Origin of the sequence: Leptolyngbya sp. Heron Island J (assembly GCF_000482245.1) — a bacterium.
Classification (GTDB): Bacteria; Cyanobacteriota; Cyanobacteriia; order Phormidesmidales; family Phormidesmidaceae; genus Leptothoe.
Window position 1 is genome coordinate 1 of the sequence record NZ_AWNH01000078.1, and the last position, 115,343, is coordinate 115,343.

A 115,343-nucleotide genomic window follows, 5' to 3' on the forward strand; every position below is an offset into this window, starting at 1 on the left:
CGGCCCGTGGCGTCAAGCCGGTGGGTAACGTGCATTGGACGTTCAAAGCCACCTACTTGTACGGGGTGGTTGAACCGGCGACCGGAGAGCACTTTTTCTATGAGTTCACTCATTGCAACACCGACTGTTTTGAGTGCTTTCTTAAGCTCGTGGCCAAGGAATATGCCGACAGTATTTTGATTATCCAAGTGGACCAAGCCGGATGGCACAAGGCCAAACGACTCACGGTGCCGGACAACCTGATTCTAATGTTTCAACCGGCTCACTCGCCTGAATGCAATCCGATTGAGCAAGTCTGGCAATACCTCAAAAAACGGTTGCGGTGGACACGACCGAAAACCTTAGATGAACTCCGAGCGCTTATTCGAGAACAATTAGTTGCCTTAACCAACGATACGATTGCCTCCATTACTGGACGAGCGTCCATACTAGAGGCTTTATCTGTAGCTGGTATATAGAGAATTGGTATTACCCGGTGTGAACGATCCCTATTGGTTGGCCAATGGCGGCAACGGAGATTACACCATTGGCATGATTATCGACTCAGCTGATGATGTATTTGAGTCTGATGAAATCAACAACAGCAACCAGGGTGAGCTGATTGACCGGGATACCCTTGTGATTAACGGCACTACATTGGCTGATCTGGTAGGAACATCAGCGAATGTAGTGCTTGAGCCGCAGTTGGCTGGCAATGTCTTTGACTTTGACTATTCCATTAGCAATATCGGTGGCTCGTCGACGGGTGGGAACTATACGGTTTCGTTTTATCTGTCGGACAACGACTTGATTAGCCCACTGGATCAGTTTTTAGGTAGCACGACCCTGAGCAACCTGGCAGCAGGAGCTTCGACTGGTTTACTTAGATCACAGCTGACCTTACCCGGTGTAAATGATGCCTACTGGTTAGCCAATGGTGGCAATGGAGATTACACCATTGGCATGATTATCGATTCAGCCAATGTAGTGTTGGAGTCGGATGAAACCAACAACAGCAACCAGGGTGAGCTGATTGATCGAGATACCCTTGCTATCAGTGGCACCACGGCGGCTGACCTGGTGGGTACATCAGCGAATGTAGTACAAGAGCCACTAACGGCAGGTGCAACCTTTGATTTTGACTACATCCTAAGCAACATTGGTGGAGCCCCTACTGGTCAACCGATCAAAGTGTCGTTTTACTTATCCAGTAACACCACTATCAGTAGTTCAGATTACTTCCTTGGTGATGCCACCATTGCCAATTTTCCTGCTAATGCTTCGACGACTACATTATCTCAGCAATTATCTCTGCCTCCTGCAGGTGATCCTTTCTGGAGCGGTGATGGTACTTACACTATTGGCATGATTGTAGATTCTGATGATGTAGTGGCTGAGGTGAGCGAATCTAATAACAGTAATCTAGGCAACTTGATTGACCAAGATTCTGTGTTGATTACAGGTACTCAAAAAGCAGATTTGGTATCCACCGTCAGCGATGTGATTTTTGAGCCGCAAAATGCAGGCAACACCTTCTCCTTTGAGTTTGAAATTAATAATTTAGGCGGGCTGGCATCTGGGGCGTTTGATGTATCGTTCTACCTCTCTACCAATGACATCATCAGCTCAGCCGATCAGTTCCTAGGAACAGCAACCTTAGGTAGTGTGACGGCTAATGGCTCAACCGGTTTGCTAACTGTTGATCTGACCCTGCCAGGGATCAATGATCCGTTTTGGCAAGGTGATGGAACCTACTTTGTAGGGATGCTCATTGACCCCAATAATGCCGTTGATGAGTCGAATGAGACTAATAACAGTAATACGGGTTTCTTGCTGGACTATGACGATGTGATTATTAACAACACCTCACAGTTGGGTCAGCGAGGCAGCGATGACTTTTTGGGCACCGATGCAGCTGACTTTTTCCAGGGCTTGCGAGGCGATGACGATATTTTAGGGTTCGGTGGTGACGATGAGCTACGCGGTGGCCGTGGTGATGATTTTGTTATTGGCGGTACTGGTAGCGACATCGTCAATGGAAACCGCGGCGATGATTTGCTAATTGGTGTAGACCTTGATAATGCCCTCAATGTTAATGGCGATCAGATTGATATTCTGATTGGCGGCTTTGGTGATGATGCCTTTATCCTGGGCGATACTACTCAAAGCTATTACAACAGTACAAGCTCGACTGACTATGCAGTTATTGCTGATTACACAGCTGGTGAGGATGTAATTATGCTCCATGGTAGTGCGGGTAACTATAGCTTGGGGACGCCAAGTGTTGGTTTGCCAGGAACTGGAATCTTCCAGGGGAATGAGTTGATAGCTGTTGTCCAGGGAGATACATCGGGCTTGAGTTTGACGGGAGCAGCGTTTGAATATATCTAATGTGATTTCTCTAATGCCATCGATTAAGCTGTAGTGACTGTACGGGCTTTGGACAAATGTGGTTGATCCAAAGCCTGTGCGATCGCAACTTATAACTTATACAGGCATATTTGCCATGGCATCGGCCCCTGTAGAACTTTCTGCTTACCATTCAGAGTGGCCTATCAAGTTTGAAGCAGAAAAGACCAGATTAATTACCAATATTGGTCAGTGGCTATGGGGTAGCGTTGAGCATGTAGGCAGTACCGCCGTTCCAGGGCTACTGGCCAAACCTGTAATTGACATTATGTTTGGGGTGCAGTCCTTACAGGACTCGCGACCTGCCATTGATGTCCTGGTTAACCATGGTTACCAATATTTTCCATATAAAAAAGAGGTGATGCATTGGTTCTGCAAACCATCCGATGAATTTCGGACCCACCATCTACACCTAATTCCCTACAAAAGTCAGCTATGGCAGGATCGTATTCGCTTTCGCGACTTACTACGTGCTAACCAAAAAATCGCTAATGACTACGCCATCCTGAAGCAGTCATTAGCGGCCAGTTATCGATATGACCGAGAAGCGTATACCCAGGCAAAAGGACCATTTATTCAACAGACTTTGAAGCTGGTCCAATAATGGCTAGAGCATTGATAAAAAGACGATGGGCCAGTTTTGTTTCTAGCCTGTGCCAAGTCTGAGCTGGCTAGTTTACCGCTAGAATAATCCCACTGCGGGTAACCGCTTTTACAGGGTAGGTGTTGCTGCTCCTCGCGAGGATTTGTTCTGGAAGTTCCTGATCAATAGCACTCAATTTCAGACCAATCTATCCCATCAATCAGCAACGGTGTGCGTGAATTATGGTTTCGTTAGCCCGTAAAAACTTACTTAAGGATCTACCACGCTTTCTGGTAGCTCAGGCGGGCATCATGTTTGCTGTCAGCTTAGTCACTATTCAAACGGGTATCCTCAAAGGATTTACTCGATCTACCACACTACTGATCGATAGTTCATCGGCCGATATTTGGATCGCTTCAGAAAATATCGTCAATTTTGAGCTAACCGAACCCTTTCCCTACGTACAGGTGCAACGAGCCCAAGATATTGAAGGTGTAGCTCGGGTGGAAGCCCTGACTATAGGTTCAGGCCGCTGGTATTCTGACGGCAAACTGACGACACTGCGGGTGTTTGGCTTTGATCCTAATGGTCAGCTATTTCGCCCTGGCCAGGTTTCGAATGCAGCCATCCAAGCATTAAATGCCCCCTATGCGGCCCTAATTGATCGCACCAACATGCGTTCATTTCGGATCGATGGTGTGGGGGATACAGCTCGTATTCGTCAGCTGCCAGTGATGGTCGTTGGGTTTACCCGCGATACCCAGTCCTTAGTCTCCAGCAAATTTGTCTTTACGTCGTTATTAAATGCTAATGCCTACATTAGTTCTGGATTTTCGGCTGGGTTAACCTGTCAGCTGGGCGATGGTGATATCACCTGTGTGAATGCTTATCAGCGTGATCCAAATGCAGCCAACGCTGACGTGACCGATCCAGAACCGCTAAATTCAGATTCTCCGGTGACCTATATTTTGGTCAAAGCAGCTCCGGGTGAAGATTTGCAACTGCTTAAACAGCGTATCGAGTCTTCGTTATCAGGAACTAAGGCGTTTACCAAAAATGAGCTGATTAGTGTCACTCAGGCTTACTGGCAAAACCGCACGGGTATTGGTTTTATTCTGGGATTAGGGGCGCTGGTTGGTGTGATTGTCGGCATGGTGGTGGTGGCCCAGATTTTGTATACGTCGGTTTCTGAAAATCTACGGGAATTTGGCACGCTCAAAGCGATGGGGGCGTCAGATTGGGATATCTACAGTGTGATTTTGGAACAGTCGCTGTGGATGGCAGTTTTGGGATACGTGCCTGGCCTATTGCTCTGCTGGGGTGTAGGAACTTGGACAGCAGCGACTCAAGGAATTGTGGTATTGATTACACCGCTTAGTGCTGTTGGTGTGTTTGGTATCACTGTTGCGATGTGTGTTGGGTCTGCTGTTTTCGCGATTCAAAAAGTGACGCGAGTGGACCCGGGAATTGTGTTTAAGGCGTAGGTGTGAGTTAAAGAATTAATGGTTGCGATCGCAGCACATAACATCCAAATGTCCTTTATGTCGGGCACTACTGAAACCAAGGTGCTCAACGGCATTGACCTGGCTATTCCGGCTGGGCAAATCCGTCTAATGATGGGACCCTCTGGATCTGGTAAGACGACGTTGCTATCGATTTTGGCAGGTATTTTGACGCCAACGGCTGGTCAAGTGCATCTGCTGGGCCAAGAAATTACAAAGCTATCACCCAAAGAACTCACCGCGTTTCGCCGTGACCACATCGGTTTTATTTTTCAAAGCTTTAATCTATTTCCTGCCCTCACTGCTTTGGAGAATATTGAGCTAGCGTTACAGCTCAAGCATAAAAAAGGATTGGGCATCAAAGAACAAGCTTTTGATCTGCTTAAACAAGTAGGCCTAGGCGATCGAGCCAACAATCTGCCAGCCGATTTATCGGGTGGTCAAAAGCAGCGAGTTGCGATCGCTCGGGCGCTAGCAGGCGAACCAGAACTGATTATGGCTGATGAGCCCACAGCCGCGCTGGATTCTGCCACAGGTCATGATGTGATTGAGCTAATGCAGTACTTGGCCAAGAATAAAGGCTGCACGGTCTTGATCATTACCCACGATCCACGCATTACCGATGCTGCTGATGAGATTACTTACTTAGAAGATGGCGTTTTAGCCAAGCAATCCAGTTTAGTTAGTGGCTTGCATTGATTAGGTCCTTTGGCACCTGGTGTTTCAAACAATTCCAGTGATATCGTTGCTATCATTTTGGCAAAACTATGAATGCTGCAGAGGCATAGCGCACGATGACTGCCACTCTTATTCAAAGCCCTGATCGTGTGGTTTTACAAAATATTAGCTGGCAGAGTTATCAAAGCCTGATTCATGATTTTGCTCAGGAACCGGCAATTCGTCTCACCTATGATCATGGCACTCTTGAAATTCGGATGCCTTTAGATCCCCATGAGACGTTTAAAAAGCTTATTGGTCGGTTGATTGAAGCGGCAACCGAAGAGCTGGATTTAGAAATTCGTAGTTTGGGCTCTAGAACTTGTGATCGAGAAGATTTAGCTAGCGGGTTAGAGCCTGATCAGTGTTACTACATCCAAAATGAACCGCAAGTTCGAGGTATTGAGCAGATCGATTTAACTCAATTGCCGCCGCCGGATTTAGCAGTTGAAATTGATATTACCAGCAGTTCTCTGAATCGATTTGCCATCTATAAAGCTCTAGGAGTTCCAGAAATCTGGCGTTACGATGGCAAGTGCCTCAAAATATATGTTTTGAAGGATGGTGAGTACGTTACTCAGTCCAATAGTCGAGCGTTACCTTTACTAACCGCAGCAGATATTTTACGGTTTCTTACCCCTAGTCAATCCATGGGTGAAAACGCCTTGGTTAAACAATTTCGACAGTGGATTAGAAAAAAATAAGGTTGCCAACTGTTTTTATCATTAAATGATTGTTGATTTTTATTAGTATTTCGATTTTTGGATAGCTAAAACTAGAGGACAGGAATTATTCTCTTTTAGTCACATTCGTGAACCAACTCTACTCAAAATAAAATAATGGCAAATGTAGAGCATCTTGAGCAGCTCACTTATGGAATTGATAGCTGGCAAACATGGAGACAAAAGAATCAAGATATAAAGATTGACTTAAGTGATATTTCTCTAACAAAGGAAGTGTTTTATCGAAAAATTTTGAGATGTGCATTCTCGAGAACTTTTACTATTCCTTTCATATCTTTATTTGCTTCAATCATTTTTTGGTGGGTTAGCAGATTCCCAGCCTTTAAGCCTTCTTTAGAAAACTTTGATTCTAGTTTAATTTTATTTTTCTCTTATATTGCTATTCTCTTATTTGTAGTAACTGTCCGTCTAGCTATTGGAAGAGCAATTGGGTGGCTTGTTGCAACTATAGTTTCAGAATTGGTTTCAGAGTTTTCTCGAACATTCAATATAGAAGTTGGCAGCTCTTATTTCAATTCTTTTGACTTTAGGAGTGTAGATTTTTCTAACTCAGATTTAAGTGGGATAGATATTACGAAAGCAGATTTGAGTGGGGCAAATCTTACAAGTACAAACCTTTCAGGTGTCAGGGCATTAGAGACAAATTTTAGTGATGTAAAATTAACAGGAGCATGTCTAAAAAATCTGCAATGCCAGGGCTCAAAATTTGATAGTGTTCGATGTGATTTTTTCTGTCAACAGGAAAATTTTAAGGAACGATTTCCAGCAGAAGGAAAGTTAGGTAAGGGTGAATTTTCTAGATTGATTCAAGATAAACAGAAAAGAGATCGGTTGCTAAGGCCTATGTCGATACGCTTAGAGTTAGGCAAGAATAATGAGAATTTGAGAAAGATTTCTGAGCTAATAGGTAATTCAGTTATTGAAGCAATCTTCGATCCATATCTGAATGATAAAGCGCTTAAGAATTTAGAATATTTGAGTAGCCATGGAGTGAGATTTTCCGAAAAGGTAAGATTTTTGACTTCAAGTGATAAAGCCTCCAGGCAAAGTTTTAGTGTGTTTTTTCAAAAGGCAGCAGAAGGTGGTGAAATTAAAAAAATGAAATTTGGGAAAGAGCATCGTCGTTTCCTCTTACTAGAAAACGATATGGTTCTTATTCTTGGATGCTCATGGAATCAAATTTCTAAAAATGAGGTTGCATCAATTGAATTTACTGAGGTAGATAAAGATTTTTTTAATTCAAAGTGGCAAAAAGCCAAGAAAATATAACGTTAACTCTTTATTCTAGTTAGCTATCTCTAATTAAGAGTTTCATAATTCTAGTGACTTGGCAGAGCTGGTTTTCCCGACGAGTAGACAGGGTGAATTTATCCGAAACATCATACTTGCGGGTTTGTAAATCTGCTTTGATAAACAGAAAATCTTCTCCAGTTGTAATCAGCCCAAATGCTTGTGGTGTATTTGCACTAGCCAGATAGGCCAAGGTTTGAGGTAACGCCTGCATCACGCTAAATCCATATCGTTTGGTTTCTAGCAAAACCAACCAAAAGCCATCTTGCACCACTAGAACATCGATCAGGCCCTTAAGTAAGGTGTCACCATTTTCAATTTCAATAGATATATATTTTTCACCGCGCAGTTTATAGGGCGGATCACATAGTCCCAAAAGCTCTAACAGTGGAGAAACCAGAATAAAATCCACTGTACTTTCTGTAATGGCACCATCAGCCTGGTAATAGCGATATCGGGCTTTCAGGCGGTCGAGGGTATCAATTTCTTCCTGGTGTAATTCTGGTAACTTACCTTGCCACTCAAAAAAGAAGTCAGCTTTATTGACAGGGTGTAGATTGAGACGCTGATGTGCCTCGTTTAGGTTAGTAATCGCTGTGGTGACAGCCAATGTTTGAGTCATGAAACCCAACTCCAGGAATAAGCCCTGACCTTAGTATAGGCTTACTACTTCACTGACTGTGGTTCTCTTTTGCAATGCCAATCAAAATTTCAGGTACCGATCGAGGTTTCCAGTCTAGGTCCCTCATGGCTTTTTCCCCACTAATGCGAACACAGCGGTCATAGATGTAGTGGACTAGCTCATTGTTTAGAGGCGCATTCCAAGAAAAGACTTTACCAATGGGGTCTAGAATGCCGCCGATGGCTCTGACCAATGGCTTAGGCGCATCAGCGGGGGCTTTAACTCCTGCTGTATCTCCCAGAATCTTAAACATTTCGCCGATGGATAGCTCGCCTGCGGAGATGATGAAATGTTCGCCAGAGGGGGCTTTTTCAGCTGCTAGAACCATGGCCAGAACCAGGTCGTCAACGTGGACGATGCCAGTGATGCGATCGCATCCCGGCCACAAAGGCAGTCTCCCTTTCAAAAACAACTTAATCACCGGCCCAAAGTGCGGATCATCCGCCCCAAAAATCCCCCCTGGCATCAAACTCACCGCCGAAAAGCCATCAGCCACATGCTGATTCACCAGCTGCTGAGCCTTAAACTTCGTCTCGTCATAGGCAGACGAAAATCCCTTTTGTGTACGCTGATAGGTCTCATCGATCACCTGACCAGCCGTATCGCCATAGATGCCAATGGTGCTGCAATAAACCAGTTTTGGAGGATGTGTCTGAGTCTTGATCGCCCCCAAGACCGTACGAGTCCCTTCCACATTCACCCGCTCCATCCTGGCCGCATCCACAATACCCAAATCAACACAAGCAGCAATATGAAACACCACATCCACATCTGTCATAGCCTGTTTAAGTACCGCTGCATCAGTAATGTCGCCGTAGGCTAGCTCAATATCCATGTCTGCGAGCCGCGACAGATCGCTTGTACGTCGAACTAAGCCAATAACAGTATGTCCCTGGGAGTTGAGCAGCTTAACCAAATGGGAGCCAGTGAAGCCATTGGCTCCTGTAACCAGTGCTTTCATGCGTTTGCTTGATGCTTTTTAGTAAACTTGATAAACCCAAGTGAGCTAACGCCAGTGACTCTGGGCCTAAGCTGTTATCGTAACGGAAATTACGTCATTTTGATGGACGCTATAGCTAACGACGTTGCATCAAGAAAGCAGCTAAGATGAAACAGCTCAGAAAATTTTTAGCTAATAACTCAACTATCATCACTGAGTTCATTTATTCAAGTTAGTAGTTTTGGTTTACCTAAAACCCAAGAACCACTGAATAAAGGATTGCTTTTTTACATACTTACCTAGAAATGGATGCTTTTTAGAGTGTCCCACTGAATGAAAACAACAATTGAAAAGTCTGACTTTGTTCTGACTCCCTATATGCAGAGCAATGATTGGCGTGCCACGTATCAGGTTTTAAACACGCTGATTCCATACATCTTGCTATGGGTTCTAGCCGCAAAAGTCGCCCAAATTTCTATTTGGCTAATACTTCCAATCATCATTCTTTTAGTGCTTTTTTCATTGCGCTGCTTTTCTTTGATGCATGATTGTGGACATTGCTCACTTTTTAGATCTAAAAAAGTCAATCGAGTTGTTGGATTTATTTTTGGTCTTGTCAATGCGATGCCCCAATATTGGTGGTCGCGAGACCATGCGTATCATCACAAAACAAACGGTGATTGGGAGCGCTATCGCAGTATTGGAGATTTCTTGTCCACTGCAGAGTACGCCAAACTTACTCCGTTTGACCAAAAACTATATGGATTACTCAGACATCCTTTAATGGTTTTTCCGGGCGGTTTTTTCTATTTGGCCTTTAAACCTAGACTTATCCTGCTTTTGGGCAGTTATGACTTTATCCGCCATGCCTTTTCTTGTTTGAAGTCTGATGCAAGTGTTGGACTATCAAAGATTATTTCATCCCATAAACCTAAGCATTGGTCTACAGCAGCAGAGTTTTGGGATGTTCTCCTAAATAATATTTTTGTTGTAGGGGGTTGGATTTTATTGTGTTATTTACTAGGGCCAGTCTTTTTCTTGAGTGTGTACTCAATTGTGTTGACCCTAGCGGCGGCAATCTTTATTAATGTCTTTTTCGTTCAGCATATTTTTGAAGGGGCTTATGCCCACAAAACTGACGGTTGGGACTATTTAACCGGAGCTATTGAAGGAAGTAGTTATTTGGATGTGCCTGCAATTTTAAAGTGGTTTACTGCCGATATTAGCTACCACAATATTCATCACCTGTCCGAGAAAATTCCTAACTATCACCTCAAAGCTTGTCATCAAAAAAATAGTCACTTGCTCTCCCAAGTAAAGAGAATTCGTATCAGTGATGTACTTGACTGTTCTAAGTTTATTTTGTGGGACTCTGACAAGAATAAGCTGACATCTATCCAAGCATTTGACCAAAATCAGGCCAGCACTTTTTCGTAGATGCGATAAGTTTTGTAGATGGTGGCTCCGGTGCTCTCGATGATGTTTCGCGATCGCATATTGTCTTCATACACCCAAGAGAGTTCGGAACGCTTATAGGGGGGCTTTTTATCAGTGCCCCCCTTCATTCCCAAATACACCACTGCCAGTGCCACCATCTTGCGACTGTATTCTGGTAACGTACAAATCGCTAGCACCCTAGCCTGGTCAATCTTGCGACGATACCAAAGGAATTTGAGAATACCAAAAATATTGAGCTTGCCCTTCACATGTTTTAGGGCAATGTTGTAGTCCGGTAGAGCCATAAAAAAGCCCACCATTTTGTTGTCTGACTCTTTTTTTGGATCTTCAGCAATCACGAAAATATCCGTATCCACCAGAGTCTGCAGTTCTCGCGCCTCTATCATAAATTCCTCTTCGGTGCGAGCACTAGAACTCCAGTTATGGGCAAATGCAGTGGTAAATAACTCGTAAATTTGGCGACAGTCTTGCTCAAATGCTTCGCCTTTAGTGTGAATGGTGCGAAATTTAATTCCTGCTTTCTGAGCAATTTTGTAGCCCCGTTCAAAGCTGTTGGGTAAAGGCTTATCCAACGGTAAATCATAGGCATAGGCATCCTTAGCCTGGTGCCAGCCGTTAGCCTCCATGATGTCCAGATAATACTTGGGGTTGTAAGGCATCATCAGCATCGGGTCTGAGTCAAATCCATCTGCTAAAAAACAGCAGTTATTGTGAGTCGACAGATCAATGGGACCACGGGCTACGCTCATCCCCTGTTGCTTTAACCAGTTCGTGGCTCCATCTAAAAGCGCTTGACCAATGTTGAGATCGTCAATGCATTCAAAAAAGCCTATTAACCCAATTGCTTGACCCTCTCGTTCGATCAGCCGATTATTGATAGCCGCAACGATTCGACCCACAGGCTGATCCTTTTGATAAGCAATCAATTGCTGCAGTCTTCCATATTGAAAAAATGAATTTTCCTCAGAAAACTGCTTAGCTGTACTTGACTCAATCGGAGCAACCCAGTGAGGATCATTACGGTAGACGTAAGCTGGGACAGCAAGAAAATCAGCTTGGTCTTTAGAGGTAGTGACCGGCCTGATGGAAAAATTACTCATGGAGTTGGGCGCAAACAGGCAGTGGACAGGAGGATAGCGCTTTCAAGTGTACTTTTTGGGCCTAGATTTTAAGCACACCTAGCGCTCAAACTACTGCCCATTACCTGCTGCTCTTACTTATGCATATTGAACAACTGCACCGCCGAGCTTCTGACGGACAGTAACCATTGCTTCTACCAACTGATCCATTTCAGCTTGGGTGTGCAATGCATTGGCTGTAATCCGTAGCCGGGGCTTAGCAATAAACCAGATAGCTGAAACCCAAATGCCGTGCTCTTCCATCAGAGCACGGGTAAACGACTTAGGATCTAAGTCGGGAGGCAGCAATACAGGAACAACGTTGGTTTCACCAATGGCTTCAAACCCAGCAGCGATTAGCTTAGAACGCAAATATCGTGTGTTTGCCTGCAGTTTCGATACCCGCTCGGGGTGGCTTCTCACCTGACGAATGCTTTCTAAAGCAGCGGCGGTTACCGGTGGGGGTAGAGAAATCGTGCCAATGGAAGTTGGGGACACATCCAATAAATCGATTAGCTCACGGTTAGGCGCACTGATAGCCGCTCCTGCGGAACCGGCAAATTTAGAAAACGTGGTCATAATGATTGGCACAATGCCCCGTTCAATCACCGACTGAGGCGTAATGCCAAAGTGGTCATAAATACCCTCACCTTTGGCACCAATCGCTCCACTAGCATGGGCTTCGTCCATGACGACGACACTACCAGGGTAATCTTCCATGATGTCTAGCATGCGTGGTAGAGGCACCACATCACCATCCATCGAAAAGACCGCATCAGAAATTACGATCACCCGATCATCAGGTCGCACATAGCGGCGCATCTTACGCTCCAAATCATCCATATCGCAATGGCGATAGGCTTTGACCCGCACCTTAGGGCTGTGGCCAAACATTTTGCCAGAGCGATTATCGGCGTTTACGACCGCTGCAATAATGCAACCGTGGTTCAGCACGTCGCTAAAGATAATAGTCTCTCGCGTATGCTGAAACCCTGACACAGGGACTGCTAGATGGCAAAAGCCATCCATCAGTGCCTGCAGTGCCATCCATGCATTCAAAAACAGTTGAGTATGGGGTAAATGTTTGAAAGCGGAAATTTCTTCTTCTAGCTGGCGGTGCAAATCAATCCGACCGCTTAGCACTGAGCAAGAACTGTTAGAGGTGCCATAGCGACGAATGGAGTCGATAGCAGCCTGTGTTACCGCATCATCCTGGGCCATACCCAACACATCGTTGGTACAAAACGTCAGAACCTGATGCCGTCTGCCGGTTCCCTGCTCTTCTATTTCTATTTGATTGCCATTTTTTTGGTGGCAAATGAACTTGTCAGGGTATAACCCGCTTGCATGTAAACGTTGCACGTAGTCATTAACGACTTCCACAATTTACTCCTCATCACCTACATTGAGCATATCAATCAACCAAGATCTGAGCTAAAAACCAACCGATTAGCTTCCGGCAACAGGCCTTGGCAACGGGGCTTGGGTATCCCCAAGCGGGCGAATCACACAAGCATACCGTTACTGGCCTCCTGAGATGGTTGGTTAGAAGACTCTTTGGGCGCTTCTAAAGAAGATGAAGGAGGAACTTCCAAACGCTCATATTGACCAACAATAACTCGCTGTAGAGCAATAATTGCTGGATTCACTTCGACGTAGTCGCGGTGCGGGTCGATGGAGTAATTCCGCTGTTCACTCTCCATCATTTCTACGTCCTGATGCAAAAACTTGAGAAAAATACTGTTCAAAATCGCCTTTTCCAGCGTCCTGGCTAAAGGTCCACTGAGTAACCACTGGGGCAATGGCAGCTTTAGAAACAATAAGGAAAAGGATTTTGTCTCAGTAGGACCCACGGGCAATCGCATCAGGTATAGCGAAGAAACCGACTCTAGTGCCGTTGCATAATGGGGGTAGCGATAGCGAATAGAGACTGTGCGAGTGGTACTGTCACTGCCTTTAGTTCCCAGTCCCAGGAGTTTGCTTAGAAAGCCTTCGTAGGAGACTTGGTAATCGGCTGTAACGCTATTCTCGTCTTGCTTCAGGTTGAGTAGCTTGGGGTCGTACCAGCCTTGCAAGTCCTTATGCAGAAATCCGTGAAATACATCCATCGTATTTTCATTGCAGATGGAGAAATGGGCCTGAAAATGCCCTGGAATACGAACCATAAACCAGCCTGGCTGGCCGTACTGTGGCACTTCTGGTAAGGGTTGTTGCGCGGCTAACTGAGGGTCTCCTGGAAATACCCAGATGATGCCATAGGCTTCCTGGGTTGGATAGCTGCGAGCTTTGGCACAGGGTAGCTTTTGGTCTTTGGGAAAGTAGGGAATACTGACGCACTGGCCGTTATGGTCAAATTCCCAGCCATGGTAGGGACATACTAGATTGTTGCCATGGACTTCTCCTCGATGTAGTTCAATTCCCTTATGTGGGCAGGCATCAGCTAAAGCACTGACGTTCCCGTCAGTGTCACGATAGACCGCTAGGGAAGATTGCCATACCCGGACAGAAACTACATTTCCTGGTTTGAGCTGGTCTGCCCAAAAGACTGGATACCAATAATTAGGGTTAATGCCAACAGCGCGCGCACGCCGATATATGGGTTGACCTTTGAGAACAGCAGAAGCTTCCATCTTCTAAAGCTAGAAATAAGGGTTGGAGTTGATCAGCAACAGAGATTTTCCACTTTACAAGACCTATCTTGATTTTTACTGAGTAAAGCCCTGGCATACTCAGATTTTTGACTCAAATCGGTATCATCGTGGTTGCAGTATGACGACAGTGAGCGCGCTACCGACAAAATTTAGTGACGCTTCGCGAACTGGCAATGAAGTCCAGTGAATATGTTTAAGCAGTCAGCTAGAACATGTACAGCTACCTCAAATGCCAATAGACATATGCACGTAACAAAGTTAGCGGAGTAGGTATAAGTTTTTGCTTATGCCTGACCCAATAACCAGTTATGGGTAATGTTAACATCTATTAACTTGTCGCGAGCGACTGGCCCCTGGAGGTGTGTTTCTTGCAAGTATTTCTGTGTTTTCCCCTATGACCACTGTTTATCAGAAAGCTCCCCCTGAGTTAGAACGGCTAGATCGAATTCCCCCTCCACGTCCAGGTCATTCTCGGTCAGTTTTAGCAGTATTAATGGTGGCAGGCTGTTTGTCGAGTGCTGCAGGAGCCGTCGTAGCACCCGTTTTTCCAGAGATTGTGGCTCAATTTGAGCTGAGCAGTCGTTGGGCGGGGGTGTTGGTTAGTACCCATACGCTGACCACAGCTTTGGCTAGTTTGGTGTTCGGGCTGTTGGCAAGCCGATTGGGCAGTGTACGTATCCTGATATCTTGTCTGGTCGGCTATGCGGTCTTTGGTAGTTTTGGGGCCTTGGCCCAGGGGTTTTGGGGAATTTTGCTATCGCGAGCACTGGTGGGTTTAGCCAGCGGTGGTATTGGGGCAGGCAGTATTGGTATTCTGAGCAATCTTTATGATGGTGAGGCCCGTACCCGGATGATGGGCTATGCTACCAGTGCTTTAGCTACGGCTACGGTGATTTTCCCGATTTTAGGTGGGTGGCTAGGGCTATATCACTGGCGCTGGGCGTTTGCTCTGTATGGTTTGGGACTGCCAGCGGCGCTTGCTAGTTTTTGGATTTTGCCCAAGGGGCGCAGTCGCTCTATGGGAATACCTCCGACCGGGGGGATTGGTAATATTCTGAAGCGAGGTCGTGTACTGCTGCTATTGCTGGCGTTGGCTATGGCCTCGGCTATTTTTTATGTGGTGGTTGTATATGCACCGCTTTACCTAAAGGAAGCGATTAATGCGTCGTCCTTGCTTAATGGTTGCGTGTTAGCGGCTCGTTCTGTCGGAGCGGCTCTGATTGCGGCGGTGGGGGCTGCAAAGGTGTCTAAGCGACTGGGAGCTGGCGGTGCGATCGCAACCGGCTTTTTTCTGATGGCAATTTCTCTAGCCACTATTCCCAATATCTTATTTCCGCCGCTAATGCTGCTGGCGGGGTTAATCTTTGGTCTAGGCTTTGGTCTAGTGATGCCTAACTTCTACAGCGCTCTAGCAGACCTTTCCCCCGACTCGCAACGGTCTGGGCTATTGGCCATTGGTACCGGCTGTGCTTCCCTTGGTCAGTTTGTATCGCCGCTAATTTTTGGTCCTGTTTGGGCGACTGCTGGCACAAGTGTATTTTATGTAGCAGCCATTATCGCTGCTACAGTAGGAGGCCTGAACTGGATGCGTCGTTAGTGCCTAACTTCTGATGATTTTAAAGCGATCGCTGCTGAAATTTTTAAAGACTGGAGCTATGCCTTTACTGCTGACAGCAGTTGCTCTGAGGCAGATTGTGTTGGTCCACACGGCTGGCCTTAGTCCATGGCATGGAGGTGGCTTTGGTATGTTTGCCTCAATGGATCGCGACGAACGTCGCGTTGTGACAACTGAGTTAATAGGATGTAATCCTGTTTCAGAAAACATTGTTTTGTCTGACATTGTGGATGAATTTCCTGATGTTCTTGGACGTCACACCTACATCCATGTCAGTACTTTTCCCACACCCTCGCAGCTACGACGTGTCGGCAGACGTCTCCTCTCAGAGGACTCTCAGAATTTTGGCCTGGAGCTTTACGACACTAACGAGGATAGCTGTGCTCCAAAAATTCAGCTACAGGCGTGGCGGCTGATATATGACGGTGATGCTATTGCCTATGAACCTCTGACCAAGTCGGTTGAGGTTGAGCCATGAGAATGATATTCAAACGGTGGAACCGCTGGCTAGACCATTTGCTGGAACCGCCAGTGTATCTGCTGGTGCTGCGACTGACGACCGTGCTGCTTTTGCTCCACGGGATTGATCACTGGCTCTGGACCATGCTGCCGGAGAAAATTCTGGCTATCATGATGCTGCTCTATCCAGCATTAGTACGTCAGCCTTGGGCTTGGCTGGGTATGAGTGCATGTTTAGTATTTAACAACCTGTGGCATTGGTCCAATTTAGTCAACCATGAATATCTCTACACCTACTGGGTATTGGTATGTACTATTGCCGTCTGGAGTCGGACGCCTAAGCAAGTATTAAGCTGGAACTCTCGCTGGTTGATTGGCCTGTGTTTTCTATTCGCGACGCTTTGGAAATTTTTGGGAGGCGAATATTTAGACGGCTCATTTTTACATCTAACATTTTTGTTAGATCATCGTTTGGCCATGGGTGCCGTGCTATTTGGCGGACTGGATCTGGCTACCCTGGGTGACAATCGCCAAATTTTTGAACAGATGCAAGCGTCGGCAGCAGTAACGACCGTCAACCAGTTGAGCACGACTCCCCGTATGGCAGCTGCAAGTCTGGTGCTGTCTTACTGGACGATTTTAATTGAAGGTCTGGTAGCAGCAAGCTTTCTGCTGACAGCACCCCGTTGGCTATATCAACAGCGCGACTGGATACTGTTTGGATTTGTGATCACCACCTACTCAGTGATTCCGGTGCTAGGGTTTGGTGCTCTGCTGATGGTGATGGGTCTAATTCAGACCAAGAGCGCGTTTATTTCCCGAATTTATCTGGGATTGTTGATTCTAATGCCTATTTGGATGCCGTTACCCCAAGGAATTTTTTGGTTAGTGCAGAAGGTGTTTTGGGGAGCTTGAAATAGCTCTGAGCTTTTTATTTTGAGCTGGAGACATTATTCGACATCAGCAGGGAGGCGGCCAATCTTAATGCACGTAATGTCTATCCCACCTGTGTATCTGGCGATTCTTGTAATAGCCATAGGCCGCTATAGGTTATGCCTGAATCGTCGGGACGGATGAGCAGAAAATGTAGCCCTTTAGCTGTGGCTTTACGCTGTTCAAAGGCATTGGCCGCGCCACGTACATCGCTGTCTTCAAAGGTGGTGAGGACAAAACGATCGCAAAGTCCTGCTTCCAAAATCAAGCCATCGGGCTGGCCCGCAATGTATTTTAAAAAGGCTGGCCGTACCGAGTCTAACCACTGGGCCAGCGCCATAGCCCGTCGCCCACCATCGATAACTACACCGGGAATCAAGACGGTGCTAGATAGCCCAATTTCTAATGGCAGTAGCTCTTTAGGGATTGAGCGTACAGGAATCGCTTCGTATTGAAACCGCAGTAAATCAGCATTGGATAAACCGGCAAACCGCCAGGTTTCACCCCAGAGATTATCGGGTAGGGGAATCGGCGCTGGGCGCTCAATGGAAAACGGGGAATAGGTTTCCCCGGTATAGGTTTTGAGGTTGGGGTACCAGGCGCTGCGCTGACGGAGCCACTGTTTAAGGGTGGGTAATCCCCGTTTAGGCTCCACCGGAATATCTAACTCTCGACAGGCGACCTCGGCCAAGGTCTGGGTCTGGGGACGAAAAACTTGCAGTACCTTGGGGCGATAGCCTGCTCGGTGGATAGCCTGTTTTAGCTGATGCCGCAGCCACATAGCATTGGCATCAGTTTGGGAGCAGGTCTCTCCGTAGCTAAAGCCCATATTAGGAGTACACAGCAGTAACTCCCACAGGGGCTGATTATCGGTGTTTTTTAACGGACGGCGATAGAAGTCGATTTGCCAGGGGGGACTCATTCCTGTCTAAACTTACGGTTTAACTTAACAATAGAGCTGATTAACGTAGTCTGACACCATGCGATCGCTATTAAAAATAGGGGCAATGGTGCGAGTTGACGCTTTCATCCGTTTTACCCAACCGCGAGGAACATGGTTGCGATCGCAGTCGTAATAGAGACGGACAATCTCCCGTTCTAGCTGAGCATAAAACGATTCTGCATCTATCGTATCTTGAACCTCTTGATCCCTGGTTTCGGCATCTTCACCAATTGCCCAGCCATTGAGATGAGGTTTATAGCCTTCACACCACCAGCCGTCCAACACACTAAAGTTAATGCCACCGTTGAGGGCCACTTTTTGACCGCTGGTACCCGATGCCTCCAGAGGGCGACGAGGCGTATTCAGCCACAGGTCAATGCCCTGGACCATGAGCTTAGCGGTGTACATGTCATAGTCTTCGATAAAGGCAATGCGGTCCCGTAGATCTGGATGACGGCTCCATTCCATAATCCGCTGGATAATGCGTTTGCCAGCGGTATCGTTGGGCCGGGCTTTCCCAGCAATAATCAGCTGTACAGGTCGTTTCTGATTGGAAAAAATACGGGTAAGCCGACTGAGATCGCGAAATATTAGGTCGCTGCGTTTATAGTCGCTAAAGCGTCGGGCAAAGCCAAGGGTCAGTACTTTGGGGTCTAATAGTTGCTCCACGGCTTTAATGTCATCAGAGCATTCTTTTCGATCGCATCTTGCTTTGAGCACTCGATCACGGGTATAGGCAATCAGCCGTGCCTTGAGAATCTGGTGCCGCTGCCACAGGCGCTCATCCGGGATATGCTCGATTTTGCTCCAGGTTTCAGGATCGCTGATGCGCTCAGCCCAGTGTTTCCCCAAATAATCTTGGTAAAGGTCTTCTAAAAGGGGCGCAATCCAACTGCGGGCATGGATGCCGTTGGTGATATGCCCAATGGGAGCTTTTTTGTTCGAACGCTCGGCATATAGGTTTTGCCATAGCTGACGGGATACCTCGCCATGGCGTTTGCTGACGGCATTGGCCGCACGGGTGAGCTGTAGGGCCAATGCCGTCATGCTAAACACTTCAGGATTGGATGCCTGAGCCCCTAAGGCCAGAAATTCCTCGCGCTCAAGCCCCAATCTTGGCCAATAATCAGAAAAATAGCTTTCCATCATCCCTGCGGAAAATGCCTGGCCTGTGGGCACTGGGGTGTGGGTGGTAAACAGGGTGCGATCGCACACATAGGGTTTAACATCAGCCAGGGTGCCGCCCATTTGTTCTAGTTCTAGTCGTGCCAACTCCAGGAGGGCAAAGGCTGCATGCACGTCATTCAGATGATAGATGGATGGCTCGATGCCCAAGGCTTGGAGCATACGGACACCGCCAATGCCCAACAGTACTTCTTGCGCCAGCTGTTTATTAGGATCACCACTGTAGAGCTGGGATGTAATTTGGCGGTCGTCGCTATCGTTCTCAATGATGTTGGTATCTAGCAGGTACAGCAGACTGCGCCCCACTTGTACTTGCCAGACTTGAGCCTTCACCATACGTTGGCGAATAGTGACTCGAATTTTGAGCCGCTGACCATGCTCATTACACACTGGAATTAGCGGCAGGTTGTCAAAGTTATTGTTTTCGTAATGGGTTTTTTGCCAGCCGCTACGATCAAGCCGCTGTGAAAAATACCCCTGGTGGTACAGCAAACCGACCCCTACCATCGGTAGCCCCAAGTCTGAGGCTGACTTGAGGTGATCGCCCGCCAGTACACCCAGACCGCCACAATACAGGGGTAGGGATTCATGGATACCGTACTCAATGCAAAAGTAAGCGACTGGATGATCGGTGGTGATACTGGGAGCCGCTTCTTGCGCCCAGGTGTGATCTCGATGGAGATAGGTATGAAATTCAGCAGTCAGTGTCTGTAACCGTTTGAGATAGTTGGGATCTTCTGCTAGCTGCCACAGACGTTCTGGGGTGATCGCCTGCATCAGCGCCACGGGATTATGCTGACAGTCCTGCCAGATGTCGGGGGCCAGTGCCCGGAATAGTGAACTTCGTTCCGATGTCCAGCTCCACCAGTAGTTGTAGATAAATTGGGTCAGAGGCTTTAGCGGTTGGGGGAGCTTAGCACTGAGGGAGCGACGAAGATTCATGGGCAAATGGGGTAGATAACAAGGGGATGGGCAGGTGTTTAGTGTGGATAAATCAGCGGAGACTTGCTGCGGTATAGTAGACCAGTCTTAAATCCTGAGCATGGCCCCAGTACTAAGTAAATTTGGTCAACAGATGTCCCATCTCACCGGGGTGCGGGCAATCATGAAAGATATCATTGAAACCCTGCAGTCAGGGCAGTCTGCAGACTTTATTAACTTGAGCGCCGGTAACCCGGTAATTTTGCCTGAGGTAGAACAGCTGTGGCGCGACTGTACCGCTGATTTGCTGGCTAGTTCAGACTATGGCGAGGTGGTCTGTCGCTATGGGTCTAGTCGGGGCTATGAGCCGTTGATTGATGCGATCGCAACCGACTTTAATCAACGCTATGACTTGAGCCTTACAGCTGAGAATATTTTAATTACTCCTGGTAGTCAGTCCCTGTATTTTCTGGCTGCCAATGCTCTGGGGGGCTATACCACGGAGGGTAAACTCAAGGAAATCATTTTGCCCTTGAGCCCCGACTATACGGGATATGGTGGCGTGTCTCTTTATCCAGAAGCCGTGCGAGCCTATCGCCCTACCCTGGAGGTGGATACTGCCACGCACCGGTTCAAATATCGCCCCGATTTTAATCAGCTGGCCATCACAGAGCAAACTGGATTTGTGCTGTTTTCTCGCCCTTGTAATCCTACAGGCAATGTCCTTTCGGATGAGGAGGTGAACCGCATTACCAGTTTGGCTGCTGCTGTCCCTATTTTTATTGACTCAGCCTATGCACCGCCGTTCCCAGCGCTCAACTTTACTGCCATGAATCCAGTGCTCACATCGAATGTGGTGCATTGCATCAGCCTTTCTAAAGCTGGGTTGCCAGGTGAACGAGTGGGGATTGCGATTGGCGATGCGGCAACGATTCGAGTGCTTGAATCCTTCCAAACTAACCTGTGTATTCATTCCTCGCGCTACGGCCAGGCGATTGCGGCTCGTGCTATTGCCTCAGGGGCGTTAGCTGAGATTGCTAAAACGGTGATTCGACCTCACTATCAGCAAAAATTTGCAGTCATCGAGGCCACCCTGGATGAAGCCATGCCAGATGTCCCCTGGTATTTACACCAGGCCGAGGGCTCAATTTTTGCCTGGCTATGGCTTCAAGATCTACCCATGGATGATCAAGCGTTTTACCAAGCTCTAAAACGCTACGGGGTGATTATTGTGCCTGGTAGTCCATTTTTCCCTGGTCTTAAAGACGACTGGGAGCATAAACACCAGTGCTTTAGGATTAGTCTGACGGATACGGCGGAGCGCATTGCGATCGCAATCCGTCGTCTGGCTCAGCTCACTGAAGAAGTCTATGCCTAGTCCCCAACCCCCTACGGATTGGCGATCTATCGGTCGCATTGTCGGTCCCCATGGTCTCAATGGTGAAGTTCGGGTCTATCCTGATAGCGATTTTCCAGAACGTTTTGAACAGCCAGGAGACCGTTGGTTACTCAAGCCAGGGGCTAGCCAACCGGAAGCGATCAAGCTGGTAAAGGGGCGATTTCAAGCGGGTAAAGGGCTTTATGTGCTGAAGCTGGGTGGGATTAACTATCGCGATCAAGCAGAGGCATTACGCGATGCTCAGCTGCTAGTGGCGGCTGACGATCGTTTGCCCCTGGAACCAGGAGAATTTCATGTTGGTGACCTGATGGGACTGGCAGTGATTCTGCAGGCTACAGGAGAAAAAATTGGGACTGTAATAGACGTTTATCGAGCCGGTAATGATCTGCTTGAAGTGGCTTTAGAGGCTGGTAAGGTAGACGCTTCTGTCAAAGCTCAGCCTCGAACTGTACTGATTCCTTTTGTGGAGCCGATTGTGCCAGTGGTTGATGTAATCCAGGGACGAGTTGAGATTACTCCACCGGATGGCCTAATTGATTAGGGTTGCAAGGAGCGGACACAGCTATTTCTGCTGTCTTAGGCTGATTCGTTAATAGTTGCCGAATTCGCGTCAGGGTTTGAGGATCGTCAATCCGCTGTTCCTGATAACCTCGCTGCCACACAGGGGCCCCTGGTATGCCCCTGATTAAATTAATTCGTTTAGCGGCGGCGGCTTTAAACCCAGCCACAAATGAGGAAAGTGCCCTGGGCTTATGAGTGTTGTGTCGCAGACTGTAGCTGCCTGGAGGTTGCGCGTCGTTGTTGACGACAGCAATTAATGCGCGCACACCGTTGGGTAATACTGTCCAAAGATCTAACTCGATATCACGCTGGTGAGCTCTGGCTATTTGCTGCCATTCATCTACAGCAATTTGTCCCGAAGGATTGAGTTGCGTATGTCCTTCTAAAACATCACCCAACAGAAATTCTTCTTGGTGGGTTAGTAAATGAATGTGATAAAACGTGACGCTGGATTGAGAGACGCCCACCTGGAATGTACTAGCCAACCTTGCCTCAGTGCCTGTCCAGGCATTGTGTTGTTTGCCGTTGGTCTAGATTTCCCAAAGATTGGGGCAAAGTCTCGTTAAAGGACAACGATTTATCCCGTGTAGGGGAGTTACATGTAACTCCCCTACACGGGATAAATCAGAGAAATTAAATGGGCAGAGCGAGACTCGAACTCGCATGACCAAAGGCCGCCACATTTTGAGTGTGGTGCGTCTACCAATTTCGCCATCCGCCCGTGGCCCCATTATTATAGTGGATACTGCGCGTTTGTAGAAGATTTTGATAATCTCGGGTGCTATGCCATTGGGTAATTTCTTTGGCCCGCAGCACGGGGACCGGATGGGTGAGTTCCTGGGTGCGGATTTGCTTGAGAAATGCGCCAAGCTGATCGTGACTTAAGTCTTCGTAAGCATTAGCCTGGGCTAAAAAAGCATCCAGGTTGAGCTGAGATGATAGCGTTGGCGAGCCACCCGTGAGTTTCATAAGTACTGACGCGACGACGCGTGCTTCCTGGCTGACTAATAGAGCAGCGCGATCGCATGTAAATTCAGCACAACGTACCCATTCTAAAATCCGACTTTGCAAGTTTTGGGTCAACACAGGACCTAGAGGGAGTTGGCTAGCTGCCAGGGCTAACAAATTAGCCACGGTTAGGTACACACCATGGTCACATTTGAGGTGTCCCAATTCATGACCAATCACCGCCTGTAACTCTCTGTCATTGAGCAGCTCAATCAATGAGGTATGCACCACAATAAAAGGCTGCTTTCCCCGCATAGCAAAAGTATAGGCATTGGGAACCGGATTTTGCTTTACGTAGAGCTGTGGCTGCTCCATATCCAAAATTTGACAGGCTTCCACTAGTAACTCGTGGATATGAGGGAGCTGCTGGGGGCCTACTAAAACGCTGGTAGCAATGTTTTCTAAGTAGAAAAGCTGCTCTGCCGTAGGTCGCAACAACCCTCGAATTGCCAGCTCTAAACCGGGCAATTGCTTGAGAGACTCCGTGGCTTCCAAATCTAACGGATGACGAAAATGGTTAGCCCGTAACCCGGTCAAAACAGACTTGTTATCCACACCATCCGTCTCCTTGTTGCTTGGCGTATAGGCTACTAGTGTAGCGGCCTGACGCTAAACGACAACCGGTTGATTAGCTGAGTCTGCTACTAGTGATGAACTCGGCACTCGGCGTAGCCTAGCGCCCACAGCTGAAAGTTTAGCTTCAATATTTTCATAGCCGCGGTCTAAATGGTGTAGACCGTGCAGTGTGGTTTTGCCTTCGGCAGCCAGACCGGCCACTAGCAGAGCGGCGGCGGCTCGCAGGTCGGTCCCCGTCACAGGGGCTCCTGATAGCTGAGGCACTCCACGAATCACAGCAGAATTACCCGTGAGGCGAATGTTAGCCCCCATGCGATTAAACTCTGCCACATGTTGTAAGCGATTTTCGAAGACGGTTTCGGTAATCACACTATCGCCATTGGCCAAGGTAGTCAGGGCCATAAACTGAGCCTGCATATCCGTTGGGAAACCTGGATGTGGACGCGTTTCAATTTCAATGGGTAAAAGCTTTTCGCCTGGAACGATGCGTGCTCGACTATGACCTTCCATTTCTACCCGAGTACCGGCCTCAGCCAGTTTGGCAATGATGGGAGTAAGATGCTCTGGAATAATCGGCGATAGACTGATGGGTGACTTGGTAATCGCCCCAGCTAGCATGAAAGTACCGGCTTCAATTCGGTCTGGAATAATGCCGTAATCGGTGGAATGTAGACTAGGGACACCGACAATCGTAATCGTATTGGTGCCAGCTCCCCGGATACGTGCGCCCATCGCGCGGCAAAAGTTAGCCAGGTCTAGTACCTCTGGCTCCTGAGCTGCATTTTCAATGACTGTTTCCCCTTCGGCTAATGTGGCTGCCATCATTAGGGTTTCTGTAGCCCCAACGCTAGGATAGTCCAAATAGATTTTGCCACCCTTGAGCCGACCTCTAGTGCCGGGCACATAAGCGTGAACAATGCCATGATCCATGTGAACTTCAGCCCCCAAGGCCTGTAACCCCCTGATATGTAAAGCTACGGGTCGGGCTCCAATGGCACAGCCTCCGGGTAACGGGACGCGTGCAACACCTAAACGGGCTAAAAGCGGACCAATGACAAAGAAGCTGGCCCGAAGCTTACTGACGATCTCGTATGGAGCACGGGAGTGACTGATGGAGCTGGCATCTACGTCAAGGGTATCGCCGTTGCGGGTTACTTTAACGCCCAAGGCGGTCAGCACATCTGCCATCCGGCCAATATCAACCAGATTTGGAATATTACGAATTCGACAATCCTGAGAACATAAGATCGTTCCTGCCAATACGACCAGCGCCGAGTTTTTGGCTCCGCTGACGGAAATGTGTCCGCTGAGGGGCCGTTTGCCCCAGATTTCAATGACAGGTGCAGACTCGCTGGAGGAGAGTTTATCAGCCTGAAGTGAGGTATTGATGACGTTGTCCTCCGAATTCAATATAAAGTCTCAGCCAAACAAGAACACAAAATCAGCCCGCTGGCCAGTTTTGTTAACAATGGAGATGATTCTACCTGAAACTATTGATTTGTTAAGCCATATTAATATCCTTTTGTCAGTGCATTCCTGATCCATTTCTCTTGAAAATCGAAAATGCAATAACCATTGATACAAATTAGGGATTGACGAATTGTCACAATTGCCGGAGGATCATATATCGAGATTGCTTATGCAGCTCTAAGCGGAACTGGCGGAATTGGTAGACGCGCTAGATTCAGGTTCTAGTGTTCGCAAGGACTTCCGGGTTCAAGTCCCGGGTTCCGCATACTTTTAGTAAGTGTTTACTTGAGGGATGGCTTCCCTGGGTGTCTGAATTCGAATATCTGCAATGATTTACTAAATTCAGCTATTAATGGTGTTATGGTTTAGTATTTCTTATTTATTCAGACTTTCTTATCAATTTTCAGGCTGTAGCTTAGAAAACTAGTATGTACCTTGCGGTTGTTGTGATCGTGACCGCTGGATGGAGTCTTGACTGATTTTTGCCTCAGAGTGGCTGTTAAAGTAAGCAGCGCTATGGCTTGTATAAAGTTCTGAATGTGTTAGATAGTGCAGCGACCATCATTAGTACTAAGAATCCTTTAGCTAAGCAATTTCGAAAGTTGCATCAGGCTAAGGAGCGGCGGCGGCAGCATGTATTTTTGCTGGAAGGTACCCACTTGGTGCAGGAGGCCTGTGCTGTAGAGTACCCTCTCATTCAGGTGGCTGTAACGCAGGCTTGGTGTCGCTCACACAGTGAGCTATTGGGGCAATTGCAGCGTCTGGTGCCGGATATTCGTTTGGTCAGTCCTGAGGTCTTGAGCAGTATGGGAACAACTGTGAGCCCTGATGGAATTTTGGCGATTGCTCGACGGTTGGCGTTGCCTGTGGGTAGTAATAGTGTGTCTCTGGGGGTTGCACTTGAGCAGTTACAGAACCCTGGGAACTTAGGTACAGTTATTCGGACGGCGGCGGCGGTTGGCTGCGATCGCATCTGGCTCACCGCCAACAGTGTTGATATTGACCATCCCAAGGTGTTGCGGGCTACAGCAGGGCAATGGTTTCGTCTTCCCATGCAAACGCTCTCTACTCTCGAGGATTTAAAGTCGCTGGATGCCCAGCTGGTGGCTACCACCCCGACGGCATCCGTGGACTATTGGGACTTAGATCTCCGACAGCCAACGGTGTTTCTGATGGGCAATGAGGGCGCTGGGCTATCCCAGCAGGCGATGGAGTTAGCTACCCATCAAGTCAAAATTCCCCAGGCTGCTGAGGTGGAGTCTTTGAATATTGCGATCGCAACAGCTGTCTTGCTTTATGAAGCTAAGCGTCAGCGTCGGGACTGACGATAGGGTGTCTGAGTTTTGTTAGAGCTTGAGAGGGCCTGAGGAATTGTATCAGGGCCATTAGCATCAGATGCCTGAGGCTCGTCTTCTAAAACTAGGGCTTCTGCTGTATCTCCTAGCAGCTCATCGAGATGTTCTAGGGATTTTACAAAATCGTCAGCAGCAGACTGCCTGAGTTTACGATTGTCCATAATCTTGAATCTTGCCTCGCTAGTTGATCCTCGTAAATCATTGCCCGCGGAGTGATTTTATCCGGGGGATTGACCCAGAGGAACTCTGTAATGAGAATTGTGAACCTAACTCTAGCCAAGAGGTTCCAGATTTAGAAAAAAGTAGGAATTTCAACGTTTCTCTGTAAAGACCCAGGTGTTTAAGGAACCCAGTTCATGGACACAGATTGCTCTACAGGTGCCAGGGAAGACGATCCTGAATCTAGCAAATTTGAAAATAATTGCTCAATATCAAGTTGTCAGTTGTCTAATATCCACAATCTAGTTGAGAATGGATTCTGCCCCTATATTACCCATGTCGTTTTTTGTCTGAGGCAAGTGCCATAAAAAGCCAATGGCTTAGGGGGTTGCTAATGTGCTGAAACAGGAGATCGTTGTGAGTTCATCCTTTGATTACGACCTAATCATTGTGGGTGCCGGTGTCGGTGGTCATGGCGCTGCATTGCATGCTGTAAAAAGTGGCCTAAAGACTGCCATTGTTGAAGCGGCTGACATGGGAGGCACCTGTGTCAATCGGGGATGTATTCCGTCTAAGGCACTCCTGGCTGCTTCTGGCCGCGTCCGTGAGCTGCGGGATAAACATCATTTACAGTCGTTCGGAATTCAGGTAGGAGATGTGCAGTTCGAACGCTCAGCGATTGCTGATCATGCCAGCAATTTGGTGAGTAAGATTCAGGGCGATCTTACGAACAGTCTGACTCGATTGGGTGTAGATACTATTCGTGGCTGGGGCAAATTAGCCGGTGCTCAGAAGGTGACTGTGACCATGGCTGAAGGTGAAAAGACCTACACGGCTAAAGATATTATGTTGTCGCCGGGTTCCGTGCCGTTTGTCCCACCGGGAATTGAAACCGATGGCAAAACCGTATTTACCAGTGACGAGGCGATTAAACTAGACTGGTTGCCGCAGTGGGTAGCCATTATTGGCAGCGGCTACATCGGTCTAGAGTTTTCTGATGTATATACGGCTCTGGGGTGCGAAGTCAGTATGATCGAGGCCCTGCCTCAGCTGATGCCCACTTTTGACCCCGATATTGCAAAAATTGCTAAACGCGTATTGATTGATCCCCGCGATGTCGACACCCATGTGGGGGTGATTGCTAAGACAGTGACACCAGGATCTCCAGTAACCATCGAGCTAGCGGATTTGAAAACAAAAGAAACAGTTGATGTCCTGGAAGTTGATGCTTGTCTAGTAGCAACGGGACGGATCCCAGCGACCAAGAACATGGGGTTAGAAAGTCTAGCCATTGAAACTGATCGGCGTGGCTTTATTCCAGTCAATGATCGGATGGAAGTGTTGCGGGGTGGCGAGCCCATCCCGCATCTTTGGGCAATTGGCGATGCCACTGGCAAGATGATGTTGGCCCATGCTGCTTCTGCCCAAGGGGTAGTGGCAGTAGAAAATATTCTGGAGCATAACCGTACCGTTAACTACCGCAGTATCCCAGCGGCGGCCTTCACCCATCCAGAGGTTAGTTTTGTTGGGTTGACTGAGCCTGCTGCTAAGGAGCTGGCTGAGGCTGAGGGGTTCCAGATTGGTTCTGTGCGTAGCTACTTTAAGGCCAATTCTAAAGCCCTGGCAGAAAATGAGTCTGACGGTCTCGCTAAGGTGATCTATCGCAAGGATACGGGGGAAATTTTAGGAACCCACATTATTGGTATCCATGCGGCGGACTTGATTCAAGAGGCGGCCAATGCTATTGCTCAAGGGCAAACGGTCAAAGATCTCTCCTTTATTGTGCATACCCATCCGACGCTGTCTGAGGTGCTCGATGAGGCCTTTAAGCGTGCTGAGGTAACGGCATGAAAATTAGACGACGTCCCCCAAATCCAACGGTAGCTGTGGACACCCTGCGCTATCAGGTTAAGGTGCCTGATAGCGAGCCTCGTAATATCCTTGAAAAAATTGTTTGGCATAAAGAAACCGAAGTACAGCGCTTGCGGGAGAAAACTCCTCTGGCTGAGCTACAGCGACAGGTTTTGACTGCAGCGCCTCCATTGGATTTTGCTGCGGCACTTCGCAATGGCAATACGACTCCAGCTGTGATTGCTGAGGTGAAAAAGGCATCGCCGAGTAAGGGGGTGATTCGGGAGGATTTTGATCCGGTTGCGATCGCAACCACCTATGAACAAGGAGGAGCCGCCTGCCTATCGGTGCTAACCGATCAAAAATTTTTCCAGGGTAGTTTTGAATACCTTACCCAAGTACGCCAAGCCGTACAGTTGCCGCTGTTGTGTAAAGAATTCATCATCTATCCCTATCAGATTTATCTGGCTCGTAAGCACGGAGCAGATGCTATTTTGCTGATTGCGGCTATTCTGTCAGATAAGGATTTAGGCTACTTTACCCGCATTGCCAACGCATTAGGGATGGCTGCCCTGGTAGAAGTTCATACGGCTGAAGAACTCGATCGGGTGCTAGCCCTTGAGCCTATAAAAATCCTTGGGGTCAACAACCGCAATTTGGAAGACTTTTCGGTTAGCTTAGACACTACACGTGATTTACTAGCCCGAGCATCAACCTACGATAAGTTTGGCGAGATCTTGTTTGTGAGCGAATCCGGTATTCATCAACCAGGCGATGTTGCTAAGGTTGCCGATGCTGGGGCTCAAGCCATCTTAGTAGGTGAGTCTCTTATGCGTCAGTCCGATCCCGGTGCTGCTATTGGCCAGTTGATGGCTGAGGCTCCGTAGGTCGTTTATTGTCTACCAGTTTCAGGTTCCCTACTCTGATTAGCCGACTATGGATCGTCCTATCCCCCTGCCATCTCATATTCATTACGAGCTATTGTTGAGGCTTTTAGAACGAGAAACGGCTGCAGCTATTTATCAGCACTCGCCCCAAAAGGAACAGCTACAGGAATTGATTATTACCCTGCGCAAGGCTATGTCTCAACAAAAGCAGCTGGAAGAAAGTTGTCGATTTGCTGAGTTGCCAGTGGAATACTACTGGTCCTTAAATGAAAAACCAGGGAGTTAGGGAGTAATACAGAATACAAGAACCCCGATCTAGCCCTTAAGGGCTAGATCGGGGTTCTTGTATTAAATCCTAGAGCAGACTTTATAACTGGTCTAAAAACCAGTGTACTGACTCTATGGATGTAGTAGTAGATCGGGAAAGAAGCGGTTGAATTCAATCAGGATACCGGCAGTGATGAGCATCCAGATTGTAGCTACCACAGGAGCGGTAGACAGATATTTTAATAAGCCTTCGGGCATGGGAAAGTGTCCTGAATAAGAAACGTCTGAAAATACTAAAAACTCAGCACGACTCAGTTACCCTGATTCAACTCATCAAGCCCAAGCCGTGATTCAACTCATCAAGCCCAAGCCGTGCCTCAAAAGTATTGCCTAGCGAGGTGAGACGGTAATTTCGTCATCCTTCGCAAACATAGCACCAGAAGCCATGTCTTTAAATGCAGCTAAAGGCCAAGCAGCACCAGCTAAGGAAGACTTAATGGCCAAGCCAGTGTCAATGATGATTTCCATCTCCTCAGGCTTCTTAGCGGAACGAGTAGCAATCAAGTAAGACCGACCAGCCCAGCCAATCCAGCCAGCGATATAAAGAAATAGAATGCCAGGAATCACAAACTCACCCAGATGGGCCAAATCGCCATCGACTACTAAGTGAGGTAGGCCATCCTCACCACAGAGTAGGCTGGAATTTGCATAAAAATCAAAACGTGCTTTAGCACCCTCTGTTTTGGCTGCAGAGGCACGTTGTTGAAACGCGGCAGATTCGCCACAGGGGGTCAAACCAGCCACGTTGTCTCCAGCCAAACTGGCAGAAGCCGGTGCCGCGAATCCAAACCAGAGGCAAATTACTAGAGCCAGAGCAAACAACCGTCGCATAGAATGTTTCCTTTGTGTTTTACAAAAGACAAATTGCTGTTGCTAATGCGCCAGGTAAACCAGCTTAAGATTAGTCCTACGCGTCCTACAGACTAGACGCTAGGATTATCAAACCAGATACCCCCGAAGAGCAGCAGCGCAAAAAATAAATTCAGAGAATCTCTTAACTTAGATAACTAACTGTAATGCTGCTTTAACTAGTGTTCTAGCATGCGAGCCGTATCAGTTAGCTAACACAGTGTTTAGGTAGTTGTTGAAACTGAACCAACGTGAACTAAATTAAGGATCTACTTGACTCTCAGGGATCATACCTTTCTGCTAAACCCTGGCAGGGGAATTGCTCACAAGACTTTACATGATGACACAATTGATAGATGGCCACGATTTTAGCGATTGAAACTAGCTGCGATGAAACCGCTGCTGCTGTGGTTCATCGACGTCAGGTACTGAGTAGTGTTGTGGCCTCGCAAATCGACCTTCATCGTCGTTATGGCGGGGTTGTCCCGGAGTTAGCTTCTCGTGAACATCTGTTGACGATTGGTGACACCGTCAACGAGGCTTTGCTTAAATCCCAGTTGGGGTGGGCAGATATCGACGCAATTGCAACTACCTGCGCACCGGGATTAGTCGGTGCGCTGCTGATGGGCATGAGTGTTGGCAAGACTCTGGCTATGGTGCATCAAAAACCTTTTTTAGGTGTACATCATCTAGAAGGGCATATTTATGCAGCTTATCTGGAACAGGCCAATCTAAAGCCACCTTTTCTGTGCTTGTTAGTGTCTGGTGGACATACCAGCTTGATTCGTGTAAATGGTTGTGGCCATTACAAACTACTGGGTAAAACGCGAGATGATGCCGCAGGCGAAGCCTTTGATAAAGTTGCCCGTTTGCTGGATCTGGGATATCCCGGTGGCCCCATCATTGACCGATTAGCCCAACAGGGCAACCCCAAAGCATTTAAGTTGCCAGAAGGTAATATCTCATTGCCAGCAGGTGGCTATCATCCCTACGATGCCAGCTTTAGTGGTCTTAAAACAGCTGTTTTAAGACTAATAGAACGTCTTCATGCAGAGGGGGCTGAACCCTTGCCAGTAGCTGATATTGCAGCAAGTTTTCAACATGCTGTAGTGAATGCATTGGTGAAGCGGGTGTTCCGCTGTGCTCAAGACCAGGAAGTGTCTGCCATTGTTTTAGGAGGTGGAGTGGCAGCGAATAGTCAACTGCGACAAGTGCTGACTCAAACAGCTGGCGAAAAAGGGCTTAGTGTACATATCCCATCCCTCAAATTCTGCACAGATAATGCTGCTATGATCGCCTGTGCGGCCAGCGAACATTTTGACCAGGGGCATCGTTCCAGGCTGGATTTGGGGGTTTATTCCCGTTTGCCCCTGGAACAAGTAGCTGAGTTATATCAGACCTAGCAGCTACCTAATACCCAATGGCGTACTTGAGCTTCTAATGCTGAGGGCTGTTCTAACATGGCAAAGTGACCACATTGCTCAAAGGCGACCACAGCTTGTTTACCCTGGTAAAAAAATCGGTGGAAACTAGCTAAATGTTGAACATAGCGGGGTTCCATGACCGTATCTTGTTCCCCGGTAATGAAATACACTGGCTGCGATAGCTTTGAGACTATGTTCGGTAGCTGATGGACTTCATCTTCAGTGGTCGATGCCAGTAAAGATTGAGTTGCTGCTTCTGGATCTGCTCGCAGGAAATCGATAAGTCGTTGCTGCCCCCAACGATAACTCAAGGGTTGCCGCACCATAATGTTGGCAAAAACCCAGGGGAGTAGAGGAAGATGCTGTAACCATTGGGGCCGCCATCCCACCATTTGCTGACCAGCGTTACGAAATTTTTCAAAGGCGTTATGGATGTATATGCCGCCGCCTGCGTTAACACAAATGACGCCCTGCACCCGCTCTGGAAACAGATGAGCTGCCCATAGCGCAATGCTACCGCCTAGGGAATGGCCCATAAGCCAGACGTTATCGAGTTCCAGGTTTTCCAGCAGTGCATTTAAGTCTTGAGCATAGGCCGTCAAGCTATAGGGTGCCGTATCTGAATGAGCATGGCGACTTAATAGCTGATCAGTTGAATCCCCAAAGCCTCTCAAATCATAGGCTAGACAGGCAATGTCTGGAGCTAACTGCTGCATCAATGGCTGCCAGTAGGCACGGCTTAATAGCCAACCATGAAGGCAAACTAATACCGAACGATATGAAGTGGTAGTTGATAATAAGTTGGGAGTGAAATCATAGGCATGGGGCACTCCAAAGACAGGTGTCACCACCATGATGCGAATAGAATTTGTACGATGACATTCAAACTTGAATCAGTCCCAATGAACTTATTTAGGTAGAGATCTAGCTGAAAGCTACAGGGAGACCGGAGGCTAAACCTACATCCCCCGGCTAATAAGGTCCGCCTAGCAAGCGCTCACGCATACCCTCAGCAATCTTGTGACCTAAATATTCTGGAATCAAACTTTCGTTGGGTCCTAGTAGGTACAAAATTAACCGAGTACGACCACGCCATACCAATAGATTAGCATTCACCACCAGCAAATCTTCTTGCCAGATAGCGTACATAACCTTGTAAAACAGGCCTGGCTGATTGTCTGCCTCAATGAGTAAAGCAGGCAGATGAAAGACAGGATCAACGTAGAATTCAGTCTCAACTTTTTCTAATCCTGCATTGAGATTAAACTCAACGCTTAGCATCTCTTCGACTTCATAGCGTCCGGCTAGGGCTTCTCGAATAGCCCGGCAGGTATTATCAGCAGTTTTTTCGCTAAGAGCTTTACCACCACGAGAAACAACCAGTTTGACGAAAACTAGCATGGGTGGATATATCTGGCCGTAGAGGCTGAGGCTATGAATGGTTAGCCCATAGGCTGTGAGCACACCAAAAATATCACTGAGTAAAAAAGACTGATTGCGATAGGCAAAGTGGAGGGCACTACGATTGCCTTCCGGCTTAATTTCGATTACAGCCTTTTTGGTTTTGTATAGCTGGTAAGCAAGCCGTAGGTTTTGTAGCTGAATTTCACTACTGACAAATTGTTCATAAAATTGCGGAAACGCGCGATTGAAGCGTTTCAGCAACTCTACTGTCGATGTCTTTAATCCGGCTGCCATATGTGTTCAGAAACTTCATGAGTGTATCCCTTGGCTAACTTGGCTATTGCACATGTCAGCTCGACAAATGCTCCATCAATTTGTTTCTTGATGACTCTGCCCCAAAAAAGCACCTGAAGCCATGTTACCCAAAGTGTTTTGTATCTCTGCTCGGAAAAACCATATTCGGCATAAGATACAAACCTGACAAGCCTCAAGGATTGCACAAGTATGCTGGCAAGTTTACCGATTGGTTATGTAATTTTGATAGATTCTAAATCAATGTTTTTGCTTCCTAGGAAAGGATAGACCTATACTGCTAGAGTTAAAACAGAGTTTAAATTTCAAGCTGTTTTGTCTGCATGGGTTTCTGGAAAAGCTTATTTAGTCCCACCGAGGCTTCATCAGTGCCCACGCAAGCTGTTTCTGATGATTATGCGATAAACGCGACAGGTTCTGAGCAGTCCGCCCGTATTGTTTTCAGTACAGATCGAAATATTGATTTGTATGAGCTTGAGGAACTTTGTGATGCTGTTGGCTGGTCACGACGTCCCCTGCGTAAGGTGAAAAAAGCTATTCAGCATAGCTTTTTAGTGGTTACGATGTGGGAACAGCAGGGCGCTCGCAAGCGCCTGATTGGGTTTTCGCGGGCCACCTCAGATCATGCCTTCAATGCCACCATTTGGGATGTGGTTGTGCATCCTAGCTTTCAAGGTAGGGGTTTGGGTAAAGCGCTGATGCAGCAGCTGATCAAAAAGTTGCGTAGTGAGGATATTAGCAACGTGACGTTGTTTGCTGATCCTCAGGTTGTCAATTTCTATAAAAATTTGGGTTTTATGCCTGATCCAGAAGGCATCAAGGGCATGTTTTGGTACCCAGATTAAAAAGTAATGAGCTCCAAATTTGCCAAATTTTGATAAGTCGCTAGCTGCATAGCTGTTTAGCTTCGGTGATCCATTGTGAGACTTGCGCCGTGTCTGGGCTGAGATCAGGCCTTTGCATTAGTTTTACGTGTAATCGTTTGAGTTGTGCATGTAGCTGGGCTACAGGTAGTAAGGCGAGTTGCTGAGGTGAACTGATGCCGGCATGGAGCAGGAGACCACAGTATTGACATCCGACGCTGGGAAGGCAAGCTAGTTTAGCCAGAGCAGACCATTTGTTGACGTGTTTAGGATGGGAATTAAGCTGCTGAGCCAGCTGCAGTCGAGCTGATTGGCTACGAGTCATTCGCAGTAAGTCAAGCGTAGTGAAAATATTTAATGCCTTTAACTGCTGCTGTTGCTGGTTAGAAATACCTGGCAGCTGCTCAATAGGCCAGTTTCGAAGTTGAATAGAGTTGGATGGCATGTTGAGTGGCTGAAAACCTGGAGAGCAAACGGAGGTATATTTATGTTAGGTTGTTAACCTGTAAGCCTGGGACTTATTCGTATAAGTGTCTGGAGTCTTATCTAATTACGGGATGTAGCGCAGCTTGGTAGCGCGCCTGCTTTGGGAGCAGGATGTCGCAGGTTCGAATCCTGTCATCCCGATTACGAGGTTTCTAGCTAGGTGATTTTGTGGCCTGTTCTGAGGAGACCTGGTATCATCTCGCATATGTTTTGCGCTCTGTAGTTTATTGGCTCTGGGTATTTAGCGAATGCGGTGGTCAGTTTCAGAAATGTCTGAGCCTCTTTCAAAGAGGTTAAGCTGTGTTACATGATGCGTATGAAGCAGATTAAAAGTTTGGCATTGGGAGGAAGTATGAAAGCTATATTTGGGCGTCTACTGTGTGGCCTATTGGGCGGTGGATTAATGGCTGCTACATTGCATACACCCCAAGCAGTGGCACTCTCAGAAGAGGAGTTGCTCACTAAATTTGCAGAAGTTCCTGTATTTGTGGTTGCTGATAATACGGGAGGCTACGTCACATCGGTTGTTGATTTGCCTAATGATAACCTCGGCAATGTAGCCTTGCTCAGAGTTTTCTTTAATGAAGCTGATGTGCTGACGTTTGTTGAGCAGGTCCGCGAAGAGGAGCCTCGGTTCAATCAGGGGGGGTCGGTCGGTGTAATTGATCTGGCAACTGTACATCGGCTGGCTAAGGAAGACCGAGAGGTGCCTTTGAAGCTGGTGTTTGTTCCTGCGGCAGATGACCTTGAAGCAGCTCGTGAGTTGGATAGTAACTTTGGTGGCTCTACATCTTCATCGCTTGTTCCGTTATTTGCGCTGCAGGATGCTGCTGGTAACTATGTCTCCTTGTCTGTAAATGATGGTTCGGACGAGTCAATTTTTTCAATGTTTTTCTCAAAAGATGATGCAGATAATGTTTTAAGTGCTATTCAGGAGTCAAATCCTGAGTCGTCACAAGTTAACATCGGGGTTGTTTCTTTGGCAGATTTGTCAGGAAATCTACTTAATAGTGATGATGAAGCGTTTGAGCGTATTCGCTTTTTGCCAGATTCTGATGTGATCAATCATATTCAAAGTTTAAATTTGGAGTAGTACTAGTACTACTAGTGCTATGCGGTTGCGCGAGGAGTGTGCCGTGGCGACTGTTAGGTAGTGAGTGTAGTTAGCAGCAGGTCATAAATGTGGTGGGCCATCCTCAGCTTTGTGCTAGCCGCTAAGGTTGTTTGATGGCCCTGATGGTCTAAAAAAATACCTTGGTTGCGATCGCAACCAAAGCCACTCTCAGGCTGATCAACTGGATTTGCCACAATGGCATTCAGTCCTTTGCGTTTAAGCTTGTCTAAAGCAGGCGCGATAATATCACCCGTTTGCGCCGCAAACCCCACCAGGGTTTGATCGGCTCTTTTTTTGGCGGCTAGCTGAGCTGCAATGTCTGTTACGGGTTCAAGCGGCAGAGGATTAGGTAAATCTGCCTTGGCGAGTTTACCAGCAACGTTTAACTGGGGACGCATATCAGCCACAGCTGCTGCCATGATAATCCAGTCTGCTGTTTCTAGCTGAGCCATGAGCGAGGCTTCCATGTCGGCAGCACTAACCACAGCGGTTGTTTGGACTGAATCAGGAATTGTCTGACGGAGATGGGGTTCCATCGGACCAAAGACCAAGGACACCTGCGCTCCGCGATGGGCGGCGGCTGTGGCCAGGGCAATACCCATGCGTCCAGTGGAGGGGTTGCCAATATAACGAACAGCATCAATATATTCTTGGGTGCTGCCGGTGCTAATTAAGATGTGTTTTCCTGTGAGGTCGCAGCGACCTTGGGTGTGTTGTAGGGACTCTAGGGCTGCAAGAATCCTATGGGGTTCAGCCATACGCCCGGTGCCGATGCGATCGCATGCCAACCTCCCTGCTGCTGGCCCCACCGCCCGGTAACGCTCATCCGCCAATACCTGTTGCCAGTTTCGCTGAACAGACGACTGTAGCCACATATCCGTATTCATAGCCGGTGCCAGCAGTACGGGGCATGTAGATGCCAGGATCGTGTTAGTGAGCAAATTATCCGCTAGACCATGAGCTAACTTGCCTAGCGTATTGGCCGTTAAAGGCGCAATTAAAAAATAGTCCGCCCATTCGGCAAGCTCAATGTGTAGCGGTCGAGCTTGGTCCGCAGACCAAAAATTCTGATCTGTGTAGGCGGTATGCCGTGAGAGGGTAGCAAAGGTTAAAGCTGAGACAAATGACTCAGCTGAGGATGTCATGATGACACGAACTTCTGCCCCAGCCTTGGCCAGGGTAGATACCACCTCACATACTTTATAAGCTGCTATACCGCCACTAACACCAACCAAAATGTTGGCTGCTGGCGATTTATCAGTCATTAGGCTTCGTCGTAAGTTTCCACATCCAGTAGATGTAGATAGGAACGCACTAGCTCTGGACGTTGAAATGCCACCGACCGCAGTCGATGCCAATCTTGTAATCCTTCAAAAGCCGTTGTGTATTCATCTTGCTCAAGACGCTGTGCCAGCTGGTCAACTTCTTCTTGAGTGACATCAGCAATGGGCTTATCAGAAACTTTGCTTGTACTTGCAATCATGGTGCTGGCTCCTGTGGGCTGGGCGCTGTCTCCAGTGTATTCGCTGTCGTTGGCGCTGTCCCGGAGTGCGTCTGAAATGTTACACCTAGTTTTTGCAAAGTTTTTCACAAAACTTTTTAGCTACTTCTAGAACCTGCAAGCTGATTTCATGTCCCATCATGAATTCGTGATAGTCAACATCAACTGACAATTGGTCTAATCCAGTTTTATTTTGGAGGGCTTGCGTGATTGGAACGACCGGGTCCTGACGTCCATGGACTAACAAAATAGGGCGAGGGCTGATGGGAGTTGATAACGACCCATGGTTATAACCACTAAGGGCCATCATGCCAGCTAAGGGTAGCTGCATGCCGACGTCTAAGGCCATTGCTCCACCTTGAGAAAAGCCGCCAAGGACCGTCTTTTCTAAGGGGATACCGGTTTTGCTAGGTAGTGCTGTTAGCCAATCCAGCAGGAGCTGACGACTCTGTTGTAAGTCTGGCTGGTGGGTGAAGGGTTGGTCAAAGTCAAAAATATCGGGTAGCGCATACCACATGCGTCCACCGGGTGCCCCCATGCCACTGGCCACTTGGTGAGGGTGAGGCGCATTGGGAAACAGCATTGTGTAGTTGGCTAGCTGCATGTAGGGAGCGATGCCTGCCACATCCTGGGCGTTGGCTCCCCAGCCGTGAAGGAGGATGAGTAAATGGCTAGCAGTAGAATCACCAGCAGATATTGCTTGGAGCGACATGGGAGCAATTTTAGGGGGAAGGTCGCTACGGATTCTACCTTAGGTTTATGTGTGATGATATACGCTGGTCTCTATGAAATTAAGGATTTTGGTGGAGAAAGAAGTACCAATAGCTACTAATCATCGTTCCATTTGCTACAGTTCAGGCATGTATTAGCTTATGGATGCTAGTAGCATGACTGTTGCAACTCAGCCACTGACGCTTGAGGCATTTCTGGAACTGCCAGAAACCAAGTCCGCATCCGAATTCCTTCAGGGCCGTATTGTACAAAAGCCAATGCCCCAGGGTGAGCACAGTTTGCTGCAAAGTACGCTTTGCGAAACGATTAACCAGGCGGCAAAACCAGCTAAGCTGGCAGCCGCGTTTCCAGCGTTGCGGTGTACATTTGGTGGGCGTTCAATTATTCCAGATATTTCAGTATTTCGTTGGGACCGCATTCCCCTGACTGAGACCGGGCGAATTGCAAATCGATTTTTAATTCCGCCAGACTGGTCTATTGAAGTCTTGTCGCCCGACCAGAGTCAAACTCAGGTACTCAGTAATTTATTGCACTGTATTGAGCATGGAAGTGAACTGGGTTGGCTGCTAGATCCAGGGGAAGACAGTGTGTTGATAGTCGATAGAGATCAACGAATCCGGATTTTGACAGGTAAGGCGAGTTTACCTGTGTTGGAGGGGGTGGACTTATCACTAACTGCCATGACTGTATTTGGCTGGTTGATGTTGAATTAATGGGAGATCCTGGATGACGCTTGTTGGTATTGCAAGGTAGGTGCAGGATATTATCCCTACGAGGAGAGCATAGGTTTGGGAAAAACGTCTCACTATGCCAACGGTGGCAGCATATCGACAATCTGAACAATCAACCCATCAAACGCCAAGGGTGACACCGTCAAGGTTTCAGCCAGAATAGTTTGGGTTTGATATCGCCCATCCTTTGGCTGGCGAAATGTATAGAGCTGCCGTTCGATGACGTCGAGTATCCAGTATTCTTCAATACCTGCAGCAGAATACAGAGGGGCCTTAGTTTCTCGGTCATATTTCAGGCTAGAGTCTGCTACTTCAATGACCAACAACACCTCGTCGGGACTGGGATGGTGGGTGCTGTAGACGAGTGGGTCACGGACAGCAATGACGATATCAGGCTCAGGTTCAGAGTGATTATTTAACCGGATAGGGTCCTGAACTCGGATAATGGCCTGGTTTTGCAATGCCAACTCAAATAAGGTTTTTATTCGGGTAGTGGCAGAAGCATGGGCAAACCCCTTGGCGATCATTGTGATAATTTCTCCATTCACCAACTCGGTATGCTCGGTTGCAGCAAGAATGCCAAGTTCGCTCATACGAGTATATTCATCAACGGTAAAGCGGCGAGTTTGACTGGCAACCATGGAGAAAATCACAGTGCGACAGATCTATTTTAAGGCTGTTATCTATTTGCCTTCACGTTTTACCCTAGTAAGGTTAAACACCCCAAGAATGTAGAATCCCATGACACGCTTAGCGCTGCTTAGTGCATCTGATAAAACAGGCATTGTTGACCTGGCCAAGGTGCTCACCACAGAATTTGACTTTGACATTATTAGTAGCGGCGGCACGGCCCGCACTCTGACCGAAGCAGGTATCCCTGTTACCAAAGTATCTGACTACACAGGCTTTCCTGAAATCCTCGGCGGTCGTGTCAAAACCTTGCAGCCCCGCATCCATGGTGGTCTTCTGGCTCGTACTGACAATCCTGACGATCAAAAAGACCTGGCCGACAACGACATTCGGCCCATCGATCTAGTCGTTGTCAATCTATACCCCTTTGAGCAGACGATTGCTAAGTCTGGGACCACGTTGACCGATGCGATTGAAAATATTGATATTGGTGGCCCCACCATGCTGCGTTCGGCGGCTAAAAATCATGCCTATCTGACTGTGCTATGTGACCCGGCTCAATATGATGGTTATCTCAATGAACTACGGACTAATAACGGTCAACCGTCCTTAGGGTTTCGTGCTCAGTGTGCTCGCCAAGTTTTTTGGCATACTGCTACCTATGACCAGGCTATTGCTACGTACCTGACTGAACAAGCAGGCAGTTCCACTAGCGAGCGCTATGCGCTCAGCGGTACCCAGAAGCAACCGCTCCGTTATGGCGAAAATCCTCATCAGCCTGCTGTGTGGTATCAAACTGGTAATCAGCCTAGCGGCTGGGCGGCGGCTGAAAAGCTTCAAGGTAAAGACCTGAGTTATAACAATCTGGTTGATCTGGAGGCTGCCCGTCGCATTATTGCTGAATTTCCGAGCGAAAATGGCCCTGCTGCTGCTGTACTTAAGCATACAAATCCCTGTGGGGTAGCGATTGGGCAGTCTATGGCGTCTACTTACAGACGGGCGTTTGAGGCTGATAATGTATCTGCCTTTGGTGGCATCGTTGCTCTCAATCAGGAAATTGATGTAGAAACTGCCGAGTCGCTGACGCAGACATTTTTGGAGTGTGTGGTTGCTCCCGGCTGTGTGCCAGCTGCGCGGGAAATCTTAGTGAAAAAGAAAAACCTGCGGGTGTTAGTTTTACCAGATTTGGTCAACGGTCCGAGTCAAACGATTCGCGCGATCGCAGGTGGTTTCCTGACTCAAACGTCTGACGACTTTCAGGAGGACGTGACCCAGTGGAAAATTGTCACCGAGCGTCAGCCCAGCGAAGCTGAACTCATCGAAATGCTATTTTCCTGGCGTGTAGCAAAGCATGTCAAATCCAACGCGATCGTAGTTACCAATGAAAGCACCACTGTAGGTATTGGTGCTGGACAAATGAATCGTGTGGGTGCGGCAAAAATTGCCCTTGAACAAGCGGCAGAAAAAGCAGAAGGCGCTACGCTGGCTAGCGATGGATTTTTTCCGTTTGATGACTCAGTGCGCACTGCTGCTGCTGCTGGAATTAAAGCAATCGTGCAACCCGGCGGCAGTATTCGTGACGAAGACTCAATCAAAGCGGCCAATGAACTGGGATTGATTATGGCGTTCACAGGAACGCGACATTTCTTGCACTAATCTTGCACTAGTCAGGGGTAGCTGGGTGAGTAGATTCAACCCCAGCTACTGGCTAGTTTCCCTAGCAATTCTCTAATTGCCCTTAAGCCACTTCTGACCGTTAAGACGTTGCATTAGGTACAAGACCATCAGGTCCAGGGTAATACGACGCTCATCGCCCATAAATTGCTCAATAGTGCTAGGGGCTGCTCCATCGGTCGTGCAAGAGAAAACCTTAGGTCCTTTGATGTTTTCTTCCAAAAAAGCAATGTTGAACTGACGCGAGTTGTCAGCCCAGCGACCGATCACCTGAGGATAACTTTCGCTATCGACACCAACAACCTGTACAGGCTGGGTTTCAAAGGAAAGGTCTAAACCATCTACTCCTTCTTCTTTTTCGAGGGCTGTTTTAACAGCAGGTAAAAAATGCTGCTGAATAAATTCCGCAAACGGTTTGTCTTCTAACTTGGGCGGTTTCGCCTTTTTAGCTTTTGCGGGCGCTTTCTCAGCGGACTTTGCCGCAGGGGCCTTAGGAGTCGACTCGTCTGCCATGCTTTTTGTCTATTGGTTTGCGTTTAGGACATGGAGCATATCCCAAACAGGGTCTCTCCCATATTAGTAAACCTTGCTCACATCCAGAACTGTAGTTTTTCTGTACAGCGGTTTAAGCGGTGGCTAGGACAATTGAGGACAATGAGTAACGCCTCCCTAGAAATAGATCCTCAAGGAGGCGTTTAGGTGGGATCTGGCTAAACCGTGAAACGTTAGGACATCACACCTGCGATCGCTTGACGCACAGTGGCAGCATCTGACTGCTTGGTCACAGGATCTAGACCAATGGCTTCTAAGTCCGCGTCTACCATCAATTTAACTAAGCCTGGGAAGTCAATGGATGGCTTCCAACCCAGCTTTTCTTGGGTATGGGTGGGATCGCCGATCAGAATATCGACCTCAGCAGGGCGCAGATAGCGAGGGTCAAACTTAACGTAGTCCTGCCAATCAAGGTTGACATAGGTAAAGGCAATATTTAGAAACTCTTTGATGGTGTGGGTTTCACCCGTTGCAACGACGTAGTCGCCAGGCTCATCCTGCTGTAGCATCAGCCACATTGCCCTGACATAGTCCTTGGCATAGCCCCAGTCACGCTTGGAGTCTAAGTTGCCAAGATAGAGAGATTTTTGACGACCGGCGACAATGCGGGCAACGGCGCGGGTAATTTTGCGGGTTACAAAGGTTTCACCACGACGGGGGGACTCGTGGTTAAACAGGATGCCATTGCAGGCAAACATGTTGTACGACTCACGATAGTTAACAGTCTGCCAGTGAGCATAGACTTTAGCGCAGGCGTAGGGGCTACGGGGATAAAAAGGAGTGGTTTCCTTCTGGGGAATTTCCTGGACTTTCCCAAACATTTCGGAGGAACCAGCTTGATAGAAGCGGACCTCTGCGTCGGTGCGCTGCTGGTAGTCGCGAATTGCTTCCATTAGCCGCAGGGCTCCCATAGCGACCGTATCAACGGTGTATTCTGGAGAGTCAAAACTGACTCGCACGTGGGATTGGGCTCCGAGGTTATAAACTTCGTCGGGCTGAACCTGTTCTAAGATGCGCCGCAACATGGTGCCGTCGTTGAGGTCACCATAGTGGAGAAACAGACGAGCATCCTCGCTGTGAGGATCGACGTACATATGATCGATGCGATCAGTATTGAATGTGGAGGTACGACGAATAATGCCGTGGACCTCGTACCCTTTTTCTAATAGAAGTTCTGCAAGATAAGACCCGTCTTGGCCTGTAATTCCCGTAATTAGCGCACGCTTAGTCTGCGTCATATTGTCAGTTTCCTTAACTTATAAAAATTGCTAGTAGATAGCCCTAATAACCAGGCATATGGTAGTCGAGGAACACCTTCATATTCGATAACACTGTTCTAAGCTCCGGAGAAGCTGTTAGTTTGAACAGACCCTCGAACCATGAAAGCTTATAAAAAGCGCCTTTGGCTGATGCAGTATGACAGTTAGCAAGTTTAGTCACGATTAATAGGTAATCCAGGTAATCCATATGCCTACATTCCCTTTGCTTGTTTAGACTGCCCATATTGGTTGAGTCTGGCAGAGGGGGGATACCACCGATAGTTGCTTCACAGTTTGCGACTAGATATATAGCGCTCTTATCATGATCATTACGCTAGCTTTAAATTCTTGGTTCTTAAATCAAGAGGTTATGAGGTGTTTGTAAGCTGATGGAGAAGTTTAGGCTCTGCGATCGCGTTCGATATCGTAAATCGCCTTTTCCCAACACCATTGCTCGGAGCGATCGGGATTTTGCGATCGTACCCGTTGCACTAATCGCGCCGCGACGGCCTGGTTACCATTAACTAACCGCATCAGCCGCTGTCGCGTGGCTCGTGGGACTCCTGACGGGCCGGTTGGTGAAGACGGTGCTGCAAATCGAATTGGCAAGCGATAACCCGTCAGCCAGCAAAAGACTGCCACCACCAGCACCACAGCAAAGATGACTGAAAAGATGGATGACATGTCGATTTCCCCCGCGTTTAACTAGCGAAATACCTATGGACTCAGTCGATCGCGATACTCAGGCCGTGTTGGATTTTTGGTTTGGTTCACCCCCTGGGGAGTATCGCAAGCAATGGTTTCGTAAAGATCCTGACTTTGATGAGCAGATTAAAACCCGGTTTTTAGATCTTTATGGGGCTATGGTAGCGTCACCACCTGAAATCTGGTTAAAAACGGCCTCATCAAGCCTGGCTCGGATTATTGTGTTGGATCAGTTTGCCCGCAATATGTTTCGAGGAACCCCCCAGAGTTTTGCTGCTGACCCCCTGGCTCTGGCTACGGCAGAAATGGCAATTGAGCAGGGTTATGATGTCCAAATGCTGTCGGTGGAGCGATTTTTTCTATACCTACCGTTTGAGCATAGTGAGAATTTGACCCACCAACATCGCTGTGTTGCATACTTCGAAGACCTGATAAAAGACGCACCGGATCTAGAGCATGGTTTAGCCTATGCCCGACGTCATCGAGATGTGATCGAACGATTTGGCCGATTCCCCCATCGTAATCAAACGCTGAATCGCCAGAGCACGGAGACAGAGCTGGAGTTTCTACAGCAGCCGGGTTCCAGATTTTAGATGAACAGATAGGGGCGCGCCGATGTGCGCCCTTCAAAACGTAGGCAAACGTTTAATATCCTTTGTTGGACGCACCGCAGTACGTCCAACAAAGACAATCGATATCCTTAACAGTCTAGAGACCCTTAATCGGCTGCCTTTTCATATTCAATTTCAACCGTGGTGTGTACGTTCCCACGGGGTTGAAAATCGCCCTTGATCTTGAATTTCAAGGGGTCGGCAGCGGCGATAAAGTCATCCATGATCTGATTGATGGATTCTTCGTGGGAAATGTAGCGATCGCGATAGCCATTGATGTAAAGCTTAATGGCCTTCAGCTCTACTACCTTCTGGTTGGGAGTGTAGGTGATATAAATCGTGGCAAAGTCTGGGTAGCCAGAGAATGGGCATTTGCAAGTAAACTCCGGCAGGGTTATGTTGACGTCATATCGGCGACCAGGACGAGGATTGGGAAATGTGATCAGCTGATTTTCCTCAATCGCGCGCTCACCGTATTTAACAGTGTCAGCAGGACTACCATTGTTTGGCAAGTTAGTTGGCAGGGTGGTATCGGGCATAGTGGTGGTGAAAGTTCTAAAAAAAGTTGATGATTTTTGAGGGACCAGGTTAAAACTAGACGGACAATTATGCTAGCTATAGTCAGCTGTTTTTCAAGATGCCATTGGCTGTTCCACGACCTATCCCAGCAGTGGAACACTAGACTCATCAATCGCCTTTGGCTAGCAGTTGGCAACAACTTAGAGCAAATACTTGACGAATGGCGTTGACGTTGCTCTAATTTGAACGTCCCGAGCGGCCAGTTTCCTGCCTATTTCCAGACTAGCTGCTGACAAAGCTCCCTTTTGCGACCATCATAGGGCAGCTGATTTGTGTTTCTATTGGAGATTTTTGGAACTGCTTATGAATCCTTCTCACAATTCTGACTCAGGCAGACATCCGATGAGATCAGACGCCGTCGGCTATTCCCCCTCGGTACCTGTGTCGGTGTATCGTGAGCTGGCAGCTGAGCTGCAGGCTACAAAGGCAATGGTGGATTCATTGAGTGCGCAAAACAATCATCTGACGAACCAAAACCATCTGTTGCGACAAAATATTCACCAAATGGTGCAGGTGGCACTGCAGTTAGGACATCATGCTGGTGTAGCTCATCCTGCAGAGGTTGAAATGACTTTATCTCCACCGCCTGCAGAACTCCATATCCAGCCCCAGGCTGAACAGCCAATCAGACAGTCGGTAAAGCCAGTTTCAGAGCCGAGTCGTAAAGTAGTTTCTAAACGCCCTAAGGCGAGTCTCTCTAAAGTCTTTACAGAGCATTCTGGGGAAAATCGTCGCTACAACTTAGAGTCGTCAGCAAGTGGTAGTTTGAGTACCCTCTGGCTGATTGTTTCCATTGCCATCATCATTCTCACAGCGTTTGGTGCAGGTTTTTTGATTATGCGTCCGCTAATTAATGATCGCTAGACCAAATATCGTCGCTTAGAACAGTTTCTACTCTAGAATTAACTACGCAGCCGATTGCTAACACCGTATCAATTGTTACGGTGGGTTGTCTGTGTAACCCGTTAAACGTTGATATCGTATGTTGGCCCAATTTTGTTATTGGTCCAGTGTATGGAGTTTATAAATTCGTATGAAAAAAATAGAAGCCATCATTCGCCCATTTAAGCTTGACGAAGTCAAAATTGCCCTTGTTAATGCAGGTGTTGTTGGAATGACTGTGTCTGAAGTCCGCGGATTTGGGCGTCAGAAGGGTCAAACTGAGCGCTATCGGGGTTCAGAATATACCGTTGAGTTTTTGCAAAAGCTTAAGGTTGAAATTGTGGTGGACGATGAGCAGGTGGACGCTATCGTTGAACAGGTGATTGCGGCTGCGCGCACGGGTGAAATTGGCGATGGCAAAATTTTTGTGACGCCAGTTCATGAAGTTGTGCGTATTCGCACAGGTGAGAAAAACTCGGAAGCTGTTTAGTGTCGTCTGACAAGCTATCAATTGACCATTTCCTGGCAGGCTATGGCCGATTCGGTGTCAACCTTGGGCTGTCGCGGATTGAGACACTATTAGGGTGTTTAGGTAACCCTCAAGACCGGGTTCCTATTGTTCATGTTGCCGGTACGAATGGTAAAGGCTCGGTCTGTGCCTATGTGGCATCGGTTTTAACTGCGGCTGGTTATCGGGTAGGGCGCTACACATCTCCCCATTTGTTGACCTGGAACGAACGTATTTGTATTAATCAACAGCCGATTACAGATGAGGCTCTTTGGCATCATTTGAGAACGGTTGCGGCGGCGATTGACCCAAATTCAGAAACGCCTACTCAATTTGAGGTATTTACGGCGGCGGCCTGGTCGTATTTTGCAGCTGAAGCTGTAGATATAGCTGTGATTGAGGTGGGCTTAGGGGGGCGTTTGGATGCGACCAATGTGTGTTCTGACCCGCTGGTGACAGCTGTTGTTTCGCTCAGCCGTGAGCATTGGCAGCGTCTGGGGCCGACGCTAACGCATATTGCTAGGGAGAAGGCCGGTATTCTTAAATCCGGTCGTCCTGTGGTGATGGGACCGTTACCGATGGAGGCTGATGGGGTAGTCCGCCAGCGGGCATTGGAGCTAGGCTGTCCACTATATGAGGTGACGCCAGCTCAAATTACAGCATCAGGTCAGTGGCGTAGTGGTCTAGACGAAGTCATTGACTATGAGTCGGGCCTTTTGGGGGAACATCAGCGGGTAAATAGTGGAATTGCGATCGCAATTCTTCAACTACTTCAAAAACAAGGCTGGCAAATTTCCACGGTGGCTATCCAAAAGGGTATGGCTGCAACCGGCTGGCCAGGACGTTTGCAATGGCTGACCTGGCAAGGACAACAACTACTGATTGACGGTGCCCATAATCCTGCTGCCGCTCAAATGCTGCGTCGTTATGTTGATTCTCTCCCTCAGCCTGTTACCTGGCTGATGGGCATGTTGGCGACTAAGGATCACCAGGATATCTTTGAGGCTCTATTGCACCCAGGTGACACACTACATATAGTGCCTGTGCCAGGACATCAAACGGCAGAGCCAACAGATTTAGCTCAACTAGCGCAGGAGGTATGTCCCGAGTTAGCAGGATGTTACACTCACGACACCTTTGGGGTGGGGTTGACTGCATTTGAGGAAGCAGACGGTAAGACCAAGGTGCTGTGTGGTTCTTTGTATTTAATTGGGGATTTTCTGACTCGGTTCAACTGAACATGTGGGCGATGATAGAAAGTGGGCGGTGCCTATCCTACGGGGAATTAGCGGTTATTCCATTCATCTGCGGCGTCGGCCACGGCTTCATCCACAGTTTTGTCGCTTAGCATGGCTGCTTGCAGGTTATCGTAAATCACCTTTTGTAACTGTTTCACGTCCTCTAGAGCCGGAATCAGTACCTCGGCATCTGCCAGCTGACTGGCGCTGACGGCTCGAGCCACTTCGATGGGAGTGGCATCGGCAGGGGCTTCGGTTAAGGTACTATCGATAGCTGCAGCTGTGGACGGTAGTACATTAGCAGCTTGGGCAAAGGAGATTTGGTTGTCATTGTTGGTGACATACATGGCAAACTGCACCGCCGCCTCAGGTACATCCGTAGAACGAGGGACTACCAAGTTCATGGCCGCTACGTTTTTCTTACCTGTCTCTCCCGTGATTTGGGGGGCTGTTTGAGTGGCTGCTGCAATATCCGGTGCATTATTGGCGATATTAGCAAGGGCTTCGGCTCCTGAGGCTAAAAAGACCGTTTCTCCTGCCTGATAGAGTTCAATAGCCCGGCGGTGTCCCTGGGTGAGTACCTCGCGGGGTAATAAATCTTGCTGATAGAGGTCAGTCCAATATTGAAAAACAGCTTTACCCTCTGGGGTGTTAAAGGCTGCATTGCCGTCATCATCAACTAGTGACACCCCCATCTGGATAAATGACTGTAAAACATCGGCGGCATCTTCAGGTACAAAGCTGACGAAGAATGCATATTTACCTGTTCTCTCTTTGATTTGTCTGGCAGCATCGGCCAGTTCAGTATAGGTGTGAGGGGGCTCACTGATGCCGGCCTGTTCCAGGAGTTCGGCATTGAACAGAGTCACCCGTGTGGTCAGGTACCAGGGAAATCCAAAACTGGTGCCATTCAGCGTTGTTGCCTGCCAAATCTTGGGTAGATAGACGGCTTGCTCCTCTGGGCTGAGCTGTTCGTTTAACGATAACCAGGCATTGCGACTAGCTAGCTGAGAGGCAAAGTCAGGGTTGAGATTGACCACATCGGGGGCTGTCCCAGCTGAAACTGCGGTCAAGATTTTGCTCTGCATATCTGACCAGGGCACATCCACCCAGACCACATCTACTTCCGGATTGGCGGCTTCAAAATCGGCAATCAGCTGATTGAAGTAGTCGGTGAATTTGGGCTGCAGCTGCATGGTCCAAAATTCTACTTCCTGTTTGCCAGACTCTTCTGCGCCACCGCCGCAGCCTGCGATCGCAATCAATATCCCAGCCGTTGCCCAGGATGCCATGCGGGTTAGGAATCGCCGACGTTGGAACAGTTTCATGATGGTTTTGTGTTTATCAAGGTTTTTTATGAATGTGTGTGGATGTGTTCAGCCACTTTAGAGCATGACGGTCCTGTATGGGGGGGATTTTGTTTTAATGCACCTGTACCCGTTCTGCACAATCCCGCGCCCGCTGCCGAGCCTCCTCAACCGTATCGCCCAGGGCCAAAGCCACCCCCATACGTCGGTTTTTATGGGCACGGGGCTTGCCAAACAGCCGTAGCTTGCTGGTCGGTACCGTCAGAGCCGCCGCCACGCCGGTAAATACGGGACTATTGCTAGTGTCATTGGCCAAAATTACAGCTGAGGCACCGGGGCGAATCTGTTCAATGTCACCAATGGGTAACCCAGTAATGGCGCGTACATGTAGTTCAAACTCCGACATGTTTTGGCTGACCATGGTGACCATGCCTGTGTCGTGGGGACGGGGGCTAACCTCGCTAAAGTAAACGATCTGTGCTTGGTTGGGATCTCCGGCTATAAACAGTTCCACTCCAAACAATCCGACACCACCCAGGGCATCGGTGATGGCTTTGGCAATTTCTTGGCACTTGGTCAGGGTTTTGGGGTTGAGGGCACAGGGTTGCCACGATTCACGGTAGTCACCGTCCTGCTGACGATGACCGATGGGAGGGCAAAAATGCGTGGTGGGTTGAGCATCAGGTACCTGGGGGTGGGATCTGACCGTTAGTAGCGTAATCTCAGTGTCAAACTTGACAAAGCCTTCAATAATGACCCGCTGGTCTTTGCCACGTCCGGCTTCAAAGGCATAGGTCCAGGCGCTGTCGATGTCAGCGTCGGTTTTGACCAGACTTTGCCCTTTGCCTGAAGAACTCATCACGGGTTTGACAACACAGGGCAGGCCGATGGTTGCGATCGCATCCCGATATTCCATCTCATTAGCTGCAAACCGATAGGGCGACGTGGGTAATCCCAGCTTTTCAGCCGCTAAACGACGAATACCCTCACGATCCATTGTCAGTCGCGTTGCCAGGGCTGTGGGTATCACCGTCCACCCGTCTGCCTCTAATTCAAGCAGGGTTTCTGTTGCCAGTGCTTCCACTTCCGGCACAATCAAGCTGGGACGTTCCTGCTCTATGACCTGCTTAAGAGCCCGACCATCCAGCATGCTCAGCACATGAGAACGATGGGCCACTTGCATCGCTGGCGCATTGGCATAGGCATCTACTGCAATTACTTCAATGCCTAAACGCATTGCCTCCAGAGCAACCTCGCGACCCAGTTCTCCAGACCCCAATAGCAGCAGTCGTTGTCCCTGACCTGAAAGAGGAGTGCCCCAAGCGACACTTTCAGCTTGATTTGCCACGTTTGCCATAGTCGTTTAAGAAAAAACCAACTTTTTTTAGAAATCGTGTGATCAATTTAGCCAATTGCGTGTAATATCGCTCGTAAAAAATCACCTTCTTTCCCAGAACATTTCTATATGTTCTAAGCGAAGGTGGCACAGCAAGGCTGCTGTTACAAGCTCAAGTTCAACTCGACATTCAGGCTGATTAATAATCTGCAATGAAATATGTCGATTAGGGCTTAGACACAACTTAAGCTGACCCATCCAATTACTGAGGTTACGGAGGCGTTTTTGTTACGGTTACTTCTTTCTCTCTCCATCCAGGTGAGAAAAAATCTCAGGTCAAAATCAAAGTATGTTTTGTTGGCTTTTTAGGGCAGTATTGACACCAACCTCCGTATATTTTGTCGACAGCTAGCCATTCATGCGCAAATTGTGTACGATGCGTTAGCAAAAAACAGGCCAAGGCTCTAGTCTCTACTAGACCGCTACTCTACTGAACCGATACTTTAGGCTCTGCCTAGATTCAAGTTGCTTTCCATAACCGGATAACTTTGGGACCGGATAATGCTGTGAATAGTTTAAAGTCACTATTTTCAAGAAAATCCCCAGGCGTGGGTGTTGAGCTCACGCCTGAACGGGTCAATATTGCTCGTCTGCGGAAACAGGGGCAGAAGTTAAAGTTAGAAACCCTTGCTTCTGCTGAGATCGCAGAAGGCATTTTTGAAGAAGGTCAAATTATCGATACGGCCGCTATGGCTGAAGCTATTCGGTCTGCTTTAACGGAAAGCAAACTGAGGGTAAAGCGAGCCACAACTGCTGTGCCTGGTCGGGCAATTACGCGGGTTATCCCGGTGCCAGCTGAGTTAGACGACAATGAGCTGCGTGAGATGGTTCTCAATCAAGAGGCCAGCCTATATCTACCCTTCCCACGGGAAGAGGCAGATGTCGATTATCAAAAGTTAGGTTTCTTTGTGGATGAAGATGGCATCGAGAAAGTGCAGGTGTTGCTAGTAGCCGTTAAGAAGGAAGTTACCGATGCCTATATGGCAACATTCCAACAGGCCGGGCTTAACCTTGACGTGGTTGAAACCAGTAGCTTTGCACTGATTCGTACAATTCGTGAACAGCTGCGACAGTTTACCCCTCAAGAGGCAGCTGCCATTGTTGATATTCAGTTTGAGAGTACAGAAATCTCTATTGTTGTTGACGGAATTCCTCATTTCTCACGGACAGTGCCAATCGGCACCTTCCAGATTCAAAGCGCCCTCAGTCGTGCGATGAACTTACCCCCAACTCGCAATACAGAATTGCTGCAGGGTATGACCGTACCTGCGACACCCATGGATAGTATGGGGGCTCCTCAAATGGCAGGCGGTACCAATCCGGGCACAGCGGCTATGCTCAGGGTCTTGGGAGAACTTTCCGATGAGTTACGTCGCTCTATTGATTTTTATCTAAATCAAGGAGAGGACATGGAAGTTGCACAGCTGCTGCTGGCGGGACCCGGTAGTGCTATTGGTCAATTAGATGAGTTTTTTGCCCAACGATTGAGCTTACCAGCTAGTCCCATTGATCCAATCGAAGCATTATCGCTAGAGGTGGGTGATGAGATTGCTGAAGCTCAGCGCCCTGGGTTGGCAACAGTTCTTGGCTTGGGTTTGCGGGAGGTTTAGGGCATGTACAGTATTGACATCAATTTCTTAAATGATCGCGAGGAACGTCCTGCTCTGGCAACGCAGACAGCTGTTGTACGCCAGCCAACGACCGATCGCACACCCATTGCTATTGGTTTAGGGGTGCTAGTAGCTGCTCTGGCTGGTGTGGGTGGCTTCTTTGGGTTACTTAAGTATCAAGAATCTACCCTACAAAGCGAACAGGCTGAACTAGATGCTCAGCTCGTTGAGCTACAGGCAAAACTTGACCAGGTTGACCAGATTAGGGCAGAAACAGAAGCTGCGCGTGCAGAAAGCGCAGCTTTAGCCGGTGTGTTTACTAAAATTCGGCCCTGGTCTGCGATTGTTAAAGACATCCAAAATCGAATTCCCACCCGCACACGGCTGTCACAGGTCGCCCAAACCGAGGGTGAAGCTGTCCCTGCTGAACCCGGTGGTGAACCAGTACAGCCCGAAGCAGGCGGTATTACCATCAGCGGGACAGCCTGTTCTTTTGATGATGTGAATGATTTTGTTCTTACTCTAAAAAATTCACCCTTTTTGGAGAGTGAGACAGTCAAACTTGATACCTCTAGTCTTGGTCAAGAGGTATTAGGACGTTGTCCAGGTGAGGCTCAGCGCGATGAACCCACACAGCTTGTGCAATACACCATCGGTGGCAACATCAAAAGTGTATCTACTGAACAGTTTGATCGACTGCTCGCTGAACTTGAAAATCAGCAAGCATCTGTAGGTCTTTCCTCCAGGTTAAGAGCCCTTTTAGAGACAGGAGTGCTTGAATAATGACATTAAGCGGAGATTTCATACCAGCTGAAGATGATCTATATGATGAGCCGACAAATCCTGTTGTTTTTGGGCTTGAGCTAACTCCTAGAGTATTAGGAATTCTGGCGGCTCTAGCAGGTATTGGATTGGCCATATTTCTGTTCCAGCGCTTTGTACAACCTGTGCGTCAAAGTAATCAGGAACTTAGAGAAAGTATCGCTGAAAAAGAACAGCAGCTTGCGACTCAAGAACAGCGGCTAGAGGAAATTGCTGATTTAGAAGAGGCTAGGGATGCTGCTTTAGTCCAGCGTCGTAATGTTTATTCCTTATTTGCGGACGAGTCATCTATGGATACCTTGCTGCTGGATATCAATCAGCGAATAAAAAATAGCAATGCCTCAATCGCAGCTAGCCGTAATCAAATCATAGCCCGTGGTATTCCTCCTATTTTAGTTGAAGCCCAGCTGAGGAGTTTTGTCCCTAGTGAAGAGACTGTAATTGAAGACGGCAGTTTGGGTACCGAAGTGGATGGAAAACTCAAACGTCAAACCTACAGTGTTGAATTTTCTGGAGACTTTGCTCAGACTCAGTCAATTTTGTCCAACATCGAGCGTTTAGAGCCTTTGCTGTTGCTGAGAGAGTTTTCGCTGTCAGCAGCAGACACGGTGAATGAGACTGTTCTCAATGCTCAGGGACAAGTGGTACCGCAGCCTAAGGAGCGAATAAATTCCAGCTTTCAGGTGGATGCCCTGATTCCCACTGGTGATCCCAATGCACCACCAGAAATTGTCCAACCATCGGCTCCTGAAGATGAAGACGCTGAGGACGGTTAAAGATCTCCGCTTTCCATGACATAAGGTATGTAGACCCCATCCAAAAATCACGAGATTTTATCCCCCAGGTATAGACGTACGCTAATTAAGATTAAGGAGTGAACTGTGAAACGCTTTTTCAAACTTGGAAGTTTAATTGCTGGCGGAGCGCTGAGCGTCCTCACAGCTCAGTCTGCTGAGGCTGCCGCCACAGCCATTCAGGACGTCGAGCTCAGCACCACTAAAACCGGTATGGAGCTGTTGCTTGCCACCAAAGACGGCGAGACTCCTCAGATCTTTGCTGTCAATCGAGATAATGTTCTGCAGGCGGACATTACCAATGCCCAGTTAGCTCTACCCCGTAGTAAGAGTTACACCAAACAGAACCCGACTCCCACCATTAATTCGATTCAGCTCGAAACCCTTGACAGTAATACGGTCCGTTTGACCATTAAGGGTACTGATAAGGCCCCGGTGGTTAATTTGGAGAAGGTAGCAGGACAGGGCGTACTAGTGAGTCTTGATACTCGTCCGAATGCCATTTCTGAGCCTAGTGAGATTCCAGAGACGATTGAAACGGTGACCGATGAGTCGCTGTTGCCAGCTTATATTGCTCAGGCAGAGACAGATACGCCGGATGTCTTGGTACCTAATCCTGAAGTAATTATTGACGGTGAACCGGTTGTATCTCCCACCCTCAATCCGGCACCGCCGTTCTTGCCACAGGCTGTGCCACCTCCGGTAGGTGACATGGCTGTCTCTGAGATTAACTCTGGCCTGGACGTAATTGATCTAGGTACAGCTGAACGGGTACCTCGTTTAGTTTTGAGGGAAGCGACAGCCCGTGAAGCACTTTCATTACTTGCCCGTGCCGCTGGGTTAAACCTTGCCTTCACTGAGGCGGGTGCAGATGGTGAAGATTCTGCCGCTGCTAATACCAGGGTGACGCTAGATATTGAAGATGAGCCTGTGCAAAACGTATTCAACTACGTTTTGCAGATTTCTGGATTGGAAGCCAATCGGGTAGGTAGAACCATTTTTGTGGGACCCCGGTTACCGCAGGCGGCCCGGAACGTAAACATACGCAGTGTTCGTCTGAATCAGGTTGATGTGGCCACCGCTATCAACTTTTTGGTATTTATGGGGGCTGAGAGTGCGTTTACCGATCAGCAGGAAATCACTGAAGTGGTGGCAACGACTGATGTAGGTGAAGTAGAAGAAGTTGAAAGAACCGAGCTAGAAACAAATGTTGAGGTCCTCCGAGCTGATTATGAGGATTCTCTGCCGTTACTGCGTGGTTTAGAAGTGATTGGCGATGAGCGCACCAGCTCAGTAACGTTGGTGGGCACACCCCGGCAGGTAGAAATTGCGACAGCCCAGCTTGTGCAGTTAGATTTACGCCGTCGTCAAGTGGCTATCAATGTACGAGTGATTGATGTAGATCTCAATGCATCGGAAGAGTTTAGTGCCGGGTTTGGCTTCTTTGATGGTGAGTTAAGCGCTGATGCCCGTGGTGGTGAATTAGATTTTGGTATTGCTAGCCTGACAAACTTTGCTGAGCAATTTATTCTGGACCTTGAGGCTTCAATTGAGAATAATCAGGCCAAAATTATCACCGATCCAACGCTAATTGTTCAGGAAGGACAAGATGCTCTAATTACCTTGGTTGAGCAGGTGGTGAGCAGTATTACCGTCAATTTCACAAATACTGATCCACCGCGAGAAACTCGAACTGTTAACTTTGAAGATGTGGGTCTGAACTTAGCGATTAATGTTGACCGTATCGATGATAATGGCTTTGTAAATATGTCCGTGGCTCCTACCATCTCATCACCGTTAGCCGATTTTAACCTTGATGATGATGGTGGTCTGGTGACACCAATTGCCACCCGAGCGCTTTCATCTGGTCTAATTCGAGTCCGTGATGGCCAAACCTTAGTCTTGTCAGGTATTATCCAAGAGACTGATCGTGTTACCGTTGATAAGGTGCCAATTCTAGGGGATTTACCCATCATTGGCGCGCTTTTTCGCTCTACAAGCAATTCGGATGAGAGACGCGAGCTGATTGTTCTGCTCACGCCTCAGATTTTGGATGACTCTGATGAAAGCGTCTATGGCTATAGCTATACGCCTGGGGAAGATGTGCGAGAGCTATTGGGAGAAGAAGAATAGCTCCTGTTAGTCTCTGTAACAATTTAAAAACCTCTGAAAGGCTCTCTGTTGAAAGGCTTTCAGGGGTTTTTTTGAGCTTTTATGTATATTTTTGAAGAATAGATCCTATGAATTTTCCTAAAAATCGCTGAAATCCATATAAATTCAATGTTTTATAGATCCATATTGGTAAAGGACCCCTTAGAATAGGGCAGAGAAAACATGAGGCCTCAGGGGTTTCAGCGATCTGCTGAGATTTTCCTTATGTTTTTTGACTTGTTTGTCCAAACATGGGCATGGTTCATTCATTGGTTTTAATCTGCGAGGAGACGAAGATGAATAAAGGTGAACTTGTGGACAAGGTGTCTGAAAAGGCCTCTGTTACTAAAAAACAGGCTGATGCAGTCATCTCTGCAGCAATTGAGTCCATTATGGAAGCTGTTGCCAGTGGCGAGAAAGTGACGTTGGTGGGGTTTGGTTCTTTTGAGCCCCGGCATCGTAAGGAGCGAGAGGGTAGAAATCCTAAAACTGGAGATACCATGGTTATCCCGGCTACGACTGTGCCTGCTTTTTCAGCTGGTAAATTGTTTAAAGAAATGGTTGCCAAAAAGTAATCTGGTTGAGCGTAATTAAAACGAGAAGTGTCGCTGCGGCTTTTTCGTATCAGAAGTGAACTTGTCCGAGGTTTTTCACAAGTTTTCTCATGGTATGGCTAGAGGTAGCGGCATTTCTGTTTAAGATATGTGCCGGGTTAAATGTTGTTTAGGCTATAAAGCTATGTAACGAAGTGTCTAAGGGATCAGGATTTTATCAGATCCAAAAATGTTGTCTGCAGAGGCGTTCCATGGAACGCCTGTAGGGCAAAAGATAGGACCTAATTGAATCCTCATTCCTAAGTCTAATGTGGCTCGATTGAGATGAATATGTGCTGGCGAGCTGAGACTGATTATGACTTAGCCATTTTAGGAGGTGATATGAGCAGCCGGGTTGCTGCTTCTGTCGCGGCACAGAGAGGGGCTCGAGTTGCCTTGATTGCGCCAAACTGGCAGATTGTTGATACTACGCACTATGCTTGGCAGGCTCTTTGTCGCTTCGATGTGACCTCAAGGGTGGGTGGGTTTTTGTTAGCTGATTGGGTTAACTATCAATGCGATCGCACCGTACTTTCTCCGGCGAATCTAACCTCTCAGGGCATTGATGTCATTCTTGAACCAGCCAGCTTTACCCAGGAGCTTTGCCTAAACTTAGAGACTCGTTCCTTGAAGGCGAGTCGGTATCTGCTGACCGATGGCTATGGTATTGCAGATTCTCCCGTTGCCGATGGTCTGTTGTGTCACCAGCTAGCACAGCTTGAGCAAATGCCGGAGCATGTTGCTGTAGTTGGGTATGGTGCGACAGCTGTGGAATGGGCCTACGCCCTCAGTCGGAGCGCGACAGTCACACTTGTATTATTGACTCAAACGTTGTTGCCAGCAGCAGATCAGGATATTCAGCGGCTGGTGGCGGCACAGCTTGAAAGTTTAGGAATCAAGATAATCTTTTCTCAAGATCACTCTAAAATCCATGGGATTCGAGCCACCCTCAATGTTGATCAGTGGGTCGTTGTGCCTCGGCCCTATGCTTGCAAAACATTAGCTTTGGAAAATGTGGGCATTACTCCAAAGGTTCCCATTGCTGTCGATCCATATCTGCGAACACGTTGCCCCCAGCTTTATGTCAGCGGCGGCAGTCTGGGTGGGGAAAATCGCCCTGAGCTGACCCAGCAAGAAATGCGGATTGCTTTAGACAATGTTTTATTTGGTCGACGACACATGATGCATTATGAGCGAGCGTTTTATGGGATTCATCTGCTATCTCCAGTTGGGCACTGGGGGTTGACGGAATACCAGGCTAAACAGCGCTATGGTCAGGATGTGCAGATATTTCAGGGCTTTTGTTTACCAGAGGTTGCTGACCATGTTGCTCAGACTAATTTTTGCAAACTGATTACCCTGGGTCAGTGGATTATTGGTGTGCATCTGATGGGAGAAGGAGCCCCTGGTCTGGTGGCCGCTCTGGGGAAAAGGCCTCGGATGCAGCTGTTAAGCCAGTGGATGACGGGTAGTTTTCGGTCAGGTTCTTTGCAGGCGGCTGTCTATCAAGCGATCGCACAATGGCAAAACAGTCGCTGGCGTCCTGGTCAATGGCGACGGGACTGGGCCGAAAACTGGTTTAACTTGCGACGTTCCCTGTAGAGGCGTTCCATGGAACGCCTCTACAGGGTGATGTATTAGACCCTGGCTAAGGTAACCATTTCTGATTGATCCTGATATTTACCCTGACGAGTTTCGTAGCTAATCTGGCAAGGATCGCCTTCTAAAAATAAAAGCTGCACCACCCCTTCATTGGCGTAAATCCGGCAGTCTGCACTGGAGGAATTAGAAAATTCCAGCGTTAAATACCCACGCCAGCCAGCCTCGGCCGGGGTCAAGTTGGCAATAATGCCACAGCGAGCATAAGTGCTCTTGCCGATACAGATGGTAGTGATATTGTCGGGGATAGCAAGGCGCTCCAGGGCCACACCCAAACCGTAGGAATGGGCTGGCAAAATGAAGTAGCTACCGTGGGCATCATTTTGTAGCCGGGTGAGTTCCAGGTTCTCGGGATTAAAATGCTTGGGATCGATTACTGTACCTGGGATGTGGCGAAATATGCGAAATTCTTTGGGCGAGAGCCGAATATCGTAGCCAAAGGAGGATAGACCATAACTAATCACAGGGATGTTTGTCCCATTCAGGTCCATTCGCCGCACTAGTGTAGGCTCGAAGGGGCTAATCATCCCCTCATTGGCCATGGTGTTGATCCAAGCATCATTTTTGATCATTGTTTGCGACTCACGATTCTCCACATTGCAGCATCTATGCGGATGCTTCCAGGGTTGATTACCTATTGTCTAGGGCAAGAACTCACGACGAAATTCAGTGACCTGATCAGCCATCGACAGAATTGAATAGGGCATTTTGGGACCTGTCAAAATGATATCCATTTGAGCGGGACGCTGTTTGAGTAGGTCTATCACCTCAGCTTCTGGAACAAGGCCGTAATCAATGGCCAGGCTAAGTTCGTCCAACATAACTAGACCATATTGATCGGCCTGGACGACTGATTTAACAAAGGTCCACAGCTCACTCACGGCTGGCTGAGCATCGGAGGTGGTTTCAAAAATACAGCCAGAATAGCCACAGCGCACCCAGTCTAAGTTTTGTCCCATGTGGGTCATGTGTTCTGGCCCTTGATCGATGCCCCCCTTGAGAAACTGAGCCACTAGTACCGTCATCCCTTGATCGGCAGAGTGTAATGCTTGCACCATGACATTGGTGAAAAAGCTGCGGTGAACCGATGTGAATACGCGCAGCGAGCCTTCAAGAGCTTGTAAAAATGGATGGCGTCTATTGCTAGCAATGCTAGGGGTAGCATCGGTTGTGGACGCTAGGCGGGATGGACGGCGGGCATTTTGATCTACCCTCAGCTGTTGAACCATAAACGCTATATCTAGTAGCACGTTCTCAGTAGCGCCCTAAATATAGCGCATACCCGGCATGTTTAGGCAGCTGCTTAACATGATGATTTTTGCGTAAACAAAGTGTGGTTGGGGGGCATTAACATCCACAGAAATTATTCTGGCCCACCAATTAATTGAGGGAAAAAGCGGGGGAGGCTAGGGTGACGACTGCAACCAGGGTTAGTGTTGCGATCGCAACTACCACGCTAACCCGGTCTGCTTTGATCCGTTTTTTCATCATCTATACCTGACGAATAGGCCGCTATCGTAGCATACGTCTGAGGATAGCCATGACACAGTCCTGAGCTGCCAAACCAGGCTATGGTCAAGAAGTCGACATGATTTTTAAAAACAAGCCCACCCGATGAAAGCAGTTTTATTTGACCTGGATGGCACCTTAGCCAATACTGATCCGATTCACTTTCAAGTTTGGCAGGACTTGTTAGCTCCTTACGGTATGACCGTTGATCAACAGTTTTATGATCGTTGTATCAGCGGTCGTCTCAACCCAGATATCGTGCAGGATTTGCTACCACAGCTGTCAGTAGCAGAAGGAGAAGCCTTTAGCGCCGATAAAGAAACTAAATTTCGAGAAATGGCCGTCAACCAGCTACAGCGTATGCCGGGGCTGACCGACTTTTTGCACTGCATCCAGCAGCAAGGGTATGCCATGGCATTGGTAACAAACGCCCCTCGCTCCAATGCCGAATTTATGCTTAAAACCCTGGCTTTGAATGGTATTTTTCAGCCAATTATCATTGCTGACGATTTACCTAAGGGTAAACCCGACCCGCTCCCTTATCGAACCGCTTTAGACCACTTAGGGCTGGCCCCAGATGACGCCATTGTGTTTGAAGATTCTCCCACTGGAGTCCGGGCGGCCACAGCGGCAGGTATTGCCACCATTGGGGTAACCTCTACCCACAGCGATGCTACGCTACGTCAGCTAGGGGCACAGTTTACCGTGGCAGACTTTACTGACAGTCGATTACTGTCCTATGTGGTGAATTCAGGGGTAGTTGGCACCTCCTCTCGATCATAATTGAGTCGGGCTAGGGTTTGATAACCGTTTGGGAGAGTCACGGTTGCAAGGAGGCAACTGACCCTTAGATGCTAAATATGGATTAGTTTTAGATTTCCATTATGAGCAACGCCTCTGACCATCCATCCGAGTCCCAAACAGTCCAGGACCGTCTGGCCAGTTTGCGCCAACTGGCCCAGGCATTTCCCAAAGAACAGCGTGAAGATGTGCTGCTCGAACTTGATGATCTCAGTACCGACCTGGCGAATACTGATGGCCCTAGCCTGCAAACCCTTCAGCAGCGACTCAAACGTCTGGCAGCTATTGCCATGATGGCCCGCATGTTTGCCACGAGTAATCAGCAGGCGATTGAAGAGTTTGCCAGTAACTTAGTCGAACTGACCCAGGCCACCAAGATTGAAGTGGAGTAGGCTGGCACACCGCTCAGTAATAATTCCTAGCGGGCGGTGTATAGGTTTGCTCCACCCAAATCTGGGTATCTACGGGGCCATAGTACTGGCGTAAAGAATTTTCTACCCGCTCACCGATGGTATGGGCCATATCTAAAAATTCTGGGTGCACTGCCAGGTAAAGCTCGATCCAGACCTGGCGACCGACCATACCTCGTGATCGAATCCGATTGCAGCGGGTAACGCCTTCTACGCTGGTGACTATTTGGGCAATAGCTTCGGGGGCAATAGCGGTGGGGCGTAGCAGTGTGGGCAGCTGAGTATCTAACACGTGCCAAAAGCTGTGGAGACTGAAGATTAGTAACGCGATCGCAATTAGCGGATCAAGCCAGGTATAGCCACGCCAAATACCGACTAGACCCAACAGCATGGTGATGCTAAGCCAGCCATCTCCCAATACATGCTGAGTTGTGAGTTTAAGGGCCAGGCTACTTAAATAGCGACCTTGATACGACACCAGCAAAGCTAGGGTGAGAGCAATGGCAACCATGGCTGCCATCAGCTGCATCAGTGCTACGGTCACCTCTACCGGAAACGCAGTAGTGGTTTGCATCGCCATGTGAAATTGGCCTAAAGCGACAAGCAAAAGGCTGACGCCAAAGAACCCTAGGACGGCGGCTAAAATCAGGGCTCCACCCGCTTCCCCGCGACCATGGCCCCAGATTTCTCGTCCTAGGGGCCGATGGGGCGATGCGATCGCAATCAAACTTAGGGCTGTACTAAAGACATCAATTAAGGTGTGAAGTGATTCTGCCAACAAGCAGACAGAGTGGCTAACCCAACCAGCGATGACCTCGATTGTCAAAATCACTAGATTCGCCCAAAGCATCATCAGCAATAGGCGATAGCACGTTTGCCGTTGTTGCTCAGCATCTATGACCATGGATACCCACCACCAACCTGTTGAGCATATTGGAACCATGCCCACATCCAGAAGGAGCGCCGTTTACTGCAATAAACCCTGGGTTTCAATTTGAATGTGGTTGAGAGGATGTTTGTAAAAGTGACATTCAGCCCTGAATGACACTCCTTGTCCCTCAAATTTGAAGGAATCCCTAGCTTTAGAGGATTTAGGAGACCAGCCAGTACATTTGATTTGTCATACAGCCTCTTAGCAATGCTTTATCCCCTGCTAAGGGACCATAGCATGGGGAGCAGAGTGTCATCAAAACCGATCACACCCACGAGTAATATACGGATTTAATCAGCAGATAGAGAAAATAATCATTAGAGCTGAAAGAAAAGCCTAATGTCCCAACCATCAGCCAGGTCAGATTAGGTCAAAACCCCGCCTATCTTTTGCCCAATCGGTCCAAAGCAGTTCTCAATAAACACAATTATCAGGTTCAGCAGGTCTGTCCTGTTCAATTGCCCTGTTTGATCACCTATATCAGCCGCAAGTGTTTCTGAAACGGACACTTGTGACATCGCTAATCCTAAAGCCAAGGCTGCTACTCATAGCATACCAGTGTCAGCGCAAAAACTTTTAAAAGCAGAAAGGGTACCGACGACTGGCCGTGTTTCGTCTCGGTACCCTCACTGGTTCGCTCCTCACACACATCCATAAATTTAGGACATATTGCCGAATTTGTCATCCCCCCTGCCAGATTTTCATGTTTACAGAGCTTAAAACTGCTCAGTTAGCGAGTATCCAAGCTTCTGATTGAGCGTCTGTAACAGCACAATTTGAATCGGTTCCAACCAATAATTGACGGCCTGTGCTTCCGGTGACAGTCTAACTAAACCAATACACTTTTCTAATGCCATCACCAGCTGCTGCGTTTGCTGTAGTAGCTGGGGCCGCTTGCTCTGGTGCCAGCTATCGCAAATGTCCAGCAAGCAATGGATCAGGTGATGGATTGGTTGGAATGGCATCAGAAAGTTGGCTTGATAGGCCTGGGGCGATATCGTTGATGCCACATCTATTGGATGGCATCGCTGCCAGCGGCAACATAGCTCATACCCGGACTGGAGCTGCCAGAGTTGCTCTGAGGCAATTGGGTACGGGGGCACCTGTGGGGTGCAAGAGACTGGCCACTGACACAACTGTTGCTGCCATTGCCAAATCCCTGCTTCAGAAATCATAAACTCCAACCAATTGTGCTCGGTCTGGCGAATGCTTGACCATATGGGCTGTGGTGTTTGTTCCTGTAATCGTGACAGCAGTATTGCGGCAATATCATCGGCCGGTTGCTGCCAAATTTTTTCCAACTTCCGTGGAATTGCAGAAATATATGTAACTGTTTTGTTACAGTTAATTTTTTTTAAGGGAATATTCTGATGACAAATCTGTGTGGTTTTACCGATGCTTAATAAAACTGCTGAATATCTAAGGGGAGTATGAAGGTTTGACCTAGGTATATCTTGATTAGTGGGATTAAGAACTTCAATCGAGGAAGCTAGATTAGACTGCAATGTCCGTTTTAACGAAAACCATGTCATATTTGTATTGACTAGCTAAAGGAATAAACTGAGAGCTGTTCTGTCATTTTTTAGCTTTAGCGAATATTTAAGATTGAATTTCAATGCTCTACTTCAATAAAAGCTGAAGTAAATATAAAGAAGCCAATTTTAGGGTGCCAACCAAATTGCTCGTTTGTATTAATGTACTTGGCGTATTTGTTTCGTATACTGATCGTGGTTTTACGGTTGACAAGTACGACGGCTCCTTGGTAAGCGGCATAGGGCTTTAACTTACTTCTTTTTAATTTGCATAAGTAATTGTTTTCAGGGCGTATCGCTAACTGGAGTTTTCTTAAATCGAAGGCTTTCCAGAATGTTTGTTTTGTCTACGAACTCTATGGCTTGACACTAGGTAAATGACACTATCTGAATTATCGACAACTTCCAGCACCTTCCCCATGTCCTCATCTATCCCATCAGATGACGCTCGGCCATTTCATGTATGGCAACGTATTCTGGATTGGGCCCAAGAGCACTATCGATGCCGCACCTTTAGCAAAGATGAACGAATTCCGACTCGTCCGGGATTGCTTTATTTAGTTCAACAAGGTGCTGTGCGTTTGGTGGGGAGCGCCCAGGTCAGCGCCACCCTAAAGCAGCAGAAGAGTGCGTCTGCAAGGGTGCCGTTAGTCGCTGCTGAAGAAGCCTTTCTAGGGTTTGTTGGTGCAGGGCAACCATTTGAAATCGTAGCGCAGCCGCCCTTTACCTTACAAAGCTTTTCCCATGTAGATCAGACAACCATTGTCTGGCTTTATTGGAATGATTTGGATACGTGGCCTCACTTCCGGCGTGAGGTACTCGATGCGTTCCGCCGTCAGCATCAGCGTAAGTTGCTTTGGTTAAGTACCTTGGGGCAGCGCCGTACCATTGATCGGCTATTGGGTTTTCTAACTTTGCTGGTGGATGAATATGGTGAGCCTTGTGAAAATGGCTACTATCTTCCTTTTCCCTTAACCCATGCTCAAATTGGTAGCGCCATTGGGTCAACTCGGGTAACCGTAACCCGACTCATGGGTAAACTACGGCAGCGGGGATTGATTCAGAGCCATGGTGAGAATCTCATCAGTATTCCCTTTGGTGCTAGCTTAAAGCAGCAGGGCTAGGGAGAGTTGCTCCTTTCTTTCTTTGGTTTAATTAAAAATTTAGGGTTTGTTCGGCTGGGCTCAAGCTAGCGTAGCTGGGCAAATCCTATTTCATTTAAGGCTGTCTGTCCTTCTGCAGATAAAAGCAGCTCTGCATAGAGTCGACCAATTGGGGCGGCGGTATTGGCGACTATATAAATTTGGCGCGTTAAAGGATAATCCCCTGAGGCAAATCCTTGTAGGTTTGGTTGGTTGCGCTGATTGGGGCAATTGCCCAGGTCAATATAGGGTGGCTGATAGGAAGGTTGCTGATCGATAGAAATTGGTTTGACTGTACATTGACCAATAACTTCTGGTGCTGATGCAAAATAAACAGCGCCGGGTGTATCAGCGGTAAGACGGAGTGCTTCGGTTGTGCTGTTACTCCGTTGAATATTTGGGGCCAGAGCTTCTCCGTCGAGTACGCTTTGGCGAAAAAACATGACGGTGCCGCCTGTATCATCGCGGGAAATCGGCATGATCGGCAGGTCTGGACCGTCTAGCTGTTGCCAATTATTGACACGTCCGATGTAGATATCTCGGAGGTTGGTCTGACTTAAATTGGTCAGTGGTAGCTCTGTATGGAGAACGACAGCTACCCCTTCAATTGCTACAGGAATTTCTTGTAATGTGATGCCCTGTTGCCGGGCTTGTTGCTTTTCGGCTTGAGTCAGGGGGCGAGATGTTTGAGCAAAATCGAGTTCGCCATCAATGAGCATTTGAATGCCGATAGATGACCCTGGGGCTTGATTGACTGGCTCTTTGTAGAGCAGTTGTAATCCTGGTAACGCTTGCTCGATCTTCGGGTCGATTGCGCCTCGAATCGATGCCCAGGTGGTACTGCCACCGTAGGTGAATTGTCCGGTGGGAACATCAATATCTGTAAACTTTGCGGCTGATGAAATGGCTGATAGCTGAGAAGTGTCGAGTAGTCTTTTTTGTCTAATCCACCAGCCTCCTCCAGTTGTTAGAACCACTAGTAGGGCAATGCCCAACATCCACTGGGGACGTAGTGCTCTTGGTTTGGCTGGTGGCAACGTTGCCGCGTTTGATATAGGTGTGGGCGGAATGGTGGTTGCAGGTGGTGGGGATGGCGGTTTGGGTTGAGGAGTTTTAGGGATTAAGACCGTTAGGGCTTCTTGCGCTCTGCTGTATCGATCTTTGGGACTGGTGCTCAGTAACTTGTCGAGGACGAGGGCCAGGTTTTTATCCTTGAGCGTGACATGCTTTTGCCAGAGCCATTGGTTACTGTAGCTGTCAAACAGTTCTGCTGTTTCTTTTCCGGTCAATAAAACAATGCAGGTGACGGCCAGTGAATAGAGGTCGGAAGCTGGAAATACTTGACCACCGGTAACCTGTTCTGGCGGTGCATAGCCCGTGGTATAGATGCCGGTCGAGCGGGTTGATGATGTGGCTCCAGTGACCTGTTTAACTGCGCCAAAGTCCAACAGATACAGCTGATTATCAACCGTTTTCATGATATTGGAGGGCTTAATATCGCGGTGAATAGCGCCGTTACTGTGGACAAATTCTAAGACCTTGAGGGTAGAGATTAACGTTGCCTTGACAGCTCCCTCCGGTAGAGAGCCTCGTCGCTCTAAAATTTGCTCAAGGTCTTCCCCATCGATAAACTCTTGAACCAGGTAAAAGTATTCTTCGTCGTTGCCCGATGAGGGGGATTTCACAACGATGGGGAAATAGGCATAGAGATCGGGAATTTGCGGATGTTGATTGCCCAGGCGTTCTAAGACTTCGGCCTCACGTGCAAAGAGTTTTTGGGCGATCTGTAGTTGCTGCTGGTTGAGTTGGGCTGAGGGTTGAAAGAGTTTGACGACGCAGGGACGTAGAGTAGGGGTGTCGCGATCGCACGCATAATAGGCTGTCCCAAATCCTCCCTGCCCCAGAAGCCGCTGCGGCAAATAGCGCCCCCTCAAAATCAGCGGCATGCCACAGTTAGTACAAAACAGCTGGGAAGCTGTTTGAATCGAATCCTTTAGATCAGGATGAAAATTAACTGGCCGAGAACATCCAGGCCGGGTGCAGTGTAATTGCATGGAGCAACAACGTGACGACGCATTAAATTGGTACGCCTAAAAATAAATTGGCAATGCCCAAGAACATCCTACCCATAGCTTAACTATTCTCTTCTATGGGAGCTTGTTCAGCTTGCTTTTCGTCTATGGGTTTGCCGTTGCCGCTGGATTTAAGGGGCGATGTCTGATTGCCGCCATTCTTTTTGCGATCGGGCCGATGGTCAAAATCAATCTCTCGATTCGTAAACTGGGGCAAAATTTCCTTAGTAAATGCTCCAGCTGCCGTTGAACGATAGCGATTGGGATTAAAAATGACCGATAGGGTGCGTTTGACCACAACTGAATCGATTTTGGCCCGGTGTAATACTCCCATTTGCAACTCTTTCTCAATAGCTGAGATTGAGACAAAAGCCACTCCCAAACCAGACTGAACTGCGTTTTTGATAGCTTCGATCGAATTGAGTTCCATCTCGACACGCAAACGGCGCGTTTCAATGCCACAGCGCGTTAAAACCTGATCAATCACCTTACGAATGGTGGATTGGGAGTCCAGGGAAATAAATTTAAGTTTGTAGAGATCTTCGCGCTGAATTGCCTGGCTGCTGGCCAACGGGTGAAATACCGGCATAATCAAAGCCAGTTCATCTTCCGCGTAGGGAATGATTTCCAAAGAATCCTGAAGTTCTGGGGGAACTTCACCCCCAATGATGGCTAAATCGATCTGGCCATTGCCCACGCTCCAGGATGTCCGACGGGTCGAGTGGACATGGAGCTGCACCGCAACATCGGGATATCGCTGACGAAATAACCCGATCATCCTGGGTAGCAGATAGGTACCTGTGGTCTGGCTGGCTCCTACGATCAAGGTTCCGCCCTGTAGCTTTTGCAGATCCTCAATGGCGCGACAGGTTTCTTGGCAGAGGCTGAGGATGCGATCGCCATATTCCAGCAGCAAATAGCCAGCTTCTGTTAGCTGCGCCCGCCGTCCACCGCGATCAAATAGCGGTACATCCAACTGGCGCTCTAAATTTTGTACCTGTAGACTCACCGCAGGTTGAGATACGTAGAGACTATCGGCAGCTCGCTTAAAACTGCCTTCTGCCGCAATCGCCTTAAGAATGCGCAGTTGATCTAACGTAAACGGGAGGTCAGACATAACGGTTAAGGTGTCAACGCCGGTACTTCAAGAAAATCCGTGGCACGATCATTAGAAGTGGATGGCAGCAGTACTTCGTAATATTTAACAGATAAAGCAACAGAGATGGCTGCTTAGCACACTAGAGTCTACAGGATACGTAGATCATTCATTCCTCATGAGGGGAGAATAACTCAAAACGTTAACTAAAGTATTTGTTTGTGAGGAAATGTTTTAAAGCTTCTCTGTTTACTGATTGCCTTTATTCATATTCCATCTGCACCTAATCTTGCTGATATGCAGTGTCAATTAATTCAAAACTTTCTAAACCTGCCCGGTATTATTGGATTTAGTTTGATGCCCTTGAATGATCCATCTGGTCATGCCTACAGCGTTGGATTTCCCCAGGGGAATGGCCCGGATCAGCAGCCGCTATTGTTGCAAGGAATTCAGCAAATTATCAAAACAACGCCCACATCGCTTGAATTTTGCATGTTTCAATTTGGTTCCTATCAGGTGGAACTGCATAAGGTAGAAAGCGGGGCAGTGTTACTGGTTTTTAGTGAAGGCCTCCTTTCCAGTCAATATTCCAAGTCGGTCAGTGAGTTGATGCAGTTTATTAAAGCTGATTACTCAGCTCTAGTAGAAAGCATACGGTCTATTGGTGTTGAGGATGTGGTGCGTGCCTCGACATTTTCTACTTCCATGCAGACCGCCAGTCTAGCCGATGTTGTCGCTGCTATGAATAGTCTTAGCCATGTCACGAGCCGATACTTAGGACCACAGCTGGTAGCTAATCATTGGCGGACTCATCAATCACAGGACACTCGCTGGCTAAAGAAATTTCGCATCTCTGTAGACGGCACTATTAGTGTCATTGATATGGACCAACAGCTATCACCAGAACAGCTGGCAGCCATTCGCCTGTGGACTCAACAGTTTCATCAGCGATGTACCCGGATTATTCGCGACTACGACGTATTGGTTGAGCAAACACTGCCAGCACAGCATTGGCAGTTGTTGTTTGGAGGGTAGCATTTATGGTGAAAACAGTTCGCTTAGAACCGATTGCCCAGGAAAGTGCCGTTGAAACCAATGGCAATCTATTGTCGGTTTTGCTGCATCAGGAATTGACCGTCTTAAAGGAATGTGGCGGGCGCGGTATGTGTGCCACCTGTCATATCTATGTCAATGACGGTATGGGGGAACTGACGCCCATTAGCCGACGAGAGCAGCGCACTCTGGCGATTATTACATCCTGTCGCGCTAACTCTCGACTTGCCTGTCAGGCCAGGGTGAAGGGCAATGGTGTGGTGGTGGAGCTGCCACCAGGCATGTATGTTAATTCCATCAAAGATGTTGAGTCTCTCATCGGTCGGCGGGCAGTGCAGGACCTATTGCATCCTTTAACCGGTGCGGTGCTTGTGGAGCAAGGAAAGCTGATTACCCGGTCGATGCTGCGTCAAATTGAAGATAGTAAGGACCTTAACTTAAACGCCTATTTCAAACACAGTACCTAGAAAGACGATGCTCTAGCTCAGTGTCACTGATCCATGCAGTGGCCTCGGCTACCCTAGTTAATGATCAGAAGGCAAAGCTGTAACAATCTCTTTACACTTGAAGTCTTCAAGGTCTTTTCTGAGAATACACTCTAATATTTTTATTAAGAGATTTAGTATCCTATTGAGCTTTCTGGTTAAGCATGAACCTTTAGTATGTATTCAACCAAGGCTCTCCAGGGCTAATTAACGTTTAGTATGGCTGCTTGCTTTGAATATTGATGGCTGTTGATAAGTCTAAGAAGCTTAACCCCCGTCAACAACAGGTGATGCGTGCAACCGTACGTCATTATGTCTCGACAGCGGAGCCTGTAGGGTCAAAAGCGTTGCTGGAAGCCTATGGCCTCAAGGTTAGTGCGGCAACGGTTCGGAATGTGATGGGGGCGCTGGAACGTTCTGGTTTTTTATATCAGCCCCATACATCAGCGGGACGGGTGCCTTCTGATTCTGGCTATCGTCTTTATGTGGATGAGTTAATTAAGCCTTCTAGACCAACGGCGCAGCGTATTGATCGACTTCTGGCTCAACAGCTTGACTGGCAGGGTTGGAGTATTGAAGCTTTGCTCCAGGAGGCGGCACAGATATTGGCCCACCTCAGTGGCTATGTGGCATTGGTAACGATGCCCAAGTTGGAGAACATGGTGGTTAAGCATTTACAGCTGGTACCCATTTCGGCTGAGCAAGTGCTATTGGTCGTGGTGCTTGATAGCTATGGCACCGAGTCCATGGTTGTGCGTTTGCCTAGAGGGACTACAGGGGTGGGGATTGCTCAGGATAATGAGGCTCTTGATCGCGAGCTACAAATTTTGTCTAATTTTTTGACCGCGCAGCTGCGCGGTCGTCAGCTATCTGAAATCTCTAGTTTGGACTGGGATGAAGTTGATACCGCAGAGCATCATGTGGTGGCGCTCTGTCAGGCTATTGATGATTTGAGCCAGCGTAAGCGTCAGCCCCAGACCCATATCTTGGTAACGGGTGTAGCGGATGTGTTAAATCAACCAGAGTTTTCGGAGCAAAGCCAGCTGCGTAATTTGGTTGCTTTGTTGGCTGATGGTCGAGAACAGCTGTGGCCTCTGATGTGTGCAGATGATAGCCATCCACTGAAAATTTGGATCGGAGAGGAAAATCCGCTAGAGCCGATGCAGGGCTGTGCACTGATTTCAGCTGCTTACAACCGTGACTCCCGTCCCCTTGGCAGTGTGGGGGTGATGGGACCGACACGCATGCTCTATGAAAATACGATCGCAGCGGTTGAAGCGACGTCCAGCTATTTATCGGAAATCATGTCGGGCTTGGATGTGAGCCAATAGGCGGCGATAATGCCACTGATCAGTCCGAACAGGTGGCTTTCCCAGGAAATGCCGGGTTGTGTCGGCAAAATTCCCCAAAACATAGCGCCATAGGTGACCAGGATAAAAAGGGATATTGCGATCGCACCCATGGTCCGCTCATAATAGCCACGACCTAACAAAAATCCCAAATAACCAAATATCAGACCGCTGGCTCCAATATGAACCGAGCCTCCCCGACCCACTAACCAGGTGGCGGCTCCGCTGAGAAGAGTAATCATTACCGTAGCCATTATCCATGTGCCAATAGAACGCAGCATCACCCACCAGCTCAGGGTCAGCATGGGGATGGTATTGGCTATCAAATGATTAAATCCACCGTGAAGCAATGGGGCTAAAAGAATTCCCCACAGACCACCTAGGGAACGGGGACGAATACCGTATCGATCGAGGCGACCCCCGAACACCAAAAAATCTATAATTTCAATAAGCCATAGGGTAACCAAAACGATACCCAATAGCTGAAATCGGGCTGTCGTTGCAGATTTTAGCTCTGACAATAAAGGACGCTCAGATGACATATGTGTGAGATGGCATGGGCTTAAGATGTGGGCAGCCTATACGTCTATAGGCGTATATAAGCTGCTAGCTATAGGTTAAGCCAACTATCATGAAGTTGCCTGTTCTCGTCCTTTAAGATTGCATCCCTACCAGATTGCATTCCTACCACTTATCTCACGTTTGGTTCCCCTTCACCTCATTGACATAACAACGTGATCATTTCAGAACTGCTTGCAGTGCTTGCGATTTCGGCAGCTACCGGTCTCCGGTTAGCTCTACCACTGCTACTAATTGGCCTATTTTCGGGTGATCAGCTGTGGTCAGCGGTACCTATTTTGGCGGATATTCCTCAGGTTTTAGTGATTACGGTTTTAGTCATTTGGTCGCTGCTGGAGCTGACGATTTCAAAGGATCGTGTTAGTCGTCGCTTTTTGCAAAGTGCAGAGCTTTTTATTAGCCCTTTTGTCGGTACGATTGCTGGAGTTGCGATCGCACGTCTAGCCGACATCAGTGAAAGCCTCATTCTGGTACTGCTGGCTTCGACTGGCGGTGTTTTGGCCTTGGTGATTCAAATGGTGCAAGTGGGATGGCTATATCGTTTCAACAGCCCCCCTATATGGGTGATCTTTTTGGAAGACGCCCTGTGTGTTTGCCTAGTATTCTTTGCCTTTGATGCACCAGAGCAAGGCGGATTAATTGCCCTATTTTTGCTCTGGCTCGCAATTCGTAGCTCAGCCATATGGCGAGAATGGCAACAGAAACGATGAAATTCAATTAATTATTAGGTAGGGTGGCCAACCTTCACTCTACGGCGTTTGTAAACTACATCAGACCAGCTATGTGCAATGGTCCATGACCGCTGACCATTTCTAACAGCAATGCCAGAAAGCCCACCATAGCCAGACGTCCATTCCAAACTTCGGCAAAAGGTGTGAGACCCCACGCAGACTTGTCTTGGGGGTAAATCCGTACCTGCTTCTGCAGCTGGGCAGCATCAGAGAACAGCTTACGGGGAGACTCCAATGCCTTCACCACCATGTTGCCCATGTCTTCGATAAACACAGGGTAGGTATTCAGGGCAGGCACCCGATGGAAGCCTTTAATTCCAGCTTCCTCAGCCAGTTCACGATACTCAATATCGATTTCCTGCAGAGTTTCAATGTGTTCAGAGACAAAGCTAATGGGGACAACCACAAGGTCTTCAACCCCTTTCTCGGCCAAGTCTTCAATGGCATCTTCAGTGTAGGGCTGTAGCCACTCTACTGGACCGACGCGGCTCTGATAGGCCAGAGTAAAAATATTGGGGCGGCCAACCGCCTTCATAATCAGATCAACGCAGTGCTCCATCTCACGCTGATAAGGGTCCCCTGCTTCCTCGACGTAGCTGACGGGGACACCGTGGGCACTAAAGAAGATATGACCGTTGTCAGGATTAGGTAATTTGTCTAGCTCCTGAGTAATCAGATCAGCCATGGCACGGACATAACCAGGACTGTTGTACCAGGAGGGAATTAGCGTGTAGTTAACCTTTTGCAGTGACGGATCATCTTGCCAAAGCTTTTCTAGCAGACGAAAACTAGAACCACTGGTGCTAATGGAAAACTGAGGGTACAGGGGCAAAATCACTAGATCCTCAATGCCATCCTGCTTGATCTGAGCAACCGCCTCTTCCGTAAAGGGATACCAGTAGCGCATGCCAATGTAAATTTTGACATCGCGACCCAGTTTTTGCAGATATTCCTTGAGAGCGTCCCCTTGCTCCTCAGTAATGCGTCGCAGCGGTGAACCGCCGCCAATCTCCTTATAATTATCCTGGGATTTGCTAGCCCGACTAGTGGAAATTAACCAGGCTAGGGGCTTTTGCAACCAGGGAAACGGGAGTCGGATAATCTCTGGGTCAGCAAACAGGTTGAACAGAAAAGGACGTACATCCTCTAGCTGTTCAGGACCCCCAAGATTAAGCAATAAGACTCCAGTACGACCCATGACAGCGCGCTTACCTTTATGAACGAAGTTTTAATCATCTTTGACTTATCGTAACAACTAACTCCTCCATAGACATATCTGATTTGCAGAAGTTGAGAATATTTTTCATTTAGTATGGCTGAGGTATCTGGATCACATTCGTTAGATAAAGCGTTAACCCAAGTTAATCAGCGGTTAAAGGCAGCAAAGTTAGGCTTACAGATTGAACGACGGGGTGAGCGGCTCAATCTACGCGGTACGCTCCCGCCTCGTCCTGGTAGTGCCCGGCTACGCTCCTATCAACAGCGGGTTCCGCTAAAACTGCCAGCTACTAAGGCGGGACTCAAGCAGTGTGAGCAGATGGCTAAAATTATTGCTGCTCAACTATTACAAGCCAATTTTGACTGGCGTGACTACCTGGGGCCTGTTGCCGGACTGCGAATGGCAGGTGCTGATTTATCAGCGCAGATTGATGCATTTGAACGTCATTTTTTTGAAACGCGTCGTTCAGAATCGTCTGCGGCTTCTCTCCAAACTACCTGGGAGAAAGCCTATATTCCCTACCTGCGTAAATTGCATATGACGGCGACACGTCACAGTGAACTGAGTTTGCCGGAGGCTATTTACACAACCGTACAAAGCACCAAAGCCAATTCCCGTAGTCGCCAAATCTGCTGTACTGCTCTAGCGGCCTTAGCTGAGTTTCTCAATTTAGAGCTGCCTACGGAGCTGAAATCCTTTTGGGGTAACTATGGCAATAGTCAAACCCAGCTGCGAGACCTGCCGTCTGACGAGCAAATTGTTGAAGTCTACGACAGTATAAAAAATCCCCGTTGGCAGTATGTCTACGGCATGATGGCTACCTATGGGTTACGTAACCATGAGGTGTTTTTTTGTGATCGCACCCCCAATGCCGAAATCATTGTTCGCGAAACAACTAAAACCGGTCGCCACGAAGTTTGGCCGTTTTATCCCGAATGGGTAGACCGTTTTAACCTTGGTAATGGTGAACTCCCCAAAATCAATACCGATCTCAATACCACCACACTGCAGCGGGTTGGTCAGCAAGTAACCACCCAATTTCGCCGCTACAAAATTCCATTTTCACCCTACGACCTTCGCCATGCCTGGGCTATACGCACCATACTTATGAGACTCCCCGATGCCGTCGCCGCCAGAATGATGGGCCACTCGGTGCAGGTCCACAATCGGACCTATCACCGTTGGATGACCCATCGAGATCAGCAGGCTGCGGTGCAGACAGCGTTAGCAAAAAATCAAATAAAAGCACCTATGTAGGGGTGTCGTAATTGTTGGGGCGTTGCATGCAACGCCCCAACAATTGTATGGGACATTACATCACCATGCCGCCATCCACATTCATCACTTGCCCAGTAATGTAAGCAGCGGCTGGGTCTGCAGCCAGGAATCGAATCAGCCCTGCAACTTCACTGGCCTGACCATAGCGACCTAGTGGAATAAATTTCAAAATTTCCTCGGTGTTGGACAGTTCACTGGTCATGTCCGTTTCAATAAAACCAGGGGCAACGGCGTTAACGGTGACACCACGGGCGGCCATTTCTTTGGCCACGGTTTTGGTAAAGCCGATAACGCCCGCTTTAGCGGCGCTGTAGTTAGCCTGACCCGGATTTCCCATCAGTCCTGCCACCGACGAAATATTGATGATGCGTCCGGAGCGCTGTTTGAGCATGATTTTGGCCACAGCGCGAGTGCAGAGAAATACCCCAGTGAGGTTTAGATCGATCACTGCCTGCCAGGCGTCGGGCTTCATTCTCAGCAGCAGGGTGTCACGGGTAATGCCGGCATTATTGACTAGTACATCAATCCGGCCAAATTTTTCCATTGTGCCCTTGATCAGTGCATCAACTTGATCTTCCTTAGAGACATCTGCTTGAAGTGCAATGGCGCTACCCCCCACCTCGGTGATTTCAGCAACGACTTCATCAGCAGCCGTACTAGAGCGTGCATAGTTGATCACAACACTAGCTCCTTCTGCGGCGAGGGCAAGGGCTGCTGCTTTGCCAATGCCACGGGATGAACCAGTGATGATAGCGACCTGATCTTGCATTGCTCCAGTCATGATGAGGGGGAAATGGTTAACGGCTCGATCACTCTATTATTTTTGGGGGTTGGGGATCAATCTGGGTGGGTATTGGACATTGCCCATGTCAGCCTGAGTAACTAGCTTTAAAGTCCCATCACCTTATAAATCCTTACAAAAATGCCAAGAATTCCCTTAAATTCCTACCATTTTGATGGGGCTCGCTTAGCATAAAAGCTGAACTCATCCTGGATTTAGGACAATGGCTACTAAACAACAATTTTCTAGCTTTGAGGATATGTTAGCTGGGGCTGATAAGCCTACGCTGGTAGATTTTTACGCTACCTGGTGTGGTCCTTGTCAGCTGATGGCGGGCGAACTCAAGAAGGTTAAGGACGAACTGCAGGACAAGCTGCAAATTGTGAAAATTGACACAGATCGCTACAACACACTGGCATCCAAGCATCAGATCCATGCACTGCCTACGATGGTGCTGTTTAAGGACGGTCAGGAGATTGACCGGATTGAAGGTGCGATGACGGCTCCTCAGCTGGTGGATCGGCTGCAGCCAAATTTGTAGATAGGGCTGCTGCTCCCCCGTCGGCTATGATTGAGAGTCCTCAGGCTTACCTGGGTTTGTGATGACTCATTAGAACGGTATGGAAACGGATTGTGCCATTGCCCTGGGTAGTAACCTGGGAGATTCGGAGCAAACGATTGAAGCGGCGTTGGCACGACTTGATCGAGACGGCATGCGTTTGAGGGTGCGATCTCAACTCTACAAAACCGCTCCAGTGGGTCCCCCTCAGCCCGACTACATTAATGCAAGTGCGGTGTTTCATACCGCTTTACCTCCTGAGCAAGTGCTGCAAGTGCTGTTAGCTATCGAGGCTAGCTTTGGCCGTATCCGCCGCGAGCGTTGGGGACCGCGTACTTTAGATTTGGACCTATTGCTCTATGGTGACCAAGTAATCGATACGCCCAGGTTGACGTTGCCTCATCCCAGGATGCATGAGCGAGCCTTTGTGCTAGTGCCGCTGGCTGAGATTGCAGCGGATTGGCAACATCCACTGCAGCTGCAGACGGTAGCAGAATTGCTGGGGCAGCTAGATACGGCTGGGGTTTACCCCTTGGTGGCTTAGAGGCTGGGCTTCGACCTTGCTCAGCCATCTAATTCAATGAGGGCTGAGCGAAGTCGTATAGCCCTGCAGGCATGGGTAAGCCTAACGCTCAGAGTTGTCCATGGAGTTAGCCAGCGGCTCATGGTGTACTCTAATCCCGTTACCTCACAGCATTTACACTATGTCTCTTGGTCTAGAACCGCCTCAGCTGCTCAAGAAGTGTCTGTATTATGCCGGACGTAAGTTTGACTTTGAAGTCAATCGTCTGCGTTTACCTAACAAGGTTGAAGGCGACTGGGAATGTATTCGTCATCCGGGTGGAGCGATGGCTATCCCCATTACTCCTGAAGGAAAACTTGTCCTGGTGAGACAATATCGCTTTGCCGTCCAGGGAAGACTTTTAGAGTTCCCGGCAGGCACTATTGAAACCACTGAAGATGCCTTTACGACAATTCAGCGAGAGATTGAAGAAGAGACTGGTTATAGTGCGAAAGAATGGACAAATTTAGGTAAGTTTCCATTAGCACCTGGCTATTCTGACGAGTATATTTATGCATTTTTAGCTACAGAGTTAGAGAAACTTGAAATCCCCCCAAAACAAGATGATGATGAAGATATTGAAGTTGTTTTAATGACACCAGAAGAGTTTGAAAAAGCTGTTATTAGTGGTGAAGGAGTCGATGCAAAATCAATCGCTGGATACTTTATGGCTAAACCATTTTTGAACCAGTAAAGATGAAGGTATAGGTCCTACGTTAAAAAAAAACGTAGGACTTCTGTTTGAATCAAGGCTGGTAGGCTTTGTGTCACTGTTTCCCAGACGATTGGGCTAAATGCGACTATAGTCGTTCGATTGCCAAGGGATTAATGAATTCTGATGCGATAAAATCTGTCGTCTCGGAATCTATCATGGCGGAAATTATGACGTCGGAAGCCATCATGCCGAAATCTGACGTTGGGGAAATTATTATCTCGTAGGCTACCGGATCGGAAGAAAATGCCATCACGACGAAATTCACCCTGTCTGAATCGAGTGCGGTGAACGCTGCCATTGCGGAAAAAGATATCCCCTCGAAATCTACCTGGACGAAATCGACCATTACCAGATCGTCTTCTGTGAAACCCCTTGTCTGAAGCGATGCTTATATTGTCCGGTTCTACCCACGGACCCTCCCAGTCTTTTCGGGGTGACAGCTCATCTAAGCTAGAAGTCACCGGAGCGCTAACCTCTGTCTGGATCTGGTTAACAGTCTTAGGTTCGAAGGCCAAAGCGTTAGAATTCAATGCACTGAGGTGAGTGCCAAAAATTAGCAGCGGTAGCCAGTAAAATTTCATAGGGCCTCCGGCTCTTGAGAGGATTGGTGTATGGGGGAGATGCACCCTTGGTAGATGCTCAGAATGAACCTTGATATGTACTAAGATGTGACGCTCAAATGAGATGAGCGTGATGACATGCTGAAAAAAGCATAAATATCCTTGCCTACTATTATGAACACTTTTGGCGATTTTGATTCGCAAGGTGGGGTTGCAGTGGCTGATGTCTCATCAAAAGCTCTAGAAGAAAAAAACCTCTTTCTTGGTCCACATCAAGAAAGAGGTTTGTCAATGAACAATATTTGTTTCTACTGAGAGAAAAGAGTTAGAGGCAATAGCCTGTTTGTGACTGCCTATCACTAGCTAAGCTCATCACAACCGAGACATTTGCCACGATTGGTTATGGCATTCCAACTTGTATCCGTCTAAAAACAATTACGTTAGACGTCATGGTTGTACTTTACGCCACGATAGGTAAGCTGTACACGCTGATGGGGATGACTGGGAACCTTAAAAGCCCTGCGCTTGAGAGGAGCACCACGATAGGTACCAATCTTCTCTGTATCAGTAACTTGAACGTTTTCGAAGTGTGCTTCGTAGCTAGCGCCAAGAAATGATAATTTCATCTCGATTCCTCCAGATGTGTAGATGCCAGAACAGACCCCTTTAATGATGGAGAAGTTACTAAAGGATTCTGTCAAAAACACCAAAACTGTGTAATTGACTACAGTTTATATTTGATTTGGGTGTGGCGCAGCTAAGTTAGCAAAGCTTAAACTTAAAGTCTAATTTAATATTTGCTTAATTATTTGGCGAGAGCTTTATCCGCTAATTGTTATTCCCAAGCTGTCTAGCATAAAGGCATATTCAAAAGCCGTTTCTTCGAGCCAGCCATAGCGTCCGGAGGCCCCGCCATGGCCGGCATCCATGTTGGTTTTGAGGAGGAGTGTATTTTGGTCGGTTTTTAAACCTCGCAGTTTGGCGGTCCACTTAGCGGGTTCCCAGTAAGAGACTCGTGGGTCATTGAGTCCGCCAGTGATCAACAGGTCAGGATAGGTTTGAGCGGTGACATTGTCGTAGGGAGAGTAAGACTTCATGTAGTCGTAGTACTCTTTTTGGTTAGGGTTGCCCCATTCGTCCCATTCCATGACAGACAGCGGGAGGCTGGTGTCCAAAATGGTGGTTACAACATCGACAAAGGGGACGGCTGCAAGGGCCACCTTAAATAACTCGGGCCGCATGTTCAGCACAGCCCCCATTAGTAAACCGCCTGCACTACCGCCATAAATGGCTAGTTTGTTGGGGCTGGTCCATTTGTTCTTGATCAGGTATTCCGCACAGGCAATAAAATCTGTAAAGGTATTTTTCTTGTGGAGAAACTTACCGTCTTCATACCACGGGCGACCCATTTCACCCCCCCCGCGAATATGGGCAATGGCATAGACTACTCCTCGGTCTAGCAAGGATAGCCGAATTGAGGAAAAATAGGCAGACGATGACGCACTGTAGGAGCCATAGCCATAAAGCAGAAGAGGATTGTTGCCAGTATGCTGAATTCCTTTTTTGTATACCAGTGAGATGGGAATGTCAGTGCCATCTGGGGCTCTAGCCATCAGCCATTCACTTTGGTACAGGCTACGGTCATAGCCGCCTAGTACCGGAGTTTCTTTTTTAAGTTCTCGCTCTTGGGTGTTCATGTCATAGTCAAACACCGACGACGGGGTGATGAGTGATGTGTAGGTAAAACGTAGAACTTTGTTGTCAAACTCAGGCATAGCACCGGACCAGACTGAGTAGGTCGGTTCTGGAAACTCCAGATTCGTTTCTTCTCCTGTGGAGAGTTTCTGGATGCGAATGGTAGGGAGCCCCCCTTGGCGTTCATAGATAACTAGATGATCGATAAACACGCTGATGCCGGTCAGTTGTACATCTGGGCGATGGGGGATAGCTGTTTGCCAGTTCTCTTTGCTCAGAGCCTCCACGGGGGTCACCATTAGCTTAGAGTTAATGGCGTCTTCGTTAGTGACAATGTAAAACCGATTGGGATCTTTCTCGTTGCCAGGATGATGAGAGATGGCATACTCCACTCCATGCTGACGTGGGCAGACGACCTGGAACTCTCCATCTGGATTATTGGCATCCAAAATTCGGATTTCAGAGGTGATTTTACTGTTGATTGAAATAATCAAGTAGGCATCGCTACGGGTGCCGCCTACGGAGAGATAAAACGCTTCATCATTTTCTTCATAGATTAGCTGATCGGTGTCGGGATCTGCACCCAAACGATGTTTCCATACCTGATAAGGACGATGGGTGTCATCTAGCCGGGTGTAAAATACAGTTTGGTTGTCGTTGGCCCAAACGACTTCGCTGATGTTTTCGATTTCTTCTGGATAAAGCTTACCGGTGGTCAAGTCCTTGAATACTAGAGTGCAGCGCTCTGAACCGTTCGTGTCTATTGCGTAGGCCAGTAGTCGATGATCGAGACTGGTTTCGTAATCACCTAAGGCAAAGAATTCATGGCCTTTTGCTAGTTCATTTTCATCGAGTAAGATTTCTTCAGGAGTATCTAGACTGTTTTGTTTGCGGCATAAAATGCGATAGGCTTTGCCTTCTTCGGTGCGGCTGTAGTAGTAGTAATCGCCGTCTTTAGTGGGCACGGACAGGTCAGTTTCCTGGATGCGCCCTAGCATTTCCTCATATAGGGCTTTCTGAAAGTCCTTGATATGGGCTGTTTGGGCTTTGGTGTATTCGTTTTCGGCGTTGAGGTACGCTAGGGTTTCTGGGGAGTTGCGATCGCGCAGCCAATAATAGTCATCAATCCGAATATCTCCATGTTTTTCAAGGGTTTTCGGCTGTTTTTTGGCGATAGGTGCTCCAGACGTAGTCAAAATCTTAGCTCCTCGGTGTATGTCTTTCTAGAATACTGAGCCAGCGCGTTGGTGACCATTCTTGATAGCTCAAAACCCACAACTTTTTATACAGACCTGCTTGATTCAAAAAAAACTATACTAATCAGACCCTGCTTTTGCTTAAGCTAATGACTGATCTAATCCTGTTTTGGCATCGTCGCGATCTGCGCACCAGTGATAATTTGGGTCTCGCTGCTGCCCGCGAACGTAGCGCTAAGGTCGTCGGTGTTTTTTGCTTAGATCCAGACATCCTAGAAGCAGATGATGTGGCACCCGCTAGGGTAACCTACATGATTGGCTGTTTGCGAGAGCTGCAAACCCGTTACACAAAAGCAGGTAGCGATTTACTTATCTTGCAAGGTAAACCTGTCGAAGAAATTCCTAAGATTGCTGCTGCTTTAGATGCGATCGCTGTCTACTGGAACCGTGATGTAGAACCCTATTCCCGTCAGCGGGATAATGCGGTAGCCGCTGCGCTGAAGGAAAAGGGCATTGAAATACGAACTAAAACCTGGGACCAGTTACTCCATGCCCCTGGCGAAATACAGACTGGCTCTGGCGAACCTTACAAGGTATACACACCTTTTTGGCGTAACTGGTATCAACAGGCAAAAGCAGAGCCCGCTGCCAGGTTAGCTAATCTAACCGGACTTAGTCCCACTGAAACGTCGCAGGCTAAGGACGCTGGCATTATTGAGCTACCTGCAGCCAAAGATTTAGGCTTTAATTGGGACCAGCCGTTGCCTGTAGAGCCTGGAGAAGCTGCAGCGCAGGAACTGTTGACCGAGTTTTGTAGAGAGGATAGGGCAATTGCCGCATACGATGAACAACGCAACTTTCCCTCAGTTACTGGCACATCCATGCTTAGTGCCGCATTAAAGTTTGGCGCAATTGGCATTCGTACCGTATGGGCAGCTGCCGACGCAGCCTACAGTTGCTGTCGTAGTGACGAAACTCATAGCAATGTCCAAACCTGGATGCAGGAGCTGGCCTGGCGAGAGTTTTATCAACATGTGATGTACTTTTTCCCGAAACTGGCGGAGGGGCCTTATCGTGAAGCCTGGAAAGACTTTCCCTGGGATAATAACGAAGATAAATTTGTGGCTTGGTGTGAGGGGCGCACCGGTTACCCAATCGTAGATGCCGCTATGCGTCAGCTGAATGAAACAGGTTGGATGCACAACCGCTGTCGAATGATCGTGGCTAGCTTTCTAACCAAGGATTTAATCATTGACTGGCGTTGGGGTGAAAAATACTTTATGCAAAAGCTAATAGATGGCGATCTCAGTGCCAATAACGGCGGCTGGCAGTGGAGTGCTTCTAGCGGTATGGACCCCAAGCCCTTAAGGATTTTTAACCCAGCCAGCCAGGCTAAAAAATTTGATGCCGATGCGGAATATGTTCGCCAGTGGCTGCCTGAAGTTCGCCATGTAGATACGGGGGCATTAGTTAGCGGCAAACTCTCGCCGCTGGATTTAGAGGGCACTGACTATGTCGCTCCCATCGTTGATCACAAGAAACAACAGGCCATTTTTAAAGAACGCTATAAAGCACAAAAAGCCAAGTTAGAGTAGAGCTTGAGACATCAGGCAGATTTAATTTGGAGGAGGGCATTGCTGAGCTTCGGTATGAATCAAGCTGTGAGACTCAGGCGAATAGCGATCGCAATATACAGATTTATTCTCTAAATCAGCAACGGTTTGGGTAGCGGTAATAAACCGACTGCTAATGTCATCACTTTGGACAGTGCCTGACCCATTTTGAATTTGGGCGGAACCGTGGCTTGCATGAGCAGGACATAACTAAGAGTCCTTACCTGTTTACTTAGTTCTAGGCTTGTAAGGGTTTTTAGTGTGCCTAGAAATCTAAACTATCTAACTATATGCAACCTCTAAGCCGTTTAACCCTGGACTACGCCCCTGCAGAACCCCGCCTCAAGCTATCACAAAATTTAACTGAGTTTCCCCTAGAAATTTTAGATCTGGCAGACTCACTGGAGATTTTAGATCTGTCCAATAATTGTCTCAGCAGTTTACCTCAGGAATTTTCCCAACTCAAGAAACTCAGAGTCGCGTTTTTCAACAACAACCAGTTTGAAGAATTTCCCGAAGTGTTGGCAGCCTGCCCCAACCTGTCAATGATTAGCTTTAAGGGTAATAAACTTAAATCTATTAGTGAAGATGCCCTATCCCCCAATATTCGCTGGCTGATTCTGACCAATAATCAACTGACAACGCTCCCGAGCAGCATTGGGAAACTAAGCCAGTTGCAAAAGTGCATGCTGGCCGGAAACCAGCTGCAGTCTTTGCCAGACGAGTTAGCCAACTGCAAAAAATTGGAGTTAATTCGGTTAGCCGCTAATCAGTTACAAACGCTACCTGCTTGGCTGTTTAACCTACCCCGCTTAACCTGGTTAGCCTATGCGGGTAACCCTTGTTGCCAACCAACAGCATCCCCAATAGATACCTCGCTAGCCGCCATTGATCCAGCCGAGTTACAACTGGCGGAGGTTTTGGGCCAGGGAGCTTCTGGCATAATTTATAAGGGGTTTTGGCAAACTGATGCCTCTTCGGTTCAAGATGTAGCTGTTAAACTTTTCAAAGGTGAGATTACCAGCGACGGGTCGCCGTTGGATGAAATGCAGGCTTGTATGGCGGCGGGAAAGCACCCCAACTTGATGAATATGTTAGGTAAACCAAGTCGACCGATTGAGGGTAAAGCGGCTCTGGTATTCTCTTTTATCACCTCTGACTATAGTAACCTGGGTGAACCGCCTAGCCTGGAGACTTGTACCCGAGATACTTACAAAGAAGACACGTCATTTACGCTACCAGTCATTCTCAAGATTGCCCAGGGAATTGCTGCCGTTGTGGCCCATCTTCACAGCCGAGGTATTATTCACGGTGACCTTTATGCCCATAATATTCTAGTAAATAGCCAAGGAAAGGCTATTTTAGGAGATTTTGGTGCAGCATCCTTTTATGATCCAAGCGAGCAGACCACAGCAAAGGCCTTGGAAAGCTTTGAGGCCAGAGCCTATGGTTGTTTACTAGAAGATCTGTTGGAGCGTCATATTTCTGAGAATGAAGAGAATGAGATAAAAATATTTCAGTGTCTACGCCAGTTGCAACAGTGCTGTATGTCTACAGTATCCAGCGAACGACCATCCTTCAGTAGAATTAATCAAGTATTGGCAGAGGCGGCAACGCTTGTTTAAAGTTGTTGTTCTCTGTTGGATTTATGATTGAGACGTGCTTGAGTTTTGTTAGCGAAAAAAGCCTCAGTCAGTGTTTAGCGATTCTATTGTTGATTATTGCAAAACAGCCTGTAGGTGGGCTTGGGAATAAATCTCACCACTAACTCAAAGCACTTAAGCACTGTCTCAATCATTAAATCCACATTGCCTACTGCAACGGGTCATCTTCCTGTGCAGGCAATACCCAAATGGTTCAGCTGGTCTATGTCAGCCAGATACCCACTAACCATCCCTTCACCTGATACCTGTCATTATCGCTTCATAGCAAGCATTAACCCATCGGCAATGGGGACTAAACTCATAGATACGCGCTCATCGCTATGGATTTTCTGATTGAGGGCATGAATCCGTTTTGTGCGATTGTCCTGTTTCTCTGTTGGGGCAGCTACACGCCCCGACCACAATACATTATCGACAGCAATCAAGCCACCGGGTTTTACCAGTTGCAGTGCCCGCTCATAATAGTTGTCATAGTTACTTTTATCTGCATCAATAAATGCAAAGTCAAAACTGTTGCCATGGCCTTCAGCGATTAACTGATCGAGAGTGTCCAGGGCTGGCGCAATTCGCAAGTCTATTTTGTGGGCGACTCCAGCTTTTTCCCAATATTTGCGAGCCATCGTGGTGTACTCATCACTGATGTCGCAGGCAATTAATTGACCATCATCAGGTAATGCCATCGCTACGATTAGTGAGCTATAGCCGGTGAAGACACCCACTTCCAAGGCTTTTTTTACTCCCAAGAGCTGCACCAGTAGACCCATAAATTGGCCTTGTTCTGGGGCAATTTGCATCACAGATCTAGGATGCTGCGCATTTTCTTCTCGTAGTTGTTGCAGAATCTCACTATCGCGAACGCCAACTGAGAGTAGATAGCTGTAAAGACTTTCGGTGAGACTGAGGATTTGGGTGGACATCGGAGAGGGTTTTGAGTTTTAGGTTTTGAGCTTTGAGTTCATAGTATTAATGAACATTACTTACCCAGGGAATTTTAAGGTAAACAACTCAACATTAAAACTGCTTAGTCAGTTGGGTAAAGCCCCTGATAACCCAAAACCCTAAAACTCTATAGATGTCTCTTGTAATACTAATGTCAGTCTGGTTTAACTGTTTGCTACCCTGAAAGGTAGAGTGCGTGAGGAACACCTGATGGATGCGACCCAGGTGGTGCAGGTATCTGCTCGGGTAGGGTGGATTATTGAAATTAGTCAGCAGGATGATGGCTATCGCTGCTGGGTAATCAACCGTGACCTGGATGTTCTGAGTGATGGGTATGTATACGCTACCAGCAGTGCAGCTCTAGCTGCAGGCAGGCTATTTGTGGAGAGAAATTAGGCCACTTTTAGGACTGACACAAGACCCGTCGCATGGTTTTCAGATTGCCTGGTAAGTCGATCCGCATGGCTTGTTCCAGCAAAAATTTGGGGGCTGGAATCATGGGTGTGGCTTTGACGGAATAGGTTAATAGTGTGCCTTCACCAAAATCTTCAAGGACTAGGTCGGCGGCAAAATCTGCAAAGGTGCCACGCTCTAGCCGAAACTGAATGCTTTGGTGTAAGTGTTCAACAACGTGAAGATAAATTTCTACCTGGGCAGTGAAAAGGATGAATGCCTTGCGAGCGGCTTGATATAGCTTGCGAGTAATGCGCTGAGACTGCTGTCTAACGTGCTGTTTTACGGAAGCTTCTAACTCACGGCTCTGGGTAATGTCAGGAAAGTAGTGAACCCAACGGCTATAGTCGGTGAGTTGTTCCCAGAGTTGCGATCGCACCAGCGGCACATACATTTGAGCAGTAACAGCGGCCCCTTTACCAGTATGGTTAGTATCGGTTGCAATTAAGATGTCGCCGCGCAGCAATGCCGCTTGTTGTGTCATCGAAACCATAGGATAAATAAGGAAAACTCTATATGTACTTAATAAATTGGTCGTTTAACTGAAAATCCCCCAACCATTAGTTGGCTAAGTGTAAATTGCCAGTTTTTACTGATTCGTTGCCATTATTAACTAGACGACATAAGACTAGTGTCAAGCAGACACATTTTTGCGTAAAACCTTAGTGAACCTTGTTGTTCCCCCCGAGAGTATATACATACCTGATCGATGGCTAACCGTTTTCGTTTGCGTCCAATTACTCAGCTGTTGTTAGCAACGATTGCTATGACAGCCATTGTCTGGCTTTTGCGGGGTATTGGACTGTTGTCATTTTTGCCAGGAATTATCATTTGGTTATTGATTCTGACGTGTTTTGCGATCGCGCTCTTTAGCAGCTTGCAGTCCACCCGATAGGATAGTGCATATTGCTAGATAAACGTAAATTTTTTCTAAACCAGATGTTAAATAAACTTTAAATTCGGTCTGCTAGGTTGCCGGGGAGTTGTGAGGCAATCAGCAATGGAACTATTGAGACTTCTGGGTATTCCCCTGCTATTACTGCTATTGGGGGATTTCGTCGCTACATTTATCTACCACGTGCCCGAACATGTGTTTGGCCGATACCACAGCATTGTGCATCATAGCCCCAACCGTAGTTTTGTCAGTTATGCCCTGCGCCAGCACTGTCCTCAAGCACTGCTGCCAGGCTTTCTAGGTGCGTTACCGTATCTCATGTGGGTGCCTTTGCTGTGGACACTTTCTCCTCTAGGAACTGTGCTTGGTCTTTTGCTGGCTGAATTGCATGTGATCTGGCGGCATCAGTTTGACCCCGCCTATCGCACCCCAAAGTTAGTTAAGCTCCTCTGCCGCTGGTTGTGTATCACTACCCCGGAACGCCATCGGCTGCACCACCGTAATGCAAATCTGGCTTACGGAGATGTCTTTACCTTTTACGGTAAACCTGCTCAGCATTGGTTGACCTTTCTGCGTCAGTTAAAACGCCAGTGGGCTTAGTCCCCACATTTACGATCCCTATAGGCATCCCAGTCCCTACATGGCATAGCAAGTCCGCGATTCCTACATCCTGCAAACACATTGCCGCCGCCGCATCCTGTAAGGTTAAGGATGAATCGGTTCGCCGGCGCAAGGAGTATCATGACCATCCAAACGGTTTCGACAACGCCTTTTTCAGACCAAAAACCGGGGACATCCGGTTTACGTAAACAGGTCGCTGTTTTTCAAAAGCCCAATTATTTAGAGAATTTTGTTCAATCCATATTTGATAGCTTGGATGGCTACCAGGGACAAACACTGGTTGTTGGTGGAGACGGTCGCTTTTACAATCGCCAAGCCATTCAAATCATTCTAAAAATGGCTGCCGCCAATGGCTTTGGTAAAGTCCTGGTGGGGCAGGGGGGTATTTTCTCTACCCCAGCGGTATCCTGCATTATTCGTAAATATGAAGCCTTTGGCGGCATTATCCTTTCTGCTAGTCACAATCCCGGCGGCCCGGATGGGGACTTTGGCATTAAGTACAACATTGGCAATGGTGGCCCCGCTCCAGAAAAGGTGACTAGTGCCATTTTTGAGCGTAGCAAGGTCATTGATGAGTACAAAATTTTAGAAGCCGAAGATGTCAACCTGGACCGAGTGGGTTCCACGTCCCTGGGTAATATGACCGTTGAGGTGCTCGATGCAGTCAATGACTATGCGGCGCTGATGGAGACCCTGTTTGACTTTGAGCAAATCCGTCAGCTGCTCACCTCCGGTAATTTTAAGATGTGCATGGATTCGCTCCATGCGGTGACTGGTCCCTATGCTAAGGCGATTTTTGAAGGGCTATTGGGGGCACCCAAAGGTACCGTGCAGAACGGTGAGCCCCTGGAAGACTTCGGTGGCGGACACCCTGACCCCAATCTAGTCTATGCCCATGACCTGGTGGAGGTGATGTTTGGTGATCATCCCCCTAGCTTTGGAGCGGCCTCCGACGGTGATGGCGATCGCAATATGATCGTCGGTAGCAATTTCTTTGTCACCCCCAGCGATAGTCTAGCTGTCTTAGCTGCAAATGCTACCCTGGTCCCCGGCTATCGCGATGGTGTTGCCGGTGTGGCCCGTTCCATGCCCACCAGCCAGGCGGTGGACCGGGTGGCTGAAAAACTTGGCATCGACTGCTACGAAACACCCACCGGGTGGAAGTTCTTTGGTAACCTGCTGGATGCTGACCAAGCCACACTATGCGGTGAAGAAAGCTTTGGTACCGGCTCTAACCACGTTCGCGAGAAGGACGGTCTATGGGCAGTGCTGTTCTGGCTGAATATCCTGGCGGTGAAAGGTCAGTCCGTTGAAGCTATTGTTAAAGACCACTGGGCTACCTATGGACGTAATTACTACAGTCGCCATGACTTTGAAGGCGTAGATAAGGATGTGGCAAATGAGCTGATGGCGGGATTGCGATCGCAGCTATCCACCCTCAAAGGTCAGCCGTTAGGTAGCTACACCGTGGCCTACGCCGATGACTTTAGCTATACCGACCCTATCGACAAAAGCGTTAGCCAAAAGCAAGGCATTCGCATTGGCTTTACCGACGGTTCTCGCATTGTGTTTCGCCTTTCTGGTACCGGCACTCAAGGAGCTACCCTGCGCCTTTACGTCGAAAACTACGAACCCGATACCTCCAAGCACAACATCGATACCCAGGAAGCTTTAGCGCCCCTGATTCAGCTGGCCGATGAAGTTGCCAAAATTAAGGAACTCACTGGTTTCGATGAACCCACAGTGATCACCTAAACTTAGACGACCAACCTAGACGACCCCGAGCACTCTCCCATCCTGGGAGGGGCTCCTCCTGGGTAGATCAACCCCTCGCTGGATCTACTGACCCGGCACTGTTACCCCGCTTTTAACCTGCTGCTTATCCGCATTCTTGCCATATTTCTCGGCTACTGCGGTTACCTCAGCGACCCGCTCAGCATTACTAACCTCTTCAGCCTTGGCTCTGGCGGCAGCGGCCTCCTTGGCCTTCAATCCATTTTGGGCCCGTGTCCAAAAGGACATCGTAAACCCTACGCCCAAATAGGTAGCGCTCATAATCGCCCATCCCTCAATGACGTAGTTCATCATGTAATTTAAGGTTTCAACGGTCATGATGCGTTCCTGTTGGTGTAAACAACGTTGATGAAACGGGCTTTAATAGCCAGCATTACGCACTAGCAGGCTAACCGCTAGCATCCACAGTAAAAATTCTTTTGATCCCCATTTAAGCAGGTTCTTTTTGGGATCGGTACTTATCGCAAAAAATATTTTGGACAGACTTTTATAAAGACCATCTCAAATACATCAGTGGCTTTCAATGCGAGACAGACCGTTGTTGTAGAGTGTCGAATAGCCTGAATCCCAATGGATATAGGTTATTTCACGTATACATAACTCTATTTATTAAGACTATGAACGTTAGTGCTTTGATTAAGCCTCTGACTGCTGCATGGGTGGGTATCTGTGCGATCGCGGCTCCAGCTTTAGCTCTGCCCTCGGCTGAAAGTGGGATTGAGAATTATATTGGTGTGGGCGTACGGGCAGGGCTTAACGACGATACAGCGGCGGTGATTGATTCTAAGCTTGAAGTTGTCTCGTTTGAGCAGGGTAGTGTGTCTGTGAGACCGGCGCTATTAGTTGGCGATGACTTTGAAAGCCGTTTGCCCGTTTCCTTTGATTTACCTTTGGAAGAGCAGTTCTTGGTCTTTGGGGGCGGTGGTTTTGCCTATAACTTCGATAGTAGCGACTTTGACCCGATGATTACTGGTGGCCTTGATATGGCTCTCAGTGATCGTCTGATTCTAAATGTAGAGGGTAACCTAATTTTCAAATCTAACGATACGGATGCGGAAGTTGCAGCGTCGGTCAACTGGTTGTTCTAGACTGGCCGATTGGCTAAGGGTTTGAATCACCTTGGGTAGACACTGGGATTGGATTGCCAGGCAGTAGAGAATTAGTTGGGCTCAATGTTAGTTGTAGCAATACTATTCAGCCGACGGCGCTGTTCGGTATTGTGAAATACCGAGCGTCACTGTCTGTCCTATGTCTACCCGCTTGTCTTTCCAAACTAAATTTGCCTATGGTGTTGGCGAATTAGGAACAGCTATTCCCATTGGTTTAGCGATTTTTTATCTACTGTTTTTCCTGACCGAGGTGGTGGGGCTATCGCCCACGCTAGCCGGTACAGTATTGCTGATTGGGCGGGTATGGGATGCCGTCAATGATCCGATTATTGGTTGGTTAAGCGATCGCACCCAGACTCGTTGGGGACGTCGCTATCCATGGTTAGTCCTAGGGGCATTACCCCTAGGATTTTTTACATTTATGCTGTGGATTGTGCCGCCTCTACAGTCACAGGCCAGTTTGTTTGTCTACTACGTGCTGATGGCTGTGGGAGGCTATGCGGCGTTTTCGGTGATTATTTTGCCGATGGTGGCGATCGCCACCGAACTCACCCCCGACTACGACGAACGCACCAGCATCATGTCCGTGCGCTCAGCCGCCAATATTATTGGTTCTGTTGTTGGGTTAGTAATGGCTCAGATTATTTTTGCCCTGGTTGAAAACACCCGCCGTCAGTACATGATTTTGGGTGGGGTGAGTGCCATCGTGATTGTGGTAACCATTGCTGTGTGTGTCGTTGGCACTTATGGCCAATATCGACCCGTAATGCGTCAGCAGCCGGAATTATCCCCCCACCCCATGGGCCGCCAACTACGCAAAGTATTTGCAAATCGAGCATTTCGCTGGGTTATGGGGTTATATCTATGCTCCTGGGTTGGAGTCCAGGTAACAGCGGCGATGCTGCCTTTTTTTGTGACTGAATGGATGCATCTGGGCGAGCAGCATTTTACCCAAATGGCAATAGCAGTTCAGGGTAGCTCAGTGGCGATGATACCGTTTTGGCTTTGGGTCACCAAACGTACCAGCAAGCAGACGGTTTATTACGCAGGAGCCCCATTGGCGCTGATCGGTGTTTGCATTTTAGGGCTGGTACAGCCCGGTCAGATAGTCGTAATGTACTTGATTGGTGTAGTCATTGGGGCTGGGTTATCCACCTTTTATCTGGTGCCGTTTGCCATGCTACCTGATGTGATTGACGATGAAGAACTGCGTACAGGGGAGCGCCAGGAGGGTATCTTTATTAGCCTGATGGTGTTTTTGCAAAAAGTAGGGGTGGCGATCGCAATTTTTCTCTCCGGCTGGATGCTCGACTGGGCCGGACAAACCGGACCCGATGGTCGCCTGTTAATTATTCGACTCCTAGCCAGCGCCCTGCCCAGCCTATTAATTTGTGGCGGTATCTATTGTGTCTATCGCTATCCCCTCACCCGTCGCGCCCACCATCGGATTCGCCTACAACTAGAACGCAACCGCAAACAACCTTAACGTAATTAGGTTCGTTTACACCAAATTTTGTAGAGACGTTCTATAGAACGTCTCTACAAAATTGATCCTTATTCCCCTACGACATCTATGCAAACCACTGCCGACTATTATTGCGCCTACTGCGGCGAACCCAACACCACCTTTATCGACATCAGTAGTGGTCTTACCCAGCAATATGTTGAAGATTGTCAAGTATGTTGTCGCCCGAACATTCTTTACATCACCATTGACGAAGAGACCCTGGAGGTAGATATCCAGACCGATTGTGAAGACCGTTAATAGCGTGTGAGGAAATTACTGAACGTTTGTGCGTACCCGCCCAGTGAGTGGGATAAATCCGAATTTAAATCAATTGTTGTGTAGCTATTAACAATGTCACATTGACAGCTATGGAGAACCGCTTGAAAAACTTTGTTCGCGTTATTTCCAGTTCTTTAGTCAGCGCTTTATTGCTAGCCAGCTGTAACAGCAGCATAGATTCCAGTGGCACAAGTTCCAACAGCGGTCGTGGGTTTGAAGTAAAGCTGCTGGTGGGGAGTGCCTTACATCAGTTCTGTGATGAAGCAGCAGTTCAGTTCAATCAGACCAATCCGCAGCTGGAGAGTGGTGACGCATTTTATATGACCTGCGAGGCAGCGGGTAGCGGCGATGTTGTGGAGCGTACCATTGCCTTAGCTCAGCAATTTCAACAGGGGGCACTCACCGCTGAGACTCCAGACTTTCCCACAATTCTTTCTGTAGACGGTGAGATTTATCAGAACCAGCTGATCTATCGCATGGATCAGCTTTACCCTGGCCAAGACTATATCCCGGCTATTACTGATGCACCACTGTTAGCTAATAGTCCCATGGTGTTTATGGTGCCAGCGGATCTGGCGTCTGGTCTGCGTAACGTTGACGATCTGTTTGCGCAGCTAGTCACTGCCAAAACCCATCAAGATTTGGACCCTAGTAGCCCAGAGCAGCCAATTTACTATGTCCATACCGCGCCTACTCGTTCCAATTCCGGGCTGCAAACCTTGGTATCCCAGTTCGCGTCAGTGTCAGGTAAACGTCCTGAAGAGTTGACAGTGGCAGATGTGCAACAGCACCAGGCAAAGGTACAAGAGATTCAGAGCAAAATTACCCGCTACGGTAAGTCCACCTCTACCCTGGCCAAGTCTATGGTGGAGAATGGACCCTTCTGGGCTTCCATTGGCTCGGTATACGAGTCATCGGTGATTGCGGCTAATACTAATTTGCCCCCTGGTGGCACCCGTTATGAAGCGGTGTATCCCAAATCCACCTTTACCTCCAATATGCGGGGCATTGTGCCCAATGCGCCATGGGTCAGCGACCAAGAAAAAGCAGCGGCTGATCAGATTTTGGAATATCTGCAATCTCCGCCAGCGCAGCAAATCGCTACGAATTTGGGCCTGCGACCAGGCGCGCCCGGAGTTGCTCTAGGACCTAAGTTCAGCCCTGATTTTGGTGTCGACCCCCAGGCCAGTTATGATTCCTACCGACCGCCTGTGCCAGAGGTGGCTGAGGCGATGTTGACTACCTGGAGTCAGGTGGCTAAGAAGTCTTCTCTCGTGGTGGTGGTGGTCGATACCTCAGGTTCGATGGACGGCAACAAACTACCAGCGGTTCAAAATACCCTCAAAACTTACGTTGATGCTCTGGGGCCTAAAGACCAGGTGGCCTTGATTGATTTCGATAGTGATATTCGTCAGCCGGTGCTGGTGGATGGCACACCCGAGGGTAAGTCGCGGGGGTTACAGTTTATTGCTGGGTTAAGGGCTGATGGGGGTACTCGTCTCTACGATTCGGCATTGGCAGCGCGCAATTGGCTCTCCGCTAACCTGAGGCAAAATGCCATCAATGCAGTACTAATTTTGACCGATGGTGAAGATTCGGAATCGGGGATTAGTCTGGATCAACTGGAACAAGAACTCTCTCGCAGCGGGTTTTCATCAGACCAGCGTATTGCTTTCTTCACGGTGGGCTATGGCAAAGAAGGGGACTTTAACCCCCAGGCTCTAGAGCAGATTGCTCAGCTGAATGGAGGTTACTATCGTAAGGGTGATCCGGCGACCATTGCCCAGTTGATGGCCGATCTACAAGTCGAATTTTAGGAGCACTGATGAAGCTAGCCAATCCATTGCAGTATCCGTTGGCGGTGCTGGCAGGAGGCATTTTTCTGGTAGGTGGTGTGCGTTTGGGCCGTTTGCCTGCTGTTGTTGTAATACCCGGTGCGGTGATTATTGCCACGGCTGGTGCCGCTGTCCTAAAGTCTCGCGAACCCGATAAGGTTGAGTTGGCCAACAAATCTATTAATCGGGAGTTTCAACAGGTGCGGCAGCAGGCTGTTGCTTTAGGTACACGGGCGAATGAGTTAAATGAGGAGGCGACTCGATTACTGACTGATAGCGACCAGATTGAGTTGCTAGGGGTGGTGCAGTATGCGTGCGATCGCACGCAAGAACTCCCCCAAAAAATTGATCAGCTTGCCTTCCGCCTAGAAGGTAAAGACGCCCTGTTGTCGGTTGACGAACTACAACGCCAACTCAAACAAGCCGAGGTTAAAGTTCGCAATAGCAAGGGCATCGCCCAGGAACAATGGGGCAAACTTGCCAACAGTCTGAAGCGCAATATTGCCCTGGCCCAACATGGTGAAGATGCTCGTCAAGCTCAGCTGGCTAACTTGTCTACTTTAATTGCCGAATCAGGAGGGGTGCTCCAACAATTGCAAAACAAACTTCGCACCGCTGATCTCACCAATGCTGTCGCCGCCGATGAACTACGAGAGCTTAGCGATGAATTCAAGGGCTTCCAAGAAAATGTCGATGTCTTAATTGCCTGATTTTCATCCATTCCAAATTATTCCCATTCCCCATTTTTCTCATCATGGTCACCAAACCCGTTACCTCCCTTGCCATCATCGTCGCCTCTGCCGGTCTCGCCTACGCCCCTCTCCCCGGCGTTAATCAATCCATCACCATTGTTAGCGGCAGCGAACTTCAAGAACCTCTTAAACTTCTCGAAACTCGTTTTGAACAACAGAATCCTTCGATTCAAATCAATCTTGAATTCCAAGGTTCCCAAGATATTGTCAACAAATATATTGATGACAAAAACGACTTTGAACCCACAGTTCTGATTCCTGCCAATGGCCAACTGTTAGATGAGCTGAGCCAACGCTGGCAGGCACAATATGGTGATGAACCCTTTTATGAAACACCCCAGCCCATTGCTAAGACAATGCTAGTTGCTGTCTCCTGGCCAGAGCGAGCCAAAGCACTGTTCCCTGATGGCGAGTTTCAGTGGCAACGGTTAGAAGATGCCATGGCTGGTAGCAATTGGGACAAAATTGGTGGCAATGCTGCTTGGGGCAGTTTTGATTTTGTAACGACTGACCCTACTCGCTCTAACAGTGGTCAGCTGACGATGAGTTTATGGTCACAATCTGAGGCTAATAGCAACAGTCTCAATACTGGCGATTTTAGCAAAAACAATGTTCAAACATTATTTGGTTTGGTAAAACGATCTGTTTATCAGCCGCCTAGGTCTACGGACATTCTATTGCAAGAGTTTATTACTCGCGGTCCCAACGATGCCGACATTGCCACCGTATATGAGAGTATTGCTCTCCACCGCTGGGAACAGTCCAGTGCTACCCAAGGCCAGCCCTATCAAATCCTTTACCTAGATCCGACCATTGAGACTATTTCCACCGCTGCCATTGTGCGACGTGATGTCAGTGATGGCGAAGCTAAAGCTGCTCGCGCATTTATCGACTTTTTGGTGGAGCCAGAACAGCAAGCTGTATTTGTGCAGCATGGCTTTCGTCCTATGAATGCACAGGTCGATATTAACTCGGTACCCAATAGCCCTTGGAGCCAAAATATTCCTGGAGCAATGACGGAGCCAACGGGGCGAGTCAACACTCCACCCAATCGTTCTGTGGTTGAAGAGGTTATCCGTCAGTGGCAACGAGTTAACTGAGCTTGGTACTATTAGGAATTAAAGAACTGGTGAAATCACCTTTTTGATAAGGAAGATGTGTCACGATGCTTTGGCAACACTATTAACCAACTCTAATTCACTTTAGCCTTAAACCGAACAAATCCATACGCTCCTGTTGGGTCAATTGAGGCAGAAGGGACATCCCCCACATTGACAATGATGAAACCATTGTTTTGAGTCTGACTGCCTTGGGTCAAATCGTAACGGCAGTAGGTCAGAGAATCGTTATTATTAGCAATATAAGCGCCAATATCCAGATCCTCAGTGTTGGTCAAAGATTGATTTCCGCTAGCGCGTCCTAGCATAATCCCGGTATCGGCATCAAATGCATCGTCAGTAAAGGTGAGATGGTCGGGAATGCGATCGCACAGTCGAAAATCCTGCGCTACAGTACTACCGTTAGAGAGAAAATAAATCGTGTACTCAATCTCATCCCCTGGCTGCACGCTGATACCACCTACAACTCCACTCAGATAGTTAGCTGGCCACTCGGCTGCATTATCGTCATCATCGGGGCTACCCACATCTATATAGGTGTCGTCAAATACCTGTTCATCAGCCTGTCCCCGATTGATAGCCGTAATTCTTTTAACTAAGGCCATTTGAGCATTTCCCGCCGGGTCAAATGGAAAGTTGATATTCAAAATATCTGTTGTCAAAAGTGTTGCCTGGCGCGGATTTATTTGAGACGACTCCGCATCTCCCCCACCATAGGTCAATCCCCCCAGATCCCCATCGGTTTCATCAATATCTACCCAGTAATTTGTATTCTCCGCCAGGTTAGTAAATAAATACTCTCCGCCATTTTGCGTTTCCTTAACCTCAATCCGTAAATCGTCACCATGGGTTTCTAAAATATTATCGCCGTCATCTTTATAGAGTGTGACAGTTACCTCATCTAGTCCGCGCTCACCACTGCTCAGCAAGTCATCTCGACTCGTGTCCTCAAAGGCATTACCACCAATATGACAGCCCGCTGCCATACCAGAGGTCATAAAAATAGCCTGAGTAGCTCCCCCATCCAGGGATTCACCCACTGCATAGGTGATTTGGGTAGTATCAATAAACGTATTTTGATAATCAACGACAATTCGACTACTAGTTGCGTCTTCTGATGGGTTGGGACCCAATCCCTGGGTATTAGAGGAATTCGAATTATCTGTTGATGATGAATCATCCGTGAATATGTGCTTATTACCCGAGATACTCTCCACCAGGATAGACCCAACATAGGTATTGGTAGAGCTAATGGATGTCCCACCTAAAAAGCTTTCAACTTCAAGGATGTCTCTAAACCGGATATTATTGTTAACGTACTGACTGTCAATATCCCCCGCCAGGATACGAGCACTACCAATGGGGCGATTGTATTCAACTTCCAGAACCCAGCTATCGCCAGGGTCGCCTTCACGCTCTGTTAACCTGGGAGTTCTATTCCCTGTTCTTGGATCGGTAAACTCAATAAAAAATACATCTGGATCATGGCCAGTGGCTATAAACTTGCCACTGTTGTTGTTAATTGCAACAGTACGCATCGTGGCCGTAGTTCCATTAGGGGCCGTTGCTGTCCATACCGTATCTACAGAATACTTAGGCTTGGCATTATTTCCCCCGGTCATACCAAAAGGCTCACGGTCAGGCACAAAGTCGCCAAATACCATATCGTGACAGCTCAAAGAGAGAGGAGCCTGAGGTGAACTATTCGGCAATGCCTCTGCAGGTAGACTATCTGCTTGAGCCGGTAAGGCTGTCATTAACGTAGCCGCAATACTCGTTGCCAGTGCCAAAGAATGGGCAGCGACCATTTTCCCATTGCGTATTTTTTTTGAGGGTGCACCCAACAACCGTTGTTGAATCAAACTGACTAGCGGCAAAGGCTGTTCTGCAAGCTGTTTCCGAACTCTGACCCTGTGAGGATTTAGAGCGACGAGACGCTCAAGTAATGATGAAAACACTGTATAAAAAAATACTTGCCTTGATTTTCTTAGCTTGCCTCAAAGACCACCGATAATCTCTCGGAAAATTTACTAAAATACTTGACCTAAAATACTGAAAAGAACAGAGAAAACTTAATCTAAATGCTTTGATATTTAAGCTTTGTTGATGCTCAAAGCTTTTCACATATATCTAATCAGCCTATTCTTTTTTTTGTCCATAAACCTGGATTTAAGATGGTGCTAAATACGTGATTTTACTAGCATGATCCACCAAGGCCCAAAGCTATGATCTTATGCTTGCCGACACTCACTTACATTGCTAAAATGCATTCATCTCAACTGGAAACTGTTCTATCTATTGAACATTTCTCTCAATGTATCTCTTGCCTGATTATGGTTTAAGTTGGTACGCTCTGAAGACGTTGAGTCGTTTGTTGCAACATCTTCTAACTCCACATCATCAACTACATTAGACTCAATCCGCTGCACATCATTATCAACGTTTTCTATAAAACTTCCCACTGCCTGACTCTCAATCAGAATGATTGGCTTGTCATTGCTGTTGGCTAATGCCGGTGCTCCACAGACCAAAATGCCACTGGATATAATCAAAGAAAAAACTGCCTGCCTTATAGGTGTCTGGCTAAGGTTTGCTAGATATGATGGCAACAAAGACATAGATAGCTATTCTTCCTTTCAGACCCTATGATGTCTGTACAGTTGCTGCTTTGACTTCGGTGAAACCCCTTGAGAATATGGCTTGTTATTGTAGTAACTCTTGCAATGTCAGGACAATACTGATTTGTGTTGTAGGGGCACTCTATAGAACGTCCCTACAACGACGTCATTGGTAACAATCAAATTGCTTATTCATTCACCTTGGTGGTAAACCGAAAATAGCCATAGGCATTGGTGGGTGTCCCTTGCCCGGTGGTGTTAGGTAATGTGGCCAACCCGGTTGGATCACCTGTTGTGCCGGTGATATCGACCACCACCACTTCATCGGTGGCGGATGTGCTGAACCCAGAGAGATTACATGTCGGTACCGCAGGTAGATTGCCCACCGTGGTCACCTCGCCTCGATCAACAGTTGTGGCATCGCTATCATCAGTGAGATTGTAGGTGGTGCTGCCGATAACTAGCTCAATGTCGTTACCACCATAAAGTCCAGTAACAAAACTCTGATTCGGCTGAATCCAGTCACAGATCCTCACGGTTTCGGCTGTGGTGCCACCTGCGTTGAGAAAATACACTGTGTATTCAATCTCGTCACCAGGGTTGACCAATCCTGCATCAAGTTCACCTAGCAGATAACCATTTGGCCAGTTACTCATGTCATCAGCCGAATTTGTAACATTATCGTTGACTATCCCATTGAGGGTGGTATTGTCGTTGGGATTTTTGGTGCGATCGCCATTGATGGCCGTAATTCGTTTCACCAATAACACATCAGGGTCACTCGACACGACTGTAAAGGTGGTCGGGTCATCAATGGGAGGTGAGTCAGGGTCGTCGCTGGGGAAGGTTTGTGCACCGAAGGAGAGGGATGCCTGGTTATCAATGTTGCCCACTGGAGCATTGTTATCAACAACGGCATTTACTGTGAAAGTTACACTGTTGGTAATGTTATCCACACCGTTAGGGATGTTAATGCTGCTGATGCTCAGTTCAGTGTCATTAAATGTGGTGACGGTGCCATCACCAGGGGATGCAACACTTAGACTGTTGGTATCAAAAGTAATATTGGGGTCCGTGAGGACATCCTCAAAATCAATAAAAATGTCGGTGCCATGGCCGTTATATAACACGTAGGTATAGGTAACCGTATCACCAGGAAACGCGATCTCAGGTTCAACATTTTTGGTAATAGCAGGCGGAGTACAGGAGGTGGCATCAAATTTATCATTGATCACCACTGGTCCCACTCGGTGCACAACGGCGGGAGACTGGGTCAGGTCAATGGCGAAGAGGGCATTATCACCACCAGCCACATTTTTATAGAAGTAGCTGATGCCACTGCTGGTGGCCCAGGAGCCTCCTGAGTTAAAGGGTAGGGGATCACCTGTAGTTGTAACAACAGTGGCAGCTCCTCCCGTTGGTGGAATGCGGTAGAGATTGCCATCTTTGATGGCATATAGTTGACCATCCACCGGGTTGAAGTTCAGGTCAGCGGGGAAGTCGGGCAAGCCCGTGATAGCAACAGTATCATAGGTCAGGGTACCATTGGCAGGAGCGTTGCCGATGTTCACGATACGCAAAGTGTTACCATCTGCCATGTTGTAGTATCGGCCACGGCCATCCATGGTGCCATTCCACCAGGCGGGGGTATTTAATTCAACGGATGGATTGCTCACTAAGGTGGCTCGGCCTAACCCTTCAAGGGTCCCATCGGCACTGATGCGCACAATCTCACGCCATTGAAAGCTAGACTCACCTAGAGGATTGACGACAACACCATAGAGGTAGTTATCCAAAATGTTATAGGCTAAGCCATTGACTTCGATGGGGGGATCAAAGTTGGGGGCTGTGGCGGTATTAATTGAGTTAAAGCTTAAGGTGGTTGGGTCAAAGATACCGAATTCTGATGGACTGTTGATGATTGAATAGGCAGAGGTATTGCAGGCAAAGGTAGATCCAGAAGTTGTCGTCGATGACTGTTTGAGGGGAATGTTGTTATTGATAACAAAGGGATCGCCCGCGTCTAAATTAAAGGACAAGTAAAAGATTGTACAGTTATTGCCTGTCAGGAAACCAGCACTGCCCGTATCCTCATAATTCCCTAAAACTGTGGGGTCAACACCGCCCGTGGGGTCAAATGGTGGTGGGTCTTGCTTTAAGCAGGTGTTGCTTAGTTCATATCCCGGCGGTGGGGTGACTGCCATGGTGTAGGTGCCAGCAGTCCCATCAATAAACCATTCATAAAAGCCAGTAGCGCTGCCATCATGGGTCAGGTTAATTGCCCCTGGACCGCTGACGCTGATCTGCCCCCCCGGAATCATCTCACCCGTAGCTTCGTCATAGAAATACCCGGCAGGGTCGGCATCTTGATAATTGGGGACACCATCGCCATCTCGATCACCTGTACCATCTATCACATCTGGAATGGCGTCATCATCAGTATCGAGTAAGATGCCTGCATCCAGGTTATCAATGTTATTGCCTGCGGTTAGGGTAATTCTGGCAGTCTTCCCTGTGACCGGATTAACATCAGAGTCAAGCTCGTCATCATTGCCTCGATTACGTCGAGTAAAGCGATAGCTATTGGGCAGCTCAACCTGCACTCGATAATCATTGGGGGCTAAATCGATAAAGTTGTAAAATCCGCCGCTGCTGATAGTTTGGGTCGCTTGAATAGTGCCATCATCGGGGGTAATCAGGTGAACAACGACATTGTCATACCCCGATTCTCCATCGTCCTGAATGCCATTAAAGTTAGTATCGTCCCACACCTGACCTCCCAGGGATGCAAATGTGCTAGCACGAGTTCTCACGGTAGCATCTACAGAGGGAATAAAGCCTAGACTAGGATGGTTAGGAGTGCCCTTGAAATTATTGGTATAAACGTCACTGCCGAGACTCCCTGTGGATGACATTGTTAGTCGCAATCGCCGCGTTGGCTCCCCTGCATTCATCGCAGGTGCTGTGATCAAGACTGCAGTGACATCAGAATAGTCGATCGCAGGACAATCTGCTGCTCCACTGGTAACTTCGGCAGGCGTACACCAGATCGTACTGCTATTTTGAGTCGCTGGATTATCACTGATATTGTTGGGACTATCGTGAGTGAACTGGAAGGTAAAACCCACATTATCTACATCCTGAATAGTCTTAAAGATAGGTGTAGCTGTGTAATCTGTGGGCGGAGTACCCACACCATCAAACGCATCTCGAATAGAGCCATCGCCCTCATAAGGAAGAATATCGATAAATTCAGATCCTGCTGTTACATCAATATCTTCACTGAGGTTGGCCAGATACAGATCATAAACAATATCTTCTCCTGGCTCTATTTCTGGTGTGACCGCCTCTTTGAAAATGGTAAATGCTGCATTGTTGATGATAGTAACCGAACGGATATCGGTACGCGACTCTAAAGGAGAGGAGTCAAGGTCCGAACCAGTATCATCTAGAGCAGCAATAGATGCTTGGTTGGCAATACTGGTGCCACCGACAATATCAAACCCCGCCTTAGCTTCGAAGGTGATCGTCGGAATCGGTACATTAGGGGCATAATCGCCTAAGTTCCAGGACAGAGTCATAGTGCCATCCCCATTTTCGATCACGCTGTCAGGGGGAATGTTGGCTGATCCGGTGATGTAACGAAGTTCTGTTGGCAAGGTATCAGTCACCACAATCTCAGCGGTAGAAACATCGTTGATTAACGCTGTGAGGGTGGGCTCCAGGGCAAAGGTAATATTTTCTGTCGCTCTCACCGTGTTGACAGAATCATCCGCTTCAGTACCATTGGTGGGGTCATCGGTGCTTTTATCAATGCGGACAACAGCGCGGGTAAGCCGGAGGCGATCGCCATCATCATTGCCGCTATGATCCACCGGGTTATAGGACCCGAGATTCCAACCGCCGCTATTGGTTTCGTCGGACCGCGAGGTAACAAGATTTGCCAGAATGGTCGGATCGGGGATCTGTACTCCTGTGACTGGATCGATATTGAGTGCTTGTAAGTGTAGCACCGCATCGATGCGAAAGCCTTCTGGCAAGACACCGCTAGTTGGCTGAACCCGCACCCGCGTCACTTGCGGAATCAAGCTGGGATTGTTGGCCAGGTCGGTTTCGCTGTACCAGATGGCATCACTATCGTCACAGGTGGCGTCGTGCTGCGCTAAAAATCGAGTCACATCATCAAGTGCGGCGGTCTCCGCACCGTAGTAGCTATCTGTTGCTGTGTCACCTCCTACACCATATTCAATAATCACCTCTGACTCGTTGAGGCGGTCACCGTTCGTGCGGAGTTCGACATATTCACCACTGGTGGGATTGGGGGCCAAAATTTGGGTACGGTTATCAAACTTGTCGCACAGGATCACATTGGTCAAATCACCAACACCGTTGTTATTACTGGTGAAATAGCTACCAAAGACCTGACCTGGTAGCACCACACCATCACCGGTCTCAATATCCGTCATGGGATACAACACACTGTTGTTATTGAAGTTACCGCCGCTGTAGGGAGTGCGGTAATATTTGTCTTGAGACAGACTTCCCAGCGGTCGCTGCAAGCTGAATGTGCGATCATTATTGACGTTATCACTGTCGCTAATGGGAACAGTTACATGGCCTCCCTGATCTGGTTCCACGTTGGGCTGGTTGTTAATGCTGGGGGTATCGAGAAAGTCATAATAGTTGGTAACCGTTAGCCGATTTTGCCCCGTCGGAAAATCACTGGTAGGTATCCAAATTTGGATGATTCCGGCAACTAGATGGGTTTCATTAGCATTGAGAGTCCCACCATTAGCATCCAAGATGGGGCGATGTTGACCAGACAGGTCGGCATCCGTGATAGTGATAGTAATATCGGTACCCGCACCGCCACTTTGGTTACAGTTCCAGGTGCCAGAGTCGGCAACTGCATTGGCTTCTTGCCCTGCCCCAGCAATTGTCAGGGAACCCAGGGGCATCTCTTTGGCCCAGGCACCATTAATACCATTATCCGTTGTGTTAGGCTCACAGCCCAGTCGTCCACCCCAGTCATATAACCGGGCATTGGAGGAAATGCTACTGACCACATTGGTGATGATAATTTGATTACCTGGGGTACTCGGATCAGCATCGCCCAGGATTTCACTTCCTTTGGGCGCAACAATTGCCAGGGGCCATGCATAAACTAACCCTTCTTCTCCTGTCGGTCCATTTACTAGACCGATCTGACGAGGAGGACCGTAGTCATCAAGAGCCAGATCCATTCGCGGTGTGGCGGAGACTTTGACCTGGGTGGGACCTGTAGAGAGACTACCGGCACTAGAGGTGAGGTTAGCGTTTACTGCCAGGTCTGCACCATGAGGAGCGGTGCCTAAAACAGCGGCTGTAAAGTCAAAGAAACCGGTGGTTGAAGTGGGTAGGGTTTCAGTACAGGTGAGGGTTTTACGATCGCTACTAACTGACACACTCCCAAGACATGAACTTTGATTCTCTTCCCACAAATGATAATCATCGCCAATGGTGACTGTGATCGTCGTACTTCCATTGGGCTGAGTATCGGTGGCATAGTTAACCCGATAGGTGACAGTATCATAGGTCCGCACAATCCCATTCTCATCATTAGCATCATTCCCCGCATTACTAAAGCCAGGGTAGGTTGGATCAGGTCCCGAGAAGTTTGCAGTACCATCACTTCTAACACTTACTCCAAATGTTGTCACCTCTGCTGTTGCTGTTGTTGCAAATATTCCACCCATCATACTTGCAAGCCCCAACGTGGCTAACAAGTAATTGCGAGAAGACAAAAAATAGTAGCCTTTTCTAGAGTTAGGGAAACTGTTTTCTTTCTTTGTGAAACGATGATGAATCCCCAAGGAATTTAGAGATAGAAATGGAATTTGCATGGTAGATGACTGACCTGAGCAGGAACGGCATATGCAGTAAGCTAATTCTTCTCCTATTGAGAATAATCAAAGTCCATCTGCTAATGGAATAACTTCACACGAGTTGAGATGTTTTACCCAGAAAAGTTGTTGTAACTATTCCAATTCGTGTGAGTTTAAAGTAATCCCATCTAATAACGCTAGGGTACACAAAAAAACTTTGATTCTCTCAGCAACCATGCGTATTTTTCGTCAAAGTTATGAACCTGTATTATGCCGGAGCTGATGTATTAAGAGTTTTTGCTATTGACAAATAATTTGCAATCAAGCGTTAGGTGAAAAAACGTTAATTCTACTGGCTCGGCTATTCAACTACTTGGGTCGTAAATCGAAAGAAACCAAAAGCGTTGCTAGGCAAATCTTGTCCAGCTATACTAGGCAATGTAGTTAACCCAGTGGGTTCACCGATTGTTCCAGTAACATCCAACACCAATACATTGTCGTTGGGAGCAGTGTCGTCAGATAGATTACAAGTAGGATTTGCAGACAAGCTACCTACAGTTGTTAATTCTGCCCTATCAGTTGCATCGTTCGTAGCGGTTAACTGATAGGTGCTACCACTAATATCAAGTGCGATGTCTTTGCCATCATATAGGTTGGGTTCAGAAGCTCCATACAGCCCAGTAACAAAATTCTGGTTAGGCTGTATCCAGTCGCAGAGCCTTACATTCATAGCCTCCCTGCCCCCAGCATTGATAAAATATATCGTATATTCAATCTCATCGCCGGGCTTTACTAAGCCTGCATTAATCGCACCAATCAGATAATCTGTAGGCCAGTTCCTGTTATCATCAGCGGAATTAGCGATATTGTCATTGACTTCAGTGTTGAGAGGCGTGTTGTCGTTTAAGTTAATCGTGCGGTTGCCATTGATAGCCGTAATCCGTTTGACGATGAGTACTTCAGGTGGTCTGACAACATTAGCACCGATAAAACTGAGGTGTTCGCTATCGGCATTGTTGTTGCCTGCTGCACTGTCATCATCGCCGACAATGAGTATGACTTTTTGTATACGTTCGATTTCACCATTGTCAACAAAGCCAATCCAGCGAGTTGATTGGTTACCACAGCCTGGTTCGTTATTGGCTGTGCCGCCACACAGGCTTTGAACAACCAGTTCTGGGTCGGGTTCGTTACCGTCATAGAGAGAATTTGGCGCAATTTCAATATCGTTGCCAATGCGATTATCCGAGGCATCCAGAAGCCTTAAAATTGCTGGTGTTCCGTTGCCATCAGTGCGAGTTTCTAAGTCTCCTACCCAGAAGCCAAACGAGCTAACTGGTTGGTCAAATGATAGGAGGACGGCATTGCGTTTGAGATCACTCAAAGCGCCAGCGTGAGGCTCATTCCAAAATCGAGGTTGGTCATGACTTTCATAAAGGCTGGCCGGACGGGGTGCTGCACCTTGCAAAGAACTACTATTGCTGAGGGTAGGACTTGAGCCTGCAATCGTAGGCTCTCCAGCGCATGCAGTCCCCCCTATGGGAATCTGTACCAACTCAATAGAGACATTGACTATATTGTCGGTGACAGGATCGTGATAGCTAAAATTGTTAACACTACCCTGAGGAACACTAGCGGTTCCAAACCAGTTTTCTAACGCAGGATCGGTTGGTTGACCAACCGCAGTTCGCCAATTATCGTCCAAGATGTCTACTAAATCGCGGGTGACAATGACATTGCGTCTGACCTCATCGCTGATATAAGTGATAATGCTAGGGTCAGATGTACCGCTACCGATGGTGCAACCGTCTGAGTCGGTAGTCACCATAACAGATGAACTCGCCCGTGTCTCTTGTGAGTTGTTAACTGGGTTAATAAAGCTCCCTGTGGCTTGGTTTTTAAGCACGGTGCCAGGTGCTGGAGCATCTGACCGAGCTGGACGATCAATCAATGTTCCTTGAGATAACAACACTATGACAATTAGGGAATGTTTGATACCCCAACTGAGTAACTGACATTTCATTTGTGTGCAACCCTGACAAAATATGCCTGGTTATCCCAGTGCTCTCATTAAGGTGCCCATCCATAGTTTTCTCATGTGATGAGAAAGTTAATATCCCTTGCGATATCTATACTAAAGGGATGTGACCAACCCACGCATTTATGCATCATTGGTATATCCAGAGTGATAAACGATTGGATATGCCTAAGCTACTGAGAGCATTCCAACAGTTTTTCCGGGAAAATAATGAAGTCTGGATCGAACGATTTGATTATAAAGAGGCTGGTCCTCAACTCCTGTTGTAAGCGTTTTTACAACGTATTCTTAATGGGGGTGACAGATTGACAAGAGAATATGGTCTGGGACGTAAACGTACCGATTTGTTAATTGAATGGCCCTTGGATCAGGAGCAGGGGTTTCTCGGGCCAGTGCAGCGAGTGGTGTTGGAGCTTAGGATTTTATATCGGTCTTTGGGGGCCACCGTGGCTAATGGTTTAGTATAAATGGCTCACTATGCGGATAAATCTGGTGCAGAGGAAGCCCATTTGATTTGTTTTAATCGCGATCCGCAGGTGAGCTGGGACGACAAGATTTTTGAACGGGTTGAATTGTCCCAGGAAAGAACGATTTACCTATGGAGCATATAAGAAAATACTCAGCATGGTGGGATTACTTCACTCGGGCTCTAAATTTCACGTGGCCGTAGGCTCCGGTGGCGTCGGTGGTGGCATCGGGTAAATCGCCCAGGTTAACAACAACGGCACCGTTGGGGTTGGCATTGCTACCATTGCCGTCGCCGTCGCAGTCGATGTCGGGGAAGCTGTTGGCGGGGTCAACGCCAGGAGCGAAGTAAGTAGCACTATCGCCGTCGTTGGCTCCGGTATGGTAGTCGGTGGTGCCGTTGCGGTAGAGTTCGATGCTGAGGTCGGCTCCGCCAATGCCGCCGGTGGCTTGGGGGCTGTTGCCAGTGTAGGCGTTGGGGATAAAGGTGGTAAATGTGGGAACATAGTCGCAGAAGAGAACGCTTTCTGCGGTAGTGTTGCCAGAGGAGAGAAAGTAAATGGTGTATTCAATCTCATCGTTGGGCATGACATCGCCACCGTCGATGCCGCCTCGTAAACTAGTGTTTAGTGGCGTTGGCCATTGGTTAGTCTCACGCGGGTCAAAAGCCGGATTGTTTTCGTCGTAAGCCGGATTATTAGGATCGCTCACGGGCGGAATAGTGTTGTCGTCGTAGGGGTAGACGATGTCATCTTGGTCGATGTAGATGGCAAGGTTATGGCCATTGGTGGTATTAGTATCATTGTTAAGGGCCGTAATCCGCTTAACGAGCAACACGTCAGGATCGCTCACGATAGGCATAGCGGTATCTAAAAAGATGTGTCCTGTGCTATCTGTATTAGTGACAGAAACTGGAATACGATCATCGTTATCTCCGGCACTGTCAGCAGTGCTATCAAACCCGGCAGAGTTGGTTTCAACAATTATGTAGTCACCCGCATCAACATTGGTGAAACTGAAGTTACCACTTCCGTTTGTGATTTGAGTATCCACTAAGGTACCGTCGCTGGGGTCACCGTCGCCATTGGGATCGGTAAAGAGTTGCACAGTGACTGTATCAATGCCACTATCGGCATCATTTAGGTCGCCATCGTTATCGATATCTTCTCGCACTTGGCCACTAATAGTTTGGGTCGGAGCTGTACAAAATCGAAAAACCTGATCGATAGCGATCGCATGGTCGTCACTGATGCCTGTACCATCTCCATTGGGAACTGGATTAGCATCGTCTGGACCATTGGAATAATCGAGTCTGAGGCTATTAACTGCTGCGGAGGTAGCCATCACCATATGCCCTCGCGAGTCAAGATGCGACAAATTGTCATTGATGCCAGGACGATATGAGCCTTTAGCTGTTTGGCCAGTAATTGTCATGGTGCCAGCTGTTTCTGGCTGCACAGAAATGGGGACATCACTACCATTTAAGCTGGCTGAGGCTGCGATTTCATCTTGGAAAGAACCACCTGGTTCTGGTACACCGCCACCAGCACCATAGCCCGTACCATCGACATCAATGATTTGAAAGTCATCAATCACAATAGGTTTGGAAAACGTGAATACAAATGAAACTTCTTGATTGGAATTTTGGGCCGTCATGGCCCAGGTTAAATAACCCAAGCCATAAGCACCATCGGTACGAGTATAAATTGCACTCGCACCAAGATTACCTGTATCAATATTCTGATTGGATGGATCCAGTAGCTCAAGGGTGACATCAACACCGCTCCCTGCCACATTCGTATAAGTATTAAAAGTATCATCGATATTCCAGACGGCACCGCCTGCACCCCAGGTAAAGTCATAGGTGCTACTAAGCGCACAAGAGAGTGGCGGTGGCGAGGGGAGTGGGGTGTTGCTATCGAGAAAGTCATTGCCTGTAACGTCAGCATTCGTGAGATTAACAGCGATACGATTGTTGTTGAAGCTGTCGCTGTCGTTGGTGCTGGTGTAGCCGTTGGGGTCGGTTTCGATAACAATGTAGTTGCCGGGAGCTAGATCTGTAAAACTATAGTTGCCGCTGCCGTCGGTGGTGGTGGTGGTTAGCTCGGTACTGCCAGTAGGATCGCCATCGCCTTCGGGATCGTCATAGAGGGCAACGGTAACGCCGCTAATGCCGCTGTCGGCATCGTTGAGGTCGCCGTCATTATCGGTGTCATTACGGACCTGGCCAGAAATACTGTATTCGACTGAAGCAGATGAGATCGCAACCGTTAAACTATTCTCAGCTTCTCGCTCATTGTTAATCGGTGCACCTGCCGTATCACCATTGTCTGTACCCGAATTATCCTGAGTATACACATCATTTGTGCCTGTCACATAGGTCTCATTCTGGCCATCTGTCGCCGCTGTATCCCCCAGGTTAACCGTTAAATCAAGACCGGCTGTCCCTGCCGTTACCGGTACCCGTACCGTAATACTGCCTCCAGCCGGAATGGAACCATTATTGGCACTGACCACACCACTTAACAAATTACCAGTGGTATCACCCCCACCGGGCACCGTAACATTGTTGCCCGTCAGATCAACCGCAATCCCTGCCCCTGTTCCATCGGCATCATACTCAATAATCTGAATATTTCCTGCCTGAGTGCCATTGGTCACTGAAGCAGAGCCCGGAAGTACAAACTGGGTAGGATCGTTACCCACATTGGTGATTACAAAGTCTACATATACCGTATCGCCTTCATTGACGGTGCCGTCAGTGGGTTCGTTATAACCATTGCTGACCACAGTGATACCTGCTACCTCAGCCACTTCCACCTGTACTTCATTGGAGATAATGGTCTGGGTGCTACTATCACTCGGATCAACAAAACTACCTGTCGCCTGGTTCCGAATAATGGTCCCTGGGGCAGGACTATTGGCCCAGGCCATCATCCCCGGTGACAATACGCCTCCCGACAACAATATGGCGGCGATAATAGTCCGTGCCCGATTGGTTAACTGACGGCGGTTTGGTTTTGATTGATTGGGTGAAAGGCGACGGTTAGACATTTTCAATAACCAAATTTTGTGTAATACCGAAAATTGGAATTTTTTGTAATACGGATAATCGTCCTCGATCCCTTTGTAGAGACCTTCCATGGAAGGTCTCTACAAAGGGATCGTTGGGGCGGATTACGTTATTGGGGGAGATTTTATTGGGGGCAATAATTTGCGGGGATGATTGCGATCGCGTCCCCAATTGCTCGGATTTTTGACGATATATCGCCGAATATAATCAATTGATCCATCGGCACGAATGATGTGTTCGTAGAATCGAGATTGCCATGCAAACCGAGAATACCCATTTTGGCGACACCATCGCGTTACCGAAGATTTATAGGACCGTACGATGGCACCTAAGGAACCTCGTTTTGGGGAAATCGCGGACATCTTCTGAGACAACGACGACCCCTCTTATAGAGACCTTCCATGGAAGGTCTCTACAAGAGGATTATCCAAACGACGTTCAATTATCAAAATTCCGTGGAGGTGATTGGGCATCACTACGTATTCATCAATTCGCACATTCTCACAATGGTCAGGAATCTCTTGCCAACACCGTTTTGCCATATGACCAATAGCTGAAAATTCCATAACACCATCCACCACATCACCGAAAAAACACTCCCGTTTTTTGGTGCATAGGGTCAAAAAATAACCACCTGCTCGTCTATAGTCCCTCTGCGGTAAACGCATGGAGGTACCCTTAAATCTGTTGCGATAAGCCATCGTTAACATCACCAGGATCTCCTATTCATCTACCTTGGTGGTAAACCGGAAATACCCATAGGCATTGGTGGGAGTCCCTTGTCCAGTGGTATTCGGGAATGTGGTCAACCCGGTTGGATCGCCCATTGTTCCCGTAATATCCACCACTACCACTTCATCGCTAGCGCTAGTACTAAACGAAGAGAGATTACAGGTGGGTGTGGCAGGCAAACTACCCACCGTAGTCACCTCGCCTCGGTCGGTGACCGTATCACTATCGTCAGTGAGATTATAAGTGGTGCCGTCAATGACTAGTTCAATATCGTTGCCGCCATACTGGCCAGTAACAAAACTCTGGTTCGGCTGAATCCAGTCACAGATTCTCACATCTTCCGCTGCACCACTACCGGCATTGAGAAAGTATACGGTGTATTCAATCTCATCACCGGGCTGGACTAATCCGGCATCGAGTTCGCCCACTAAATAGCTAGCGGGCCAGTTGTCCTCATCATCGGCAGAATCTGCAACACCATCGTTGACAACCTGAGTTAAGTCTTTACTGTCATTGGGATTGGTAGTTTGCCCATTGATGGCGGTGATCCGTTTAACAAGAGCAACATCTGGATTAGTTGATACTGCTGTCGTCGTAATCTCAGTACAATCATCCACCGCTGACGTATTCGGATCATCCGACACCCCCGAACTCGCATTACCACTGGTCGCCCCGGTATAATCAATGCTCGCCTGGTTACAGACCAATTTCCCTGCTGTCGCCGTCACCGTGACATCAAAAGTCATCGTCACCGTGTCGTTAATATTGACCTGGCCTCCCTGGGATGCATTAGCCCCCGTCCCCACACGAAAGATCACATTACTGCCATCAAATTCTGCTTCGTCATCCCCGGAACCATCAGTTTTCGCTACACCATCAATCTTCAAAGACCCCGGCACAAACGTAGTTCCCGTCGGAATCACATCCGTAATCACCGTATTTGTCGAATTGTCATTCCCCGTATTGGTCACCGAAATGGTGTAAGGAATCGTATCGCCTGTGGTGTAGGTTGTTGAGGGAGTTGTTTTCTCAAACTGGGTGACCAAATTGGGCTCAAACACCTCTACAGCAAAGAAATAGGCGAGAGGCCAGATACCATCTCCTTGACTTTCCAAGGTCAGGTCAATACTTGTGGCATTGGTGGGAATTACATTATTCGTTTGGTTCCAGATAGTCAGATCTAAATAGTCAATATCAATGACCATGTTGTAGGGGTCATTGGGTGTTCGGCTAGTCACATGGTTACCAAATTTAGAAATTGTGCCATTGAAGAAGTTATTGGCTGGATTCAGGCTATCCGTAATATTGTTATTGTTGATATGCAGGAAATCATCTGGTTGGTCCACTTCTCCATCGTTAGCAATGGCCCCCATAAAAACATCAAACCCTGTAGTAGGTGGAGTTCGGATACCAGTTAAGTTAAATGTTTTAAGACTGTTACGAACCACATCGTGGCCATCGAAGATAGAGATATTACGAATTGGTTGAGTCGAATCTTCATAGACCACTACAATCGACCAACCTGCATTGGGATAGGTAAATCCTGCACCCGTATTAGATTGAACGTTTGCGACAGTATAGGTGCCATTACCTGCCCCTTGAATTAGAGTTGTAATGTCTGCGAAAGCTCCGTAGGTATGCCAGGAACCAAAGTCAGTACGGTCGTTTTGATCGTCAGCAGTAATTGTTTGATAGGTACCGCTGCCCGGAATTTGCAGTGACACTTGGTTAAATCCAGTCAGGTTAGGAGCTGGAGTTGTGCCAAATCCTTCCAGACTGCCCCCCCAATAAAGAGCTGCAAACTGCACATTTGCCCCGGCAGGAATATTTAATTCTGCTGCACTGGAGTTAAAGGTGGAGCCATCACTATCGATATCCAGCATCTGCATGGCTAAGCCGCCATTATTATTGCCTCTTGTGCCGTTGGCAAGACCATCTGCACAGGAGGCGTTGTTGCGATCGCAAATCACTGACGCATTACCAATCGCTTCAATATTGCCAGATAGTTCAGTATTGTAGCGCTGGTCAAAATTAGGATACGAGGGATTGGCAAGGGCCTGGGTAGGAATACCGACCATCAGGAGAAATAAACTAGCGGTTAATTTAACCGAAGTGCTTGGGGATAAATATTTAAGAACAGAATGTGACATTGGCTAAAAATCTCCTCGGTATATCCTAGACGCATAGCGTCATCCTGGAATAACAAGTTCAGAGTTGTTAGAACCAGTAAATAATTAATGCTTGAGTTATTCACAGTCAGTAGATTAAGTACAATGCTGCCTGTAGGCGAACTACTGCTCTATTTGCAGATCATTCTCTTGATCCACAAAGGTAATTTCCACACCTCGGACATCGCTGAACACAAACTCCACTCGGCGATTGCGTGCATAGTTCACCCGGTCAATTTCCTCCACTAACAGTTCAGTCTCTCCAAAAGAACGAATGGTCATCCGTTCGGGGGCAATGCCTTTTTGCATCAGGTACCGTCGGGCATTATTGGCCCGACGCCGGGCCAGGTCCTGGTTATAGGCAACGCTCGCCCGAGAATCAGTATGCCCGTGCAAATCAACAACTATCGATGGATATTGCTCCATTACCTCAGCAATTTGGTCCAAAATCAGAGCACTATCTGGATTAATAAAGTCCTCGTCGAGACCGTAATGGACATTGCGTGGTACTTGGAGCCTTAGGATTTCGGTCTCGGGAGCAAAGGAGATAGGGGGAGTGGTGAGAGGGAGTGGGGGAGTGGTGCATTCAACACCCGCAACAGAGTCTGACACCATGCGGTTGGGTTGAGTGGTGCTGGTTTCTCCTAGGGCAACAATGGTGGTGTTGAGGGCTGGTTCAGAAGTGCCATAGGTTGGATCGGTGGAAATACCACTGATCACATCACCCGGTTGTAAATCTTTTGATGCATACGTAAATAGCCCATCCTCATTAACATTGACCGTGGCCAACGGTGTTGTCAGAGGTCCATATTCACCGGTATTGCCTTGGGTGAGATAAAGCTGTACTGTAGAACCCACATCAGCTTTGCCTTGGATCACGACTGAATTATTGATGGCAAAGAACTCAGGACTATCAAACTGCGGGGGATTGATAGCACTATTACCCGTATCTCGCCGCCGCTGATTGGAATCTCGTAGTGGGTTGGGGCCATCTCCCCGCTGAAAGTCTTGCACACCCCGATTACGACGGGTATTGAGGTCAATACTCAAACCTTCCAGATTTTCAAAACGATTGTTCTCGATCACATTACGCTGGCTGTGGGTAGTGCCCCCTTGGCTGAAGGCAGTAACCACCACACCAGGCCCTTTTTGGTTCGCGATTTGATTATCCACCACCCGGTGATCATTACCCATCAGGTAAATAGCCGCCCTTCTCAGGCGTTGACCATTAAAGCGAATGTCGTTGTTGCTAATCTCTACGGCACCCTGGGGTTTAAACAGGAAGATGCCACTACCGTCATTGCCACACATCAAGTTGCCACTAATGAGACTATTATCAATGTGACCCTCCAAACGTATGGCATCGGGCATGCCAGCTAAGCCATTGTTGACAATCAGGTTTTCAACAACTTCTAAATTCTCAGCCCGAGCCCCTGTGATCACTCCACTGCCATCATGGTAGGAAATACGATTATGGCGCAGTTTTACCCCCTGGCTGTTAAATACGGATACCCCAAAGGCAGAGGGAGTTTCTGGTATCGTGTCATCCGTAGGAATACCAATCCAATTTTGCTCAATGACAATTCCTTGGGGAGGATGATTCTCCTCATAAAAAGAGAAATTACTAGCTGGAATATACTGCTGGCTAATATCCGGTGGTGGTAGTTCGTGGGCAATAAAAATATCAGCCGGAGGTGTAGATTCGGTAGCCCTGTGCTGTGAGGTAAACCCATACAAACTGAGGCCACGAATGGTGACATCGTCTGCAACGATAGTTAAGCCTCGAAACACCTCAGCATTGTCAGCCGGAGTAATCTCCACCACAGGGATTGCCACTAAGATTTCTGCTGTGGCTGATTTGGTAGCATCATATCCGGCTTGGGTAGTCCCATCGACCACCAGGCCAGGTTGTGCTAAAACCGGCAGTAGCGACTGTAGCTCAATGGTGGTATTGCCAGCGGGTAGATCAAATCCAATGACTGATTTACTTGAACTGGGGTTAACTTGCTGTTGCTCTGAGGAGCTGAGGTCAGTTAGGGGAAGGGTGCCGTTGGTGATTGCGATCGCTTCTCGCAACGTCAGCTGCTCATCGGGAGTTATTGGCCCATCCTGAGAGCTATTAACCGTAGCCTGTACTATAGGAAAATCAAATGCGACTGAAGTTTCAGCAACGGTAGTAGTTGCTGTCACTGCTGTTAACAGAAAAGCAGTGGCTAAGGTACGAATAGATTGGCGATAGGTCATGGCTCTGGCATCCGAAGCATTAAAGAAAGAGAAAATAAAATATGATTTAGGCCTAAGTATCGATTAGGGTGTTCCATTTAATCCCCCCCCCCAGGAGGGGAGAAGATATTGGCCTGCGTATTGAGGAATTACAGCACTCAATTTCATAGCGCTTGCCCATCAATAGAGAGCTGCCCTGCATCTGTTTCGCTATTGTCTGTTGCGCTATTATCAGTTGAAGCCTCAGATACGTCTTCCTCCGTTGACTCCTCTATGGCTTCAGGGGCCTCGAAAGATGTTTCCTCTACAGCCTGTTCACCTGGAAAGATGATGTCGGTGGTATCTTCAAAGAAGATAATCGGTTCCTCAGGTTCCAAGGCAGATTCCTGTTGTTGTTCTGGAGCAATGTCTTGCAAGCCAAAGCCATCGAACAGGCTATTAATCTTGGCTGACACACCTATATAAAACCCACTGGCTGTGCGATTTACACCAAAGTCGTCATCGTAGGCACCGCCGCCACTGTAGCCTCCATAGATGCGCATATCAGGTGTGGGATAATAACCCGCTTCGAGAGCATAGCCAATCTCACTGTAGTCTCCAAGACCACCAAACCATCGGGCTTCACCACTAATATCCCAGCTGTACCCTAACCGATACGTCGCCCTCATCTGAGCTAAGTGTAAGTTGTTGTTAGAAACAAAGTCACCACCCACATCTGCTGGTAGATTAATGCGGGTCTGGGTTGTGCGGAAGGCATATTTGCCGTAGAGTTCCCAACGCCAGTTGGGGGTATAGAGAGCTTCTGCTGAGAATAAATGTTCAGAGGTATCAATGCTGCGACCAAATAGAGCGTTAGTGGGTAACGTGTTGGGGTTGATGCGATGCTCGTAACGGAGTAAGGCATTAAATCGGTCGTCGTTAGGGTCACGATACGCTAAACCCAGTTTCAGGTTGCTGGTGGTGCCAATGTTGCTGATGCGCTGGTTTGCAGCTCTATTCAGTTGGTAATTGAACAGAGCGCTGACGGCTGGTGTTAATCGTCCTACAGCTGAGGCATTCAGAACGGTATTGGTGCCCTGGGAAGAGTCACGGTGCTCAAAGCGGGCACTGGCTTGTAGGTCTGGGTTGTCTGTATAGGATAGTCCAACACTATAGGTATTAGCATTGATGATACCGAGGGACGAGCCACCTGTACCTACAGCAAAGGGCTGACTAAATTGA

Annotated in this window: 108 protein-coding genes and 3 tRNA genes (1 of these 111 running past the window's edge); 59 read left to right on the forward strand and 52 right to left on the reverse strand. The window is 48.0% G+C overall.

All coding sequences use genetic code 11. The annotated features are described in order from the left end of the window. From N836_RS61250 to N836_RS61275, 7 genes are all read left to right on the forward strand, one after another. The coding region (locus N836_RS61250; protein WP_023074714.1) for an IS630 family transposase at positions 1-458 on the forward strand (458 nt) is incomplete at its 5' end. Between the two features lie 19 nt (positions 459-477). Next, positions 478-2,370: a CARDB domain-containing protein gene (locus tag N836_RS73670; protein WP_023074730.1), complete on the forward strand. Its 1,893-nt coding sequence runs from the start codon at positions 478-480 to the stop codon at positions 2,368-2,370. A gap of 115 nt (positions 2,371-2,485) precedes the next feature. Next, the gene (locus tag N836_RS61255) at positions 2,486-2,992 is read left to right on the forward strand and encodes a GrpB family protein (RefSeq protein WP_023074731.1); all 507 of its coding nucleotides are present in this window, start codon (positions 2,486-2,488) and stop codon (positions 2,990-2,992) included. A 221-nt stretch (positions 2,993-3,213) separates the two neighbouring features. Continuing rightward, positions 3,214-4,455, forward strand: a complete 1,242-nt coding sequence (locus tag N836_RS61260; protein ID WP_023074732.1) for an FtsX-like permease family protein — start codon at positions 3,214-3,216, stop codon at positions 4,453-4,455. A gap of 18 nt (positions 4,456-4,473) precedes the next feature. Then, complete coding sequence (locus N836_RS61265) at positions 4,474-5,172, forward strand: ABC transporter ATP-binding protein (protein WP_023074733.1); 699 nt, start codon at positions 4,474-4,476, stop codon at positions 5,170-5,172. 95 nt (positions 5,173-5,267) lie between these two features. After that, positions 5,268-5,894 (forward strand): Uma2 family endonuclease, encoded by a 627-nt coding sequence (locus N836_RS61270; protein ID WP_023074734.1) that lies wholly within the window; start codon positions 5,268-5,270, stop codon positions 5,892-5,894. 135 nt (positions 5,895-6,029) lie between these two features. Further along, positions 6,030-7,202 carry a pentapeptide repeat-containing protein gene (locus N836_RS61275; protein WP_023074735.1) on the forward strand — a complete coding sequence of 391 codons (1,173 nt, stop codon included), beginning with the start codon at positions 6,030-6,032 and terminating at the stop codon, positions 7,200-7,202. 19 nt (positions 7,203-7,221) lie between these two features. On the opposite strand, the gene N836_RS61280 is transcribed toward N836_RS61275, so the two are convergent. Both N836_RS61280 and N836_RS61285 read right to left on the reverse strand, forming a co-directional pair. Next, on the reverse strand, positions 7,222-7,845 hold the full coding sequence (locus N836_RS61280; protein ID WP_023074736.1) for a hypothetical protein: 624 nt from the start codon (positions 7,843-7,845) through the stop codon (positions 7,222-7,224). A 49-nt stretch (positions 7,846-7,894) separates the two neighbouring features. Further along, a complete protein-coding gene (locus N836_RS61285; protein WP_023074737.1) occupies positions 7,895-8,866 on the reverse strand; it encodes an NAD-dependent epimerase/dehydratase family protein in 972 nt (323 codons plus the stop codon). A 312-nt stretch (positions 8,867-9,178) separates the two neighbouring features. Between N836_RS61285 and N836_RS61290 the strand changes: the two genes are divergently transcribed. Further along, the gene (locus N836_RS61290) at positions 9,179-10,282 is read left to right on the forward strand and encodes a fatty acid desaturase (protein ID WP_023074738.1); all 1,104 of its coding nucleotides are present in this window, start codon (positions 9,179-9,181) and stop codon (positions 10,280-10,282) included. On the opposite strand, the gene N836_RS61295 is transcribed toward N836_RS61290, so the two are convergent. From N836_RS61295 to N836_RS61305, 3 genes are all read right to left on the reverse strand, one after another. After that, positions 10,261-11,403 (reverse strand): hypothetical protein, encoded by a 1,143-nt coding sequence (locus N836_RS61295; protein WP_023074739.1) that lies wholly within the window; start codon positions 11,401-11,403, stop codon positions 10,261-10,263. The genes N836_RS61290 and N836_RS61295 overlap by 22 nt on opposite strands. A gap of 117 nt (positions 11,404-11,520) precedes the next feature. Next, positions 11,521-12,804: an aminotransferase class I/II-fold pyridoxal phosphate-dependent enzyme gene (locus tag N836_RS61300; RefSeq protein WP_023074740.1), complete on the reverse strand. Its 1,284-nt coding sequence runs from the start codon at positions 12,802-12,804 to the stop codon at positions 11,521-11,523. Between the two features lie 122 nt (positions 12,805-12,926). Beyond that, a complete protein-coding gene (locus tag N836_RS61305; protein ID WP_023074741.1) occupies positions 12,927-14,051 on the reverse strand; it encodes an aromatic ring-hydroxylating dioxygenase subunit alpha in 1,125 nt (374 codons plus the stop codon). Positions 14,052-14,466: 415 nt separating this feature from the next. On the opposite strand from N836_RS61305, the gene N836_RS61310 reads away from it, so the two are divergent. The 3 genes from N836_RS61310 to N836_RS61320 are packed head-to-tail and all read left to right on the forward strand — an operon-like array spanning position 14,467 to position 17,061. Beyond that, positions 14,467-15,669, forward strand: coding sequence for an MFS transporter (locus N836_RS61310; protein WP_023074742.1), 1,203 nt, complete (start codon positions 14,467-14,469; stop codon positions 15,667-15,669). 13 nt (positions 15,670-15,682) lie between these two features. Continuing rightward, complete coding sequence (locus N836_RS61315) at positions 15,683-16,165, forward strand: hypothetical protein (protein ID WP_023074743.1); 483 nt, start codon at positions 15,683-15,685, stop codon at positions 16,163-16,165. Next, complete coding sequence (locus tag N836_RS61320) at positions 16,162-17,061, forward strand: hypothetical protein (RefSeq protein WP_152532226.1); 900 nt, start codon at positions 16,162-16,164, stop codon at positions 17,059-17,061. Before N836_RS61315 ends, N836_RS61320 begins: the two co-directional genes overlap by 4 nt. 82 nt (positions 17,062-17,143) lie before the next feature. On the opposite strand, the gene N836_RS61325 is transcribed toward N836_RS61320, so the two are convergent. Both N836_RS61325 and glgP read right to left on the reverse strand, forming a co-directional pair. Then, a complete protein-coding gene (locus N836_RS61325) occupies positions 17,144-18,001 on the reverse strand; it encodes a Tab2/Atab2 family RNA-binding protein (protein WP_023074745.1) in 858 nt (285 codons plus the stop codon). A 24-nt stretch (positions 18,002-18,025) separates the two neighbouring features. Then, positions 18,026-20,149 carry an alpha-glucan family phosphorylase gene (gene glgP / locus N836_RS61330; protein WP_023074746.1) on the reverse strand — a complete coding sequence of 708 codons (2,124 nt, stop codon included), beginning with the start codon at positions 20,147-20,149 and terminating at the stop codon, positions 18,026-18,028. A gap of 100 nt (positions 20,150-20,249) precedes the next feature. Between glgP and N836_RS61335 the strand changes: the two genes are divergently transcribed. Continuing rightward, the gene (locus tag N836_RS61335) at positions 20,250-21,506 is read left to right on the forward strand and encodes a valine--pyruvate transaminase (protein WP_023074747.1); all 1,257 of its coding nucleotides are present in this window, start codon (positions 20,250-20,252) and stop codon (positions 21,504-21,506) included. Beyond that, the gene (rimM, locus tag N836_RS61340; RefSeq protein WP_023074748.1) at positions 21,499-22,068 is read left to right on the forward strand and encodes a ribosome maturation factor RimM; all 570 of its coding nucleotides are present in this window, start codon (positions 21,499-21,501) and stop codon (positions 22,066-22,068) included. Before N836_RS61335 ends, rimM begins: the two co-directional genes overlap by 8 nt. On the opposite strand, the gene N836_RS61345 is transcribed toward rimM, so the two are convergent. From N836_RS61345 to murA, 4 genes are all read right to left on the reverse strand, one after another. Next, complete coding sequence (locus N836_RS61345; RefSeq protein ID WP_152532227.1) at positions 22,040-22,573, reverse strand: hypothetical protein; 534 nt, start codon at positions 22,571-22,573, stop codon at positions 22,040-22,042. The genes rimM and N836_RS61345 overlap by 29 nt on opposite strands. 153 nt (positions 22,574-22,726) lie before the next feature. Then, positions 22,727-22,809, reverse strand: a tRNA-Leu gene (locus N836_RS61350). Further along, on the reverse strand, positions 22,788-23,651 hold the full coding sequence (locus N836_RS74235) for a M48 family metallopeptidase (RefSeq protein ID WP_031293545.1): 864 nt from the start codon (positions 23,649-23,651) through the stop codon (positions 22,788-22,790). The genes N836_RS61350 and N836_RS74235 overlap by 22 nt, the downstream gene beginning before the upstream one ends. Before the next feature lie 54 nt (positions 23,652-23,705). Further along, complete coding sequence (gene murA, locus N836_RS61355) at positions 23,706-25,082, reverse strand: UDP-N-acetylglucosamine 1-carboxyvinyltransferase (RefSeq protein ID WP_023074750.1); 1,377 nt, start codon at positions 25,080-25,082, stop codon at positions 23,706-23,708. A 241-nt stretch (positions 25,083-25,323) separates the two neighbouring features. Here murA and N836_RS61360 point away from each other — a divergent pair. After that, a tRNA-Leu gene (locus N836_RS61360) sits at positions 25,324-25,407 on the forward strand. 256 nt (positions 25,408-25,663) lie between these two features. Further along, positions 25,664-26,467, forward strand: coding sequence for a TrmH family RNA methyltransferase (locus N836_RS61365; protein WP_235071139.1), 804 nt, complete (start codon positions 25,664-25,666; stop codon positions 26,465-26,467). Here the strand turns inward: N836_RS61365 and N836_RS61370 are convergent. After that, the gene (locus N836_RS61370; RefSeq protein ID WP_023074752.1) at positions 26,452-26,658 is read right to left on the reverse strand and encodes a hypothetical protein; all 207 of its coding nucleotides are present in this window, start codon (positions 26,656-26,658) and stop codon (positions 26,452-26,454) included. The two genes, N836_RS61365 and N836_RS61370, sit on opposite strands and share 16 nt — an antisense overlap. 415 nt (positions 26,659-27,073) lie before the next feature. Here N836_RS61370 and lpdA point away from each other — a divergent pair, with 415 nt between their 5' ends. Genes lpdA through N836_RS61385 form a run of 3 tightly spaced genes read left to right on the forward strand, consistent with a single transcriptional unit; the run spans position 27,074 to position 29,680 of the window. Then, a complete protein-coding gene (gene lpdA, locus N836_RS61375; protein WP_031293548.1) occupies positions 27,074-28,507 on the forward strand; it encodes a dihydrolipoyl dehydrogenase in 1,434 nt (477 codons plus the stop codon). Further along, positions 28,504-29,394 carry an indole-3-glycerol phosphate synthase TrpC gene (trpC, locus tag N836_RS61380; protein WP_023074754.1) on the forward strand — a complete coding sequence of 297 codons (891 nt, stop codon included), beginning with the start codon at positions 28,504-28,506 and terminating at the stop codon, positions 29,392-29,394. The genes lpdA and trpC overlap by 4 nt, the downstream gene beginning before the upstream one ends. A gap of 49 nt (positions 29,395-29,443) precedes the next feature. Further along, complete coding sequence (locus N836_RS61385) at positions 29,444-29,680, forward strand: DUF5340 domain-containing protein (protein WP_023074755.1); 237 nt, start codon at positions 29,444-29,446, stop codon at positions 29,678-29,680. Between the two features lie 113 nt (positions 29,681-29,793). Here the strand turns inward: N836_RS61385 and psaJ are convergent, their stop codons facing one another. Both psaJ and N836_RS61395 read right to left on the reverse strand, forming a co-directional pair. Continuing rightward, complete coding sequence (psaJ, locus tag N836_RS61390; RefSeq protein ID WP_023074756.1) at positions 29,794-29,919, reverse strand: photosystem I reaction center subunit IX; 126 nt, start codon at positions 29,917-29,919, stop codon at positions 29,794-29,796. A 132-nt stretch (positions 29,920-30,051) separates the two neighbouring features. Further along, positions 30,052-30,552 (reverse strand): photosystem i reaction centre subunit iii, encoded by a 501-nt coding sequence (locus tag N836_RS61395; RefSeq protein ID WP_023074757.1) that lies wholly within the window; start codon positions 30,550-30,552, stop codon positions 30,052-30,054. A gap of 374 nt (positions 30,553-30,926) precedes the next feature. On the opposite strand from N836_RS61395, the gene tsaD reads away from it, so the two are divergent. After that, the gene (gene tsaD, locus N836_RS61400; protein WP_023074758.1) at positions 30,927-31,973 is read left to right on the forward strand and encodes a tRNA (adenosine(37)-N6)-threonylcarbamoyltransferase complex transferase subunit TsaD; all 1,047 of its coding nucleotides are present in this window, start codon (positions 30,927-30,929) and stop codon (positions 31,971-31,973) included. Here the strand turns inward: tsaD and N836_RS61405 are convergent. Then, positions 31,970-32,848, reverse strand: coding sequence for an alpha/beta fold hydrolase (locus tag N836_RS61405; RefSeq protein WP_023074759.1), 879 nt, complete (start codon positions 32,846-32,848; stop codon positions 31,970-31,972). The genes tsaD and N836_RS61405 overlap by 4 nt on opposite strands. A gap of 118 nt (positions 32,849-32,966) precedes the next feature. Next, entirely contained in the window at positions 32,967-33,692 is a 726-nt protein-coding gene (locus N836_RS61410; RefSeq protein WP_023074760.1) for a hypothetical protein, read from the reverse strand. Between the two features lie 341 nt (positions 33,693-34,033). Here N836_RS61410 and N836_RS61415 point away from each other — a divergent pair, with 341 nt between their 5' ends. Continuing rightward, entirely contained in the window at positions 34,034-34,555 is a 522-nt protein-coding gene (locus N836_RS61415) for a GNAT family N-acetyltransferase (RefSeq protein WP_023074761.1), read from the forward strand. A 40-nt stretch (positions 34,556-34,595) separates the two neighbouring features. Here the strand turns inward: N836_RS61415 and N836_RS61420 are convergent, their stop codons facing one another. Next, positions 34,596-35,018 (reverse strand): DUF4332 domain-containing protein, encoded by a 423-nt coding sequence (locus N836_RS61420; RefSeq protein WP_023074762.1) that lies wholly within the window; start codon positions 35,016-35,018, stop codon positions 34,596-34,598. A gap of 108 nt (positions 35,019-35,126) precedes the next feature. Here N836_RS61420 and N836_RS61425 point away from each other — a divergent pair. Together N836_RS61425 and N836_RS61430 are read left to right on the forward strand one after the other, a co-directional pair. Beyond that, positions 35,127-35,200, forward strand: a tRNA-Pro gene (locus tag N836_RS61425). 211 nt (positions 35,201-35,411) lie between these two features. Beyond that, positions 35,412-36,152: a Tic22 family protein gene (locus N836_RS61430; protein ID WP_023074763.1), complete on the forward strand. Its 741-nt coding sequence runs from the start codon at positions 35,412-35,414 to the stop codon at positions 36,150-36,152. Positions 36,153-36,205: 53 nt separating this feature from the next. Here the strand turns inward: N836_RS61430 and coaBC are convergent, their stop codons facing one another. The 3 genes from coaBC to N836_RS61440 all read right to left on the reverse strand — a co-directional run bounded on the left by coaBC (position 36,206) and on the right by N836_RS61440 (position 38,386). Next, on the reverse strand, positions 36,206-37,438 hold the full coding sequence (gene coaBC, locus N836_RS61435; RefSeq protein WP_023074764.1) for a bifunctional phosphopantothenoylcysteine decarboxylase/phosphopantothenate--cysteine ligase CoaBC: 1,233 nt from the start codon (positions 37,436-37,438) through the stop codon (positions 36,206-36,208). Beyond that, complete coding sequence (gene isiD / locus N836_RS0138915; RefSeq protein ID WP_031293550.1) at positions 37,438-37,656, reverse strand: protein IsiD; 219 nt, start codon at positions 37,654-37,656, stop codon at positions 37,438-37,440. Before isiD ends, coaBC begins: the two co-directional genes overlap by 1 nt. Before the next feature lie 85 nt (positions 37,657-37,741). After that, positions 37,742-38,386, reverse strand: a complete 645-nt coding sequence (locus N836_RS61440; protein WP_023074766.1) for an alpha/beta hydrolase — start codon at positions 38,384-38,386, stop codon at positions 37,742-37,744. A 175-nt stretch (positions 38,387-38,561) separates the two neighbouring features. Between N836_RS61440 and N836_RS61445 the strand changes: the two genes are divergently transcribed. Continuing rightward, positions 38,562-39,119 carry a Uma2 family endonuclease gene (locus N836_RS61445; RefSeq protein WP_031293551.1) on the forward strand — a complete coding sequence of 186 codons (558 nt, stop codon included), beginning with the start codon at positions 38,562-38,564 and terminating at the stop codon, positions 39,117-39,119. A 92-nt stretch (positions 39,120-39,211) separates the two neighbouring features. Here N836_RS61445 and N836_RS61450 read toward each other — a convergent pair whose 3' ends face one another. Then, positions 39,212-39,778 carry a Uma2 family endonuclease gene (locus tag N836_RS61450; RefSeq protein ID WP_023074768.1) on the reverse strand — a complete coding sequence of 189 codons (567 nt, stop codon included), beginning with the start codon at positions 39,776-39,778 and terminating at the stop codon, positions 39,212-39,214. 100 nt (positions 39,779-39,878) lie between these two features. Between N836_RS61450 and purH the strand changes: the two genes are divergently transcribed. Beyond that, on the forward strand, positions 39,879-41,423 hold the full coding sequence (gene purH, locus N836_RS61455) for a bifunctional phosphoribosylaminoimidazolecarboxamide formyltransferase/IMP cyclohydrolase (RefSeq protein ID WP_023074769.1): 1,545 nt from the start codon (positions 39,879-39,881) through the stop codon (positions 41,421-41,423). Between the two features lie 72 nt (positions 41,424-41,495). Here the strand turns inward: purH and N836_RS61460 are convergent, their stop codons facing one another. From N836_RS61460 to N836_RS61475, 3 genes are all read right to left on the reverse strand, one after another. Continuing rightward, positions 41,496-41,954 carry a DUF2996 domain-containing protein gene (locus tag N836_RS61460; RefSeq protein ID WP_023074770.1) on the reverse strand — a complete coding sequence of 153 codons (459 nt, stop codon included), beginning with the start codon at positions 41,952-41,954 and terminating at the stop codon, positions 41,496-41,498. A 212-nt stretch (positions 41,955-42,166) separates the two neighbouring features. Then, on the reverse strand, positions 42,167-43,231 hold the full coding sequence (gmd, locus tag N836_RS61465) for a GDP-mannose 4,6-dehydratase (RefSeq protein WP_023074771.1): 1,065 nt from the start codon (positions 43,229-43,231) through the stop codon (positions 42,167-42,169). A gap of 420 nt (positions 43,232-43,651) precedes the next feature. Then, a complete protein-coding gene (locus N836_RS61475; protein ID WP_023074773.1) occupies positions 43,652-43,936 on the reverse strand; it encodes a hypothetical protein in 285 nt (94 codons plus the stop codon). A 35-nt stretch (positions 43,937-43,971) separates the two neighbouring features. Between N836_RS61475 and N836_RS61480 the strand changes: the two genes are divergently transcribed. After that, positions 43,972-44,550 carry a DUF924 family protein gene (locus N836_RS61480; RefSeq protein WP_023074774.1) on the forward strand — a complete coding sequence of 193 codons (579 nt, stop codon included), beginning with the start codon at positions 43,972-43,974 and terminating at the stop codon, positions 44,548-44,550. A gap of 125 nt (positions 44,551-44,675) precedes the next feature. On the opposite strand, the gene queF is transcribed toward N836_RS61480, so the two are convergent. Continuing rightward, positions 44,676-45,107, reverse strand: a complete 432-nt coding sequence (gene queF, locus N836_RS61485) for a preQ(1) synthase (RefSeq protein WP_023074775.1) — start codon at positions 45,105-45,107, stop codon at positions 44,676-44,678. A gap of 343 nt (positions 45,108-45,450) precedes the next feature. Between queF and N836_RS61490 the strand changes: the two genes are divergently transcribed. The 3 genes from N836_RS61490 (at position 45,451) to N836_RS61500 (ending at position 47,775) form a co-directional block, all read left to right on the forward strand. Beyond that, positions 45,451-46,011, forward strand: a complete 561-nt coding sequence (locus tag N836_RS61490; RefSeq protein WP_152532228.1) for a hypothetical protein — start codon at positions 45,451-45,453, stop codon at positions 46,009-46,011. 169 nt (positions 46,012-46,180) lie between these two features. Beyond that, complete coding sequence (locus tag N836_RS61495) at positions 46,181-46,519, forward strand: P-II family nitrogen regulator (RefSeq protein WP_023074777.1); 339 nt, start codon at positions 46,181-46,183, stop codon at positions 46,517-46,519. Continuing rightward, complete coding sequence (locus tag N836_RS61500; protein ID WP_023074778.1) at positions 46,519-47,775, forward strand: bifunctional folylpolyglutamate synthase/dihydrofolate synthase; 1,257 nt, start codon at positions 46,519-46,521, stop codon at positions 47,773-47,775. The genes N836_RS61495 and N836_RS61500 overlap by 1 nt, the downstream gene beginning before the upstream one ends. A gap of 47 nt (positions 47,776-47,822) precedes the next feature. Here N836_RS61500 and N836_RS61505 read toward each other — a convergent pair whose 3' ends face one another. Both N836_RS61505 and purT read right to left on the reverse strand, forming a co-directional pair. Beyond that, positions 47,823-49,103, reverse strand: a complete 1,281-nt coding sequence (locus N836_RS61505) for an ABC transporter substrate-binding protein (protein WP_031293554.1) — start codon at positions 49,101-49,103, stop codon at positions 47,823-47,825. 94 nt (positions 49,104-49,197) lie between these two features. After that, a complete protein-coding gene (gene purT / locus N836_RS61510) occupies positions 49,198-50,439 on the reverse strand; it encodes a formate-dependent phosphoribosylglycinamide formyltransferase (RefSeq protein ID WP_023074780.1) in 1,242 nt (413 codons plus the stop codon). A 545-nt stretch (positions 50,440-50,984) separates the two neighbouring features. Between purT and pilM the strand changes: the two genes are divergently transcribed. From pilM to N836_RS61540, 6 genes are all read left to right on the forward strand, one after another. Continuing rightward, positions 50,985-52,088 carry a type IV pilus assembly protein PilM gene (gene pilM, locus N836_RS61515; RefSeq protein ID WP_031293555.1) on the forward strand — a complete coding sequence of 368 codons (1,104 nt, stop codon included), beginning with the start codon at positions 50,985-50,987 and terminating at the stop codon, positions 52,086-52,088. Between the two features lie 3 nt (positions 52,089-52,091). Continuing rightward, the gene (locus tag N836_RS61520) at positions 52,092-52,871 is read left to right on the forward strand and encodes a PilN domain-containing protein (RefSeq protein WP_023074782.1); all 780 of its coding nucleotides are present in this window, start codon (positions 52,092-52,094) and stop codon (positions 52,869-52,871) included. Then, positions 52,871-53,686: a type II secretion system protein M gene (locus N836_RS61525; RefSeq protein WP_023074783.1), complete on the forward strand. Its 816-nt coding sequence runs from the start codon at positions 52,871-52,873 to the stop codon at positions 53,684-53,686. Before N836_RS61520 ends, N836_RS61525 begins: the two co-directional genes overlap by 1 nt. A gap of 105 nt (positions 53,687-53,791) precedes the next feature. Next, on the forward strand, positions 53,792-55,837 hold the full coding sequence (locus N836_RS61530; protein ID WP_023074784.1) for an AMIN domain-containing protein: 2,046 nt from the start codon (positions 53,792-53,794) through the stop codon (positions 55,835-55,837). A gap of 275 nt (positions 55,838-56,112) precedes the next feature. Continuing rightward, positions 56,113-56,430: an HU family DNA-binding protein gene (locus N836_RS61535; RefSeq protein WP_161635011.1), complete on the forward strand. Its 318-nt coding sequence runs from the start codon at positions 56,113-56,115 to the stop codon at positions 56,428-56,430. A 309-nt stretch (positions 56,431-56,739) separates the two neighbouring features. After that, complete coding sequence (locus tag N836_RS61540; RefSeq protein WP_023074786.1) at positions 56,740-58,050, forward strand: FAD-dependent oxidoreductase; 1,311 nt, start codon at positions 56,740-56,742, stop codon at positions 58,048-58,050. 35 nt (positions 58,051-58,085) lie between these two features. Here N836_RS61540 and dcd read toward each other — a convergent pair whose 3' ends face one another. Next, entirely contained in the window at positions 58,086-58,679 is a 594-nt protein-coding gene (gene dcd / locus N836_RS61545) for a dCTP deaminase (RefSeq protein ID WP_023074787.1), read from the reverse strand. A gap of 69 nt (positions 58,680-58,748) precedes the next feature. Further along, positions 58,749-59,336, reverse strand: coding sequence for a cob(I)yrinic acid a,c-diamide adenosyltransferase (locus N836_RS61550; protein ID WP_023074788.1), 588 nt, complete (start codon positions 59,334-59,336; stop codon positions 58,749-58,751). Positions 59,337-59,721: 385 nt separating this feature from the next. On the opposite strand from N836_RS61550, the gene N836_RS61555 reads away from it, so the two are divergent. Then, positions 59,722-60,399: an HAD family hydrolase gene (locus N836_RS61555; RefSeq protein WP_023074789.1), complete on the forward strand. Its 678-nt coding sequence runs from the start codon at positions 59,722-59,724 to the stop codon at positions 60,397-60,399. Positions 60,400-60,500: 101 nt separating this feature from the next. Further along, positions 60,501-60,809, forward strand: coding sequence for a hypothetical protein (locus N836_RS61560; protein ID WP_023074790.1), 309 nt, complete (start codon positions 60,501-60,503; stop codon positions 60,807-60,809). Positions 60,810-60,822: 13 nt separating this feature from the next. Here N836_RS61560 and N836_RS61565 read toward each other — a convergent pair whose 3' ends face one another. Beyond that, entirely contained in the window at positions 60,823-61,731 is a 909-nt protein-coding gene (locus tag N836_RS61565) for a cation diffusion facilitator family transporter (RefSeq protein WP_023074791.1), read from the reverse strand. 743 nt (positions 61,732-62,474) lie between these two features. Beyond that, positions 62,475-63,059 carry a hypothetical protein gene (locus tag N836_RS61570; protein ID WP_152532229.1) on the reverse strand — a complete coding sequence of 195 codons (585 nt, stop codon included), beginning with the start codon at positions 63,057-63,059 and terminating at the stop codon, positions 62,475-62,477. A 650-nt stretch (positions 63,060-63,709) separates the two neighbouring features. On the opposite strand from N836_RS61570, the gene N836_RS61575 reads away from it, so the two are divergent. Then, positions 63,710-64,414 (forward strand): Crp/Fnr family transcriptional regulator, encoded by a 705-nt coding sequence (locus N836_RS61575; RefSeq protein ID WP_023074794.1) that lies wholly within the window; start codon positions 63,710-63,712, stop codon positions 64,412-64,414. 65 nt (positions 64,415-64,479) lie between these two features. Here the strand turns inward: N836_RS61575 and N836_RS73675 are convergent, their stop codons facing one another. Next, entirely contained in the window at positions 64,480-66,486 is a 2,007-nt protein-coding gene (locus N836_RS73675; RefSeq protein ID WP_023074795.1) for a protein kinase domain-containing protein, read from the reverse strand. A gap of 79 nt (positions 66,487-66,565) precedes the next feature. Then, positions 66,566-67,621 (reverse strand): LysR family transcriptional regulator, encoded by a 1,056-nt coding sequence (locus N836_RS61585; protein WP_023074796.1) that lies wholly within the window; start codon positions 67,619-67,621, stop codon positions 66,566-66,568. Positions 67,622-67,897: 276 nt separating this feature from the next. Between N836_RS61585 and N836_RS61590 the strand changes: the two genes are divergently transcribed. From N836_RS61590 to hrcA, 3 genes are all read left to right on the forward strand, one after another. Further along, a complete protein-coding gene (locus N836_RS61590) occupies positions 67,898-68,635 on the forward strand; it encodes a hypothetical protein (RefSeq protein ID WP_023074797.1) in 738 nt (245 codons plus the stop codon). Between the two features lie 5 nt (positions 68,636-68,640). Then, positions 68,641-69,120: a 2Fe-2S iron-sulfur cluster-binding protein gene (locus N836_RS61595; protein ID WP_023074798.1), complete on the forward strand. Its 480-nt coding sequence runs from the start codon at positions 68,641-68,643 to the stop codon at positions 69,118-69,120. 260 nt (positions 69,121-69,380) lie between these two features. Further along, positions 69,381-70,469 carry a heat-inducible transcriptional repressor HrcA gene (hrcA, locus tag N836_RS61600; protein WP_023074799.1) on the forward strand — a complete coding sequence of 363 codons (1,089 nt, stop codon included), beginning with the start codon at positions 69,381-69,383 and terminating at the stop codon, positions 70,467-70,469. On the opposite strand, the gene N836_RS61605 is transcribed toward hrcA, so the two are convergent. Then, positions 70,427-71,029, reverse strand: a complete 603-nt coding sequence (locus N836_RS61605; RefSeq protein ID WP_023074800.1) for a rhomboid family intramembrane serine protease — start codon at positions 71,027-71,029, stop codon at positions 70,427-70,429. The two genes, hrcA and N836_RS61605, sit on opposite strands and share 43 nt — an antisense overlap. Positions 71,030-71,221: 192 nt before the next feature. Here N836_RS61605 and N836_RS61610 point away from each other — a divergent pair, with 192 nt between their 5' ends. Further along, positions 71,222-71,776, forward strand: coding sequence for a DUF4126 domain-containing protein (locus N836_RS61610; RefSeq protein ID WP_023074801.1), 555 nt, complete (start codon positions 71,222-71,224; stop codon positions 71,774-71,776). Positions 71,777-71,831: 55 nt separating this feature from the next. On the opposite strand, the gene hemH is transcribed toward N836_RS61610, so the two are convergent. After that, entirely contained in the window at positions 71,832-72,995 is a 1,164-nt protein-coding gene (gene hemH, locus N836_RS61615; protein ID WP_023074802.1) for a ferrochelatase, read from the reverse strand. A 114-nt stretch (positions 72,996-73,109) separates the two neighbouring features. Between hemH and N836_RS61620 the strand changes: the two genes are divergently transcribed. Continuing rightward, a complete protein-coding gene (locus N836_RS61620) occupies positions 73,110-74,273 on the forward strand; it encodes a site-specific integrase (protein ID WP_023074803.1) in 1,164 nt (387 codons plus the stop codon). 55 nt (positions 74,274-74,328) lie between these two features. Here the strand turns inward: N836_RS61620 and fabG are convergent, their stop codons facing one another. Further along, positions 74,329-75,075: a 3-oxoacyl-[acyl-carrier-protein] reductase gene (gene fabG, locus N836_RS61625; protein ID WP_031293558.1), complete on the reverse strand. Its 747-nt coding sequence runs from the start codon at positions 75,073-75,075 to the stop codon at positions 74,329-74,331. A gap of 223 nt (positions 75,076-75,298) precedes the next feature. On the opposite strand from fabG, the gene trxA reads away from it, so the two are divergent. The 3 genes from trxA (at position 75,299) to N836_RS61640 (ending at position 76,890) form a co-directional block, all read left to right on the forward strand. Beyond that, positions 75,299-75,616 (forward strand): thioredoxin, encoded by a 318-nt coding sequence (gene trxA / locus N836_RS61630; RefSeq protein WP_023074805.1) that lies wholly within the window; start codon positions 75,299-75,301, stop codon positions 75,614-75,616. A gap of 79 nt (positions 75,617-75,695) precedes the next feature. After that, positions 75,696-76,178 carry a 2-amino-4-hydroxy-6-hydroxymethyldihydropteridine diphosphokinase gene (gene folK / locus N836_RS61635; RefSeq protein ID WP_023074806.1) on the forward strand — a complete coding sequence of 161 codons (483 nt, stop codon included), beginning with the start codon at positions 75,696-75,698 and terminating at the stop codon, positions 76,176-76,178. A gap of 160 nt (positions 76,179-76,338) precedes the next feature. Further along, the gene (locus tag N836_RS61640) at positions 76,339-76,890 is read left to right on the forward strand and encodes an NUDIX hydrolase (protein ID WP_031293559.1); all 552 of its coding nucleotides are present in this window, start codon (positions 76,339-76,341) and stop codon (positions 76,888-76,890) included. A gap of 131 nt (positions 76,891-77,021) precedes the next feature. Here the strand turns inward: N836_RS61640 and N836_RS76055 are convergent, their stop codons facing one another. The 3 genes from N836_RS76055 to N836_RS61650 all read right to left on the reverse strand — a co-directional run bounded on the left by N836_RS76055 (position 77,022) and on the right by N836_RS61650 (position 80,362). Beyond that, positions 77,022-77,492 (reverse strand): hypothetical protein, encoded by a 471-nt coding sequence (locus tag N836_RS76055; protein ID WP_152532230.1) that lies wholly within the window; start codon positions 77,490-77,492, stop codon positions 77,022-77,024. 419 nt (positions 77,493-77,911) lie between these two features. Then, complete coding sequence (locus tag N836_RS74830; RefSeq protein WP_071789083.1) at positions 77,912-78,097, reverse strand: DUF4278 domain-containing protein; 186 nt, start codon at positions 78,095-78,097, stop codon at positions 77,912-77,914. A 195-nt stretch (positions 78,098-78,292) separates the two neighbouring features. After that, positions 78,293-80,362, reverse strand: coding sequence for a S9 family peptidase (locus tag N836_RS61650; RefSeq protein ID WP_023074811.1), 2,070 nt, complete (start codon positions 80,360-80,362; stop codon positions 78,293-78,295). 149 nt (positions 80,363-80,511) lie between these two features. Between N836_RS61650 and N836_RS61655 the strand changes: the two genes are divergently transcribed. Both N836_RS61655 and N836_RS61660 read left to right on the forward strand, forming a co-directional pair. Continuing rightward, positions 80,512-81,957, forward strand: a complete 1,446-nt coding sequence (locus N836_RS61655) for an FAD-binding domain-containing protein (protein ID WP_023074812.1) — start codon at positions 80,512-80,514, stop codon at positions 81,955-81,957. 308 nt (positions 81,958-82,265) lie between these two features. Beyond that, positions 82,266-83,600 (forward strand): leucine-rich repeat-containing protein kinase family protein, encoded by a 1,335-nt coding sequence (locus N836_RS61660; protein WP_023074814.1) that lies wholly within the window; start codon positions 82,266-82,268, stop codon positions 83,598-83,600. 290 nt (positions 83,601-83,890) lie between these two features. Here the strand turns inward: N836_RS61660 and N836_RS61665 are convergent, their stop codons facing one another. Next, positions 83,891-84,556 carry a class I SAM-dependent methyltransferase gene (locus N836_RS61665; protein WP_023074815.1) on the reverse strand — a complete coding sequence of 222 codons (666 nt, stop codon included), beginning with the start codon at positions 84,554-84,556 and terminating at the stop codon, positions 83,891-83,893. A 232-nt stretch (positions 84,557-84,788) separates the two neighbouring features. Between N836_RS61665 and N836_RS61670 the strand changes: the two genes are divergently transcribed. Then, positions 84,789-84,974: a hypothetical protein gene (locus N836_RS61670; RefSeq protein ID WP_023074816.1), complete on the forward strand. Its 186-nt coding sequence runs from the start codon at positions 84,789-84,791 to the stop codon at positions 84,972-84,974. Positions 84,975-84,981: 7 nt separating this feature from the next. On the opposite strand, the gene N836_RS61675 is transcribed toward N836_RS61670, so the two are convergent. After that, positions 84,982-85,524 (reverse strand): SRPBCC family protein, encoded by a 543-nt coding sequence (locus N836_RS61675; RefSeq protein ID WP_031293563.1) that lies wholly within the window; start codon positions 85,522-85,524, stop codon positions 84,982-84,984. A gap of 216 nt (positions 85,525-85,740) precedes the next feature. On the opposite strand from N836_RS61675, the gene N836_RS61680 reads away from it, so the two are divergent. The 3 genes from N836_RS61680 to N836_RS61690 all read left to right on the forward strand — a co-directional run bounded on the left by N836_RS61680 (position 85,741) and on the right by N836_RS61690 (position 88,302). Next, positions 85,741-85,926, forward strand: a complete 186-nt coding sequence (locus tag N836_RS61680) for a hypothetical protein (RefSeq protein WP_023074818.1) — start codon at positions 85,741-85,743, stop codon at positions 85,924-85,926. Positions 85,927-86,031: 105 nt separating this feature from the next. Further along, positions 86,032-86,526 (forward strand): sterol desaturase family protein, encoded by a 495-nt coding sequence (locus N836_RS61685; RefSeq protein WP_023074819.1) that lies wholly within the window; start codon positions 86,032-86,034, stop codon positions 86,524-86,526. Positions 86,527-86,667: 141 nt separating this feature from the next. Then, positions 86,668-88,302 carry an alpha-D-glucose phosphate-specific phosphoglucomutase gene (locus tag N836_RS61690; RefSeq protein ID WP_023074820.1) on the forward strand — a complete coding sequence of 545 codons (1,635 nt, stop codon included), beginning with the start codon at positions 86,668-86,670 and terminating at the stop codon, positions 88,300-88,302. Between the two features lie 84 nt (positions 88,303-88,386). Here N836_RS61690 and N836_RS61695 read toward each other — a convergent pair whose 3' ends face one another. After that, positions 88,387-88,659 (reverse strand): hypothetical protein, encoded by a 273-nt coding sequence (locus N836_RS61695; protein WP_023074821.1) that lies wholly within the window; start codon positions 88,657-88,659, stop codon positions 88,387-88,389. Between the two features lie 299 nt (positions 88,660-88,958). Between N836_RS61695 and N836_RS61700 the strand changes: the two genes are divergently transcribed. From N836_RS61700 to N836_RS61725, 6 genes are all read left to right on the forward strand, one after another. Beyond that, positions 88,959-89,429: a hypothetical protein gene (locus tag N836_RS61700; RefSeq protein ID WP_023074822.1), complete on the forward strand. Its 471-nt coding sequence runs from the start codon at positions 88,959-88,961 to the stop codon at positions 89,427-89,429. 160 nt (positions 89,430-89,589) lie between these two features. Beyond that, entirely contained in the window at positions 89,590-90,936 is a 1,347-nt protein-coding gene (locus tag N836_RS61705) for an MFS transporter (RefSeq protein WP_023074823.1), read from the forward strand. Positions 90,937-91,023: 87 nt separating this feature from the next. Then, a complete protein-coding gene (locus N836_RS61710) occupies positions 91,024-91,215 on the forward strand; it encodes a CPXCG motif-containing cysteine-rich protein (RefSeq protein ID WP_023074824.1) in 192 nt (63 codons plus the stop codon). 122 nt (positions 91,216-91,337) lie between these two features. Then, a complete protein-coding gene (locus N836_RS61715; RefSeq protein WP_235071140.1) occupies positions 91,338-93,053 on the forward strand; it encodes an extracellular solute-binding protein in 1,716 nt (571 codons plus the stop codon). 8 nt (positions 93,054-93,061) lie between these two features. Next, positions 93,062-93,781 (forward strand): hypothetical protein, encoded by a 720-nt coding sequence (locus N836_RS61720; RefSeq protein WP_023074826.1) that lies wholly within the window; start codon positions 93,062-93,064, stop codon positions 93,779-93,781. A 44-nt stretch (positions 93,782-93,825) separates the two neighbouring features. Next, positions 93,826-94,923 carry a substrate-binding domain-containing protein gene (locus tag N836_RS61725; RefSeq protein WP_023074827.1) on the forward strand — a complete coding sequence of 366 codons (1,098 nt, stop codon included), beginning with the start codon at positions 93,826-93,828 and terminating at the stop codon, positions 94,921-94,923. Positions 94,924-95,015: 92 nt separating this feature from the next. Here the strand turns inward: N836_RS61725 and N836_RS61730 are convergent, their stop codons facing one another. From N836_RS61730 to N836_RS61745, 4 genes are all read right to left on the reverse strand, one after another. After that, complete coding sequence (locus tag N836_RS61730) at positions 95,016-96,749, reverse strand: SdrD B-like domain-containing protein (RefSeq protein ID WP_031293564.1); 1,734 nt, start codon at positions 96,747-96,749, stop codon at positions 95,016-95,018. A 483-nt stretch (positions 96,750-97,232) separates the two neighbouring features. Beyond that, complete coding sequence (locus N836_RS61735) at positions 97,233-97,559, reverse strand: hypothetical protein (RefSeq protein ID WP_023074829.1); 327 nt, start codon at positions 97,557-97,559, stop codon at positions 97,233-97,235. Between the two features lie 188 nt (positions 97,560-97,747). After that, on the reverse strand, positions 97,748-103,297 hold the full coding sequence (locus tag N836_RS61740; RefSeq protein WP_031293566.1) for an SdrD B-like domain-containing protein: 5,550 nt from the start codon (positions 103,295-103,297) through the stop codon (positions 97,748-97,750). Between the two features lie 487 nt (positions 103,298-103,784). Then, positions 103,785-105,446 (reverse strand): hypothetical protein, encoded by a 1,662-nt coding sequence (locus N836_RS61745; protein WP_023074831.1) that lies wholly within the window; start codon positions 105,444-105,446, stop codon positions 103,785-103,787. A gap of 320 nt (positions 105,447-105,766) precedes the next feature. Here N836_RS61745 and N836_RS77165 point away from each other — a divergent pair, with 320 nt between their 5' ends. Then, a complete protein-coding gene (locus tag N836_RS77165) occupies positions 105,767-105,928 on the forward strand; it encodes a hypothetical protein (protein WP_023074833.1) in 162 nt (53 codons plus the stop codon). Then, positions 105,929-106,072, forward strand: a complete 144-nt coding sequence (locus N836_RS77170) for a hypothetical protein (protein WP_023074834.1) — start codon at positions 105,929-105,931, stop codon at positions 106,070-106,072. A gap of 22 nt (positions 106,073-106,094) precedes the next feature. On the opposite strand, the gene N836_RS61750 is transcribed toward N836_RS77170, so the two are convergent. The 6 genes from N836_RS61750 to N836_RS61765 all read right to left on the reverse strand — a co-directional run. Further along, entirely contained in the window at positions 106,095-108,980 is a 2,886-nt protein-coding gene (locus N836_RS61750; RefSeq protein ID WP_161635010.1) for a beta strand repeat-containing protein, read from the reverse strand. Between the two features lie 123 nt (positions 108,981-109,103). After that, the gene (locus tag N836_RS77175) at positions 109,104-109,361 is read right to left on the reverse strand and encodes a transposase (RefSeq protein ID WP_200867452.1); all 258 of its coding nucleotides are present in this window, start codon (positions 109,359-109,361) and stop codon (positions 109,104-109,106) included. A gap of 24 nt (positions 109,362-109,385) precedes the next feature. Next, positions 109,386-109,712 carry a transposase gene (locus tag N836_RS77180; protein WP_200867453.1) on the reverse strand — a complete coding sequence of 109 codons (327 nt, stop codon included), beginning with the start codon at positions 109,710-109,712 and terminating at the stop codon, positions 109,386-109,388. Positions 109,713-109,721: 9 nt separating this feature from the next. After that, the gene (locus tag N836_RS61755; RefSeq protein ID WP_081716938.1) at positions 109,722-111,881 is read right to left on the reverse strand and encodes a DUF11 domain-containing protein; all 2,160 of its coding nucleotides are present in this window, start codon (positions 111,879-111,881) and stop codon (positions 109,722-109,724) included. Between the two features lie 141 nt (positions 111,882-112,022). Continuing rightward, positions 112,023-114,143, reverse strand: coding sequence for an OmpA family protein (locus tag N836_RS61760; protein ID WP_023074838.1), 2,121 nt, complete (start codon positions 114,141-114,143; stop codon positions 112,023-112,025). Between the two features lie 143 nt (positions 114,144-114,286). Next, on the reverse strand, positions 114,287-115,343 hold the 3' portion of the coding sequence (locus N836_RS61765; RefSeq protein ID WP_023074839.1) for a hypothetical protein. The gene runs 3,116 nt beyond the window's last position; only the last 1,057 of its 4,173 coding nucleotides appear in the window; the start codon falls outside the window, past its right edge; the stop codon is at positions 114,287-114,289.

What these genes read in the sequence shown, in the direction of transcription:
- N836_RS61255 (WP_023074731.1), top strand. Translation starts at nt 2,486, where the DNA reads ATGGCATCGGCCCCTGTAGAACTTTCTGCTTACCATTCAGAGTGGCCT.
- N836_RS61260 (WP_023074732.1), top strand. Translation starts at nt 3,214, where the DNA reads ATGGTTTCGTTAGCCCGTAAAAACTTACTTAAGGATCTACCACGCTTT.
- N836_RS61265 (WP_023074733.1), top strand. Translation starts at nt 4,474, where the DNA reads ATGGTTGCGATCGCAGCACATAACATCCAAATGTCCTTTATGTCGGGC.
- N836_RS61270 (WP_023074734.1), top strand. Translation starts at nt 5,268, where the DNA reads ATGACTGCCACTCTTATTCAAAGCCCTGATCGTGTGGTTTTACAAAAT.
- N836_RS61275 (WP_023074735.1), top strand. Translation starts at nt 6,030, where the DNA reads ATGGCAAATGTAGAGCATCTTGAGCAGCTCACTTATGGAATTGATAGC.
- N836_RS61280 (WP_023074736.1), bottom strand. Translation starts at nt 7,845, where the DNA reads ATGACTCAAACATTGGCTGTCACCACAGCGATTACTAACCTAAACGAG.
- N836_RS61285 (WP_023074737.1), bottom strand. Translation starts at nt 8,866, where the DNA reads ATGAAAGCACTGGTTACAGGAGCCAATGGCTTCACTGGCTCCCATTTG.
- N836_RS61290 (WP_023074738.1), top strand. Translation starts at nt 9,179, where the DNA reads ATGAAAACAACAATTGAAAAGTCTGACTTTGTTCTGACTCCCTATATG.
- N836_RS61295 (WP_023074739.1), bottom strand. Translation starts at nt 11,403, where the DNA reads ATGAGTAATTTTTCCATCAGGCCGGTCACTACCTCTAAAGACCAAGCT.
- N836_RS61305 (WP_023074741.1), bottom strand. Translation starts at nt 14,051, where the DNA reads ATGGAAGCTTCTGCTGTTCTCAAAGGTCAACCCATATATCGGCGTGCG.
- N836_RS61310 (WP_023074742.1), top strand. Translation starts at nt 14,467, where the DNA reads ATGACCACTGTTTATCAGAAAGCTCCCCCTGAGTTAGAACGGCTAGAT.
- N836_RS61315 (WP_023074743.1), top strand. Translation starts at nt 15,683, where the DNA reads ATGATTTTAAAGCGATCGCTGCTGAAATTTTTAAAGACTGGAGCTATG.
- N836_RS61320 (WP_152532226.1), top strand. Translation starts at nt 16,162, where the DNA reads ATGAGAATGATATTCAAACGGTGGAACCGCTGGCTAGACCATTTGCTG.
- N836_RS61325 (WP_023074745.1), bottom strand. Translation starts at nt 18,001, where the DNA reads ATGAGTCCCCCCTGGCAAATCGACTTCTATCGCCGTCCGTTAAAAAAC.
- glgP (WP_023074746.1), bottom strand. Translation starts at nt 20,149, where the DNA reads ATGAATCTTCGTCGCTCCCTCAGTGCTAAGCTCCCCCAACCGCTAAAG.
- N836_RS61335 (WP_023074747.1), top strand. Translation starts at nt 20,250, where the DNA reads ATGGCCCCAGTACTAAGTAAATTTGGTCAACAGATGTCCCATCTCACC.
- rimM (WP_023074748.1), top strand. Translation starts at nt 21,499, where the DNA reads ATGCCTAGTCCCCAACCCCCTACGGATTGGCGATCTATCGGTCGCATT.
- N836_RS61370 (WP_023074752.1), bottom strand. Translation starts at nt 26,658, where the DNA reads ATGGACAATCGTAAACTCAGGCAGTCTGCTGCTGACGATTTTGTAAAA.
- trpC (WP_023074754.1), top strand. Translation starts at nt 28,504, where the DNA reads ATGAAAATTAGACGACGTCCCCCAAATCCAACGGTAGCTGTGGACACC.
- N836_RS61385 (WP_023074755.1), top strand. Translation starts at nt 29,444, where the DNA reads ATGGATCGTCCTATCCCCCTGCCATCTCATATTCATTACGAGCTATTG.
- psaJ (WP_023074756.1), bottom strand. Translation starts at nt 29,919, where the DNA reads ATGCCCGAAGGCTTATTAAAATATCTGTCTACCGCTCCTGTGGTAGCT.
- N836_RS61395 (WP_023074757.1), bottom strand. Translation starts at nt 30,552, where the DNA reads ATGCGACGGTTGTTTGCTCTGGCTCTAGTAATTTGCCTCTGGTTTGGA.
- tsaD (WP_023074758.1), top strand. Translation starts at nt 30,927, where the DNA reads ATGGCCACGATTTTAGCGATTGAAACTAGCTGCGATGAAACCGCTGCT.
- N836_RS61405 (WP_023074759.1), bottom strand. Translation starts at nt 32,848, where the DNA reads ATGGTGGTGACACCTGTCTTTGGAGTGCCCCATGCCTATGATTTCACT.
- N836_RS61410 (WP_023074760.1), bottom strand. Translation starts at nt 33,692, where the DNA reads ATGGCAGCCGGATTAAAGACATCGACAGTAGAGTTGCTGAAACGCTTC.
- N836_RS61415 (WP_023074761.1), top strand. Translation starts at nt 34,034, where the DNA reads ATGGGTTTCTGGAAAAGCTTATTTAGTCCCACCGAGGCTTCATCAGTG.
- N836_RS61420 (WP_023074762.1), bottom strand. Translation starts at nt 35,018, where the DNA reads ATGCCATCCAACTCTATTCAACTTCGAAACTGGCCTATTGAGCAGCTG.
- N836_RS61430 (WP_023074763.1), top strand. Translation starts at nt 35,412, where the DNA reads ATGAAAGCTATATTTGGGCGTCTACTGTGTGGCCTATTGGGCGGTGGA.
- coaBC (WP_023074764.1), bottom strand. Translation starts at nt 37,438, where the DNA reads ATGACTGATAAATCGCCAGCAGCCAACATTTTGGTTGGTGTTAGTGGC.
- isiD (WP_031293550.1), bottom strand. Translation starts at nt 37,656, where the DNA reads ATGATTGCAAGTACAAGCAAAGTTTCTGATAAGCCCATTGCTGATGTC.
- N836_RS61440 (WP_023074766.1), bottom strand. Translation starts at nt 38,386, where the DNA reads ATGTCGCTCCAAGCAATATCTGCTGGTGATTCTACTGCTAGCCATTTA.
- N836_RS61445 (WP_031293551.1), top strand. Translation starts at nt 38,562, where the DNA reads ATGACTGTTGCAACTCAGCCACTGACGCTTGAGGCATTTCTGGAACTG.
- N836_RS61450 (WP_023074768.1), bottom strand. Translation starts at nt 39,778, where the DNA reads ATGGTTGCCAGTCAAACTCGCCGCTTTACCGTTGATGAATATACTCGT.
- purH (WP_023074769.1), top strand. Translation starts at nt 39,879, where the DNA reads ATGACACGCTTAGCGCTGCTTAGTGCATCTGATAAAACAGGCATTGTT.
- N836_RS61460 (WP_023074770.1), bottom strand. Translation starts at nt 41,954, where the DNA reads ATGGCAGACGAGTCGACTCCTAAGGCCCCTGCGGCAAAGTCCGCTGAG.
- gmd (WP_023074771.1), bottom strand. Translation starts at nt 43,231, where the DNA reads ATGACGCAGACTAAGCGTGCGCTAATTACGGGAATTACAGGCCAAGAC.
- N836_RS61475 (WP_023074773.1), bottom strand. Translation starts at nt 43,936, where the DNA reads ATGTCATCCATCTTTTCAGTCATCTTTGCTGTGGTGCTGGTGGTGGCA.
- N836_RS61480 (WP_023074774.1), top strand. Translation starts at nt 43,972, where the DNA reads ATGGACTCAGTCGATCGCGATACTCAGGCCGTGTTGGATTTTTGGTTT.
- queF (WP_023074775.1), bottom strand. Translation starts at nt 45,107, where the DNA reads ATGCCCGATACCACCCTGCCAACTAACTTGCCAAACAATGGTAGTCCT.
- N836_RS61490 (WP_152532228.1), top strand. Translation starts at nt 45,451, where the DNA reads ATGAATCCTTCTCACAATTCTGACTCAGGCAGACATCCGATGAGATCA.
- N836_RS61495 (WP_023074777.1), top strand. Translation starts at nt 46,181, where the DNA reads ATGAAAAAAATAGAAGCCATCATTCGCCCATTTAAGCTTGACGAAGTC.
- N836_RS61505 (WP_031293554.1), bottom strand. Translation starts at nt 49,103, where the DNA reads ATGAAACTGTTCCAACGTCGGCGATTCCTAACCCGCATGGCATCCTGG.
- purT (WP_023074780.1), bottom strand. Translation starts at nt 50,439, where the DNA reads ATGGCAAACGTGGCAAATCAAGCTGAAAGTGTCGCTTGGGGCACTCCT.
- N836_RS61520 (WP_023074782.1), top strand. Translation starts at nt 52,092, where the DNA reads ATGTACAGTATTGACATCAATTTCTTAAATGATCGCGAGGAACGTCCT.
- N836_RS61525 (WP_023074783.1), top strand. Translation starts at nt 52,871, where the DNA reads ATGACATTAAGCGGAGATTTCATACCAGCTGAAGATGATCTATATGAT.
- N836_RS61535 (WP_161635011.1), top strand. Translation starts at nt 56,113, where the DNA reads ATGGTTCATTCATTGGTTTTAATCTGCGAGGAGACGAAGATGAATAAA.
- N836_RS61540 (WP_023074786.1), top strand. Translation starts at nt 56,740, where the DNA reads ATGTGCTGGCGAGCTGAGACTGATTATGACTTAGCCATTTTAGGAGGT.
- dcd (WP_023074787.1), bottom strand. Translation starts at nt 58,679, where the DNA reads ATGATCAAAAATGATGCTTGGATCAACACCATGGCCAATGAGGGGATG.
- N836_RS61550 (WP_023074788.1), bottom strand. Translation starts at nt 59,336, where the DNA reads ATGGTTCAACAGCTGAGGGTAGATCAAAATGCCCGCCGTCCATCCCGC.
- N836_RS61555 (WP_023074789.1), top strand. Translation starts at nt 59,722, where the DNA reads ATGAAAGCAGTTTTATTTGACCTGGATGGCACCTTAGCCAATACTGAT.
- N836_RS61560 (WP_023074790.1), top strand. Translation starts at nt 60,501, where the DNA reads ATGAGCAACGCCTCTGACCATCCATCCGAGTCCCAAACAGTCCAGGAC.
- N836_RS61565 (WP_023074791.1), bottom strand. Translation starts at nt 61,731, where the DNA reads ATGGTCATAGATGCTGAGCAACAACGGCAAACGTGCTATCGCCTATTG.
- N836_RS61575 (WP_023074794.1), top strand. Translation starts at nt 63,710, where the DNA reads ATGTCCTCATCTATCCCATCAGATGACGCTCGGCCATTTCATGTATGG.
- N836_RS73675 (WP_023074795.1), bottom strand. Translation starts at nt 66,486, where the DNA reads ATGCAATTACACTGCACCCGGCCTGGATGTTCTCGGCCAGTTAATTTT.
- N836_RS61585 (WP_023074796.1), bottom strand. Translation starts at nt 67,621, where the DNA reads ATGTCTGACCTCCCGTTTACGTTAGATCAACTGCGCATTCTTAAGGCG.
- N836_RS61590 (WP_023074797.1), top strand. Translation starts at nt 67,898, where the DNA reads ATGCAGTGTCAATTAATTCAAAACTTTCTAAACCTGCCCGGTATTATT.
- N836_RS61595 (WP_023074798.1), top strand. Translation starts at nt 68,641, where the DNA reads ATGGTGAAAACAGTTCGCTTAGAACCGATTGCCCAGGAAAGTGCCGTT.
- hrcA (WP_023074799.1), top strand. Translation starts at nt 69,381, where the DNA reads ATGGCTGTTGATAAGTCTAAGAAGCTTAACCCCCGTCAACAACAGGTG.
- N836_RS61605 (WP_023074800.1), bottom strand. Translation starts at nt 71,029, where the DNA reads ATGTCATCTGAGCGTCCTTTATTGTCAGAGCTAAAATCTGCAACGACA.
- hemH (WP_023074802.1), bottom strand. Translation starts at nt 72,995, where the DNA reads ATGGGTCGTACTGGAGTCTTATTGCTTAATCTTGGGGGTCCTGAACAG.
- N836_RS61620 (WP_023074803.1), top strand. Translation starts at nt 73,110, where the DNA reads ATGGCTGAGGTATCTGGATCACATTCGTTAGATAAAGCGTTAACCCAA.
- fabG (WP_031293558.1), bottom strand. Translation starts at nt 75,075, where the DNA reads ATGACTGGAGCAATGCAAGATCAGGTCGCTATCATCACTGGTTCATCC.
- trxA (WP_023074805.1), top strand. Translation starts at nt 75,299, where the DNA reads ATGGCTACTAAACAACAATTTTCTAGCTTTGAGGATATGTTAGCTGGG.
- folK (WP_023074806.1), top strand. Translation starts at nt 75,696, where the DNA reads ATGGAAACGGATTGTGCCATTGCCCTGGGTAGTAACCTGGGAGATTCG.
- N836_RS61640 (WP_031293559.1), top strand. Translation starts at nt 76,339, where the DNA reads ATGTCTCTTGGTCTAGAACCGCCTCAGCTGCTCAAGAAGTGTCTGTAT.
- N836_RS76055 (WP_152532230.1), bottom strand. Translation starts at nt 77,492, where the DNA reads ATGAAATTTTACTGGCTACCGCTGCTAATTTTTGGCACTCACCTCAGT.
- N836_RS74830 (WP_071789083.1), bottom strand. Translation starts at nt 78,097, where the DNA reads ATGAAATTATCATTTCTTGGCGCTAGCTACGAAGCACACTTCGAAAAC.
- N836_RS61655 (WP_023074812.1), top strand. Translation starts at nt 80,512, where the DNA reads ATGACTGATCTAATCCTGTTTTGGCATCGTCGCGATCTGCGCACCAGT.
- N836_RS61660 (WP_023074814.1), top strand. Translation starts at nt 82,266, where the DNA reads ATGCAACCTCTAAGCCGTTTAACCCTGGACTACGCCCCTGCAGAACCC.
- N836_RS61665 (WP_023074815.1), bottom strand. Translation starts at nt 84,556, where the DNA reads ATGTCCACCCAAATCCTCAGTCTCACCGAAAGTCTTTACAGCTATCTA.
- N836_RS61670 (WP_023074816.1), top strand. Translation starts at nt 84,789, where the DNA reads ATGGATGCGACCCAGGTGGTGCAGGTATCTGCTCGGGTAGGGTGGATT.
- N836_RS61675 (WP_031293563.1), bottom strand. Translation starts at nt 85,524, where the DNA reads ATGGTTTCGATGACACAACAAGCGGCATTGCTGCGCGGCGACATCTTA.
- N836_RS61680 (WP_023074818.1), top strand. Translation starts at nt 85,741, where the DNA reads ATGGCTAACCGTTTTCGTTTGCGTCCAATTACTCAGCTGTTGTTAGCA.
- N836_RS61685 (WP_023074819.1), top strand. Translation starts at nt 86,032, where the DNA reads ATGGAACTATTGAGACTTCTGGGTATTCCCCTGCTATTACTGCTATTG.
- N836_RS61690 (WP_023074820.1), top strand. Translation starts at nt 86,668, where the DNA reads ATGACCATCCAAACGGTTTCGACAACGCCTTTTTCAGACCAAAAACCG.
- N836_RS61695 (WP_023074821.1), bottom strand. Translation starts at nt 88,659, where the DNA reads ATGACCGTTGAAACCTTAAATTACATGATGAACTACGTCATTGAGGGA.
- N836_RS61700 (WP_023074822.1), top strand. Translation starts at nt 88,959, where the DNA reads ATGAACGTTAGTGCTTTGATTAAGCCTCTGACTGCTGCATGGGTGGGT.
- N836_RS61705 (WP_023074823.1), top strand. Translation starts at nt 89,590, where the DNA reads ATGTCTACCCGCTTGTCTTTCCAAACTAAATTTGCCTATGGTGTTGGC.
- N836_RS61710 (WP_023074824.1), top strand. Translation starts at nt 91,024, where the DNA reads ATGCAAACCACTGCCGACTATTATTGCGCCTACTGCGGCGAACCCAAC.
- N836_RS61720 (WP_023074826.1), top strand. Translation starts at nt 93,062, where the DNA reads ATGAAGCTAGCCAATCCATTGCAGTATCCGTTGGCGGTGCTGGCAGGA.
- N836_RS61725 (WP_023074827.1), top strand. Translation starts at nt 93,826, where the DNA reads ATGGTCACCAAACCCGTTACCTCCCTTGCCATCATCGTCGCCTCTGCC.
- N836_RS61730 (WP_031293564.1), bottom strand. Translation starts at nt 96,749, where the DNA reads ATGGTCGCTGCCCATTCTTTGGCACTGGCAACGAGTATTGCGGCTACG.
- N836_RS61735 (WP_023074829.1), bottom strand. Translation starts at nt 97,559, where the DNA reads ATGTCTTTGTTGCCATCATATCTAGCAAACCTTAGCCAGACACCTATA.
- N836_RS61740 (WP_031293566.1), bottom strand. Translation starts at nt 103,297, where the DNA reads ATGATGGGTGGAATATTTGCAACAACAGCAACAGCAGAGGTGACAACA.
- N836_RS61745 (WP_023074831.1), bottom strand. Translation starts at nt 105,446, where the DNA reads ATGAAATGTCAGTTACTCAGTTGGGGTATCAAACATTCCCTAATTGTC.
- N836_RS77170 (WP_023074834.1), top strand. Translation starts at nt 105,929, where the DNA reads ATGGCTCACTATGCGGATAAATCTGGTGCAGAGGAAGCCCATTTGATT.
- N836_RS61750 (WP_161635010.1), bottom strand. Translation starts at nt 108,980, where the DNA reads ATGTCTAACCGTCGCCTTTCACCCAATCAATCAAAACCAAACCGCCGT.
- N836_RS77175 (WP_200867452.1), bottom strand. Translation starts at nt 109,361, where the DNA reads ATGTCCGCGATTTCCCCAAAACGAGGTTCCTTAGGTGCCATCGTACGG.
- N836_RS61755 (WP_081716938.1), bottom strand. Translation starts at nt 111,881, where the DNA reads ATGTCACATTCTGTTCTTAAATATTTATCCCCAAGCACTTCGGTTAAA.
- N836_RS61760 (WP_023074838.1), bottom strand. Translation starts at nt 114,143, where the DNA reads ATGACCTATCGCCAATCTATTCGTACCTTAGCCACTGCTTTTCTGTTA.